Annotated in this window: 110 protein-coding genes, 1 pseudogene and 1 riboswitch (2 of these 112 cut by a window edge); of the genes and pseudogenes, 50 read left to right on the top strand and 61 right to left on the bottom strand. The window is 67.4% G+C overall.

The window, feature by feature from the left end:
• The 3 genes in view from ACGFH6_RS08650 to ACGFH6_RS08640 are tightly spaced (at most 4 nt apart) and all read left to right on the top strand, a layout consistent with a single transcriptional unit that may run on beyond the window.
• Positions 1–160 carry the final stretch of a cytochrome b/b6 domain-containing protein gene (locus ACGFH6_RS08650; protein WP_393381757.1) on the top strand. It extends 569 nt beyond the left edge of the window, so only the last 160 of its 729 coding nucleotides appear in the window; the start codon falls outside the window, past its left edge; the stop codon is at positions 158–160.
• A gap of 4 nt (positions 161–164) precedes the next feature.
• Positions 165–686: a sigma-70 family RNA polymerase sigma factor gene (locus ACGFH6_RS08645; RefSeq protein ID WP_393381756.1), complete on the top strand. Its 522-nt coding sequence runs from the start codon at positions 165–167 to the stop codon at positions 684–686.
• A complete protein-coding gene (locus ACGFH6_RS08640) occupies positions 683–1345 on the top strand; it encodes an anti-sigma factor family protein (protein ID WP_393381755.1) in 663 nt (220 codons plus the stop codon). Before ACGFH6_RS08645 ends, ACGFH6_RS08640 begins: the two co-directional genes overlap by 4 nt.
• Before the next feature lie 7 nt (positions 1346–1352).
• On the opposite strand, the gene ACGFH6_RS08635 is transcribed toward ACGFH6_RS08640, so the two are convergent.
• From ACGFH6_RS08635 to ACGFH6_RS08620, 4 genes are all read right to left on the bottom strand, one after another.
• Complete coding sequence (locus tag ACGFH6_RS08635) at positions 1353–3230, bottom strand: copper resistance protein CopC (RefSeq protein ID WP_393381753.1); 1878 nt, start codon at positions 3228–3230, stop codon at positions 1353–1355.
• A gap of 35 nt (positions 3231–3265) precedes the next feature.
• A complete protein-coding gene (locus tag ACGFH6_RS08630; protein ID WP_393381751.1) occupies positions 3266–3973 on the bottom strand; it encodes an anti-sigma factor family protein in 708 nt (235 codons plus the stop codon).
• A 252-nt stretch (positions 3974–4225) separates the two neighbouring features.
• Complete coding sequence (locus ACGFH6_RS08625; protein WP_393381749.1) at positions 4226–5239, bottom strand: questin oxidase family protein; 1014 nt, start codon at positions 5237–5239, stop codon at positions 4226–4228.
• Positions 5240–5309: 70 nt separating this feature from the next.
• Positions 5310–6185 (bottom strand): AraC family transcriptional regulator, encoded by an 876-nt coding sequence (locus ACGFH6_RS08620; RefSeq protein WP_393381747.1) that lies wholly within the window; start codon positions 6183–6185, stop codon positions 5310–5312.
• Between the two features lie 103 nt (positions 6186–6288).
• On the opposite strand from ACGFH6_RS08620, the gene ACGFH6_RS08615 reads away from it, so the two are divergent.
• Genes ACGFH6_RS08615 through ACGFH6_RS08585 form a run of 7 tightly spaced genes read left to right on the top strand, consistent with a single transcriptional unit; the run spans position 6289 to position 13074 of the window.
• Positions 6289–7062 (top strand): phytanoyl-CoA dioxygenase family protein, encoded by a 774-nt coding sequence (locus ACGFH6_RS08615; protein WP_393381745.1) that lies wholly within the window; start codon positions 6289–6291, stop codon positions 7060–7062.
• The gene (locus ACGFH6_RS08610) at positions 7056–7637 is read left to right on the top strand and encodes an SGNH/GDSL hydrolase family protein (RefSeq protein WP_393381744.1); all 582 of its coding nucleotides are present in this window, start codon (positions 7056–7058) and stop codon (positions 7635–7637) included. The genes ACGFH6_RS08615 and ACGFH6_RS08610 overlap by 7 nt, the downstream gene beginning before the upstream one ends.
• Positions 7634–8842, top strand: a complete 1209-nt coding sequence (locus ACGFH6_RS08605; protein ID WP_393381742.1) for a hypothetical protein — start codon at positions 7634–7636, stop codon at positions 8840–8842. The genes ACGFH6_RS08610 and ACGFH6_RS08605 overlap by 4 nt, the downstream gene beginning before the upstream one ends.
• Positions 8843–8849: 7 nt before the next feature.
• A complete protein-coding gene (locus ACGFH6_RS08600) occupies positions 8850–10094 on the top strand; it encodes an ABC transporter substrate-binding protein (RefSeq protein ID WP_393381740.1) in 1245 nt (414 codons plus the stop codon).
• Between the two features lie 4 nt (positions 10095–10098).
• Positions 10099–10992, top strand: coding sequence for a carbohydrate ABC transporter permease (locus tag ACGFH6_RS08595; RefSeq protein ID WP_393381739.1), 894 nt, complete (start codon positions 10099–10101; stop codon positions 10990–10992).
• The gene (locus ACGFH6_RS08590) at positions 10989–11822 is read left to right on the top strand and encodes a carbohydrate ABC transporter permease (RefSeq protein WP_393381737.1); all 834 of its coding nucleotides are present in this window, start codon (positions 10989–10991) and stop codon (positions 11820–11822) included. Before ACGFH6_RS08595 ends, ACGFH6_RS08590 begins: the two co-directional genes overlap by 4 nt.
• Before the next feature lie 10 nt (positions 11823–11832).
• The gene (locus ACGFH6_RS08585; protein ID WP_393381735.1) at positions 11833–13074 is read left to right on the top strand and encodes a hypothetical protein; all 1242 of its coding nucleotides are present in this window, start codon (positions 11833–11835) and stop codon (positions 13072–13074) included.
• Between the two features lie 167 nt (positions 13075–13241).
• Here ACGFH6_RS08585 and ACGFH6_RS08580 read toward each other — a convergent pair whose 3' ends face one another.
• Positions 13242–14336, bottom strand: a complete 1095-nt coding sequence (locus tag ACGFH6_RS08580; protein WP_393381734.1) for an epoxide hydrolase family protein — start codon at positions 14334–14336, stop codon at positions 13242–13244.
• A 112-nt stretch (positions 14337–14448) separates the two neighbouring features.
• Here ACGFH6_RS08580 and ACGFH6_RS08575 point away from each other — a divergent pair, with 112 nt between their 5' ends.
• The 6 genes from ACGFH6_RS08575 (at position 14449) to ACGFH6_RS08550 (ending at position 20194) form a co-directional block, all read left to right on the top strand.
• The gene (locus ACGFH6_RS08575) at positions 14449–14931 is read left to right on the top strand and encodes a MarR family winged helix-turn-helix transcriptional regulator (protein ID WP_393381732.1); all 483 of its coding nucleotides are present in this window, start codon (positions 14449–14451) and stop codon (positions 14929–14931) included.
• 99 nt (positions 14932–15030) lie between these two features.
• Positions 15031–15792, top strand: a complete 762-nt coding sequence (locus ACGFH6_RS08570) for a maleylpyruvate isomerase family mycothiol-dependent enzyme (RefSeq protein ID WP_393381731.1) — start codon at positions 15031–15033, stop codon at positions 15790–15792.
• 91 nt (positions 15793–15883) lie between these two features.
• Complete coding sequence (locus ACGFH6_RS08565) at positions 15884–16840, top strand: hypothetical protein (RefSeq protein ID WP_393381729.1); 957 nt, start codon at positions 15884–15886, stop codon at positions 16838–16840.
• Positions 16841–16899: 59 nt separating this feature from the next.
• A complete protein-coding gene (locus tag ACGFH6_RS08560) occupies positions 16900–18249 on the top strand; it encodes a glycoside hydrolase family 27 protein (protein ID WP_393381727.1) in 1350 nt (449 codons plus the stop codon).
• A gap of 413 nt (positions 18250–18662) precedes the next feature.
• Positions 18663–19259 carry a hypothetical protein gene (locus ACGFH6_RS08555; protein WP_393381726.1) on the top strand — a complete coding sequence of 199 codons (597 nt, stop codon included), beginning with the start codon at positions 18663–18665 and terminating at the stop codon, positions 19257–19259.
• On the top strand, positions 19256–20194 hold the full coding sequence (locus tag ACGFH6_RS08550; protein ID WP_393381724.1) for an NAD-dependent epimerase/dehydratase family protein: 939 nt from the start codon (positions 19256–19258) through the stop codon (positions 20192–20194). Before ACGFH6_RS08555 ends, ACGFH6_RS08550 begins: the two co-directional genes overlap by 4 nt.
• A 27-nt stretch (positions 20195–20221) precedes the next feature.
• Here the strand turns inward: ACGFH6_RS08550 and ACGFH6_RS08545 are convergent, their stop codons facing one another.
• Complete coding sequence (locus tag ACGFH6_RS08545; RefSeq protein ID WP_393381723.1) at positions 20222–20620, bottom strand: DUF4440 domain-containing protein; 399 nt, start codon at positions 20618–20620, stop codon at positions 20222–20224.
• A 145-nt stretch (positions 20621–20765) separates the two neighbouring features.
• Positions 20766–23549: an AAA family ATPase gene (locus ACGFH6_RS08540; RefSeq protein ID WP_393381721.1), complete on the bottom strand. Its 2784-nt coding sequence runs from the start codon at positions 23547–23549 to the stop codon at positions 20766–20768.
• 132 nt (positions 23550–23681) lie between these two features.
• Between ACGFH6_RS08540 and ACGFH6_RS08535 the strand changes: the two genes are divergently transcribed.
• On the top strand, positions 23682–24377 hold the full coding sequence (locus ACGFH6_RS08535) for an alpha/beta fold hydrolase (protein WP_393381719.1): 696 nt from the start codon (positions 23682–23684) through the stop codon (positions 24375–24377).
• Positions 24378–24398: 21 nt separating this feature from the next.
• On the opposite strand, the gene ACGFH6_RS08530 is transcribed toward ACGFH6_RS08535, so the two are convergent.
• Positions 24399–24866 carry a hypothetical protein gene (locus ACGFH6_RS08530; RefSeq protein ID WP_393381718.1) on the bottom strand — a complete coding sequence of 156 codons (468 nt, stop codon included), beginning with the start codon at positions 24864–24866 and terminating at the stop codon, positions 24399–24401.
• A 16-nt stretch (positions 24867–24882) separates the two neighbouring features.
• The gene (locus tag ACGFH6_RS08525) at positions 24883–25158 is read right to left on the bottom strand and encodes a hypothetical protein (protein ID WP_393381716.1); all 276 of its coding nucleotides are present in this window, start codon (positions 25156–25158) and stop codon (positions 24883–24885) included.
• A 76-nt stretch (positions 25159–25234) separates the two neighbouring features.
• Between ACGFH6_RS08525 and ACGFH6_RS08520 the strand changes: the two genes are divergently transcribed.
• Both ACGFH6_RS08520 and ACGFH6_RS08515 read left to right on the top strand, forming a co-directional pair.
• The gene (locus ACGFH6_RS08520) at positions 25235–25825 is read left to right on the top strand and encodes a helix-turn-helix domain-containing protein (RefSeq protein WP_393381714.1); all 591 of its coding nucleotides are present in this window, start codon (positions 25235–25237) and stop codon (positions 25823–25825) included.
• A 23-nt stretch (positions 25826–25848) separates the two neighbouring features.
• On the top strand, positions 25849–26463 hold the full coding sequence (locus ACGFH6_RS08515; RefSeq protein ID WP_393381712.1) for a DUF4937 domain-containing protein: 615 nt from the start codon (positions 25849–25851) through the stop codon (positions 26461–26463).
• 31 nt (positions 26464–26494) lie between these two features.
• On the opposite strand, the gene ACGFH6_RS08510 is transcribed toward ACGFH6_RS08515, so the two are convergent.
• Entirely contained in the window at positions 26495–26986 is a 492-nt protein-coding gene (locus ACGFH6_RS08510) for a hypothetical protein (protein WP_393381711.1), read from the bottom strand.
• 296 nt (positions 26987–27282) lie between these two features.
• A riboswitch (TPP riboswitch) is annotated at positions 27283–27400 on the top strand.
• 36 nt (positions 27401–27436) lie between these two features.
• Between ACGFH6_RS08510 and ACGFH6_RS08505 the strand changes: the two genes are divergently transcribed.
• Genes ACGFH6_RS08505 through ACGFH6_RS08495 form a run of 3 tightly spaced genes read left to right on the top strand, consistent with a single transcriptional unit; the run spans position 27437 to position 29502 of the window.
• Complete coding sequence (locus tag ACGFH6_RS08505; RefSeq protein WP_393381710.1) at positions 27437–27835, top strand: NUDIX domain-containing protein; 399 nt, start codon at positions 27437–27439, stop codon at positions 27833–27835.
• Positions 27836–27872: 37 nt separating this feature from the next.
• Positions 27873–28301, top strand: coding sequence for an SgcJ/EcaC family oxidoreductase (locus tag ACGFH6_RS08500; protein ID WP_393381708.1), 429 nt, complete (start codon positions 27873–27875; stop codon positions 28299–28301).
• On the top strand, positions 28273–29502 hold the full coding sequence (locus tag ACGFH6_RS08495; RefSeq protein ID WP_393381707.1) for an MFS transporter: 1230 nt from the start codon (positions 28273–28275) through the stop codon (positions 29500–29502). The genes ACGFH6_RS08500 and ACGFH6_RS08495 overlap by 29 nt, the downstream gene beginning before the upstream one ends.
• Before the next feature lie 741 nt (positions 29503–30243).
• Here the strand turns inward: ACGFH6_RS08495 and ACGFH6_RS08490 are convergent.
• The 4 genes from ACGFH6_RS08490 to ACGFH6_RS08475 form a co-directional block, all read right to left on the bottom strand.
• Positions 30244–31035, bottom strand: coding sequence for an alpha/beta fold hydrolase (locus tag ACGFH6_RS08490; protein ID WP_393381705.1), 792 nt, complete (start codon positions 31033–31035; stop codon positions 30244–30246).
• A 22-nt stretch (positions 31036–31057) separates the two neighbouring features.
• Positions 31058–31522, bottom strand: coding sequence for a hypothetical protein (locus ACGFH6_RS08485; protein WP_393381703.1), 465 nt, complete (start codon positions 31520–31522; stop codon positions 31058–31060).
• 258 nt (positions 31523–31780) lie between these two features.
• A complete protein-coding gene (locus tag ACGFH6_RS08480; RefSeq protein WP_393383012.1) occupies positions 31781–33646 on the bottom strand; it encodes a glycoside hydrolase family 15 protein in 1866 nt (621 codons plus the stop codon).
• A gap of 168 nt (positions 33647–33814) precedes the next feature.
• Entirely contained in the window at positions 33815–35068 is a 1254-nt protein-coding gene (locus tag ACGFH6_RS08475) for an MFS transporter (RefSeq protein WP_393381701.1), read from the bottom strand.
• 196 nt (positions 35069–35264) lie between these two features.
• Here ACGFH6_RS08475 and ACGFH6_RS08470 point away from each other — a divergent pair, with 196 nt between their 5' ends.
• The gene (locus ACGFH6_RS08470; RefSeq protein ID WP_393381699.1) at positions 35265–36995 is read left to right on the top strand and encodes a GMC oxidoreductase; all 1731 of its coding nucleotides are present in this window, start codon (positions 35265–35267) and stop codon (positions 36993–36995) included.
• Between the two features lie 17 nt (positions 36996–37012).
• The gene (locus ACGFH6_RS08465; protein ID WP_393381698.1) at positions 37013–37348 is read left to right on the top strand and encodes a Rieske (2Fe-2S) protein; all 336 of its coding nucleotides are present in this window, start codon (positions 37013–37015) and stop codon (positions 37346–37348) included.
• Between the two features lie 12 nt (positions 37349–37360).
• Here the strand turns inward: ACGFH6_RS08465 and ACGFH6_RS08460 are convergent, their stop codons facing one another.
• Both ACGFH6_RS08460 and ACGFH6_RS08455 read right to left on the bottom strand, forming a co-directional pair.
• Positions 37361–37921: a DUF1440 domain-containing protein gene (locus ACGFH6_RS08460; RefSeq protein ID WP_393381697.1), complete on the bottom strand. Its 561-nt coding sequence runs from the start codon at positions 37919–37921 to the stop codon at positions 37361–37363.
• Positions 37922–38100: 179 nt separating this feature from the next.
• The gene (locus ACGFH6_RS08455; RefSeq protein WP_393381696.1) at positions 38101–38913 is read right to left on the bottom strand and encodes an alpha/beta hydrolase; all 813 of its coding nucleotides are present in this window, start codon (positions 38911–38913) and stop codon (positions 38101–38103) included.
• Between the two features lie 234 nt (positions 38914–39147).
• Between ACGFH6_RS08455 and ACGFH6_RS08450 the strand changes: the two genes are divergently transcribed.
• Together ACGFH6_RS08450 and ACGFH6_RS08445 are read left to right on the top strand one after the other, a co-directional pair.
• Positions 39148–39765: a sigma-70 family RNA polymerase sigma factor gene (locus tag ACGFH6_RS08450; RefSeq protein WP_393381694.1), complete on the top strand. Its 618-nt coding sequence runs from the start codon at positions 39148–39150 to the stop codon at positions 39763–39765.
• Between the two features lie 56 nt (positions 39766–39821).
• The gene (locus ACGFH6_RS08445) at positions 39822–42587 is read left to right on the top strand and encodes an AAA family ATPase (RefSeq protein WP_393381692.1); all 2766 of its coding nucleotides are present in this window, start codon (positions 39822–39824) and stop codon (positions 42585–42587) included.
• 1 nt (position 42588) lies between these two features.
• Here ACGFH6_RS08445 and ACGFH6_RS08440 read toward each other — a convergent pair whose 3' ends face one another.
• The 3 genes from ACGFH6_RS08440 to ACGFH6_RS08430 all read right to left on the bottom strand — a co-directional run bounded on the left by ACGFH6_RS08440 (position 42589) and on the right by ACGFH6_RS08430 (position 45156).
• Positions 42589–43539 carry an alpha/beta hydrolase gene (locus tag ACGFH6_RS08440; protein ID WP_393381690.1) on the bottom strand — a complete coding sequence of 317 codons (951 nt, stop codon included), beginning with the start codon at positions 43537–43539 and terminating at the stop codon, positions 42589–42591.
• Positions 43540–43565: 26 nt separating this feature from the next.
• Positions 43566–44408 carry an alpha/beta fold hydrolase gene (locus ACGFH6_RS08435; protein ID WP_393381688.1) on the bottom strand — a complete coding sequence of 281 codons (843 nt, stop codon included), beginning with the start codon at positions 44406–44408 and terminating at the stop codon, positions 43566–43568.
• 97 nt (positions 44409–44505) lie between these two features.
• Positions 44506–45156, bottom strand: a complete 651-nt coding sequence (locus tag ACGFH6_RS08430) for an NUDIX domain-containing protein (protein ID WP_393381687.1) — start codon at positions 45154–45156, stop codon at positions 44506–44508.
• A gap of 124 nt (positions 45157–45280) precedes the next feature.
• Between ACGFH6_RS08430 and nadA the strand changes: the two genes are divergently transcribed.
• Positions 45281–46261 (top strand): quinolinate synthase NadA, encoded by a 981-nt coding sequence (gene nadA, locus ACGFH6_RS08425; protein WP_393381685.1) that lies wholly within the window; start codon positions 45281–45283, stop codon positions 46259–46261.
• The gene (gene nadB / locus ACGFH6_RS08420; RefSeq protein WP_393381683.1) at positions 46258–47769 is read left to right on the top strand and encodes an L-aspartate oxidase; all 1512 of its coding nucleotides are present in this window, start codon (positions 46258–46260) and stop codon (positions 47767–47769) included. The genes nadA and nadB overlap by 4 nt, the downstream gene beginning before the upstream one ends.
• A 6-nt stretch (positions 47770–47775) precedes the next feature.
• Here the strand turns inward: nadB and ACGFH6_RS08415 are convergent, their stop codons facing one another.
• Entirely contained in the window at positions 47776–48141 is a 366-nt protein-coding gene (locus ACGFH6_RS08415; protein ID WP_393381681.1) for a winged helix-turn-helix transcriptional regulator, read from the bottom strand.
• Positions 48142–48268: 127 nt separating this feature from the next.
• Between ACGFH6_RS08415 and ACGFH6_RS08410 the strand changes: the two genes are divergently transcribed.
• Together ACGFH6_RS08410 and ACGFH6_RS08405 are read left to right on the top strand one after the other, a co-directional pair.
• Positions 48269–49237, top strand: a complete 969-nt coding sequence (locus ACGFH6_RS08410; protein WP_393381679.1) for an NADP-dependent oxidoreductase — start codon at positions 48269–48271, stop codon at positions 49235–49237.
• Between the two features lie 112 nt (positions 49238–49349).
• A complete protein-coding gene (locus tag ACGFH6_RS08405; RefSeq protein ID WP_393381677.1) occupies positions 49350–51227 on the top strand; it encodes a glycosyl hydrolase 53 family protein in 1878 nt (625 codons plus the stop codon).
• Positions 51228–51277: 50 nt separating this feature from the next.
• Here ACGFH6_RS08405 and ACGFH6_RS08400 read toward each other — a convergent pair whose 3' ends face one another.
• The 3 genes from ACGFH6_RS08400 to ACGFH6_RS08390 all read right to left on the bottom strand — a co-directional run bounded on the left by ACGFH6_RS08400 (position 51278) and on the right by ACGFH6_RS08390 (position 55661).
• Positions 51278–52027 carry a hypothetical protein gene (locus ACGFH6_RS08400; RefSeq protein WP_393381676.1) on the bottom strand — a complete coding sequence of 250 codons (750 nt, stop codon included), beginning with the start codon at positions 52025–52027 and terminating at the stop codon, positions 51278–51280.
• 22 nt (positions 52028–52049) lie between these two features.
• Positions 52050–52553, bottom strand: a complete 504-nt coding sequence (locus tag ACGFH6_RS08395) for a SigE family RNA polymerase sigma factor (protein ID WP_393381674.1) — start codon at positions 52551–52553, stop codon at positions 52050–52052.
• Positions 52554–52871: 318 nt separating this feature from the next.
• Positions 52872–55661, bottom strand: coding sequence for an AAA family ATPase (locus tag ACGFH6_RS08390; RefSeq protein ID WP_393381672.1), 2790 nt, complete (start codon positions 55659–55661; stop codon positions 52872–52874).
• A 227-nt stretch (positions 55662–55888) separates the two neighbouring features.
• Here ACGFH6_RS08390 and ACGFH6_RS08385 point away from each other — a divergent pair, with 227 nt between their 5' ends.
• Positions 55889–56671, top strand: coding sequence for an enoyl-CoA hydratase/isomerase family protein (locus ACGFH6_RS08385; protein ID WP_393381670.1), 783 nt, complete (start codon positions 55889–55891; stop codon positions 56669–56671).
• A gap of 114 nt (positions 56672–56785) precedes the next feature.
• Entirely contained in the window at positions 56786–59566 is a 2781-nt protein-coding gene (locus ACGFH6_RS08380) for an AAA family ATPase (RefSeq protein ID WP_393381669.1), read from the top strand.
• Between the two features lie 22 nt (positions 59567–59588).
• Here ACGFH6_RS08380 and ACGFH6_RS08375 read toward each other — a convergent pair whose 3' ends face one another.
• Positions 59589–60659, bottom strand: a complete 1071-nt coding sequence (locus ACGFH6_RS08375) for an NAD-dependent epimerase/dehydratase family protein (protein ID WP_393381667.1) — start codon at positions 60657–60659, stop codon at positions 59589–59591.
• 149 nt (positions 60660–60808) lie between these two features.
• Here ACGFH6_RS08375 and ACGFH6_RS08370 point away from each other — a divergent pair, with 149 nt between their 5' ends.
• Both ACGFH6_RS08370 and ACGFH6_RS08365 read left to right on the top strand, forming a co-directional pair.
• Positions 60809–61927 (top strand): alpha/beta fold hydrolase, encoded by a 1119-nt coding sequence (locus ACGFH6_RS08370; protein WP_393381665.1) that lies wholly within the window; start codon positions 60809–60811, stop codon positions 61925–61927.
• A gap of 178 nt (positions 61928–62105) precedes the next feature.
• Positions 62106–63299, top strand: coding sequence for an epoxide hydrolase family protein (locus tag ACGFH6_RS08365; protein WP_393381664.1), 1194 nt, complete (start codon positions 62106–62108; stop codon positions 63297–63299).
• A 54-nt stretch (positions 63300–63353) separates the two neighbouring features.
• Here the strand turns inward: ACGFH6_RS08365 and ACGFH6_RS08360 are convergent, their stop codons facing one another.
• Complete coding sequence (locus tag ACGFH6_RS08360; protein WP_393381663.1) at positions 63354–65015, bottom strand: LuxR C-terminal-related transcriptional regulator; 1662 nt, start codon at positions 65013–65015, stop codon at positions 63354–63356.
• 67 nt (positions 65016–65082) lie between these two features.
• Complete coding sequence (locus ACGFH6_RS08355; RefSeq protein ID WP_393381661.1) at positions 65083–66120, bottom strand: AAA family ATPase; 1038 nt, start codon at positions 66118–66120, stop codon at positions 65083–65085.
• A gap of 252 nt (positions 66121–66372) precedes the next feature.
• On the opposite strand from ACGFH6_RS08355, the gene ACGFH6_RS08350 reads away from it, so the two are divergent.
• The gene (locus ACGFH6_RS08350) at positions 66373–67053 is read left to right on the top strand and encodes a sigma factor (protein ID WP_393381660.1); all 681 of its coding nucleotides are present in this window, start codon (positions 66373–66375) and stop codon (positions 67051–67053) included.
• A 35-nt stretch (positions 67054–67088) separates the two neighbouring features.
• Here the strand turns inward: ACGFH6_RS08350 and ACGFH6_RS08345 are convergent, their stop codons facing one another.
• From ACGFH6_RS08345 to ACGFH6_RS08325, 5 genes are all read right to left on the bottom strand, one after another.
• Positions 67089–68033 carry a hypothetical protein gene (locus ACGFH6_RS08345; RefSeq protein ID WP_393381658.1) on the bottom strand — a complete coding sequence of 315 codons (945 nt, stop codon included), beginning with the start codon at positions 68031–68033 and terminating at the stop codon, positions 67089–67091.
• Positions 68030–68518, bottom strand: a complete 489-nt coding sequence (locus tag ACGFH6_RS08340) for a hypothetical protein (protein WP_393381656.1) — start codon at positions 68516–68518, stop codon at positions 68030–68032. Before ACGFH6_RS08340 ends, ACGFH6_RS08345 begins: the two co-directional genes overlap by 4 nt.
• A 3-nt stretch (positions 68519–68521) precedes the next feature.
• Positions 68522–69745, bottom strand: a complete 1224-nt coding sequence (locus ACGFH6_RS08335) for a macrolide family glycosyltransferase (protein ID WP_393381654.1) — start codon at positions 69743–69745, stop codon at positions 68522–68524.
• The gene (locus ACGFH6_RS08330; protein ID WP_393381652.1) at positions 69742–70647 is read right to left on the bottom strand and encodes a patatin-like phospholipase family protein; all 906 of its coding nucleotides are present in this window, start codon (positions 70645–70647) and stop codon (positions 69742–69744) included. Before ACGFH6_RS08330 ends, ACGFH6_RS08335 begins: the two co-directional genes overlap by 4 nt.
• Before the next feature lie 123 nt (positions 70648–70770).
• Positions 70771–71475, bottom strand: a complete 705-nt coding sequence (locus tag ACGFH6_RS08325) for an SDR family oxidoreductase (RefSeq protein ID WP_393381650.1) — start codon at positions 71473–71475, stop codon at positions 70771–70773.
• Positions 71476–71554: 79 nt separating this feature from the next.
• On the opposite strand from ACGFH6_RS08325, the gene ACGFH6_RS08320 reads away from it, so the two are divergent.
• Entirely contained in the window at positions 71555–71938 is a 384-nt protein-coding gene (locus tag ACGFH6_RS08320; RefSeq protein WP_393381648.1) for a winged helix-turn-helix transcriptional regulator, read from the top strand.
• An 82-nt stretch (positions 71939–72020) separates the two neighbouring features.
• Here ACGFH6_RS08320 and ACGFH6_RS08315 read toward each other — a convergent pair whose 3' ends face one another.
• Positions 72021–72515, bottom strand: coding sequence for a winged helix-turn-helix transcriptional regulator (locus tag ACGFH6_RS08315; RefSeq protein WP_393381647.1), 495 nt, complete (start codon positions 72513–72515; stop codon positions 72021–72023).
• 136 nt (positions 72516–72651) lie between these two features.
• Here ACGFH6_RS08315 and ACGFH6_RS08310 point away from each other — a divergent pair, with 136 nt between their 5' ends.
• On the top strand, positions 72652–74040 hold the full coding sequence (locus ACGFH6_RS08310; RefSeq protein ID WP_393381645.1) for an MFS transporter: 1389 nt from the start codon (positions 72652–72654) through the stop codon (positions 74038–74040).
• Between the two features lie 465 nt (positions 74041–74505).
• Positions 74506–74727 carry a hypothetical protein gene (locus ACGFH6_RS08305; RefSeq protein WP_393381644.1) on the top strand — a complete coding sequence of 74 codons (222 nt, stop codon included), beginning with the start codon at positions 74506–74508 and terminating at the stop codon, positions 74725–74727.
• A 95-nt stretch (positions 74728–74822) separates the two neighbouring features.
• Here ACGFH6_RS08305 and ACGFH6_RS08300 read toward each other — a convergent pair whose 3' ends face one another.
• Positions 74823–75095, bottom strand: a complete 273-nt coding sequence (locus ACGFH6_RS08300; RefSeq protein WP_393381643.1) for a GlsB/YeaQ/YmgE family stress response membrane protein — start codon at positions 75093–75095, stop codon at positions 74823–74825.
• A gap of 126 nt (positions 75096–75221) precedes the next feature.
• Entirely contained in the window at positions 75222–75860 is a 639-nt protein-coding gene (locus tag ACGFH6_RS08295) for a TetR/AcrR family transcriptional regulator (RefSeq protein WP_393381641.1), read from the bottom strand.
• A gap of 115 nt (positions 75861–75975) precedes the next feature.
• Here ACGFH6_RS08295 and ACGFH6_RS08290 point away from each other — a divergent pair, with 115 nt between their 5' ends.
• Positions 75976–76665, top strand: coding sequence for a hypothetical protein (locus ACGFH6_RS08290; RefSeq protein WP_393381639.1), 690 nt, complete (start codon positions 75976–75978; stop codon positions 76663–76665).
• Between the two features lie 70 nt (positions 76666–76735).
• Complete coding sequence (locus ACGFH6_RS08285; protein WP_393381638.1) at positions 76736–78040, top strand: cytochrome P450; 1305 nt, start codon at positions 76736–76738, stop codon at positions 78038–78040.
• A 3-nt stretch (positions 78041–78043) separates the two neighbouring features.
• Here the strand turns inward: ACGFH6_RS08285 and ACGFH6_RS08280 are convergent, their stop codons facing one another.
• Together ACGFH6_RS08280 and ACGFH6_RS08275 are read right to left on the bottom strand one after the other, a co-directional pair.
• The gene (locus tag ACGFH6_RS08280; RefSeq protein WP_393381637.1) at positions 78044–78199 is read right to left on the bottom strand and encodes a hypothetical protein; all 156 of its coding nucleotides are present in this window, start codon (positions 78197–78199) and stop codon (positions 78044–78046) included.
• 252 nt (positions 78200–78451) lie between these two features.
• Positions 78452–78832, bottom strand: coding sequence for a nuclear transport factor 2 family protein (locus ACGFH6_RS08275; protein WP_393381635.1), 381 nt, complete (start codon positions 78830–78832; stop codon positions 78452–78454).
• Between the two features lie 345 nt (positions 78833–79177).
• On the opposite strand from ACGFH6_RS08275, the gene ACGFH6_RS08270 reads away from it, so the two are divergent.
• A complete protein-coding gene (locus ACGFH6_RS08270; RefSeq protein WP_393381634.1) occupies positions 79178–80434 on the top strand; it encodes an MFS transporter in 1257 nt (418 codons plus the stop codon).
• A gap of 4 nt (positions 80435–80438) precedes the next feature.
• On the opposite strand, the gene ACGFH6_RS08265 is transcribed toward ACGFH6_RS08270, so the two are convergent.
• Positions 80439–81728: a diacylglycerol/lipid kinase family protein gene (locus ACGFH6_RS08265; RefSeq protein WP_393381632.1), complete on the bottom strand. Its 1290-nt coding sequence runs from the start codon at positions 81726–81728 to the stop codon at positions 80439–80441.
• Between the two features lie 374 nt (positions 81729–82102).
• On the opposite strand from ACGFH6_RS08265, the gene ACGFH6_RS08260 reads away from it, so the two are divergent.
• Positions 82103–82459, top strand: coding sequence for a carboxymuconolactone decarboxylase family protein (locus ACGFH6_RS08260; RefSeq protein WP_393381630.1), 357 nt, complete (start codon positions 82103–82105; stop codon positions 82457–82459).
• Here ACGFH6_RS08260 and ACGFH6_RS08255 read toward each other — a convergent pair.
• The 3 genes from ACGFH6_RS08255 to ACGFH6_RS08245 form a co-directional block, all read right to left on the bottom strand.
• Complete coding sequence (locus ACGFH6_RS08255; RefSeq protein ID WP_393381628.1) at positions 82456–84705, bottom strand: LuxR C-terminal-related transcriptional regulator; 2250 nt, start codon at positions 84703–84705, stop codon at positions 82456–82458. The two genes, ACGFH6_RS08260 and ACGFH6_RS08255, sit on opposite strands and share 4 nt — an antisense overlap.
• Positions 84706–85014: 309 nt before the next feature.
• On the bottom strand, positions 85015–85506 hold the full coding sequence (locus tag ACGFH6_RS08250; RefSeq protein WP_393381626.1) for a potassium channel family protein: 492 nt from the start codon (positions 85504–85506) through the stop codon (positions 85015–85017).
• Between the two features lie 99 nt (positions 85507–85605).
• Positions 85606–85935: a carboxymuconolactone decarboxylase family protein gene (locus ACGFH6_RS08245; protein WP_393381625.1), complete on the bottom strand. Its 330-nt coding sequence runs from the start codon at positions 85933–85935 to the stop codon at positions 85606–85608.
• A 244-nt stretch (positions 85936–86179) separates the two neighbouring features.
• Here ACGFH6_RS08245 and ACGFH6_RS08240 point away from each other — a divergent pair, with 244 nt between their 5' ends.
• Positions 86180–86611, top strand: a complete 432-nt coding sequence (locus ACGFH6_RS08240; protein ID WP_393381623.1) for a hypothetical protein — start codon at positions 86180–86182, stop codon at positions 86609–86611.
• Positions 86612–86801: 190 nt separating this feature from the next.
• Positions 86802–88001 carry an AI-2E family transporter gene (locus ACGFH6_RS08235; protein WP_393381621.1) on the top strand — a complete coding sequence of 400 codons (1200 nt, stop codon included), beginning with the start codon at positions 86802–86804 and terminating at the stop codon, positions 87999–88001.
• A gap of 116 nt (positions 88002–88117) precedes the next feature.
• Here the strand turns inward: ACGFH6_RS08235 and ACGFH6_RS08230 are convergent, their stop codons facing one another.
• Together ACGFH6_RS08230 and ACGFH6_RS08225 are read right to left on the bottom strand one after the other, a co-directional pair.
• On the bottom strand, positions 88118–89458 hold the full coding sequence (locus tag ACGFH6_RS08230) for an NAD(P)/FAD-dependent oxidoreductase (protein WP_393381620.1): 1341 nt from the start codon (positions 89456–89458) through the stop codon (positions 88118–88120).
• Positions 89459–89576: 118 nt separating this feature from the next.
• Positions 89577–90215 carry a TetR/AcrR family transcriptional regulator gene (locus ACGFH6_RS08225; protein WP_393381618.1) on the bottom strand — a complete coding sequence of 213 codons (639 nt, stop codon included), beginning with the start codon at positions 90213–90215 and terminating at the stop codon, positions 89577–89579.
• A 317-nt stretch (positions 90216–90532) separates the two neighbouring features.
• Here ACGFH6_RS08225 and ACGFH6_RS08220 point away from each other — a divergent pair, with 317 nt between their 5' ends.
• From ACGFH6_RS08220 to ACGFH6_RS08210, 3 genes are all read left to right on the top strand, one after another.
• Entirely contained in the window at positions 90533–91555 is a 1023-nt protein-coding gene (locus ACGFH6_RS08220; protein WP_393381617.1) for a GNAT family N-acetyltransferase, read from the top strand.
• A gap of 73 nt (positions 91556–91628) precedes the next feature.
• Complete coding sequence (locus ACGFH6_RS08215; protein WP_393381615.1) at positions 91629–92402, top strand: SDR family NAD(P)-dependent oxidoreductase; 774 nt, start codon at positions 91629–91631, stop codon at positions 92400–92402.
• 221 nt (positions 92403–92623) lie between these two features.
• On the top strand, positions 92624–93487 hold the full coding sequence (locus ACGFH6_RS08210) for an alpha/beta fold hydrolase (RefSeq protein ID WP_393381614.1): 864 nt from the start codon (positions 92624–92626) through the stop codon (positions 93485–93487).
• Between the two features lie 12 nt (positions 93488–93499).
• Here ACGFH6_RS08210 and ACGFH6_RS08205 read toward each other — a convergent pair whose 3' ends face one another.
• A complete protein-coding gene (locus tag ACGFH6_RS08205; protein ID WP_393381612.1) occupies positions 93500–93994 on the bottom strand; it encodes a molybdopterin-dependent oxidoreductase in 495 nt (164 codons plus the stop codon).
• 242 nt (positions 93995–94236) lie between these two features.
• Entirely contained in the window at positions 94237–94818 is a 582-nt protein-coding gene (locus ACGFH6_RS08200; RefSeq protein WP_393381610.1) for a sigma-70 family RNA polymerase sigma factor, read from the bottom strand.
• A gap of 432 nt (positions 94819–95250) precedes the next feature.
• Between ACGFH6_RS08200 and ACGFH6_RS08195 the strand changes: the two genes are divergently transcribed.
• Positions 95251–95868, top strand: coding sequence for a uracil-DNA glycosylase family protein (locus tag ACGFH6_RS08195; protein ID WP_393381608.1), 618 nt, complete (start codon positions 95251–95253; stop codon positions 95866–95868).
• A gap of 77 nt (positions 95869–95945) precedes the next feature.
• Here the strand turns inward: ACGFH6_RS08195 and ACGFH6_RS08190 are convergent, their stop codons facing one another.
• Both ACGFH6_RS08190 and ACGFH6_RS08185 read right to left on the bottom strand, forming a co-directional pair.
• Positions 95946–96713, bottom strand: a complete 768-nt coding sequence (locus ACGFH6_RS08190) for a PIG-L deacetylase family protein (protein ID WP_393381606.1) — start codon at positions 96711–96713, stop codon at positions 95946–95948.
• 17 nt (positions 96714–96730) lie between these two features.
• Complete coding sequence (locus tag ACGFH6_RS08185; RefSeq protein WP_393381604.1) at positions 96731–96973, bottom strand: hypothetical protein; 243 nt, start codon at positions 96971–96973, stop codon at positions 96731–96733.
• A 258-nt stretch (positions 96974–97231) separates the two neighbouring features.
• Here ACGFH6_RS08185 and ACGFH6_RS08180 point away from each other — a divergent pair, with 258 nt between their 5' ends.
• Positions 97232–98149, top strand: coding sequence for an NADP-dependent oxidoreductase (locus ACGFH6_RS08180; protein WP_393381602.1), 918 nt, complete (start codon positions 97232–97234; stop codon positions 98147–98149).
• A gap of 127 nt (positions 98150–98276) precedes the next feature.
• Here ACGFH6_RS08180 and ACGFH6_RS08175 read toward each other — a convergent pair whose 3' ends face one another.
• From ACGFH6_RS08175 to ACGFH6_RS08105, 15 genes and pseudogenes are all read right to left on the bottom strand, one after another.
• Complete coding sequence (locus ACGFH6_RS08175) at positions 98277–98660, bottom strand: hypothetical protein (protein WP_393381600.1); 384 nt, start codon at positions 98658–98660, stop codon at positions 98277–98279.
• Positions 98661–98762: 102 nt separating this feature from the next.
• The gene (locus ACGFH6_RS08170) at positions 98763–99359 is read right to left on the bottom strand and encodes a sulfite oxidase-like oxidoreductase (protein WP_393381598.1); all 597 of its coding nucleotides are present in this window, start codon (positions 99357–99359) and stop codon (positions 98763–98765) included.
• Positions 99359–99862, bottom strand: a complete 504-nt coding sequence (locus ACGFH6_RS08165; protein ID WP_393381597.1) for a Dps family protein — start codon at positions 99860–99862, stop codon at positions 99359–99361. Before ACGFH6_RS08165 ends, ACGFH6_RS08170 begins: the two co-directional genes overlap by 1 nt.
• A gap of 113 nt (positions 99863–99975) precedes the next feature.
• Positions 99976–100755, bottom strand: a complete 780-nt coding sequence (locus tag ACGFH6_RS08160) for a DUF1684 domain-containing protein (RefSeq protein ID WP_393381595.1) — start codon at positions 100753–100755, stop codon at positions 99976–99978.
• Positions 100752–101864, bottom strand: a complete 1113-nt coding sequence (locus ACGFH6_RS08155; protein ID WP_393381593.1) for an LLM class flavin-dependent oxidoreductase — start codon at positions 101862–101864, stop codon at positions 100752–100754. Before ACGFH6_RS08155 ends, ACGFH6_RS08160 begins: the two co-directional genes overlap by 4 nt.
• The gene (locus ACGFH6_RS08150) at positions 101854–103752 is read right to left on the bottom strand and encodes an FAD/NAD(P)-binding protein (RefSeq protein WP_393381591.1); all 1899 of its coding nucleotides are present in this window, start codon (positions 103750–103752) and stop codon (positions 101854–101856) included. The genes ACGFH6_RS08155 and ACGFH6_RS08150 overlap by 11 nt, the downstream gene beginning before the upstream one ends.
• The gene (locus ACGFH6_RS08145; protein WP_393381590.1) at positions 103749–105065 is read right to left on the bottom strand and encodes an NtaA/DmoA family FMN-dependent monooxygenase; all 1317 of its coding nucleotides are present in this window, start codon (positions 105063–105065) and stop codon (positions 103749–103751) included. Before ACGFH6_RS08145 ends, ACGFH6_RS08150 begins: the two co-directional genes overlap by 4 nt.
• Positions 105062–105763: an LLM class flavin-dependent oxidoreductase gene (locus ACGFH6_RS08140; protein WP_393381589.1), complete on the bottom strand. Its 702-nt coding sequence runs from the start codon at positions 105761–105763 to the stop codon at positions 105062–105064. Before ACGFH6_RS08140 ends, ACGFH6_RS08145 begins: the two co-directional genes overlap by 4 nt.
• A gap of 47 nt (positions 105764–105810) precedes the next feature.
• Positions 105811–106002, bottom strand: a pseudogene (locus tag ACGFH6_RS08135) (FMNH2-dependent monooxygenase); the annotation flags it as partial.
• Positions 106003–106118: 116 nt separating this feature from the next.
• A complete protein-coding gene (ssuE, locus tag ACGFH6_RS08130) occupies positions 106119–107174 on the bottom strand; it encodes an NADPH-dependent FMN reductase (protein ID WP_393381587.1) in 1056 nt (351 codons plus the stop codon).
• Positions 107175–107184: 10 nt separating this feature from the next.
• Positions 107185–108150 carry an ABC transporter substrate-binding protein gene (locus tag ACGFH6_RS08125; RefSeq protein WP_393381586.1) on the bottom strand — a complete coding sequence of 322 codons (966 nt, stop codon included), beginning with the start codon at positions 108148–108150 and terminating at the stop codon, positions 107185–107187.
• Positions 108151–108161: 11 nt separating this feature from the next.
• A complete protein-coding gene (locus ACGFH6_RS08120; RefSeq protein ID WP_393381584.1) occupies positions 108162–108359 on the bottom strand; it encodes a hypothetical protein in 198 nt (65 codons plus the stop codon).
• A gap of 7 nt (positions 108360–108366) precedes the next feature.
• Positions 108367–109128, bottom strand: a complete 762-nt coding sequence (locus ACGFH6_RS08115) for an amino acid ABC transporter ATP-binding protein (protein ID WP_393381582.1) — start codon at positions 109126–109128, stop codon at positions 108367–108369.
• Positions 109125–110084, bottom strand: coding sequence for an amino acid ABC transporter permease (locus ACGFH6_RS08110; RefSeq protein WP_393381581.1), 960 nt, complete (start codon positions 110082–110084; stop codon positions 109125–109127). Before ACGFH6_RS08110 ends, ACGFH6_RS08115 begins: the two co-directional genes overlap by 4 nt.
• A gap of 87 nt (positions 110085–110171) precedes the next feature.
• A complete protein-coding gene (locus ACGFH6_RS08105) occupies positions 110172–110246 on the bottom strand; it encodes a putative leader peptide (protein WP_370452436.1) in 75 nt (24 codons plus the stop codon).
• Positions 110247–110574: 328 nt separating this feature from the next.
• Between ACGFH6_RS08105 and ACGFH6_RS08100 the strand changes: the two genes are divergently transcribed.
• Positions 110575–111836: the 5' portion of an amidase family protein gene (locus ACGFH6_RS08100; RefSeq protein ID WP_393381580.1), read on the top strand. Its footprint extends 301 nt past the window's final position; 1262 of the gene's 1563 nt are visible here — the first part of the coding sequence; the start codon lies at positions 110575–110577; its stop codon lies off the right edge, out of view.

Below are 111836 nucleotides of genomic sequence, written 5' to 3'. Positions count from 1 at the left end.
CGCCCGCGCCATGCACCTTGGCGGGCGGCTTCGGGTCGATACGGCTCGGCGGGTGTGGCCGGACTGGCTCGACCGGCGGCTCGCCGAGGACGACGAGCAGCCGTCGCACGCGGTGACGACAGCCCGGACTGAACCGTCCGACGACGAGCCGCGTATTTAGGCGTGTGTCGACGGATGGTGGATCCGGGAGCGAAGCGGACCTCGAGGTGCTGTACGACCGGTATCGCAGGCCGCTCCTGGGCTATGTCCTGCAGTCCGTGAGCGGAGATCGTCAGTACGCCGAAGACGTCGTCCAGGAGACCATGATGCGCGCCTGGCGGAACTCGCCTGCCCTTGACCCGGATCGAGCAGGTCCTTGGCTGTTCACCGTGGCGCGGAACCTCGTCATCTCCGGGCACCGCCGGCGCGCGGCGCGCCCGGCCGAGGTACCCATCGCCGAGAGGGAGTTCGTGTCGGCAGACGACGACATCGACCGGGTCCTGCAGGCCTGGCAGGTCGCAGAGGTCCTGAGGGGACTCAGCCGGGACCATCGCCAGGTGATCGTCGAACTCTTCTACCGCCGGCGGACCGTGTCAGAGACTGCCGAGCACCTCGGTATTCCGATCGGGACCGTCAAATCGCGAAGCTTCTATGCGCTGCAGGCGCTGCGAGCGGCTCTCGAGGAGCGAGGAGTGACCGGCTCATGACTTGCCCGCAAGCCGACACGATCGGCGTCTATGTTCTCGGGGCACTCGATGCCGACGAACGCGTCGAGCTGGAGCGGCACATCCGGGACTGCCCGAGCTGCCAGGAAGCAGTCCAGCAGTTCGCCCATGTGCCAGGAGTGCTGCAGACTCTCACGCTGGAAGATGTCCTGGCGTTGCGACTCGACGAAGACCCTGATCCGAACGTCGACCGGCAACCAGCATCCATCAGGCGTCGGCGGCATACGCCGAAGCGGGCACTTCTCGCGGCGGCCGCTGCCGTGGTCCTGCTGGTCAGCGGCGGACTGATCGGTCGTCAGATCTCCGACGCTCCGGCATCTCCCCCACAAGCCGGGGGCGGTATCACCTGGTCTGCGACAGATGGCGTCGGCGGGATAGACTCGCGGGTGCAGCTCAGCAGCCGCACCTGGGGAACAGACATTCAGATACACCTGGACGACCTTGCTCCGGGCCGGCGATGCATGCTCGTAGTGCACACCAGCACCGGGCAGTCGGAGGTCACCGGCTGGTGGACGACAACCAACACCCCCGAGGCAGATGTCCCTGCCAGTTCGTCGTTCGCCCTCTCGGACATCACTCGCGTTGACGTCGTCACAGCTGACAACGCTGTGCTTGCGTCTCTGACCGCCACGACACGATGAGAATGCCCTAGCGGCGGTAGGTGAAGGTCCGATTCGCTAGATGGTTCGCGTCTGCCAGAGTCTCGCGGACAATCCGGTACGACGCGTCCACCTCGAGCTCGACATGGATGCCTTCAGCAGGCAGGCCGAAGGTGAGCAGGCGGTGCCCATCCGGCCGGGGCTCGACGACCACGTCGGGATCTGGTGGACCGGCGTACGGGTCGCTGTCGATGAACTCGGGTCCATCGATGGTCACCGACTGCGCCGCCGGCGTCGGCGCGGTGGTATCGCTGGTGATCGACTCGACGACCCGGAAGTCGTGCTGCGCGAGCATGGCCGTGCGCACGCGCGGCAGGGCATCCCGAGAGATGTGCGGCGCCCACCGAATCGGGAAGCTGACTATGCCGCCGTGCCACCCAGTCGCACCGACGCGCAGTTCGATGTGCTCGAGCCCCGCGGTCCACGCCACCGGGCCGACGAAGCATCCACGACCACACGGCCGGAGTACGACGGTCTCGTCCCGGCCTCCGAGCTTCGCGGTCAGGTCGAACGCAGGCGGCCTGGTGTCGTTCGTAGCGGTATCGCCGGCCGGCGTATGCAGCCGCACTTCCAGTTGGTTCTCGCTGGCTGCGACACCGACGGCGATCTGCCCGGCCAGGCCACCCAGCCGGATCACCGGCCCGACGGCCGGCGTCGGATAGCCCAGGTCCGCCGTGGCCGGAGCCGGGGATGGCAAGGACACGAGTACGGCGCTCGCGGCCAGGACCACCAGCAGAACCACGGCCTCGGCTCTTACCGGCCGGGTGAAGGACGAGCCAGTTGCCGAAAGCAACCGTCGCCGAGCGACCCAGGCCAGCACCGCGACAACCACCACCAGGGCAACCTTTGCGAGCAGCGTCCGACCGTACGCCGTACCGCTCAGCGCCCCAGGACTCGGCACCAACATGAGCGCGCCGATCACGCCGGAGACTAAGACAAGAAGGAAGAGCGCGACGGCGAGCCGCGAGTACACCGCGAAGGCTCGCCGGATCGGGACACCACCCCTGTTGGCTCTGGCTACCCGGAGGAGGTGGAACAGCGCCCCCAGCCAGACGCTGAGAGCGACCAGGTGGACAGCGATCACCAAAGCACCGGAGACGCCGCGTTGACTCCCCAAGTGGTTGCGCAAGGCCTCGACCAGGATCACCACCACAGTCATCGTCGCAACCATCCACCAACGCATGAGATGAGCGAGCGCTGCCAGCGATACGAGACCGGCGACCCCGACAGCAAGGAGAAGCCCGGCCCGGCCAAAACCAGCGGTCGCGACCACGACGTACACGAGCTGCGAGACTGTCGCCAGAGATCCGACGGCCGCCGAGGGCCGCACAAGCGATCGCGGACGGGTTGCCGCCGGTACGGCGCGGTGGACGAGCCGCTCACCGACAATGCCACCCAGCAGGCCGACCAGACTGAGGAAGAACAGCCAACGCAGCAAGGCGATCACCGGGAATCCCGTCGAACTGCCGCTCTCCGCTCCACTCAGCTCGACCGCTGCTGCGACAGCGAAGTCGAAGTCGGCAGCAACCACATCGCCGTCCTGCGCGGTGACCTCCCAACGGACCACGTACCTTCCCGCAGGCATCGCCTCGAGGGTGTTGACGACGACTCGGCGTCCGCCCTGTTCGAGGGCCACCTCGGAGGTGGCGACAGCGTGCCCGCGGTTGTCCTCGACCCGTACGCCGTGCGGAGCGACGCTGACAGGTTCATCGAACACCATCGTGATCGCGGAGGGCCTGGACGCGACCGAGTAGCCCGCTGCAGGCGTCGTACTCAGCAGCGTGGGGTGCGCACTTGCCTGCGGCGCAGTGATGAACAGCACGACCGGCACCAGGCACGCGACCAGACCCCACCGCCGCCTGCTCAACGGCCTGATCCGACGAATGACATAGAGCATCCTGTCTATCGGGTGGTGCTGGTCAGAGTGGCCAGGACGGTCTCGTCGGACCGGATGACGTCGAGACGGTCGATCTGCGAGAGCGGAATCGACGTACTGCCCGGAATCATGAGGCGCGACTGGTAGTTGGTCGACCACCAGCCCGCTGTCTCAGCAGCACCAGTCCGCCGGTGCACAACCAAGCGACAGGTCAGCTCCGGTGGGAGATCGTCCATCCACACCCGGATGTCGGTGCCCCAGGCTTGATCAGCGAGACGTGCGACCGTGTCGATTCCGCCGGCCGCATCCGTTGACGTCCAGGTCACCACCCCCGGTGTCGGCTGGTGAGTCAGGAGCTCAGCGCTCGCCAAGCCGCCGGTCGCCAGAACCAGCACCATGATCATCGCCAACGGCAGCATCCGCGACCGGCTCAGGCGATGCACAGTCGCGGACCAGCCGGAAGCGTAGACAGTCGTGGCCTCGGGCAACGGTCCTGCCGCGTCGATTTCCGGGACGAGGTCAGGTCGAGGCTCAGGTAGGTGATCGGGTGCGGAGTCCCTCGGGGCGACGTCATCCAGCGTGAGTCTGTGCATGAGCCCGGGCAGGTGAGCCACCTCGATCAGTTCCTGGCGGCAAACCTCGCAACCGATCAGGTGCCGTTCCATCTCGACCTGCTCCGGCGGGTCCAGCGCACCCAGCAGATACGCCCCGACCGACCGCGTCTCCGGACACATCACGGGACGGTCATCCCGTGTTCTCCCACCGCGGACCGCAAGGCATCCAGCGCAGGCAACGCCTGCACAGCTCGTTGCGCCTCCGGCCCTTCCGTCACATGTGGCTAGTACGCCGCCGACGGCCGCTCGGTTCATCTAGACGAATCGACCGGCTCAGGACCGAGCACCTCCTGAAAGAACTGAACGGTCGCCTCGGCCTCGGTGGTGCGGGTGCCGACCCAAGCCAGCTTCTTGATCAGCATGCGCTCCCCGTCAGGCGATCAGACGGATCGCGTGCAGGCCGGCGTCCAGCGCACCTGGAGCCTCGGCGAAGTCGATGGCGGTGTCGACGAACTTGATCGCGTGTTCATCGCCACCGGCGACCGCCTGGGACATGACATCTTCCGGATCCAGTAGGTGATGTTCCGAGGCTGGACGCGGTTCCGAAGGTGAATACGCCGCAGTCACCGCCGCGGTGGCTGCCCAGGCCGCTTCGAGACTTGGCTGCCAAAGCCTCTGCGGTAACTCCGGGAGCGTTCTCAGAACCGCGTTCGGTGCAGTGGACGCGTGCACGAGCATGACTGGGCTGCCATGCCCGTGCGTCCCATAGCGCAGTACCGACGCCTGCACGATCGAGGCGAGCCGATCCCGGATGTCTCCCGTGCCCGGCACAGCACCCGAGGCCTCGCTCCAGCGATCGGTCACGGCGAGTTGCGCGAGTCGGTGGCGAATGCCGAAGCGTTGATCCGCTACCCGCGGCACCGAATCAAGCGCGGACCGCGGATCGTTCGCGCCGTACGGCCCCTCGCCGGCAGGCGCCAGCGGCTGCCAGCGTGCAGCCCAGTACGCCAGACCGTGAGCCAGCTCGACAACCCTTGGGGGTGTCTCCTCATCCGCCAAGGCACGCACAGCATGGCCGACCCGAATCACACCGTGGGTAGCGCCGGCGGCGATCCCGGGCAGCAACCGTGGCCACCATCTGGCCAGCACTTCACGCCAGTCCGCCTCCCTGACTTCGTCCTCGAAGAAGTTCAACCAGTCGCCGGTTCTCAGTGGGTCGCCGAGTGGATCCCTCCATGCGTCCTGCTGGATCCGATCCAGTCCGCGCGGCCGCGATTCGAGCTTGTCCTCGTACTCGTCGAGCCATCGATGCACCACGGCTCCCCGGCCCCGTCGAGTCAACGCTTCAACAGCCATCGGCGCATGGTTCGACAGCCATCCGTCACGCTCGGGGCCGGTGTCACGCAACCTGTCGTACGCTTCGTCCAAGTAGTCGTCCGTATCCACGCCGACCACCCTCATACTTAAAGCAACCTTCAAGTCAACCGTCTTCTTGCGCCGGCAACATTGCTCCACCTCAGCGAGTGTCTGAGGCTGTTGTTTGGCGGCCGTTGCCGGGTGGGCGCAGTCCTGAGACGGTCGAGACCATCCGGTAGTGACGCGGCGTCGCCTTGAAGCGCTCGTTGAACAGTCGGTAGAAGTGGCTGAGCGAGGGGAAGCCACAGTCGACCGCCACGGCGGCGATCGGGCGATCCGTCATCCGCAGCAGCGCCGCCGCCCGGTTCAGCCGGACCTGGTTGATCATCGCTGTCGCCGTCTGCCCGGTGGCTGCCTGGATGACGCGATTGACGTGCTCCCGGCTGCGACCGGCGAGCCCGGCCAGTCCGGTGACGCCCTCGTTCAGGGCGACCGGGTCGTCGGCGAAACGGCTGAGCGCCTCGGTCAGCCACAGCGGCAGGCCGTCCTCAGCCGGGCGGCCGATCAGGTCGCACAGCAACTCGAGCAGGAACCGTTCCAGCTGTAACCGACCGGCGGGGCCGGAGACCAGGACGGACGACAGCTCGGTGAGGCGCTGCAGCCGGACGCTGTCGAGCCGGTGTGTCGACGGCAGGCCGCCTGCCGACCACGGCCAGTCCGCCGGGTCGAAGTACCTGGCCTCGAGCGCTCTGAGCGTCTCGCTCGGGAACGACACCGCCACCTGCGCGAACGAGCGGCCGGGCACGGGCCGGAACAGATGAACGTCGTCGGGCCGGATGAACACCACGTCGCCCGCCTCGAGCAGTCGGCGCGTGCCGCCCACCACATGCTGGAGCACGCCGTACTCGATCCAGGTCAGCTCCGCGAAGTCGTCGTGCGTGTGCAGCCGGCCGACGAACCGGACGGCCTCCGTACGGCGGCCGACGTAGTACGTCTCGCCGGCCGCGACGTAGTCCTCCAGGTGCAGCAGCGTCACATCAGTATCACTGGAGAGCAATTTTTGGTCCTTCGCGAGGAAGAAGCGTCACCGCCGAGCATATAGCGTCGATCACGGGAACCAGCGGCGGAAGGAGACAGCGATGCGGACAGTGACCCGGGAGGCCACCCGGCAGTACGCCGCCAATGGCTACGCGGTCTTCCGCGACGTGATCGATCCGGGCGTCGTCGAGGCGGCCAACGCGCACGTCGACTGGTTGCTCGCCCGGCACCCCGAGCTCACCCCGGAGCAGCTGGGACACCGGCTCGCCCGCGACGACCCCTTCTGGATCCGGCTCGTCTCCGACCACCGCCTGCTCGACGTCGCGCAGCAGTTCGTCGGCCCGGACATCGCCTTGTTCGCCACGCACTACCTGTGCAAGCCGCCGAAGCGCGGCAAGGGCGTCGAGTGGCACCAGGACGGAGCGTTCTGGCCCCTCGAGCCGATGAACGTCGTGACGCTCTGGCTCGCCCTCACCGACTCCGATCCGGACAACGGGTGCCTGCGCGTCCTGCCGGGATCGCACCGCTGGGAGCTGGAGCAGATGAAGCAGTCCGATCCCGGCAGCGTGCTCCGCCACCGGATCGACGCCGACATCGACGAGAGCTCAGCGGTGGACCTGGTGATGCACGCCGGAGACGTCGAGGTTCACCACCCGAACATCGTGCACAGCTCGACGCCGAACCGGTCGGACCGGTGGCGCAGAGCGCTGACCATCCGCTACATCCCGACCAGCACACGGATCACGAGGCCGGACGAGGCGTCGCCGTTCCACCTGCGCGGCGAGTGCGTGCCCGGCCTCAACACCTACCTCGAGCCGCCTCCCTTTCGTTCCGGCGAGCATTTCCCGACCGGCGAGGCAGGCCGCGGGTGCTGACTGCCTACGGTCACTCCTGGGTCTTCGGGACCGGCGCACGGCGGCACAGCGAGGGGTTCGTGCAACTGGCCGCGCGACAGCTCGGACTCCGACTGGACAACCAGGCCGAGAGCGGGAGCCTGAGCACAGAGACGGCCCGGCTCGTCGTCGCCCGGCCACCCGGACGCGCCGACGCCTACGTGCTGATGACCGGTTTCAACGACGCGCGGCTGCACGGTGCAGCGCCGGCCGGCCGGCGTCAGTACGAGGAATCGCTGGAGACCGTGTTGCACGCCCTGCACAAGGCGGACCCGCGGGCGGTGACACTGGCGATCGAGCAGCCCCACATCCAGGACTACTCGGGTCATCCGCCGTACGACCAGGCGACGGACGCAATCGTCGACGAGTACAACGCCACCCTGCGGACCACCGTCGCGCGCTTCCCCTCGGCGCGCGCGGTGGTCGTCGACGGCTGGGACGCCACGACCATGCTGGCCGACGACCACGTCCATCCGAACGATCGCGGACACACCGTCCTGGCGCGGTCACTGGTCCGGGCGATGACTGCCGCGGTGCGAAAGGACGATGCCCGATGACAGGCCAGGATCTCGACCTGCAAGTCCGGCGGCTGCTGGAGAGCCACTGGGACGACGCCCGCGGGTACTGCGTCCCCAACCCCACGACGTACCCTCATCTGTGGCTGTGGGATTCCTGCTTCCACGCGATCATCTGGGCCTACCTCGGTGACGATCGCGCGCGTCGTGAGCTCGACGCCACGCTGGCCGGCCAACTGCCCAGCGGGCTCGTCCCGCACATGAGGTACGGCGGCCGGCGGCCCGACTCGTGGTTGGGTCCACTCGAGAACACCTCGTCACTCACGCAGCCGCCGATGTTCGGCCACGCGGCCAACGTCCTTGCCCGGCAGGGCTTCCAGCCGTCGAAGGAGACGCTGGACCGCGCCAGACACGGACTCGACTGGCTGTGGCGCACCCGGCGTACCGATGACGGCCTGATCTACGTGGTCCACCCCTGGGAAGCCGGCAACGACCACAGCCCTCGGTGGGACGACCACGGTGCCCCTGGGCGGACGCCGGACAACTACAGCCGCCCGGCCCGCACCGCCTGGAACAAGGAACGGGTCCGCGACATCACCTTCGGCGACGACGGCAGCGCTCAGTGGTCCTCGACCTTCGTCGTGTGCCCGGCCGCTTTCAATGCGTACGTCGCCTTCAACCTGGCCGAACTGGCGGACCTGCTCGGCGACCAGGAACTGGCCGACAGGGCCACCCTGCTGAGCGAGACGATCGACAACCTCCTGTGGGATGAGGAGGAGCAGCTGTGGGCCGATCTTCCGATCGTGGGAGGCGGCGCCTCCGCCAGGGTGCCGACCAGCGACGGTGTGATGCCTGCCCTGGTCACCCGGGATGGCGCCAAGGCTCTCGCATCGCTGCGCCAGCTTGACGATCCCGACCGGTTCGGCGCACCGTACGGTCCGGCGAACGTTGCCCGCACCCATCCGTCGTACGACCCGCGGACGTATTGGCGTGGACCCGCCTGGCCTCCGCTGAACTACCTGTTCTGGCTGGCGGCGCAGCGGTGGGAGCTGAACGGCGCCGCGCACACACTCGCGACCCGCGCGATCGGCGGTGCGTTGCACAGCGGGTGGGCCGAGTACTGGAACCCCGAGAACGGAACCGGCCTCGGCGCCGCGCCACAGACCTGGACCGGACTCGTGATCGCCCAGCGCGACCCTGCCATGCTTGCCCAAGGCATCGGTCGCGTGTCCCCCACGAAGGAGTGACCCAACGATGAGAGCGCGAACGTTCATGGCGGGGCTGGCGACCGTGGTCGCCACGGCCCTGGTCGCCACCGCCTGCGGCGGCAAGTCGGACACCGGTGGCGCCACCACCGGCGAGCTCGGCTTCGCCCACAACAAGCCCTGGAACTTCGACGCCTTCTCCAAGGTCTCGAAGCAGGACATCGACATCAGCCTGAAGAGCACGCAGTACTCCGGGGATCCGTACCGGGCCTTCATCCGGCAGTCCTTCCGGACCAAGGAGAGCCCAGGGCTGTTCACCTGGGAGGTCAGCACGGCGCTCGACGAGCTCGCGGAGCAGGGGGTCATCGCGGAGACGACCGACCTGTGGACGGAGGCCGTCGACAAGGGTTACGTGACCGACGCGGTGCGTCAGCTGTACACGGTGAACGGCAAGCAGTACTGCACGCCGATCAGCGTCGACGACTGGGTGATGTTCTACAACAAGTCGGTGTTCAAGAAGTACGACCTCAAGGTCCCGACGACCTGGGACCAGCTGATGCAGGTCGCGGCGACCCTCAAGCAGCACGGGGTGACGCCGTTCTGGAACCAGACCAAGAACTTCTCGTTCGTGTGGTTCCAGACCCTGCTGGCCGGGACCGACCTGCAGCTGTACAACGACCTGTCGACCGGCAAGGCGAAGTACACCGACCCGCGGGTGGTCGCGGTGATGAACAGCTGGCTCGACCTGCAGAAGAAGGGGTACTTCAACGACCCCGGCCAGACCGACTTCGCCCGCGACCTGATGCGTGAGGGCAAGATCGCGATGGCGCCCGAGGGCACCTGGTTCACTGCCGACGCGGCCCTGGCCGGCATGACGATGGGCAAGGACGTCGACATGTTCGTCATCCCGGCGGTCAAGCCCGGTGCGTCCACGCCGATCGCGATCGAGACCGCACCGGTCTGCGTCGGCGGGAGCTCGAAGCAGAAGGCCCTGGGACTGAAGTTCTCCCAGTGGTGGATGTCGCCGCAGGGTCAGCAGCCGTGGGTGAAGCAGCAGGGCAACATGCCGTTCACCCCGGACGCCGAAGCGCCGACGCCGCAGATGACGACCCTGAAGTCGACGCTTGCCGCAGGCAAGTACGAGTACTACAACCGGTACTTCGAGGCGACGCCGGTACCGATCCGGACGGTCGCGCTGGAGCAGTTCAGTGCGTTCCTGACCAACCGCGGCGACCCGATGCAGTACCTGCAGGCGATCCAGGCCGCGGCCGACGAGTACTGGGCCGGGCGATAGCGGCGTGGCACGGTCCGCGACGTCGTACCAGGGCCAGGCTCGGGGCTTCCTCCTCCCGAGCCTTGCCCTGGTGCTGCTGGTCTTCTATCTACCGGTCCTCTACACGTTCTATCTGAGCTTCACGAAGTACAACGGACTCGGTACGCCGGAGTTCGTCGGCTTCCACAACTTCGCCGAGATGTTCTCGGACTCCGCGTTCCTGGGCGCGGTCAGGAACACGGCGATCTGGGTCGTCGGCACACTCGTCCTCCCGGTCGGACTCGGCCTGCTCGTTGCAGTCCTGGCGTACGGGTTCCGGGGCAGTGGCTGGTTTCGCCTGCCGTTCCTCGTCCCCTACGCGCTGTCCGGTGTGGCCGTCGGCGTCATCTGGAGCTTCATGCTGGGGTCGGGCGGTGCGCTCACCCAGGCCCTGCAGTTCCTGAACCTGCCGGGCACCGAGCTTCGCTGGCTTCAGGACTCGCCGCTGAACACGATCGTCATGGTGATCGCCGCGGCCTGGCAAGGCGTCGGCGTCAACGCGCTCCTGTTCACGGTCGGCCTGCAGTCGATCCCGAAGGAGCCGCTGGAGGCGGCCAGGCTCGACGGCGCGACCGGGTGGCGGCTGTTCAGCCACATCACGTGGCCGCTGCTCCGGCCGTCCACGACGGTGGTCGTGGGCCTGTCGATCGTCAACGGCCTGAAGACGTTCGACATCGTCCAGGCGATGACCCAGGGCGGACCGGCGCGCTCGTCCGAAACGCTGGCCCTGACCATGTACCGCGACACCTTCGTGAACAGCGACTACGGCCTGGGCTCTGCGGTGGCGATCTTCCTCAGCATCGTGACCGTCGGCGCCTCCGTCATCTATCTGCGCAGGCAACTCAGCCTGAGCAGCAGCAGCGTCGGAGGTGGCAAGTGACGCCTTCACGCACTGGAATCATCATCCGCGTAACAGTCCTGTCGCTGCTGGGCGCCCTGTGGCTCGTGCCGGTGTACCTGCTGCTGGCCAACGCCGGCAAGACGGTCCAGAACTACTCCGGTTCCACGTTGTGGCAACCCGGCTCACTGGGAAACCTGTGGCACAACCTCAGCCAGGTGGCCACGGGCACCGACATCCCTCGCGCGCTGGCGAACACGGCGATCTACAGTGTGGTGGCGCCGGCGATCGCCGTCATCCTGGGAGCGACCGTCGGCTTCGCCGTGATCGTTCTCAAGCTACGGCACGGGTTCCTGTGGTTCTTCGTCATCTACTGCGGGTCGGTGTTCCCGCTGCAGATGCTGGTGATCCCGTTGTTCGACAGCTACTCCCGGCTCGGCCTGTACGACTCCCTGACGGGAATGGTGCTGATCTACTCGATCGTCTGCCTGCCGTTCTCGGCGTTCGTGATGCGCAACTTCTTCGCCGGCATCGCCGAATCCGTCTTCGAGGCCGCGGTCGTCGACGGGGCGAAGACCGTGCGGATCTTCACCAGGATCTACCTGCCGATGTCTTCCAGTGCGCTGGCCGTCGTCTTCATCCTGCAGGCGACCTGGGTGTGGAACGACCTTCTGCTCGGCCTCATCCTGACCCAGAGCGACACCACCCGCCCGGTCATGCCGGTGCTCACCGGGTTGCAGTCCACCGAAGGTGGCGGCGCCAGCTACACCGTGGTGCTGGCGGCGGCGATCCTGGTCTCGTTGCCGACGGCATTGTTGTTCCTGGTGTCGCAGCGTTACTTTGCCAAGGGCCTGGCGCTCGGCCAGTACTGATGGGAGTTTGATGAGAGACGACGCGGTGCGTGTCCTGGAGCAGAACTGGATCGGGCAGTCGACGGTTCCGTCGCGATCGCTCTATCCGCACCAGTGGAGCTGGGATTCGGCGTTCATCGCGATCGGGCTGCGGCACGTGTCCGTCGGCCGCGCCCGGACCGAACTGGAGTCGCTGCTGCGGGCCCAATGGCCCGACGGCCGGATCCCGCACATCGCGTTCGCGCCGAGTGTCCCCCGCGACGCCTACTTCCCGGGCCCGGACTTCTGGCGGGCGCGACTGGCCAACGGCACCGAGACCTCGGGCATCGTCCAGCCGCCGATCCACGCCCTGGCCGCCTGGCTCACCCACCAGGCCGACCCGGCGGATCCGGGATTCCTGCAGCGGGTCTACCCGGGCCTGGTGGCGTGGCACGACTACCTGCGCGAGCGCCGTACCCTCGGTCCGGGCGGACTCGTCGCGATCGTCCACCCGTGGGAGTCCGGGATGGACAACAGCCCTGCCTGGGACACGCCACTCGCGCGGATCACGCCCGCGCCCGCCGGGTCGTTCACCCGGCGCGACACCGACCACGCCGCCGATGCCGACCGCCCCACCGACCTGGACTACGGGCGCTACGTCCAGCTCGCCGCGACGTACCGCGACCACGGGTACGACGACCGGGAGAGACCCCACGCCTTCGCTGTCGAAGACCCCTGCTTCAACGCGCTGCTGATCTGCTCCGAACATGCACTGGCCGACATCGCCGCGACGCTCGGCCACGACCCGGCACCCCATCGCCGGCACGCCGCAGAGCTCACCGACGCACTGGTCGAGCGGCTGTTCACGGCGGGAATGTTCCGGCCCCACGACCTGGTCTCGGGCGACCTCATCGCGTCCGACACCGTGGCCGGCCTGATCCCACTCATGATCCCCGGACTGCCCGTCGCCGACACCCTCCTCGCGACCGCGCGCGGCCCACGCTTCCGGCTCGGCGAGGTACGGCTCGTACCCAGCTACGACCTGACCGCCAACGACTTCGACCCCGGCCGCTACTGGCGAGGACCCAGCTGGTTCAACACCGCCTGGCTGATCCACCGCGGCCTGGTCCAACTAGACCAGACCGAGTCCGCCGCAGCGCTCCGAACCGACCTACTGACCCTCGCCGACGCGACAACCTTCGCCGAGTACGTCGACCCCTTCACAGGTCAGCCACACGGCGCCCGCTCCTTCAGCTGGACCGCCGCCCTGGCCCTCGACCTCGCCCGACCGTGACCGCAGCTCTGGTGGGTTTCCCCGGCCACGGTCCGGCCGGTGACCTCACAGTCGGAACATCCCCTTGACGGCCGGGGAACCCGCCGACAACCCCATCACGAGCTGACGCGGCAATGCCAACGCCGAGCCACCATCCGGACAGGTGCGCCGCCGGCCACCGCTGCTCGTCATCGCCCGGCGTCGTCCTTGATGCGGGCACAGAAGAACGCCCGGACGTCCTCGGCGAGCAGCTCGGGCACCTCCATCGCGGCGAAATGTCCTCCGCGCTCGAACTCCGACCAGCGCCTGACGTCGTACAGCCGCTCGGCCAGCGGTCGTACCGACTGTGTGATGTCGTGGGCGAACACCGCCACGCCGAGCGGCACCCGGCACGGCTGTTGGCTCCCTCGAGGGGCGTCGTGGTGGAACCGGCCCGATGAGGCCGCGGTGGCGGTCAGCCAGTACAGCGAGATGTCGGTCAGCATCTGATCGTCGCTGACCGGCGTGGCGGGGTCGGTCCACTGTGCGAAGCGCTCGGCGATCCAGACCAGCTGACCGACCGGCGAGTCGGTCAGCGCGTAGCCGATGGTCTGCGGGGTGAGCGCAAGCAGAGCCTGGAAGGGCGGACGATTCGCCATCAGTTGTCTGACTTTGTCCAGTCGGGCCTCATCCGCTGCGGACACCTCGACGTCGGGGTCCGGCCGGGTCGGCAGGTAGTTGACGTGCACTCCGACGACCTGGTCGGGCGCCACCGCGCCGAGCGCGATGGAGATGCCCGCGCCGAAGTCACCGCCCTGCGCGCCATAGCGCTCGTACCCCAGGCGGCGCATCAACTCCGCCCAGGCCCGGGCGACCCGGACCGCGTCCCAGCCGCGCTCGTGGGTCGGCCCGGAGAATCCGAAGCCGGGGATGGACGGAATCACCAGGTGGAAGTCGCGCGACAGCGGCTCGATCACTTCGAGGAACTCCAGGAACGAACCTGGCCAGCCGTGGGTGAGGATCAGCGCGAGCGCGTCCGGGTTCGACGACCGGACGTGGACGAAGTGGATGTTCTGGCCATCGATCTCGGTGGTGAAGTGCGGAAGCTCGTTGAGCCTGGCCTCGTGCTCACGCCAGTCGTAACCGGTGCGCCAGTACTCGGCCAGCTCCTTGAGCCGGGCCAGCGGGAACCCGTAGTCCCATCCGGCATCGGCGACCTCGTTCGGCCAACGCGTGCGGGCGAGCCGGTCGGCCAGGTCGTCGAGGTCGGCCTGAGGGATCTTGATGTGGAAGGGCTTGATCATCGTGTCAACTCCCGGAGGTTCATTCGTCCCATAAACGTTAGGACGACTAACGTTAGACGTCCAAACGATATCACGGTCGTTGGTCGCCCTAACGATTCGCTAGACTTGTCGCGTGGAGAAGCCATCCGACGAGACGCCCGCCCGGTGGGAGGGCCTGCCCAGCTGGCTGCTCGGCCTGACCGCCCAGCACTCGCACCGACTGGTGGGTGACGGGTTCTCGTCCGTCGGCGCCCGCGGCTACCACTACCGCCTGCTGGCGACGCTGGACGATTACGGGCCGGCCAGCCAGGCCGCGCTGGGCCGCCGTAGTGGCATTCACCTCAGCGACATGGTCGCGACGATCAACGAACTCGCCGATCGCGGGCTGGTCGAGCGCGCCCCGGATCCCTCTGACGGGCGGCGCAACATCATCTCGCTGACCGCCGCCGGCAAACGGCAGCTACGGCGGCTGGAGAAGCGGTTGGCCGAAACCCAGGACGAACTGCTGGCTCCGCTGTCACCCGAGGAGCGCAAGCGGCTGATCGAGCTGCTGTCCAAACTGTCGGACTACCACAACCGACGAACCGGCACCCCCGAAGCGCCGCCGATGCGCTGACCGGGTCATGAAGGTCGCGTCCGCGCAGTGCGATCATCCTGGAGGGATTGCCATCACCGACATCCGCGCCGAGATGGATCAGCTCGAGAGGGCCATGCCATGAGTACGACGTCCCGGCCCGCCAGGCCGTCGATCAGCGATCTGATCGACCAACTGGACCAATCGGCGATCCGCCTCGTCACGACGGCGGCCACTCTGACCGATGCCGACATTCGTGGTCCGTCGATGCTTTCAGGCTGGTCGCGCGGACAGGTGCTCCTGCATGTGGCACGAAGCGCGGATGCCTACACCTGGCTGCTGCGTTCGGCCCGGCGCAGCACACAGCTGGGCAGCAGGCCGAGTACGACTGCTCCGCCCGATGCTGCTGCCACAGCCGCGGAGGTCACCGGCGATTTGCAGGTCAGCCTGGAACAGTTCGCGGCGGAGATCGGCGAGATGCCCGCCGACGCCTGGAGTCACACGGTCACAGCCCTTGCGGGGTGGCCGCACCCGGCCTGGTTCACCCTGTGCCGATGCTTGCGAGAACTGGAAACCCACCACGTCGATCTGGGCCGCGGGTACGGGACGCGGGACTGGCCCACCTCCTACGTGGCCTGGGCTCTCGACGACACACTGGCGACGATGAGGGCGCAACGCTTCCCGCTCGGATCGGCCGAGGCGATCGATCTCGGCCGCACCTGGACGATCACGCCGGGCGGACCGTCGGTCGCCGCTGCCGGGCATGAACTGCTCGCCTGGCTCGCAGGCCGCAGCGAATATCCGGGGACCAACTCGGTCACCACATTGCCGGTCCCGCCGCCGTGGCCGCAGCCGCCCGCTACCCTCCCGGTGCTGCCTGACGACCGGAGCCACGGCCACTAGATCGGCGGCCGCGCCGAGCTCAATCCGCGGATGGATGCCGTTCACTCGCACGGGTGATCCGGCGCCAGGCAACGACAGCGATGCTCACACCATGACAGCCGTCCTGCCCTCATCGGACCTCGACCGAGGCGCTCCACGCTGGATGACCTGGGTCCCGCGGCTGGCCGTGGTTTGGGCCGCAGCCTACGGATGCGTGCGGCTGTGGTTCGCCCTCGGCCACGAACCAACGTGGAAGCTGCCGACCGGAGACTTGCTGGTCCCGGGCTGGGTGTCGGTGATTGCTTGTGTGGTCAGCGCGATCGTGGTCCTGATACCGGCACGGACACGGGCGCTGACGGTGACGACGTACGCGATGGCTCTCGGATGGACGGCCGCGTGCGCCTTGGCGCTCCTGGACGTCGTCGCCGGAATCTTGCCCGGACTGGGTATCCCCTTCGACCTGTCCGGCATGCTCAGCCGGTTCGGCGGCCTGACCGGCGCCGCACTTCTGGCCGGTACGGCGCTGTCCCAGCAGCGGCAACTCGACCGATCTTGCCCGCGCTGCGGCCATCGTCGCCGCACGCCGACATCCACACCGAAGTGGGCGATCGCCGCTGCCTGGCTGGCTGTCGCCGGTTGTGCGACGCGATTGGCAGCACAGGCGGCCATCGGCTTCGACGCTGCCCCCTCCGGCGCGGGCCTGCAGATGATCCTGTTCGAGGCAGGCTTCGTTCTCGCTGGTGTCGCGCTGCCGCTGCTGCTGGTCTACCGCCCCGGCCGTGTGTTCCCGCGATGGATGCTGCTACTGCCCGGCGGTGGGCTCGGCATAGGTATCAGCGCGTACTTCGGGGTCGGCCTGATCCAGATGACCGTGGCCGCTCTCCAAGGCAAACCGGTCTACGCAGATATCGGCATACCGACCAGCTTCTTCTGGGTAGCGGTGCCCGCGTACCTCCTCTGGGGTCTCGGACTCGCCGTCGCCACCTACGGCTATGCCCAACGCACCCGAAAGCCCTGCACGTGTCAGCGAGTGCGTGAGCCTTCTGCTGGGCGGCCGCTAGATTCTTGACGGGGTCAATTAAGGCCCGTACGGTACCGGCACGCCCCGCAACGAAAGGTGCCCACGCCATGTCCACCGTTCGTCCCCTCCATCGCGCCCTCGCCCTGGCGACCGTCGTACCTCTCGTCCTCACCGCGACGATGGTGTCCACGAGCGCACCGGCGCTCGCCAAGAGCGACTTCAGCGTCAAGCCGTTCATGGGCTGGAGCAGCTGGAGTGTCCAGTCCTCCACTCACCCCGACTACGGGACGAAGTGGCTCACCGAGGAACACATCAAGGACACCGCCGACTCGATGGCCGCGAACCTGAAGCGGGCCGGGTACACGAACGTGAACCTCGACGCGGGCTGGAACGCCAACTGGGACTGGCAGTTCCGCACCGACGCCAACGGCATCCCCGAGGCCGACCCGGAGCGCTTCCCCAACGGCATCGCCAGCCTGGCCCGCTACATCCACGGCAAGGGGCTCAAGATCGGACTGTACGGCGGCGCCGGTCTGCAGAAGGCGATCTACGACAAGAACGCCCCGATCATCGGCACCGACTGCACGACCCAGGACATCACCGTGATGCCGCTGACGCCGACCAACATGTGGGGCGGCGACTGGAAGATCGACTTCACCAAGCCGTGCGCGCAGGCGTACTTCGACTCGATCGCGGACCGATTCGCCTCCTGGGGCGTCGATTTCGTCAAGGTCGACGGCGTCACCACCGACAACATCCCGGACATCGAGGCCTGGTCGAAGGCGATCGACCAGAGCGGCCGCAAGATGTGGCTGACCGCGAGCGCCTGGCCGGTACCGCGGGACGCCGGCGAAGGCCTGCGGCCATGGGCGAACAGCGTCCGCGTCGACACCGACGTCGAGTGCTACTGCAACACCGTGTCGACCTGGACGAGCTCGGTCGACAACCGGTGGGAAGACCTGCCGAACTGGCTCGACGTGGTCGAGCCGAACTACTGGCCGGACCTCGACTCGATGCCGATCTCCAACAACACCGGCCTCGGAATCCAGGACGGTATCACCGACACCGAACGGCAGAGCGTGATGACGTTCTGGTCGATGGCATCCTCACCGCTGTACGTCGGCGGCGACATCTCCGCCATCGACGACAAGGCCGTGTCGATCCTCACCAATCGCGAAGTCATCGCGGTCGACCAGGCCGGCGTGATCCCGACCCAGGTCACCGGCGGAACGCTGCAGCTCTGGAAGAAGCGGCTACCCGACGGCCGCCTGGCAGTCGCGGTCTACAACCTCGGGAACGAGTCTTCCGACATCACCGTCCCATGGAACCAACTCGGCGTCAGAGGCAGTCGGAACATCCGCGACCTCGTCGCCCGGCAGAACCTCGGCAAGTCCAACAAGTCCTGGACCGCCAAGTCCGTCCCACCACACGGCTCCCGCCTAATCACCCTCGCCTGACCCGTCGAGCATGGTCGACGGCCTGAGCTGGTCTGTATAGACAGTAGGTCGGGAAAGGCACATGCTGGGGGCAGCGCGGTCAGATCTTGCGCTTAGTGACTCATCGGGGTTGCCACAGTTTCGTGTCCGTGCTGGGGGCTGGTCGCATGGACACAATCAGCAGTCACGGCATGGAACCGCTGTGGCAACCGCCTGGCTTCCGAAGCCGACCTTGATCGAGTGACGGGGCGCTACTTCACCAAGAGCAAGTCCACGAGATCCTGCACACGCAGCGACGACCAACCGATCGCGTACTGCGACCGCCCGCACCGAGATCCCTCGGCCAGGAACACCGGGCACGTCCGTGCCTTTCTGGCACCGCGCACAAGCACCGCAATCCAGCCGGCCGTTGCCGCGCTCGGGAGTTGAACACCATGACCCATTTCGCAACATCACAGCCAGCCTTCCTGCGAACCTGGTTGCTCTGGACAGCGGGCTTCGTCGCCTTTCCCGTCGCCGGCATTGCCGGCGACCTGGCCGCGGGCCGCGTGGACGACGCCCCCGCTGCGTTGCTCGGCGGCTTGGTCACCGGTGCCGTCCTCGGTACTGGGCAAGTGCTGGTCAGCCGGCGGCGGCTCGACCCGCGCCGATGGATTCCGGCCACCGCGATCGGTATGGCCCTAGGGCTCCTCCTCGGCGCCGTGATCGTCGGGTACGGCACGTCGTTGGGCGAACTCGCCCTCATGGGGGCTCTCACCGGCATCGTCCTCGGCCCGGCACAGGCACTCGCCCTACCTGTCCGGACCCACCGCCGATGGCTGTGGGCCGCCGCCCTACCGATCCTGTGGGCGCTGGGCTGGACCGTCACCACCGTCGGCGGGATCAGCGTAGAAAACCAGTTCACCATCTTCGGCGCCTACGGAGCGGTGACCTTCTCCGCCCTGTCCGGCCTGCTGCTTCACTACCTGCTGCCGTACCGCGCCGAGGCCGGCCCGGGTTCGACGCAGACACGGATCGAGACCAAGGCATGAGCTCACCGCGGCACGTCATCTTCGGTACGGGCGCGATCGGACTCGCACTGCTCGCCGCGCTCCGCCAGCGCGGCGAGTCCGCCCGGCTCGTCAACCGTTCCGGCCATGCGCGCGTGCCCGATGAGATCGAGGTCATCGGCGGCGACGCCCGCGACCCAGACTTCACCACTGCCGTGGCCAAGGGCGCCCGCGTCGTCTACCAGACGCTCAACCCGCCGTACGCCGAGTGGACGGCGCAGTTCCCTGCCCTGCAGTCCAGTGTGCTCACCGCTGCCGAAGCCTCCGGCGCACGGCTGGTCAGTGTGGAGAACGTCTACATGTACGGGCGTCCTGCCGGCCGCACGCTCACCGAGGACCGCACCTACGACGCTCACACCAAGAAGGGACAACTCCGAGGACGAATGGCCCGCGAACTCCTCGCCGCCCACATCGCCGGCCGCGTCGAGGTCGCGATCGGCCGCGCCTCCGACTACTTCGGTCCGCGCGGTGGCGCGCAATCCAATCTCGGCGACCGCGTCTTCCCCGCCGCCCTGGCCGGAAAGACCGCAACCGTGCTCGGCGATCCCGACCAGCCACACACCTACACCTACATCCCCGACATTGGCGAAGCACTCGCGGTACTCGGCGAACACCCCGATGCGCCCGGCCAGGTGTGGCACGTACCGAACGACCCGGACACACGCAGTACGCGAGAGTTGGTCGACCTCGTGTACCACGACGCTGGGCAACCCCGCACGAAGCTCCGCGCCATGCCACCGCTGATGCTCCGCGCCCTCGGCCTGTTCAACCCGGCGGTCCGAGAACTCACCGAAATGCAGTACCTGTTCGAGGAACCGTTCATCGTCGACAGCACCAAGATCGCCAACAAGCTCCACGTCCACGCGACGCCGATCGCGCAAGCCCTGACCGACACCCTGACGACCTACAGAGGCTGACACCCACTGCACATCGGCGACTGCACGTCACGGCTGGGTTGGTGTGCCTTGGTGATGGAAGATCTGCCAATGTCCCGGGCCGACTCGGCGCCAGAGCGAGGTCCTGTTCGACCGCCGTACGCCGTTGTCAGACGTGTACTTGACCATCACCAGCCCCTCGGCCAACCGGTAGCCACGCATGTCGCGGATCCGAATCGGCTCACCGCCTGGGTCGGTGCTCGCCGCAACGAGTTCGGCCGTGCCTTCGAACTCGAGCTCACCCCCTGATGCGCCGAACTCATGAAAGTCCGGGGCCAGCAACCGCCGCAGGCGAGCCGGGTCGACACGGCACTCCAGACTCAGCGATTCCTGCTCCGCGGCGATGGCTTCCGCCACCTGCGCATCATCGGACTCGTCTGCACCGTCACGGAAGTCGTTGGCTGTCATGGAACCCGACGATGACACGGCTGTCATCGCTACGCATCTCGATTCCACTCGGTCGGCAGGGGTGGCGACTACCGGCGTTGTTCGGGACGGACGCGTTCCTCGTCCACACAGCTTAGGGATGCGGGCTCATCAGGCTTGCTGCGGCTCAGAGGCTGTCGGTATCGAGCTGGTGGAGTCGGTTGGCGAGCTCTGTGCGCGACCGGACGGACAGCTTGCGGTAGATGCGGGTCAGGTTGGCTTCCACGGTCTTGACTGACACGAAGAGTTGAGCAGCGGCCTCCTGGTTGGAGTGGCCCGAGCCGACCAGGTCGGCGACCCGGCGTTCGGTTGCCGTGAGCATCATTGTGGTCGAGGGCGACCCGATCCGCTCGGCTTCGGCGCGGGCACGTTCCGCCCACCGCGGAGTGCCCAACTCCTCGAAAGCCGCCGCTGCGCCGAGCAGGGCCTCCTCCCCCAAGCGTCTGTGCCCGCCACGACGGTAGACCTGCCCAAGCGCCAGCAAGGATCGCGCCGCCTCGAACGGACACTCCGCTCCCGCGTTGCCGACGACTTTGCGAAGCTCGATCAACGCCCCGTCGACATCCCCGCGGGCAGCAGCCAACAAGGCCTGGCAACGATCCGCGGCGACTGTTGCTTCCGGCCTGCCGGCCGCGCCCTGGCGTCGCAGGAGGTCGATCGCCACCTCGACCTCGTCCAGTACGCCGACCTGCAACGCGGCGTCGGCGTAGTCGACGGGCCACAGCAACTGCTCCAGGTCGACCATCTTGGTGGTCGCAAAGATCTCCGCGAGCTCACGCAACGACTCCAGCGCCGCAGACCAGTTCCGGGCGGAGACCTCGATGAAGCCCAGCTGTGCCAGGAAACCGCCAAGCCAGTACATCAGCCCGCTGGACCTCGAGCGTTCCGCAGCGCGCCGGGCCAACTCGCGGGCCCCGTCCAGGTCGCCGGAGTACTCCTTGATCAAGATGCGGGCCATGCTCTCCTGCAAGCCGACCGTGCCCCACGCACCCGAGCGGTCCGCGTCCTCGAGAGCAGCCTGCGCCTGCGGAACCTTCGACGCGCGGATCAGGACGAGAACCAGCCAGATGTACAGGCTGGACAGGTCGGCGTACCGGCCGGCCTCGACGGCCTGCACGATGGCGTCGCGGACCACCGCCTCGGCTGTGCCGTCGTTCCAGGCCGCATAGAAGCTGCGTGCTCCGGCCCATTCCGCCGGCGACACTTCGAGGGACGAACGAGCGACCAGCCGCTCCATCTCGCGCAGCGTCCGTTCGGGCCGGTCGATCCCCCAGATCTGCTCGATCGACTGCCGCTGGTACAGCGCGACGAGCTGAATGTCCGGCCGATCCGCCGCGACCGCCTCCGCGATCGCCATCCGGGCCAGCCGCAGCGCGAGCCTGCCGTGCCCCTCCATGCGGTGGCGCTCACTGAGGGTCTGCAGGATCTCGGCGCGGACCTCCCCCGCCGGTGCGATCCGGAATGCCTGCTCAGCCAGGGATCGAGACTCTCGCAGATCCTCGGCCAGCCGGGACCGACGTACCAAGACCTGGGCTCGGTCCTGCGAACTCTCGGCCAGTGCCGCTCCCTTGCCCAAGGCCGCACGCGCCGACAGGCCGTCGCCGGCATCGACATAGCTGTCTACGGCCCGAAGCCAGCGACGGAAGCCATCAGCGGTGTCCATCCCTGACGGCGTCGCCAACGCGGCGCCCTCCAGCAGCTCCGCGGCGAGCTGCTGGGCACCACGGGCGCGGGAGATCTCCGCGGCGTCCTCCAGTTCACCGGCGACGGCCTTGTCGGGGGCGACGATCGACTTCGATCGATGCCTGGCACGCTCGACCGGGTCGTCCAGCAGTTCCGCGAGAGCGCGATGGGCCCGGCGACGGTCAGCGGGTACGGCGGCCTCGTAGATCGCCGAAGCCAGCATCGGATGGGTGAACGCAACAACCGACCCGGCACCCACCGTCGCCACCTCCCAGTCCGCGGCAGCCTCCAACGCGGACTCGATCTCGGCGTCGTCCACGACTGCTCGCAGTTTGTCGACCGTCAGCCGTCCAGCAGCGGACACGAGCAGCAGGACGTCGCGCGCGTTCCGCGGGAGCAACATGACCTTCTCGCCGAGAAGCCCAGCCAGACTCGGCGGTACCGGGAAGACCGGCTCGTGGTCGCTCTGGGCGCTCCAGCGCCACTTCGACACGTCTGACTGCATCGCCTGCGCGATCATCAACGCAAGGTAGGGATTGCCGCTGCTGGCCCGCGCCACCCCGGCACTCATCGGCGGAGTCCATCGCGCACCCAGGCGAGTGCGCAGCAACTGGCCGATCGCCCAGTCCTCCAAGGCCGGCAGAGACAGCTCGCGGTGCGGCTCGGGCAGCTCGGCGATGAAGTCGGCGCCGGCGTCTCGATCCGGCCGTGTCCCGACCAGGATGCTCAACCGCTGGGGCTCGACCGAGATCCGGCGGAGCGCGAAGCCGAGGCTGCCGACAGTCGCCTGGTCCAGCCACTGCAGGTCGTCGATGATCAGGGTCACCGGCTCGGCCTCGCAGAGCTGCTTCAGCAACCCCTGGACCGCCAGCGGGACCGCCAGGGCATCGGCGTCGCGATCGCCTGGTTCGTCTCGGTGCAGAGCCACCGCGAGTGCGCGCCGCTGCGGCGCCGGAAGGGTGAGCTCCGAGCCCGGCGGATATTGGCTGATGAGCTCGGCGAGGCCGGCGAACGGCAGGCCCCGGTCGAACTGCGTCGGTGCGAGCGAGAGCACCCTTCGCCCTCGGCGCTGGGCCAGCTGATCCGCGACCTTCAGCAAACTGCTCTTGCCGACCCCGGGATCACCGATCGCCACCGCGCTCCCGCCCCGGTCCAGCACGTCGCTCACCGCACGCACCGCGTCCTCACGGCCGAACAGCCCGTACGCGGCCGCCGAAACCTCATCCACCAGGACATCATCCTGCACCGCACACGCCCGGATCGAGGGTTCCGGCCGCCGCTGTCGAGGGGTATCCCCGATGCCCCGAACGACGACCCGCACCTAGCGTCACCGCATCGGTCCACAATCAAGGAGGACACCATGAGCACAAGCACCCGGCCGGCCGTCGTACTCGTCCACGGAGGATTCGTCGACGGTTCCGGATGGCGAGGTGTCTACGACCGGCTCCGCGCCCAGGGGCACCGGGTCGCCGTCGTACAGAACCCGACCTTCTCCCTCGAAGGCGACGTGGCCGCGACCAAGCAGGTCCTCGACGAGCTCGACGGGCCGGTGGTCCTCGTCGGTCACTCGTACGGCGGCGTGGTCGTCACCGAGACCGGCAGCGACACGCGGGTCGTCGGACTCGTCTACATCGCGGCGTTCGCCCCCGACAAGGGCGAGTCCGTCAACACCCTCATCGCCGACCCGCCTCCGGGTGCGCCCGTACCGCCGATTCTGCCGCCGCGGGACGGCTACCTGTTCCTCGACCGGGACAAGTTCCACGACTCGTTCGCCGGTGACCTACCGACCGACGAGGCCGCGTTCATGGCCGACTCCCAGGTCCCGTGGGGAGTCGACGCCCTCGGCGGCACCGTCACCGAACCCGGCTGGCGAAGCAAGCCGAGCTGGTACCTCGTCGCCGCCGACGACCGCATGATCCCACAACCGGCCCAGCGCGCCATGGCCGAACGAGCCGGCGCCGCGGTCCGCGAGGTCCCCGGCAGCCACTCGGTCTACGTATCCCAGCCCCAGGCCGTCGCCGACCTCGTCCACACCGCCGTCGAGTCCCTCACCTGATCAAGCACCGGCCGGCAGTCCTCAACGCCAGGCATCGCCAGGGGTTCGGACGTAGCGCTGCCAGGTGTAGCGCCAAGGGATGACGGCCAGGATGACGACGACGAAGGAACAGCTGAACAGCACGTCGCCCGCTGCGGCGTTCAGGTCGTTGGCGATCAGGTGGGGAAGCGCGACCACACCGAACCAGATGACCTTCCAGCCCGCCTCGAACAGCAGGATCGGCAGCATCTGTACGGGGTATCTGAGCCCCAGGAACGCCAGCAACGACATGGCCGTCAGCAGGCAGACAACAACCCCTTCCATCACCGGCAGCGATCGAGCGTCCTGCAGCAGAACCGGCCACTTCACGACCGCGAGTCCCACCCCCGTGAACGCGTACCCGAACCGCATGGTGTTCAGCCGCCGGGTGGTCAGCTCCTGATGGCGTCGTGGACTGGGTGTTCGTACGCGTGGTTCGACGGGAACGGTGGCATTGTTTCGTGCACTCATGGCGTGCAGTCCTTTCCTACTGGTTGTGGCGGGTCAGAAGGCGTCGGCGCAGCCGGTACAGCTGCGGCATCAGTCCGTAGATCACGATCGGTACGGCGATGGTCGCGAGGACGAACGTCCGTACGACAGGCGTGAGCGTGCCGAGCCAGTGACCAAGGGCGAGGTTGAGGGCGGTGAGGGTCGGGAACACGGCCAGCCAGATCATCAGGGCCAGCTGGTGCTTGGTCGGCGGTCCAGGTACGGCGGGCTCGGACGTCGGATGGGGCTTCGGACTGAGCGATGGTGTGGTCATGCTCCAAGGCTGGGGCTGGGTGGGGCGTTCGGCTACGAAGGTTGCTGTTTGTGGGAATTGGGGGTCAGATGTGTTCGTGGAGGACACCTCAGCGGCGGAGATCGCCGCGGTGCTCGAGGGAGTCGGGGGACGGCTCAAGCGACTGCGCGCGCGGCGCCGGATGACCCTCACCGAGGTTGCAACAGCGACGGGGATCTCGAAGAGCACGATGTCGCGGCTGGAGACCGGACAGCGTCGGCCGACCCTGGAACTGCTGCTCGCGTTGTCGCAGGTGTATCGGGTGCCGCTGGACGACCTCGTCGCCGCACCAGTGCAGGGCGATCCACGGATCCGCCTCAAGCCCGGTCGGGTCAAGGGCCGGACGGTGATCCCGCTGACCCAACAGCCCGATGGCACGCAGGCGTGGAAGATCGTCATTCCGACCAGCAACGTCACCCCGGAGCTCAGGGCCCACGACGGCCACGAGTGGATCTACGTGCTGTCCGGCCGCATGCGCCTCGTCTTCGGCGACGAGGACTGGGTGCTCGGCCCCGGGGAGGTCGCCGAGTTCAGCACCGAGAAGCCGCACTGGTTCGGCAGCACCGGCAACGAGCCGGCGGAGATCCTCAGCATCTTCAGCCGCCCCGGCGAACGGATGAATGTCCGGCGAACGACTCCGCACGCGTAGTCGTCGCGGTATACGTTGGTCGAGTGCTGCTGAAGTGGATCCGGTGCGCGGTGAGTGATCGGGGTCTTTTCGATCAGGGGCAACAGGACTGGGCAGGTCTCCAAGGCATCCCGGGATTCCTCGGCCAACGCGGCGGTTGGGACACGAATGCCTCGAGCACCGCTCACATCTTCGGCCTGTGGGCGGAGCCTGGAAGCTATCAGGCCTTCATGCGCGGACCGCACGATCAGCTCGCCAAGCGCCAGGTCGGGACCTACACGGACATAGATGTACGGGTGTACGAGACCTTGCAGATCATCGGTCATCCTCCCGGAGACGTTGCCGGGGGCGAGATGCTGCGGGTGGCGCGCTGCGAGGTCTACCCGCCACGCGTCAGCCACTTCACCGACGTTCAGGCCTCGGTCTGGAATCCGGGCATGATCCGAGCGCCCGGATTTCAAGGCGGGCTCCTCGCCCGGCGGGACGCGAACGAGTTCCTGGTCGTGACGCAATGGGAAAGCGCTGTGGCCCACAACGAGTACCGGCGGGAGCACTTCCCACGACTGCACGAACGCGCCGAACCGACGCGCGACCTCCAGTTCATGATCGGCCACGAGATAACACTCGAAACGGCCTGGTACGTACCGCCCACAACCTAACGGGGCTCAGAGTGCTGTGGTCATTCCGGCTTCAGCCTTGCGTGGGCACCAACCCGTTGCTGTGGGCGGATTCGGCGCTCATCCGGAAGGTGCCGTCGTCCGGGTTGCCGGTGGCGAACCGGGCGGAGACGGTCAGTACTTCGTTCCCTCGCAGGGCGTCCACGCGGGCCGGATAGCAGTCCGGCGTGGGCTGATTGACGCCGGCGCAGACAGGGTAGCTGGCTTGCACGGTGTCACCGATGTGCCTGATCGTCGTTGGCGAACCGATGTTGAAATCGTTCGCATACGCAGTGTTCAGGACGAACGCACCACCCGGCGGGGCGGGATTCGTCCAGGTCAAGGTGACCTCGCCTGAGGTCCCGGAGGCACACGGCGCCTGGCAATCGGTGACAACCGCACTGAGCAGTCGCGGTGGTTGTGGAGTCGGCAGCGCGTTGCCGGCGTTGGCTGCAGGCGCTGCCGCCACGGCGGTGCCGAACACGAACAACATCGGCGCCAAAGCTTGTCGGATGCGTACTTTCATGGTCGTACGTCTCCTCACCAGTTGGGACGGGAAGCAGTCTCCAACCGCATGTCGAACAACGCAGGTTCGGGCTGCCGACACCTACATACGCGCTCGCCGTTCGTTCGGTTCAACGCAACACAAAGTCAATGAGCTGCGGTCCAGGCCTCCGTGCCGGTGCCGGCGTCCAGTTGCCGAGCGCCACCATTGACGCTGCTCGATGACGGGGTATCGTGATCAGACATCGGTCGCCCGTTCGAGCAACAACCGGGTCGTTGTCCGGCACGCTGCCGGACGACGTGAGGGTGGCCGGTACAACTGGAGATCGCGGGAGCTCGCACCGAAGTGGGCTGAGAGGGCGGCTGGATGACCGGCGCCGCCGACCGCCGAACCTGTCCGGGTAATTCCGGCGTAGGGAGTGCATGTGACAACCATCAGCAACGCGTCGGCGCGGATCGACGGACAAGCGTCGTGACTGTTCAGCATCGGGTCTCCGTCGGTGTGTTCGTACAGGGCGATCGCGTGCTCATGTGCCATCGCCGCCCAGACCTGTCGTGGTATCCCGACGTCTGGGACTTCCCGGGCGGGCATCTCGAGGACGGTGAGACAGCCGTGTCCGCCCTGCGGAGGGAAGCCCGGGAGGAGCTCGGGATCGAAACCGGCGAACCCTGTCTCGAGCTGGACCGGTGGATCGCCGACGACGAGGACATCACCTTCGTCCTGGTTCGGAACTGGAAGGGGACGCCCGAGAACCGCGCGCCCGAGGAACACGACGACCTGCGCTGGTTCACCCTTCCAGAGTCGCTGGAGCGTAACCTGCCTGATCCCCGCTATCCGGACCTCCTCGGTCGCGTTCTGCTCGGGGAATGATGGCGCAGCTCGCCATTGTGCCGAAGGCCGACTGCCGATGACGGCGAGACCAGCCGCACAGCAGCGGCCCACCGACGAAGAGGACTACCGGAGCATCCGGGAAGTCATCGCGGAGATGGACCATGCACTCGCTGATCTGGATGCGGCGAGATTCACCGCGAGGTTCACCGCGGACGCATCTTTCACCCCACCGACCGGGCATCGGTTGACGGGCTGGGACGCGATCAAGGCGTACCACCAGAGGACGATGTCGGCCGCGCCGACTGGCTGCCACAGTCGCTACACGGTCGACGGGATGAACTTCCCCGCCCCGGACGTGGCCGTTGTCTGTGTCCGGCAGCAGATCACCCTGGCCGAGGGCGCCATCCGCAGTGTCGGTACTTGGGTGTTCGTCGAGAAGGAGCGCGTTTGGTGGATACAGGCTGTCCACATCACCGGTGACGAAGACAGTGCCGGTTCTCGTTGATCCGCTAGCGGCGGATTCGTACCGTCTGCGGCTGCTGGTCGTGGTGTTGGCGATCACACAGACTGTTGGCTACGGGGTCTTGTACTACGCCTTCAGCGCGATGCTCGGGCCGATGAGTCGTGACCTCGGCGTGACGACGGCGACTGTCGCCGGTGCGATGACGACGGCGCTGCTCGTCGCGGCGGGTCTGTCGGTGCCTGTCGGGCGTTGGCTCGACGCGCATGGCGGGCACGGACTGATGACCGCGGGCTCGATTCTGGCGGTGATCGCCGTACTGCTCTGGTCGCAGGCCCACAACGCGGTTCAGTTGTACGGCGCCTTTGTCGCGATCGGCGTCGCCTCGGCGATGGTGCTGTATCCGGCCGCGTTCGCGGTCGTCGTCGCGGTCGCGGCGCCGGCGAAACGGACCAGCGCGATCCTCGGGATCACGCTGATGGCAGGCTTCGCCAGTTCGATCTTCATCCCACTCACGGGCCGGCTGACCGCCGATCGGGGATGGCGGGCCACGGTGCTGATCCTCGGCGGCATGCTCGCAGTCACGACTGTCCCGCTTCATGCGATCGCGGTACGACGTACTGCCCGAAGACCCGGCCCCACGGCGGTACACCGCGCCTGGCCGCGCCGAGTCTTGAGGGATCCGGGCTTCTGGTTCCTCGCCGGCGGATTCGTTCTCCATCACGCCGCGCTGGGTGTGATCGCTGTTCATCTCGTGCTCTACCTGACCGTCCTCGGTCACCCACCAGCTGTTGCATCGACGCTCGCCGGGCTTCTCGGCGTCCTGTCGGTGACCGGCCGCGTCGCCAGCACGATCTCCGTCCGGTGGTTGCCCATGGCCACCATCACTGCCGTCGTACTGTCGGTGCAGGGTGTCGCGATCGCGGTGCTGCCGCTGATCGGCACGCACATCGTGGGTGTGGTCGTCTGTCTGGTGCTGTTCGGTCTCGGCTTCGGCGTGTCGGCCATCGCGACGCCGGCCATCGTCCTCGATCGCTACGGCGCCAAGGGTTACGCAACGATCGCAGGCATCCTGTCGACGCCAGTCGCGATCGCCGACGGCGTCGCCCCCCTCGCCGGCGCAATCCTCGCCAGCTCAGCCGGCTACCGGTCCCTCATCCTCTCCGTCGGCGGTGTCTCCCTCGCAGCCGCCACATCCCTGACCCTCTCCCAGCGAATCCAACCACCAGGCACTCCCCCGGGCTGATGCCGAGTTCGGTCCCGTGGGCCTCAGAGTCCTGGAATCTCCTCTAAGCTCCTCTCGGCACATTTTCCTGGGGAGGATCCACCACCATGCGAGGAGGTTGGATCCGGTCTGACCGCACCCGCCGCCACCATCCGCAGGAGCGATGAAGCCGTGTTCTCGCACTACGCGGCCAAGGTCACCGACGGCGGAGTAGGTACCGGCTCCTGGGCGCTCAATCCCGTGGCCGCCGCTCCCTGGCCCCCGGCTCTGGCTGTGATCACCCGCCCGGAGTGCGACCGAGGCACCGTGGCAGCCGAACAGGTCCTCGACGAGAAGATCGTGGCACGGCGAGACGCACTCAAGGACGGATACCTGTCCTGTCAGTGGGGCACGCCAACTCGCTCGATCGGGATCCAGGCCGGAGGAGCTGGCTCGTGCCCGGCGGACACCTTCGCCACGATGAAGGACACCACCGGCCGCGACAAGGCGGACTGGCCCGACCGCGTGAACGTCGGGGCGGAAGGTTGGAAGCTGGACGACGGCTATCTGGCGTTCCGCACCAGCAAACAGAAGTACGTCGTCGTTGCCGCCTCGCAATCGATCGTGGTGACGCATCGGAGTCCATCCCCGTCGACACCTTCGCCCGCGCGATCACGCCGGTGTTCGGAGGCTGACTCACCCCGCCCACGACCAGTCAAACCTCAGAAGCTGGAGGAACCGGCCGGAGCGGGATGGCTCCGGCCGGTTCGGTGTCGGGGTGGATCAACGGGCGGCTCGTTCGATTACCTGGGTTACTGCTGAGGGCTGGGATACCGCGACCAGGTGCGATGCACCGGGGACCTCGACCTTCGTGGCTCCTGCGCGGGTGGCCATGAAACGCTCAGCCGCGGGGGCGATCGCCTTGTCACCGGTCGGGATGACGGCGTACTTCGGGAGTGCCGCCGGGGCGGTCTCCTGGACCGGCTCGGAGAAGGCTGAGGCGGCGACCGGACGCTGGGCGGCCAGGAACACAGCTCCCTGTCGCGCCGGAATGTCTGCGGCCAGGACCGGCCCGGCCGTCTCCGGCTTCAGCGCCAGGTCGACGCCACCGGGGTAGCTGATCACGTTGGTTGTGTCCGGACCGAGTTCGCTGCCCGGGAACTGCGAGTTGAGCGCACCCAGCGTTTCACCTGCCTCGGGGATGAAGGCGGCCACATAGACGAGCGACTTGACGTCGGGTGTGTCAGCCAGCTCGCTGACCAGGGCACCACCGTACGAGTGTCCGACGAGCACCTTCGGCCCGGGGATGCTCGCGAGGACGCCACCCAGGTACGAGGTGTCGGATGCGATTCCCCGCAGTGGTACGGCGGGCGCCACGACGTTGTAGCCATCGCGCTGCAGGCGGCTGGTCACTCCGGACCAACTGGAGCCGTCGGCGTACGCCCCGTGCAGCAGGACGATCGTCGGTTTCTCCGTTGTTTGTGTGGTTTCTGCGGCCTGTGCGGTCGTCCCGCCGGCCAGCAGTACGCCTGCACCCAGCACCGCGAGGAACAGGTTCTTTGCCTTCGGCATCATCTTTGTCATTGTTCTCATACCTTTACTTGGTGGTCGTTCCGGTGGGAATGTTGCGGGTCTCGATCGCCCGCACGGAGTTCTCGAAGGCCATGCCCAGGACCCGCTTGCCGAAGACGGCGAAGACGGTCGCGAGCAGGTGGCCCTTCAGGTTCTTGCCCTCGCGCACGATGACGGCGTCGATCTCGGTCGCACCGTCCGCGCGCTGCTTGAAGGTGTAGGTGTAGCCGGACTCGCCACCCCAGACGCTGGACTCGGTGGTGGTGAGGACGACGCGGTCCGGGTCGGACCAGTCGTAGTGCAGGCGTTCCCAGACACTGCCTGAGCCCTCGGTGACATCGGCGTACCCAGGACCCTGGTCGTGCACCTTCAGGTCCTCGTCGTGGCTGTTCGCGAAGAGCTTCGAGCGGCCGGGCCCGAAGTCGGTGAGCCCGGCAATGAACTGCTCGGGCGTCGAGGTGGTCGCCTCGGTCAAGTGGATCGTGGTCATAGCGTCTTCCGTTCCTTGAAGGGGTTCTGCTTACTCCCAGATTTCCTCGGGAGTTGACGCATCACCCCAGTGGAAGACACTGGTCCAATGCCCAGCACGCCTGACCGCAACGAACCGTCGAGCCCGTGGAGGGCCCGATCGAACCCCTTACTACGCGTGGGTTCGCAGGCGGTGTTCGGCTGCTCGTTCGAAGGCACGAGGCCACCTGGGACAAGAGATCGCGTCCACTCGTCGAGACTCGGCGCTGCTAGTGCTCCGTCAGAGTCGCTGGCGTGCCGGGACGTAGGTGTTCGTGCCGGCCGCTTCCTCGGCGCGAATGATGTGGGTGATCGCGTTGATCATGGCCAGATGGGTGAAGGCCTGCGGGAAGTTGCCGAGGTGGCGTCCGCTGCGCGGGTCGATCTCCTCGGCGTAGAGACCCAACGGACTCGCGTAGGACAGGAGCTTCTCGCAGAGCGCGGTGGCCTCGTCCAGTTCGCCGATCTCGACGAGCGCGGACACCAGCCAGAACGAGCAGATCGTGAACGTCCCCTCGGCACCGTGCATCCCGTCGTCCGTCTCCGAGACGCGGTAGCGCAGCACCAGGCCGTCCTGCGTGAGCTCGTCGGCAATGGCGCGCACAGTTGCGCGAACCCGCGCATCGTCAGCCGGCAGGAACCGCAGCAACGGCAGGAGCAACAACGAGGCGTCGAGGGCCGTGGCGCCGTACCGCTGGACGAAGACTCCTCGGTCGTCGACACCGTTGGCGCAGATGTCCTTGCGGATCTCGTCGGCGACCGCCTGCCAGTCCTCGGCGAATCCCGGCTCGTCGTGCAGCCGGGCCAGCTTGGCACCGCGATCCATCGCCACCCAGCACATCAGCTTGGACGAGGTGAAGTGCTGCGGTTCACCGCGGGATTCCCAGATCCCCTGATCGGGCTCGCGCCAATGCTTCGACGCCGCCTCCGCCTGCCGCTTGAGGAACGGCCACAGGCTTTCGGTCACCTGGTCGCGCGACCTGACATGCAGATACACCGAATCGAGGATGGCTCCCCACACGTCGTGCTGGCCCTGCAGGTACGCCGCATTGCCGACCCGGACCGGTCTCGCACCCTCGTAACCCGTCAGGTGGTCAAGTGCCTGCTCCGGCAGCTCGCGTTCGCCGCCGATGCCGTACATGATCTGGATGTCCTGGTCGCCGTCACACATCTCGGTGAGGAACGAGAAGAAGTCGTTCGCCTCGCGATCGAGCCCGATGGTGTAGAGCCCCCAGAGAGCGAACGTCGAGTCACGCACCCACGAGTACCGGTAGTCCCAGTTCCGTTCGCCGTACGGCGTCTCCGGCAAGGATGTCGTCGCGGCCGCGAGCAGTGCCCCGGTGGGAGCGAAGGTGAGTCCTTTCAGGGTCAGTGCGCTGCGCACCAGATAGCTGCTCCACGGGTGATCCGGAAACACACCGACGTTGATCCATTGCCGCCAGTACTCGGCCGTTCGCGCCATCCTCTCGAGGGCTTCCGCCCACGTGCGCGGTGGTGACAGTGCCGACCACGAGAGTGCGACGAACGCCGTATCGCCCTGCGACATCCGGGTCCGGGCTTGGGCCGTGCGACCCTCCAGACCGAGGCGCAGATCGGTCGTCAGCTTCAGGGTGACACCGTCATCCAGGTCCGGGCGGCTTGCTACCGCCTCACCGTAACCGGGACCGACGTACCGCCAACTTGCTTCGCGGCGGCCGTATCCGAACATCGGCTCGCAGATCATCGAGAGATCGACAGCGCCGCTGACGCACTTGATGGTCCGCAGCAAGCAGTGTTCGGCGTCGTAGTCGGTCGGTGTACGGCGGTGAGTGACGGACCGCTCGGAGACGTTGTGCCACGGCCCGGTGAGCAGGGCGTCACGGACGATCATCCAACCTGTCGGTGACTTCCAGGTCGTTTCGAGCATCAGACTGCCTGGCAGGTATCGGCGTGCGGCGGGCACCTGTACGCCGTACGGACCGAGCCGGAAGCTCCCCGCGGCGCGATCGAGAATCGCCCCGAACACACTGGGCGAGTCGTGTCGCGGAAGGCACATCCACTCCACCGCACCGCTGGGCGCGATCAGGCAGTTGGACTCGCAATCCGAGAGGAAGGCGTAGTCCGCGATCGGCGGATGTGCACTTCGGCCCGGACCATCCCGCGGGTCACCGGAGGTGGCGCGGGGGCGTGCCGGCGACTCAGACAAGGCCACTCCCCTCCCCTCTCGACCGCACGGATCCCATCCGTCGCTCCAACCATCATGACCGAGAACACGCGAACTGACGCCCGCCCTCGATCACTCCGTCGGCTCACCACCGACGTTGCGCAGGAGCAGTGGGGAAGCGAGCAGGATGCCGACGGCCACGACAGCGGCGAAGGTGAGGAGGATGACCTTGAAAGTCACGTACTGCAACGCGATCCCAGCGCCGACGACGGGGAGCGAGAGTCCGAGATAGCCCACGACGAAGAAGAGGGCCAAGGCAGCGGCCCGATCGTTGGCCGGTGCGGTCGAGATGACCACCGTCAGCGTGCTTCGGAAGATGCTGCCGGCCCCGACACCCACGAGGGCCGCGCCCGTCAGGAAGAAGGCCAGGCTCGGCGGGTCCACCCAGGCGGCAGTCACGATCACGCCCAGCCCAGCAAGCAGCACAGGGATGCCGAGGCTCAGTAGGCGGCGCAGCGGCCAGGTCCTGGTCGCGACCTGCGTGACGGCCCCGACGCCGAAGGCGATGAAGACGGTCAGGCCGGCCAGTGCGGGCGACGAGCGATGCAGCGACCCGGACAGGAACACGGAAGCCAGCCCCGCGAACACGCCATACACCGTGAACACCAGGAAGTCGCCGGTGAGCGCCGCACCGACCTTGGTCCGCGCACCTGCAGGGAGTGCCAGCCGCTGCGGGCGGTAACGCGGCCGTGGTGTCGGCAGCGGCCTGACCTCGGGAGACGCCCAAGTGGCGGCCAGTGCGAGCACCAGCAACACCGCCAGGACTACGTAGATCAGCCGGTGGAAGCCGGGAACGTATGTCGCGAGCAGCCCGGCCGCCAAGGGTCCGACCGCCAGGCCGCCGACGTTCGCGACCGTCGACACTATTTGCGCCCGCCGCGTGGGGATGCCGTTGGGGCCTGGGTCCAGATCGGTCAGGTAGGCGGTGGCGGTGGCAGTGGCCGCGCCCAGGGCAAGACCGGTGAGCACGCGCCCGACGAACAGGGCAGGAAGCGAGGTGGAGTTCGCGAGGATCACTGCAGCCACCAGGCCCGTCAGCAACGCCGGGAGGAGCAGTGTCCGTCGTCCGTACCAGTCCGACACATGACCCACCAGGAGCAGGCTTGCCACGATCCCGGCGGCGAAGACGGCGTACACGACGGTGACGGTGATCGACGACAGGTGGTCCTGCCGTCGGTAGAGGCCGTACAGCGCGCTCGGCGCGGTGGAGAAGGCGGTCAGGACCGACATGCTCGCGGCCACGGCCCAGAACCCCGCGGTCCGACTCAGTCGTCCGCGCCCGGGAGCTCCGGTCACGCGTTCGCCAAGGACAGTTGAATTGGTCATGTCACCGATACTCGGCACCCACGGACTCCATCGGACCTGTAGATCCCACGGGCCGACTCACCAGTGCCTTGATCGACGCACAACGCCCGGCCGGCGTACGCCCATCCACACGAACGCCAGGGTGTTTCACTGGCGCGAAGCGAGCGCCAAGGCGCGAATGTGGTGAACGAGAGGTGGGCCTAGGAGGGAGATCCCGATGACGAGCTTCGACTACGACGTGTTGATCATCGGCTCCGGATTCGGCGGCAGCGTTTCCGCGCTTCGTGCCGCGGAGAAGGGTTACCGAGTCGGAGTCCTGGAGTCCGGCAAGCGGTGGAACGACGAGGACATCCCGAAGAGCCAGTGGCATCTGCCCGGGTTCCTCTGGTTCCCCGCCGCGGAGCTCTACGGGATCCAGCGGGTCGAGTACCTGGATGACGTGCTCGTCCTGTGCGGCGCGGGTGTGGGTGGCGGGTCGCAGGTCTACGCGAACACGCTGTACGTCCCTCCGAAGCAGTTCTTCGATGCGCCGGAGTGGGCGAGCATCACCGACTGGGCCGATGAACTCGCCCCGCACTACGACCAGGCGACCCGGATGCTCGGCGCGGTCCGCTACCCGTACATGCCCACTGACGTGGACCGCGTGATGCGGCAGGTCGCGACCGAGATGGGGCGAGGCGAGACCTTCAACAAGGCGCCTGTGGGTGTGTACTTCGGCAGCCCGGGAGTCGAGGCCGACGACCCGTACTTCGGTGGCGCTGGACCGCGTCGTACGGGGTGCATCTCGTGCGGGAAGTGCAACATCGGCTGCGGCCACAACGCGAAGAACAAGCTGACGACGAACTACCTGTACCTGGCCGAGAAGCTCGGCGCCCGGGTGCACGAGCTGAACGAGGTGTACGACCTTCTTCCCCTGGAGGGAGGCGGGTTCGAGGTGCACGCGCGGCATCCCGGCTGGGCGCAACGAGCCACCCGGTTGCCACATCACACCTACACCGCGGAGCAGGTGATCGTCGCCGCCCATGCCTACGGCTCGTCGAAGCTGCTGCTGCACATGCAGCACGAGGGCCGGCTACGGGACGCCTCCGCCCAGCTCGGCCAACGGGCGCGGACGAACTCCGAGCAGCTCCTCGCGATCACCCGTACGCACGAGGAATGGAAGCGTGATCCCGACCGGATCCGCCTCACCCCGGGGTCCGTGTCGATTACCTCTGGCGTCTGGCCAGACCCGGTCACGAGCATCGAGCCGGTCTACTGGGGCGTCGGGAATGACCTGTTCGCGTTCCTCGTGACCTATCACCAGCACGGCGAGCAGAAACACCCGACGGCCGCTTGGGTCAAGCAACTGATCGACCACCCGACGTCCGTCCTCAGCTTCGACGACGCACGCAACTGGGCCGAGCGGACCGTCGTCATGCTCTGCTCGCAGACGACCGACACGTCGATCGAGCTGTACTGGCACGACGGTCTGATGCGGAGCCGCCATACCGGTACGCCGCCGTCGGTACACATCCCCGTCGTCGAACAGTTCGTCGACCGGATGGCGGCCACCATGGGCGCTCACGAGGGCGCGCTGCCGTTCGAGGTCATCAACCGGACCGCCTCGGCCCACTTCACCGGCGGCATACCGATCGGCGACAGCAGCGAGAGCGGGGCTGTCGACCCCTACCAACGCGTGTTCGGCCAACCCGGCCTGCACGTCATCGACGGAAGCGTGATGCCGGCCAACACCGGAGTGAATCCGTCACTCTCGATCACCGCCCTCGCCGAACGTGCGCTGTCGCTGTGGCCCAACAAGGGGGACGTCGACCCGAGACCGCCGCTGGGATCCGGATACCAGCGTGTGACCCCGGTGATGCCACACCGCCCCGCCGTACCCGCCGGCGCTCTGGGCGAACTGCGGCTCGATGCCAAGAAGTCCGACGTCATTCCTGACTACCCCTACTAGGACACGAGGAGCACCCGATGACAGAGCTCTCACAGGGGTCGTTCCACACAGTCGCGCGCACTGAGGCGATCCCTGAGGACACCGTCGCTCCGTACTACTTCGGCGGTCTGAGGATCCGCATCTCCTTCGCACGTGTCGACGGCCGCCTCTATGCGTTCGACGACCTGTGCACGTGTGGCGACCAGTCGTGCCCGCTCTCCGGAGGCCTGCTCGCCGGACGGACGATCATGTGCCAGTGCCACGGTTCCCGGTTCGACATCACGACTGGCGCGGTGATCAACGGCCCGGCGATGACGCCGATGAGCGTCTACGAGGTGCAGGAGCTCGACGGGCAGATCCAGGTCCGTCTGTAAGCGGCGGTCCCGTCACCTTCGTGGCCTACGCATGAGGTCGAGAACCCGGAAGGCCGCGGCAGTACTCAGCCCGTAGACCAGGTGGGCGCTGAGGTCCTTAGCGAGGACCCTTGGGTCGTACTTCCAGATCGGTTCGTAGAGCCCGGCGGCGGGCAGCGTCACGTAGCCGCTCCCCCACACGCCCGCGCCGAAGAGAGCGCCGTACCGGACCTTCGGCACCGGCACCGATCCGGCGAGTACGCCGTACGCGACACCGTTGACGATCCCGAAGCCCCAGTGCATGACGTTGTTGACCAAGGCCGCCCGGCGGTCCGGCAGCTCATGACGGAACAGCCCTTCGTACAGCCGTTTGCCCACCTGGGCAGGCGCAGGGGCTTCGTCCCAGCTGTGCACGTCGGCCGAGAACTCCCAGCGCGGAAACGCGCTCTTGCCGCCGTCCCTGCGATAGCGGCCGTACAGCAGGGCATCCATGGCCAGCGTGCCGAGTGCGGCGGCAGCCCCTCCACGGGCCACCGCTCCCAACGGCGTCAACGACCGTCGTCCGGACGACCCCGCGTTACCTCTCATCATCATTGGTTCCTCCATCATTCACACGGCCGCACTCAGGAGCGACCTATCACCACCGTGCTCTCGTGAAGCGTCCGTCGCACCCGGGCAAACCACGGGTGCCTCCCCCGGGATGTCGGGAGGGATCATGCTGCGCACGAGGATCGCCTCGGCGTGGGACTTGACGTGCGTGCCGCGGAGGACTTTCAGGCGCCGGCTGGGGTCGGCCAGCCGGCGTGTTCTGCAGCCCAGGCCAGGGCGTAGTCGGCGACCTCCTCCCACCCCTCGTGCGCGGGTAGCAGGTGCGGCATGCCTTCGTATTCCTTGATCTCGGTGATGGTCTTCGAGGACTTGTAGTGCTTGGCGTTCGACCGCTGGATGCTTGGCGGCATCAGATGGTCCTCGCTGCCGGAGATGAACAGCAGCGGCGGCCGGTTGTCGTTGTGGTAGTCGACGTGGACGTCCTGCGGGCCGGGCTCGAAGTTCGCCAGCAGGCTGTTCCAGAAGATCCGCCCCGAGGCCGGGACGTGGTACCGGTGGTAGAGCTCGAGGGACTCTTCCTCGGTGAAGGTGTTGGCGAAGGTGTACTTCCACTGCTCGGGCGTCAACCCGACCGCCTTGTGCCGGTTCGCCGGGTTCTTCAGCACCGGGAACGACGCCTTGACCTGGGACAGCGGGGTGACGCGCACGCCCTCGGTCGGCGCGGAGTTGATCGCCACGCCCGCGGCACCGAATCCGTGGTCCAGGAGGACCTGCGTGAACGCTCCGCCGGCGGAGTGGCCGATGATGATCGGCGGCTCGTCGAGGGCGCCGACCACCGACTCCAGGTGCGAGATGATCGCCGGGGCTGTCACCGCCTCGATCGGCGTCGGGTCGGCGTTGAGTGCCTCGACCTCCACCTCGAACCCCGGGTAGGCGGGCGCGACGACGTTGTAGCCGGCCTTCTGGTAACGGTCGATCCAGTGTTCCCAGCTGCGCGGGGTCACCCAGAACCCGTGGACGAGAACGATGGTCTTCATGATGTGCCGCCCTTTCCGGCGAGGTAGTCGATCTGTTGAGTTACACCTCTAGGTCCGGACAGCTCGCCGAGATGTGACAGGACCGAAGCAGGCGAGCCCTCCCGTGGTCAGAACCATGGATCCCGTGGTCATCCGGACCACGGGATCGCCTATGGGTCTGCCAGGGCGCGACGGCGGCACCGACGACGGAACGTGAAGGGAGGACATTTTCCAGAGTGCAGGGAGGCCGGAAGCGTGAGAGAAGAACTGTCGGATCTCGATGAGGCCCTGGCGACGTTCGTCGAGGTGCGGCCGCGGCTGATGGCAATCGCATACCGGATGCTCGGCAGCACGAGCGAGGCCGAGGACGTCGTCCAAGAGATCTGGCTGCGCTGGCAGAAGACGGACCGCGCGGTCGTCTCGAACCCGCAAGCTCTGCTGGCGACCATGACCACCCGGCTCGCCATCAACGTGAGCAAGTCCGCCCGGCGGCGGCACGAGACCCTGGTCGATCGCTGGGCCCCCGACGTGGGCGATGCCCGCGACGAACCTGCTGCCCAGGCCGAACGCCGCGAAGCCGTCGAGGAGGCAGTGCAGCTGATGATGGCGAGACTGACTCCGAGTGAGCGTGCCGCCTACGTGCTCCGGGAGGCGTTCGGCTACCCGTACCGGCAGATCTCGGAGCGACTCCACGTCGGAGCGGCCAACGCCAGGCAGTTGGTCAGCCGCGCCCGCGCACATCTCGCCGCCGACGCACATACGGTGGCGGACTCGGCCTCGCACGAGCCCTTCTTGCACGCGTTCCTGAACGCCGCCCAGGCAGGCGAGCTCGCCGGCCTGGAGGAGGTCCTGGCAGCCGACCTGGCAGCCTGAGGCTCGTTGCCACCCCCACTGCCCGCAGCCTAGGCTCGGTCATTGGGCGGTGGGCGATGGCGATTCAGCTGCAAGGCCGGCAGCGCGAGTGCGAGGCACTCGATCGGCTCGTGGTCAGTCTTCGAGCCGGGCAGAGCGCTGCGCTCGTGCTGCGCGGTGAAGCCGGCATCGGCAAGACCGCATTGCTGGACTACGTGCAGACGCATCCCGCCGGGAGCCGCGTCGTGCGAGCAGCCGGCGTCGAGTCCGAGCTGGAGCTGGCGTACGGCGGCTTGCACCAGCTGTGCGCCCAGCTACGACCGCATCTCTCCACCCCCACGTACGACGCCCTCAGTACCGCGTTCGGCTTGACTCCGGGTGATCCCCCGGACCGCTTCCTGGTGGGCGTCTCCATGTTGAACCTACTGACCGAGGTCGCCGAGGATGAGCCGCTGATCTGCTTGATCGACGACGCTCAGTGGCTGGATCGGGTGTCCGCTCAGAGCCTCGCCTTCGTGGCCCGCCGGCTGCTGGCCGAACGGGTGGCGCTGATCTTCGCGGTCCGTGACCCCAGCGCCGCCGATGAGCTCTCCGGCCTGCCCGAACTGGTCGTGACGGGTCTGGACTTCAGCGATGCCCGCGCCCTGCTGGACATGGCCCTCACGGGCGTCGTGGACGAGCGTGTCAGGGACCGGTTCGTGGCCGAGACGCGAGGCAATCCACTGGCGCTGATGGAGTTGCCCCGCACTCTGTCGGCCGGCCAACTGGCAGGTGGCTTCGGGCTCCCCGACGCCCTGGACGCGCGTGCGCTGACCAGCCGGATCGAGGAAGGCTTCCGGACTCGTATCCAGTCGCTGCCGCCCGAGCCTCGGCTGCTCATGCTGGCCGCTGCTGCCGAGCCGATCGGTGACGCCGCCCTGCTCTGGCGGGCTGCCGAGCGGCTGGGGATCGGTCCGGACGCCGCCGCACCGGCGGAGTCCGCCGACCTGATCGACATCGGTGCCCGAGTACGGTTCCGGCATCCGCTGATCCGCTCGGTCGTCTACCGCGACGCTTCGCAAGCGGACAGGCGCAGCGTGCACCGTGCCTTGGCCGAGGCCACCGATCCTGCAGTGGATCCCGATCGGCGGGCCTGGCACCGCGCCCATGCCGCCGTAGGGCTCGACGAGGCGGTGGCCGCCGAACTGGAGAGCGCCGCGGAGCGGGCCCGGGCGCGCGGTGGTCTGGCCGCCGCCGCTGCCTTCCTGGAGCGAGCCGCCGAGTTGACACCGGATCCGGTACGGCGCGCCGGACGAGCGCTGGCCGCCGCTGGTACCAAGTTCCGGGCCGGCGAACCGGACGCCGCCTACGACCTACTCGCCACCGCGGAGATCGGCCCGCTGGACGACCTCCAGAGCGCCCACCTCGCGCGGCTGCGCGCCCAGATCGTCTTCGCCCGCCGGCGCAGCAGCGATGCCGGACCGTTGCTCCTCGACGCGGCCAACCGGCTCGAGGTCCTGGGCGACCCGTTGGCGCGGGAGACGTACCTGGAGGCGCTCGGTGCCGCCATCTTCGGCGGCCGGCTCGGCGACGTCGTGAAAGCCGCCGAGGCGGCCCGCGTGGCTCGTCCCGCCCCTGCGCCGGCCGGTCCGATGGACCTCCTCCTGGACGGGGTCGCCACGCGATTCACCGAGGGGTACGCCGCCGCCGTACAACCACTGCGGATGGCTCTGCAGGCCCTCCGCGCGGACGCCACCCGCGGTGCGGCCAGACTCGAGCACTGGCTGTGGCTGGCCTGCCCGGTCGCGCCCGAACCGGTCGCGCCCGAGCTCTGGGACGACGAAACCTGGCATGACCTGGCTACCCGCGCGGTCGATTTCGGTCGGAAGCTCGGAGCCCTCGGCGTCCTCCCGGTGGCGTTGTCGTACCGGGCGGGCGTCCACGTGCACGCCGGAGAGTTCGCTGCGGCGGCCGCGCTCATCTCCGAGTCCGACGCACTCGCCGCAGCAACCGGCAGGGCGCCACTGCGGTACTCCCGCCTGATGCTCGCCGCCTGGCGTGGCGAGGAGCACGAGGCCATGAAGACGATCGAGGCCGGCGTCAAGGACGCGACTGAGCGCGGCGAAGGCCGGGCGCTTGCGTTGGCCGAGTGCGTGACCGCCGTGCTGTACAACGGCCTGTCCCGGTACGACGCCGCCCTCGACGCAGCCCGCCGAGCCTGCGAGCAGGAGGATCTCGGATTCTTCGGCTGGTCCCTGGCCGAACTCATCGAGGCGGCGGCGCGCAGCAACGCCCGTACGACAGCGGCCGAGGCACTGCAACAGCTCGAGCACCACGCGGGCGCGGCCGGGACCGACTGGGGCCTCGGCATTCTGGCTCGGTCGAGGGCGCTCCTGACCGAAGGCCCCGCCGCCGACGCCCTCTACCGAGAGGCGATCGAGCGGCTCGGCCGCACGCGGGTCGCCGTACACCTGGCCCGTGCCCACCTGGTGTACGGCGAGTGGTTGCGCCGTGAGCAGCGTCGCCAGGATGCCCGCTTCCACCTGCGCGTCGCCTACGACAGCCTCGGCGACATGGGCGCGAAGGCGTTCACCGAGCGGGCTCGCCAAGAGCTCGTCGCGACCGGTGCGACAGCGCGGAGACGGCAGGTGGACACGCGTGACATCCTCACCGCCCAAGAAGCGCAGATCGCCCAGCTGGCTGCCGGCGGGCTCACGAACCACGAGATCGGCAGCCAGCTGTTCCTCAGTCATCACACCGTGGAATGGCATCTCCGCAAGGTGTTCAGCAAGCTGGCCGTCACGTCGCGCAAGCAGCTCAGCCCGACCCTGATCGACGCCGCGAGCCCGGTCTCGGCGGTCTGACCTACTTGGCGCCGAGCGCCTTGCGGAGCACGTGGATCGCCTGCTCCACCGCACCGCTCACGGCCGCCGACTCACGCAACGGGTTCAGCATCATGAAGTCGTGGATCGTGCCGTTGTAGCGGACGCTCGTGGTGCGGACGCCGGCCTCGGTCAGCTTGCGGGCGTACGCCTCGCCCTCGTCGCGCAGTACGTCGTTCTCGTCGACGATGACGAACGCCTCCGGCAGACCCGCGAGCTCGTCGAGCCCGGCCCGCAGCGGCGACACGGTGCTCTCGCCGCGCCGGGTGTGGTCCGGCAGGTAGGCGTCCCAGAACCAGGCCATTCCCTTGGCGGTCAGGAACGGTCCGTCGGCGAACTCGCGGTAGCTGTCGGTGTTCTGAGCGGCATCGGTCACCGGGTAGTACAGCGACTGGTGCACGAACGTGACGTCGCCGCGCTGCTTGGCCAGGATGGTCACCGCCGCGGTCATGTTGCCGCCGACCGAGTCGCCCGCGATCGCCAGCCGGCTCGGGTCGAGGCCTTCGTCGCGGCCGTGGGCGGTGATCCAGCGGGCGGCGGCGTACGCCTGCTCGATCGCGACCGGGTACTGCGCCTCCGGCGAGCGGTCGTACTCGACGAACACGATCGCGGCCTCGGCACCGACGGACAGCTCGCGGACCAGACGGTCGTGGGTCCCCGCATTGCCGAGGATCCACCCACCGCCGTGGATATAGAGGATCGTGGGCAGCGGCCCTTCGGCGCCGACCGGCTTGACGATCCGGACCCGGACGTCACCGACCTCGGCCGGTACCGTGATCCACTTGTCGTCGACCGTGAGCTTGTCGATCGGAGCTGCCTGGATGTCGTCCAGAACCTTCCGGGCCTCCTCCTTGGACAGCTGGTAGAGGAACGGCGGTCGTGAGGTCGCGTCGGCGATCCCCTGCGCCGCCTCCTCCAGAATGTGCTTGGTCATTGGATTTCCTCCCTTTGAAACAGGTTCTAGCTGCGCGCGGCCTGTTCGATCACCCTGGTGACGACCTTGGGGTCGGACATCAGGCCGAGGTGCCCGGCGTCGTACTCGGTGATGGTGGCGCCGGCCCGCTTGGACATCGTCCGCTGTGCACTGGCCGGGATGATCTGGTCCTTGGTACCGATCGCGCTCCAGGACGGGATCGTCTTCCAGGCCGGGGTTGCGGACGGCTCGTTGAGCGCACCCAGTGCGCCCGGTCGCTGGGTTGCGAACACGAGATCCTTGTCGTCGGCGCTCAGCCCGGTCGCGAACGAGTCGAAGACGGTCGACCGCTTGAGATAGACGTCGGTGGTCGGGGAGGGCGGCAGTGTGGGAGGTACGAGGTCGAAGATGGTCGCAGGGTCGGACGCGAGCGCCGAGTCCGGCCCCACGAGCTGGAACGGGGTCTCGCCGGTGTCCGGGGCGAAGGCGTTGACGTACACGAGCGCCTTGACGTTCGGAAGCCCGGTGGCCGCGTTGGTGATCACGAACCCGCCGTACGAGTGACCGACCAGCACCACCGGTCCGGTCACCGTTTGCAGGAAGGCGCGCACTGACGCCGCGTCGCCCGCAACCGAGCGCAGGTTGTTGGGGATGGCACGGACCGTGTACCCGTCGTCCTGCAGACGCTGGGTGACACGGTTCCAGCTCGAGGCATCCGCCCAGGAGCCGTGCACCAGCACGATGGTCGGCTTCGCCCCACGCTGTTCCCCGGCAACGCTCTGCACCGGGTTGAAGCTCGCCAGCACCACCGCCGCCGCGGTCAACAGCAACGCCACACTGCACCCGCGTTTCTTGGAACGCCGAACAGGTTTGGTCAGGGGATTCGTCATGGATCCACTTCCTCCGTGTAGTGGACAGCCGGCCACATGCCAGCCACCTCACCACTAAGTCCAAACACCAACCCCCGATGTGACATCCCCAGCCGGATCAGCGGGGTGGGCGTAGTACGGCGAAGGGGTCTGTGACGGTGAGTTCGTGGGTTACGAACTTGTAGACGGTGGCGGGGCGTCCGCCGGACTGGCCGGGGCGAGACGTGCGATCGGTCGGGTCGATCACGTGGCGCCGGGTCAGAACGCGAGTCAGGTTGGTGGCGCCGAGCTCGTAGCCCAACGCGGCGCGGAACAAGTCGCGCAACTCCGCGATGGTGAACTCGGGCGGGGCGAGGGCGAATCCGATGTTCGTGTACGACAGCTTCGCCCGGAGCCGCGCGACCGCTGCGTCGATGAAGAAGTGGTGGTCGAACGCCGTACGCGGTAGGTCGTCCACCGGGTGCCAGACCGTGTCGGTCGGCAGGTTGGGCCGTACGTCGGACGGAACCAGGCCGAGATAGGCCGTCGCCAGCACCCGCGCCCGCGGATCACGGTCGATCGCACTGTGGGTGGCCAACTGCTCCAGATGCGCGACGTCGCGTACGTCGACCTTCGCCGCGAGATGAGCGGTGATGGCCTCCCGGAGCCTTTCGGTGGGCTCGACGCCACCCCCAGGCAACGCCCAGCGATCCCGGTGCGGACTCCGCGCGCGTCTCCACAGCAGGACACACAACCTGCCGTCGCGGACGGACAGGACCACCGCCAGCACCTCGTGGGGATAACTGGGGAAGTTAACCGGATCACCTTTCTTGGCTGCGGACACGTCGCAGATGGTACCGTCAATCCTAGTTATCGCCTATCGAGCGAAAACCTGTCGATGGAAGGACCTCGTCGTGACCGTTGCTCAGAGCACGGCAATCAGCTGGCAGGAAGAGGTACGCCGCCTGGCCCGGGAGCGAGATGCGGTGGTGCTCGCCCACAACTACCAGGAACCGGCGATTCAGGATGTCGCCGATCACGTCGGCGACTCGCTCGCACTGTCTCGCGTCGCCGCCAGTACCGACGCGTCCACGATCGTCTTCTGTGGCGTGCACTTCATGGCGGAGACCGCCAAGCTGCTCAGCCCGGACAAGACCGTGCTGATCCCCACTGCTCAGGCCGGCTGTTCCCTGGCGGACACCATTGACGCCGACCAGCTGCGGGCCTGGAAGGCCGAGCACCCCGACGCCGCGGTTGTTGCCTACGTCAACACCAGTGCGGCGGTGAAGGCCGAGGCCGACATCTGCTGTACGTCGTCCAACGCGGTGGAGGTGGTGAACTCGATCCCGGCGGATCAGCCGGTCCTGTTCCTGCCCGACCAGTTCCTCGGGGACCATGTCAGGCGGCAGACCGGTCGGGACAACATCGAGGTGTGGATGGGCGAATGCCACGTGCACGCCGGCATCACCGCGGCCGACCTACGAGCCCAGGTGGCAGCCGATCCCGCGGCCGAGGTTCTGGTCCACCCCGAGTGCGGCTGCGCGTCGTCGGCGGTCTGGCTCGCCGGTGTGGGTGATCTGCCGGCAGATCGGACCCACATCCTGTCCACCGCCGGCATGCTGGACACCGCTCGTGACATGACCGCGAAGACCGCCCTGGTCGCGACGGAGATCGGCATGCTCCACCAGCTTCGCAAGGTGAACCAGAAGACGACCTTCCTGCCGGTGAACCCCAAGGCCTCGTGCCGCTTCATGAAGATGATCACCCCGGAACTCCTCGTGCGGTGCCTGCGTGAGGGACGCGACGAGATCCACCTGGCGCCCGAGATCGTCGAGCGTGCCCGGCGTTCGGTCGAACGGATGGTTGCCATCGGCAAGCCGGCGGGTGCTCGATGACCCACGCAGTCGACGTCGTCGTCATCGGCGCCGGCGTGGCAGGTCTCTCGACCGCGCTCGGCCTGGCGGCCACCCGCGACGTACTCCTGCTGAGCGCCGGCGAGGGCAGCACGCCGTCGGCGCAGGGCGGTGTCGCCGCCGCGTACGGCGAGGACGATCCGCTCGACCACGCACGCGACACCGACATCGCCGGCGCCGGATTCTGCGATCCCCGCAACGTTCGGGCGCTGGTCGAGGAAGGACCCCAGCGACTTGCCGAGCTGATCGCTCAGGGGGCTCGCTTCGACCGCAACGACGACGGATCGCTGTCGAGAACTCTCGAGGGCGGCCACGGTCATCCGCGGATTGTGCACGCAGGCGGTGACGCCACCGGCGCGGAGGTTCATCGCGCGCTCCGCAGCGCACTGGACCTCACCGGCGTTCAGACGATGGATGGACGGACCGTCGGCCTGATCAAGTCGGACTCCGGCCGCGTCATCGGCGTACTCGTCGAAACCGGCACGGAGACCATCCGGATAGATGCGCGCGCCGTAGTACTTGCCACCGGCGGAATCGGCAACGCCTACCTGGCCAGCACCAATCCGCCGACCGTGCGCGGTGACGGCATCGCTCTGGCGCTGCGGGCCGGTGCATCCCTGGTGGACATGGAGTTCGTCCAGTTCCACCCGACCGCGCTCTTCACCGGTGAGACCAGCGGTCAACTGCCGTTGGTCACCGAAGCCGTCCGCGGTGAAGGCGCCGTACTGCGTGACATGCAGGGTCGCAGGATCATGGCCGGCCGGCACCCGCGGGCCGATCTGGCTCCTCGGGACATCGTCGCCCGGGAGGTCGAGGCAACGATGCGCCGCGACGGATCCGACCACGTCTGGCTCGACGCCACCTCGATCGCACCCGACGTACTTCGCCACCGGTTCCCGACCGTACTGGCCTCCTGCGCCCGGATCGGGGTCGACCTGCTGTCCGAGCAGATCCCGGTCGCGCCCGCCGAACACTTCCTGTGCGGCGGTATCCGGACCGATCGCGACGGCGCAACCGACGTACCAGGTCTGTACGCCGTCGGAGAGGCCGCCGCAACCGGCGTACACGGGGCCAACCGGCTCGCCTCCAACAGCCTGCTGGAGGGCCTGGTCTTCGGCCGGCGCGTTGCCACGGCCCTCACCCTCGACCTCCCCCCAACCGTCCACGGTCGCTCACACGAACTGACGCTGAACCATGATCGCGAACCGGAACGGATCCGCGCGATCCTGACCAAGTACGCCGGTATCCGTCGCGATGGCGCAGGTCTGAACGCCGCTGCGGACGAACTCGGGCCGCTCGGCGACGGACCACTGGCGACGGTCGCACGAGCTGTCATCGCGGCAGCGACCACACGACAAGACAGCCGCGGCTGCCACTGGCGCTCGGACTACCCCCACTCCGACGAACGATGGAACGAGCATGTCGTCGTACGCCTCGACGAACGAGGCCGCCCGACTACCCGACAACTCCTACGCTCAGGCGCGCCCTGACCTCGTTCAGGTTGCGGCGTGTACGTCGTCGAGGTGGGTCTCCACCCAGGTGCGCAGTTGGGCGAGGGGCTCGGCGACGCTCTTGCCGAGGGCGGTGAGCGCGTACTCGACGTGCAGCGGAACGGCAGGGTAGATCGTGCGATCGATGAAGCCGCGGTCCTCGAGGCGGCGCAGCGTGTGGGTGAGGACCTTCGGGCTGACGCCCTGCAGTCGCCGCTGCAGCGCGCCGAAGCGCTGCGGACCGTCCTCCAGCGCGCCGATCGCCAGCGCTGACCACTTGTTGGCCAGCAGATCGAGTACGTCGCGGCACGGGCACAGCGCCGAGTAGACGTCGTGATGATCGTGCTGGTCGGTCTCGCAACGCGTCGGCATCAGGCCTCTCCTCTTCGTGTACTACCCAAAGGGTAGTACCTGCCCTTGCGGGTTACTACCACCCAGTGGATAGCTTCTCCGCGTAGTCGCGGCCCGACCAGTCCGCACCGACGAAGAGGAGTAACCGGTGACCACCCCCACCATGCGAGCAATCAGCCAGAACCAGTTCGGCGGTCCTGAAGTCCTGCACCCCGTCACGGTCGCGAAGCCGGTGCCGTTGCCGACAGAGGTGCTGGTGCGCGTCGTGTCGGCCGGGCTGAATCCCGTGGACTGGAAGACGCGTGCCGGAGGCGGGATGGCGGGCGTGCTCGGCGAGCCGCCGTTCATCCTCGGCTGGGACGTCTCCGGCGTCGTCGAGGAGATCGGTTTCGGCGTGCACACGCTCAGCGTCGGTGACGAGGTGTACGGGATGCCGTGGTTCCCGCGGCAGGCTGGTGCATACGCGGAGTACGTGACCGCGCCTGCTCGCCAGTTCACCCGCAAACCAGCGACGCTGAGCCACGACGAGGCCGCGGGCGTGCCGCTCGCCGCACTGACTGCTTGGCAGACGTTGACCGCCGTGGCCAACGTGACGCCCGGGCAGCGGGTGCTCGTCCACGCGGCGGCCGGCGGCGTCGGCCACCTCGCCGTTCAGTTCGCCAAGCACCTGGGTGCTTACGTCATCGGTACTGCGAGCGCAGCCAAGCACGACTGGTTGTGCAAGCTCGGCACCGATGAGCTCGTCGACTACACCGCCGTACGGTTCGAGGACGCGGTACGCGATGTGGATGTCGTCATCGACTTGATCGGCGACAGTCACGACAACACCAGCACGCGCTCGCTCGATGTGGTCCGGCCCGGCGGCCTGGTTGTCGCCGTACCTTCCGGAGTCTCGCCGGAGTTGCTCGAGCGGGCCGAGGCACACGGCCGCCAGGCTCGCCCATTCCTGGTCGAGCCCGACGGCCCGGCGCTGACCACGATCGCCGAGCTCATCGACGCCGGCGACGTAGCTGTCGAAGTAGCGGAGATCTTTCCCTTCGACCAGGCCCCCGAGGCACACCGTCGCGGCGAAAGCGGACGCACCCGAGGCAAGCTCGTCCTGCACGTGGCCCCCTGACCTCCGGCAGTACGAACGCATCGGTCGATCCTTCGCTCTTGACAGCGGTCGTGCTGGGACGGATTCTGTGACCGCTCACAGCATCCGCCTCGCTGACAGGACTCCGCCCGTGATGAGACCGACGCATCTCCTCAGATCTGTCACCGCCCTGGTGGTCCTCGCCGCCATCACTTCTCCACAGCCGGCCGCAGGGATCGGCGGGACAGCGACGATCAACCCGATCGCGAGCGATATCGCGGCCAAGTTCTGGTCGTCGGTCCAGGTGAGCAGCGGCTCGGACACCGCGGCACTCGCGAAGGATCAGGACGAAGCGACAGCGTGGATCGCCGACGACCACAGGCCTGGGCAATGGCTGACGCTCGATCTCGGCGGCAGGTACGACGCGATCCGCAAGGTCGAGGTCGTCTTCCCCGACGCCGGTTCCACCTATCGCTACGTCGTCGAGGCGTCGGCGGATAACTCGCACTGGGCCACAATCGCGGATCACTCCCGCAGTACTGTCGCTGCTCGTGGTGCCGCCGACCTGGTCCATCGCGAGGGAATCCGCTACCTGCGGGTCCGGATCATCGGCACCAGTCCCGGTGCGACCGTGGGCATCAGCGAGATCAGGGCGTTCAACTATCTTCGCGACGACCTGGTGAACGGTGCGGACATGTCGTACGCCGACCAGCACCAAGGCCAGAACTTCTACGTGAATCCGAACCCGTCGATGGACGACATGGGCGCCGGGCCGGGCCTGCTCGACGTCGCGGCCGATCGCGGCATGCAGTTCACCCGGTTGCGGGTCTGGAACGAGCCGCGCGACGAGAGTTCGGGCCTTCCGACCTCACCGGCGTACCAGGGCCCGGACCGCACCGCGGCGGTCGCCAAAGCTGTCGTCGCGCGCGGCATGAAGCTCGGTATCGACTTCCACTACGCCGACTCGTGGGCCGACCCCGGCAAGCAGCCCAAGCCGCGCGCGTGGGCACAACTGACGTTCCCCGAACTGCAGCGAGCCATGTACGAGTTCACCTACGACTATGTACGCCGCCTGGCCCGGCAGGGAACGCGCCCGGACAAAGTTGCTGTCGGCAATGAAGTGATCAACGGCTTCCTGTACGGCAGCGAGGCCGCCGAGATCGGCACGACCAACCCGCCGTACTTCGACCGGGACAAGGACATCTACCAGTCCCAGCCAGGTGGCGGCCTGCTGTGGAAGTACTGGAAGTCGACAGTGCCCGAGGAGCAGGTCAAGTACGACCAGGCGTGGGATCGTTTCGCTTCACTGATGGCCACCGGCATCAGCGCGGTTCGCAAGGCCTCGCCGTCCACCAAGGTCGAGATCCACGCCATCGTGGACAAGGACCGGTTGGACAAGACCATGGAGTTCTGGCAGCAACTCCTCCCCCGACTCAAGGCCCGAGGCGTGGATCCGGATGTCCTGGCACTGTCCTACTATCCCGAGTGGCATGGCTCGCCGGACGAGCTCGATCTCTACCTGCACACCATGGCGACGACGCTGGGCAACTACCGGCTCGAGATCGCCGAGACGTCCTACCCGGCATCCGGCGAAGGCGGCGCTCCGATGCCGAACTCGACGTTCCCGCGCACGGTCCAGGGCCAGGCCGACGCGCTCCAGCGCGTGATCCAGGCGGCGAACGACATCGTCGACAACAAGGGTCTCGGGATGCTGGTCTGGGAGCCGGCGGACTGGCAGTCGATGTTCCGCGCAGTCCCGGGGATGCCGGGGTACTTCGAGCCGTACGCCTCGATCGACATCTTCGCCAAGAGTGCCGCGAAGAACATCCTGCAGGACAAGGTCTACCTCACCGCCAAGGCAGGAAGAGCTCCGCGGCTCCCCCACAACGTCACAGTCCTGCGGGTGAAGGACAAGGTCGTCCGAGCCACGCCGGTCAAGTGGAGCCAAGCCGACGCACAGGGCACCAGATACTCGATCACCGGCCAGACCGCCTATGGACCCGTCACCGCGATCGTCGACGTGGTGAACTGACCGCCCGAACGGAGGTGCGGCGCGGCGATCCCGGCGTACGCGTCCGGCTGCTAGCGGCCGAGGTCCTTGCCGTACCCAACGGGTGGGAAACCCCAGGATTTGCTGTCCGCGAGTGCGGTGAGTTGTGTGACAGTGAGCAGCGGCCGGGTGCGAGTGATGGGGGCGTGCTTCCACGCCGTCGAGTTGGCGTTGCCGACAACGATCACCCGGCCATCGGTGTAGCGCACCTGGACTGCGCTCATAGCAGCGACCGGCGTTCCCTTCACCGATCCGCCCGGCTGGTGCTCAGTCAGGACGATCGTCCCATCCGGCCGAGTGATGCAGTTCTCCGGATGAGCCTCGTTCGCGCAGGAGATCTGGCTCTTGCGAGTCATGACCTGGACTTCGAGCAGCGAATCGCCCTTACCATCGTCGACGACGTACGAGGCACCGATGAAGTTGTCGCCCCAGGTACGCGGCTGCGACACCTTCATTCCGGCCGGCACGAGACTCCTGAGAGTCCGCAGCGTGTCAGTCGGAGTCACCTGCCGCGCCGGCTTCGCAGCCGCCGAAGGCGACGTCGCGGCGCTCGGCACGCCCGCGACCGGCGTCCCGGCAGAACTCTCGCCGCCGAGCATCTGGCTACCGGCGAAGATCACGCCGGCCACAGCCACCACAGCGCTCGCCGAGGTGAGGCCCACCAGTGCGTTGCGGCGCCGGCGAAGGACGACACCACGGCTGATCCCGCGATCCACCAGATCGGTGGACTCCGGCTCCAGATTCTCGGTGGCACGTCGCATCAGATCGGTTACGTCGTTCATGAGAACTTCTCTCCTCTTCGGGTCACAGGGATGCCAGGTGGACAGCGTCATCGCCGAGGACCGCCCGGAGCCGGTCGAGCGCCCGGGAGGTGCGCGTCCTGATCGCACCAGGCTTCTTGCCAAGATCCAGCGCGACCTGTTCGACGCTGCGATCTTCGAAGAACCGCAGCACCAACACCGCTCGATCCAGCGGCGCCAACTCGGACAGGGCGCCCTGGAGCGCGACCCGCAGTTCGGTATCGCCAGGAGATTGCGCGATCTCTTCCGGAACCTCGGCGTACGACTGCTCGACCAGGCGCCGGCGCCGCCACTGGGACACGAAGGTCCGTGCCAACACGGTCTGCGCATACGCTGCCGGATTGTCGATGCGCGAGATCCCACGCCAGGCCCGGAACATCTTCGCCAGCGTCTCCTGCACCAGGTCTTCCGCCTGATGGCGGTCGCCGGCGAGAAGCCAAGCTGTTCGGTAGAGATGAGGCGTCCGGGCATGCGCGAATTCCTCGAAGTCGTCCGCCGCCTGTCTCATCCACTCTCCTCCGTCGTGCCTACAAGCAGTACGACGCTCAGACAGGCGATCCCGTTACACCCCTCGACGAATCCACCGGGAAACGTTCACTCCGTCGGCGTACACCTCCGCCAGCGCGTTGGGGCCGGGCCTGCGGAGTTGTTGACACACATCCTCGGCAGACCCGGTCACCTTCCAAGGGATATGTTCTGGTGCCCGTCGCCGAAAACGTGCCCCATGACGCGACGGCTCAGTCGCCGTACCCGCCATCAAAACGCTCATTGTGAGACAAACGCAATCGCGTCGTACCAACGTCCGCTAGTCGTCCGACGCAGCGGCTCAAGGGCTCGCGCTGGTGCCGCGGAGTGCGTCGGCCAGCTGCCGGCGGGCGGTGATGCGTAGCTTGGTGAAGATCTTACGGATGTGCCACTCGACCGTGCGTGGGCTGAGGAACAGCTCCGCGGCGATCTCGGCGTTGGTGAGGCCGTCCACCGCCAGGCGGGCAATGTGCAGTTCCTGGGCGGTGAGCTGCTGACGGGCCTCTGCCACGTGTCGGTGGACTGTCTCGCCGGTTGCGCTCAGCTCGCGGCGCGTTCGGCCGGCGAAGCCTTCCATCCCCATCGCTGTGAACTCGTCGTACGCGGCCCGGAGCTGGTCGCGAGCTTCGAGCCGACGGCCGGCGCGGCGGAGCCACTCGCCGAACAGCAAGCGGGCACGAGCCGGCTCGACGCGCAGGTTGGTGCGCTCGAGGCGATCGACTGCTTCACGATAGAGCTCCTCGCACCGTGGACCATCGTGAAGTTGTGCCTGCGAACGCGCGACGATCCCCAGGGCCCAGTCCGTGCCGGTCCCTCGTGCTGCCTCCATGAGTTGCTCGGCGGCCGATGCGGCACTGGCAGAATCCCCCGTACGCACAGCGGCCTCAACCAGCTCGACCAGACTCCAGGACCTGACCACTGTCTCCTCCGGGTGAGCCGCGGACTCGCGCGCTGACGCGAGGGCCGCGGCATACCTGCCATGACTGTTGCAGAGCAGTGCGTTCGCCCAGTCGGTCAAGGACACACCGATCCCTTCACCGCGGCTTGCCGCGTCACGTCGCGCGGAGGCGAGCAGGCGCGATGCGTGCTCGTCGCGTCCCTCGAAGGCTGCCAAGCCGATGGCGCCGTACGGCGTCATTCTGAGCTGCGCCAGCTCGGTGGCCGTCTCGACCTCATCGACCAGAGCCGACGCAGCGCGCAGGTCACCGGAGAACAGATCCACAAAGGCTCGCGCGGTCAGAGCGAGCGGCAGCGCGCTCAGGGCACCTGAATCCCGGGCAATCTGAAGGTGCCGGCTGGCCAACCGCTCCCACGCATCGCTGTCCCTGAGGTCGATCGCGACCACCGTAGCCAGCCAGAGGAGCCGCAGCGCCTCCGGCACCGAGAGATCGTCGCTGTCGAAAGCCTTGATCGCGGCGACGAGCATCGGAGCCGCCGGCCCGTAGCCTTCACCGAAGAGCACTGCCACTGCACGCAGCAGGTCGTCCCCACGTCGTGACCGAGGCGGCCTCGGTACGTCGCGCACCATCACGGCAATAGCCACCGTATTCGGTTCGGTCGCCAGATGTCCGGCGAACCACGATGCCGTGAACGCATCCACGTAGCAGTCCAGAGCCAACTCGAGATCGAGCAGTTCGAGCCGTTGCGCGGCATTCACCAGAAGCGGAAGCGCTTGCCGACTCTGATTGTTCGCGAGGCCTATCTGGGCACGCAGTACGTCGAGGCGTGCGCGTTGTAGCTCGTCGAGCTGTCCATGCTCGGTCACAGCGAGCAGCTGCAATGCTGCCTCGAGAGCGCCGGCATGGATCATCACCTGCGCCGCATTGAGCTGACGCTGAACCCGGATATCGGCGTCGGCAGTCAGCACGGCCGCGCGTTCCAGGAAAGCGGCCGCGGCCGCGAGGCCGCCCTGTGCCAGGGCGCGATCAGCGGACCGTTCCAGCTGCGCCGCGACGTCGTCGTCCGGGCCTGTTACCGCGGCTGCGCGGTGCCAAGCTTGCCGATCGGGGTCCGTGCTCGGGTCGGTGCTGTCGGCCAGCGCTCTGTGCGCCGCCCGTCGCTCCGACGCAGCGGCCGATCGATAGACCACCGAACGGACCAGGGGATGCCGGAACCGGACCGTCTCGCGGAGCTCGATCAACCCACCACGCTCAGCCGGCCGGGCGGCATCTACGCCGATACCCAGACGGTGGGCCGCCCTCCACAGCAGACGGACGTCACCCAGCGGCTCCGCCGCCGCGGTGACCAGCAGAAGGCGGGCGTCGCGCGGCAGTAGCTCGATTCGACGGTGAAACTCCTCCTCCATCCGGCTTGTCAACGATCTGCTCCTGGTCGTGCTGTCCGGACCCAGGCCGAAGCTCAGCTCAGCCGCGGTGAACCATCGAGGGAGCTCCAATAGCGCCAGCGGATTCCCGTGTGCCTCAGCCAGGATGCGATCGCGGACACGCGTGTCGAGACGACCACTCACCGCCGACTCGAGCAGTGCTTCAGCATCCGGCGCAGTCAGACCATGGAGCCACAATTCTGGGAGCCCCGCCCAGGTCTCGGCGCCATCCCCTGCTCTGACCGCGACAGCCATGGCGACCGAGCTCGCGATCGGCTGGGACGTCAACCGGCGGGCCAGGAAGGCGAGCGTCCGTACGGACGCCTGATCAAGCCACTGGGCGTCGTCGATGACGCACACGATGGGGGAATCTCCAGCGCTGACGGACAGCAACGTCGAGGTGGCGAGCCCGACCAGGAACTGGTCCGGTGGTCTTCCGTCGCGTAGTCCGAAGGCTGTGGCGAGGGCGTCCGCCTGCGGTCCGGGGAGTTGATCGAGCGCGCCCAGCAACGGCTCGCACAGTTCCTGCAGGCCGGCAAAGGCAAGCTCCATCTGCGACTCGACACCGGCGACGCGCAGGATGCGACAGTCTGTCGCTGCCGCCGCAACGTAGCCGAGCAGGGCGCTCTTGCCAATCCCGGGCGCACCGCGCAGGACCATCACGCCGCGACCGCCCAGGCGAGCGCCCGCGACAAGACGATCCAGCACCTCGCACTCGTCGCGCCGCCCCCGCAACTTCGGCCCGTCAGGGCCGGCTCTTCGGGACACGACCGCCTCCAAGCACTTCTGTCCCAGAGGTTCGCATCGGATTCCTGGGTACGCAATGCCGGATCTCCGGACGGACTTCGATGAGCCCTCCGAGGCCAGGCCGAACGTCGGCGAAGCACCAGTGCAGTGGCCAGTGCCTGGTACTGGCGCAATTACCGGCACGGTGAGTGATGGTCGAGTCGCCGGCTCGGGCGGGAGTCGCGTGAACAATGATCGGAGACCACTCGATGAACGCTCCGCAGTTTCACGTCACCGAAGTCTCGGACGCCTACTGGCGAGCCAGTTTCAAGAACGGGCCGATGAACCTGATCGATCCCGACACCGTCGATCAACTCGCCGAGCTGGTGGCAAGGATCGAAGCTGCTCCTGCACTCACAGTGGTCGTCTTCGACAGCCTGAACCGGGACTTCTTCATGGCGCACTGGGACGTCACCGCCGACCGGGCTCGGCTGGCCGGGATGACACCAGGACCCACTGGCCTGCACCAGTACGTGGACAACCTTGTGCGCTTGAGCAAGGTCCCGGCGGTCACCATCTCGGCGATCCGTGGGCGAGCCCGGGGCGCCGGCAGCGAGTTCGTGCTGGCCACTGATATCCGGTTCGCGAGCGACAACGCCCTCCTCGGCCAGGTCGAGGTAGGTCTGGGAGCAGTGCCGGGTGGCGGCGCGATGGCTCGCCTGACGCGACTGGTCGGCCGAGCGCGGGCGGCCGAGATCATCCTCGGTGCCGACGACTTCCCGGCAGCTCTCGCCGAGCGGTACGGCTATGTGAACCGGGTCCTGCCTGACTCCGAGTTGAACGACTTCGTCGACCTGTTCGCCCGGCGCATCGCCGGGTTCGACAAGGTTGCGATCGTGGGCGCGAAGGCTTTGCTGGATCTCGCGTCGCTGCCGCCCGACGAGGAGTTCGCGCCGGGAATGTCAGCGTTCCTCCGGACCGCGTGGCGTCCGGTGAACGCCGCGCGGATCCGGCAGCTGCTCGAGCACCAGGACGGCTGGTCTCCGCACTGATCGCGACCGTTGCCCCAAGCCTGGAGTCAGTGCCAGAGTGAAATCTGCGTCGGCTCCGACGTCGCCCCATGCCGTGGCCGATCTGCCAGCTCGGATCGGGACGATGGGGTGCTCATGACTGTCAGTTCAGGTTGGCCCGGTCTCCGTGGACGCCGGGCCGAGTGTGAGTCGCTGACATCACTCCTCGGCACAGCTCGAACCGGAGACAGCCAGATCCTGGTGCTCCGTGGCGAGGCCGGGATCGGCAAGACGGCGCTACTGCGGTACTTGCTGGACAACGCCGACGGATACCGCGTCAGCCAGGCAGCCGGTGTGGAGTCCGAGATCGAGCTTGCTTTCGCCGGTTTGCACCAGCTCTGCATCCCCTTCCTGGATGGGCTGGATCGACTGCCGCCCCCACAGCGAGCGGCACTCGAGACGACGTTCGGTCTTGCGTCAGGCGCAGCGCCCGATCGGTTCGTCGTCGGGCTGGCGGTGGTCAACCTGCTGAGTCACGCTGCCGAGGAGCAGCCGCTTCTGTGCGTGATCGATGACGCTCAATGGCTGGACCAGGAGTCTGCGCAGACCCTGGAGTTCGTCGCCCGTCGGCTCCGCGCGGAGCCTGTCGCGATGGTGTTCGCGATTCGTACCACCGATGACCCGGCGAGGCTCACCGCTTTGCCGCAGCTGGGGGTGAGCGGACTCAACAACCAGGATGCCGGCCAACTGCTGGAGTCGATGGTGACCGGGCGGCTCGACGCCCAGGTCCGGGACCGCCTGGTCGCTGAATCGCACGGCAACCCGCTTGCCCTCCTCGAGCTCCCCCACGAGCTTGTCGCCGCCGGCGTTGTGCTCGGCGACGGGAGCGGGCCGGACACCAGCCTGACCAGCCGACTCGAGGAAGGATTCCTGAAGAAGCTGGAGCCGCTACCGGACCAAGCTCGCCGGCTGCTGGTGGTGGCAGCCGCCGACCCACTCGGGGACGTCGACCTGGTACGTCGTGCTCTGCAGCGACTCGGGATCGGCGACGAGGCCATCTCAGCCGCCGAGTCGACAGGCCTGCTCGAACTGCGCCATCGAGTCGACTTCAGACACCCACTCGTCCGCTCGGCTGTCTACCGTGCGGCCGCTCCGGAGGAACTGCGCCTCGCACATGAGGCCCTCGCCGATGCCACGGATCCGGTCGGCGATCCGGATCGGCAGGCTTGGCACCGCTCCCGGGCCGCCTCGGGACCCGACGAATCAGTCGCGACCGCACTTGAGCAATCTGCGGACCGGGCCCTTGGCCGCGGTGGAATCACGGCGGCGGCCGGGTTCCTCGAAGCCGCCGCGAGGCTCACGCCGGACCCCGCTCGGCGCGCTCGTCGCTCGCTCGCGGCCGCCCAGGCAAAGGCGACAGCCGGTGCCTTCGGCGACGCGCTGTCATTGCTCGCCGAGGCACAAGCCGGACCGCTGAACGAGACGGAGAGCGCGCGCGTCGGCCTTCTGCAGGCGCAGATCTCGCACTATTCCGAAGGCGGGAACAAAGGGCTGCCGCTGCTCCTCGCTGCGGCCGGCCGGCTGGAGCAGCTCGACGCCAGGCTCGCCCGGGAGACGTACCTCGACGCCTTCGCCGCGGCGATGTTTGCCGGCAGGCTCGCCTCCGGATCCGGAATCGGGATGCGGCAGGTCGCCGAAGCACTGCGCGGCATTCGGCTGCCGACCACGGCCGACAAGTCCGACGTGATGCTGCGCGGGATCGCGGTGCTGTACACCGACGGCTACGCGGCCGCGGCACCCGGCCTGCTGGACACCGTGCGAGCGTTCGGAACCGGCGAGCTCAGCATGGATGAGTCCGTGCGCTTCGCGTGGCTTGCGGCCTGCGCGGCGACCGATCTCTTCGACGACCTCAATTGGGGCGTCCTCACGCAACGACATCTGACCGCCATTCGTGGGATCGGCGCGTTGAGTGTGCTGCCGGTCGCTCTCAACAGCCGGATCATCTACAACCTGTACAGCGGCGACACAGCCGAGGCGGAGGCCCTGGTGGCCGAATGCGACTGGGTGGCCGAGGTGACCGGAGGGCAGAACACGATGATGCCGTACGGCGCCGTCTGCCTCAGCGCGATCCGCGGAGATGCGTCACGAGCAGAACCGCGCTTCCGTAACCTGCTCGACGACGTCGCAGCCCGCGGCGAAGGGGTCGGCCTGAACATGATCGGCTGGTTCCAGGCCGTCATGTTCAACGGCCTCGGCCGCTACGAGGAAGCCTTGACCGCTGCCCAACTGGCCGCCGCGTCGCCACTTGAGCTCGGGCCCCCGAAATGGGCCCTCGCCGAACTCGTCGAAGCAGCCGTGCGCATCGAGCGCACGGCCGACGCGAACCTCGCGTTCGAACAACTCGCGTCGTTCACCCAGGCCAGTGGTACCGATGCAGCACTGGGCGTCGAAGCCGGCCGGCGAGCTCTGTTGCACTCGGGCCGGACCGCCGAAGACAACTATCGAGAAGAGGCCGAGAGACTCGGGCAGACAACCCTCGGGGTCGAGCGTGCCAGAGCCCAACTCCGGTACGGCGAATGGCTGCGACGTCAGGACCGCCGCGGGGAGGCACGGACCAAACTGCGCCTCGCGTTCGAAGCCTTCAGTGCCATGGGAATCGACGGATTCGCAGAACGTGCATGCCACGAACTCGCCGCCACAGGCGAGGCCGTACGTCGGCGGGCCGTCGAGACCAGCAGCGACCTCACCCCGCAGGAAGCCCATATCGCCCGACTCGCCACCGAAGGTCTCACCAACGCCGAGATCGGCGCCGCGCTGTTCCTCAGCGCGCGCACAGTCGAGTGGCACCTACGGAAGGTCTACGGGAAGCTCGGCGTCCAGACCCGCAGAGACCTGCGCCAAGCCCTGCCCCGCCCGGCGCCGGCCGACGCCCACTGAAGGGACGATCGATCCGCGCCGCTCAGCCGAAGAGCTTGTGGAATCCGTCGCGCCAGGAGGGGTACTCCGGGTTGAACCCGAGCTCGGACTTGGCCTTGGCGTTGCTTGCTGCGCGGAGATGGCTGCCGTAGTACACGGCCTGGACGCCGATCTGTGTCTCGGCCTCCTCCTCGGAGATGTGCCGTGGTGGCGGGGCGTCCAAGAGCCGGGCCAGGTACGGCAACCATTCGGCTTGCGGCGCGGGCTCGTCGTCCACCACGTTGTAGACGCCTGAGTCGCCGCGATCGACGGCCTGCGCCGTGATAGTCGCCGCATCACGAACGTGCACGAACGGGTACCTGCCGGCGCCGTCGCCGACGATCGGCATGTCGCCCGCGACGACGGCCGCGACAATGTCTCCGCCAGGGCCGATCGCGGTGCCTTCGCCGTACAGGAAGCCGTAGCGCAGCACGACACCTTCGATCCCCGCCGCCTCGAGCAGGAGGTTCTCCGCCGCGATGTTCGCCCTGATGTGATTTCCGATCGGTCCCGGGCCATCGAGGTACGGCGGCGCCGATTCGTCGGTCAGTCCGGATCCGGGTTGGGTCATGAAGCTGGCGCTCTGCGCGACGAGGCGACGGCTTCCCGCGTTACGAGCCGCGCGGATCAGAATCCGAGTCCCCTCGCTCCTCAGCCGGTTGGTCACCGCCAGCCAGGTGCCGTAGTCGTGAGACGGCGCCGAGAGCGCTGTCATCAGGTTGACGATCACGTCCGGTTTCGCCTTGGCGACCACCCGGCCGACGTCCACTTCGTCGAGTCCGTCCATCAACACCGGCCGCGCTCCGAGCTGCTCCACGACAGGGAGGCCCTCACGTCGACGGCTGCTGGCCGTGACCTCATAACCGTGACCGACCAGCGCTTCTACGAGCGGCCGGCCAATGACTCCTGTTCCTCCTGCGACAAATACGCGCACGATCGTTCCTTCCTGTCGTAGCCGGCCGCTTGTCAGTGCAAGCCGCCCATTGACCTCCACGATGTCTTCGCGGGCCCGGACGCGCGCCCGGGCCGGGCACTGGTGCACACCCTGGTGACAGGCCGAGGGCCGCCACGGCATCGGTGCCGGCAAGCACGGGCCGAGGGTCGGCCTCGGGGCCAGGGACGAGACCAGGGACCGTCACGGGCGCACCAAGGCGGCGCGAACGCCCAGTCTCGATGAGGTCGACAGATCACAGCGGATCTGTCTCTTCTCGAAGGAGTCTCATCATGAGCACGTCTGCCCAAGAGCCGCCTACCGACGTCGACGGCGACCTGTCCTCGCCACAGCCCGCCCGGAGCGTGCTCTCCCGCCGTGGCTTCGTCGGCGCTGCCGCGGCTGCGACCGGTGTGTCGCTGATCGGTGGTCTGGCCCCCTCGACCGCCTTCGCCACGCCACGGCGGGCAGCGGACGGTCTCGGCTCGGTCTCCACCGCACCGAAGCTCCCGACCGGATTCACGAGAACTTTCAAGAGCCGGTTCATCGAGGCCAACGGCATCCGCCAGCACGTAGTCATCGGCGGTGGCGGCCCGCCGCTGCTGTTGGTGCACGGCTGGCCCGAGAACTGGTACGCGTGGCGCTTCCTGATGCCGGCACTGGCTCGCGACTTCACGGTGATCGCCGTCGACCAGCGCGGGATCGGACTGACCGACAAGCCCCGCGAAGGGTACGACGCGGCCACGCTGGCCAAGGACCTCGCGGAGCTGATGACGAAGCTGGGCCACCAGCGTTTCGCGGTCGTCGGCCACGACACCGGCTACATCATCGGATACGCGCTCGCCGCTGACCACCGCGACAGGGTCGATCGCCTGGTCGTTGCCGAGACTCCCGGACCACCCGGGGTGGAAGATCCAGCAGGCCCGCCGCCACCTCCCCTGTTCGTCCCCGAGCCGCTCAACAACAGGCTCTGGCACATCCCGTTCAACCGCGTCGACGACGAGTTGATCGTGGACATGGTCAGGAGCAACGCGAACGCCTTCTATCGCTACGAGTACTCCATCCAAAGTGGCGGGACGACACTGCCCGACTACGCGATCGACTACTACATCAGCCTCTACAACCGTGACCGCGGCACGTTGCGCGCCACCTTCGGCCTCTACCGCGACTGGGACCTCACTCTCGAGCAGAACAAGATCCGTCAGACGAACAAGCTGACCATCCCAGTGCTCGGGATCGGTGGACAGCAGAGCTGGGGCCCGGCAGCAGCAGGCGGCATCGCACCTGCCGCACAGAACGTTCAGAGCCTGGTGATTCCCGGCGTAGGTCACTGGGTCGCGGAGCAGGCTCCCGCCGCAATGATCGAGGCGCTCAACACCTTCCTACGCCCGTACCTGAACGCCGCCGGATAGCCGACGCCGCCAAACGAGCGGCCTCCCGCGTGCCAAACCCTGGCCACCGGACGCACGCAGTCGGGCCAGTGCCCGCTACTGGCGCAATGCATCGGCCCGACGCGCAACGCTGATTGGCGAAAAGACCCCGTTCGTCGGCGCTCGGTGCGCCGGTCGACCTACCCGTCAGGGGGACAGCATGTCCAACGAGAACGAAATCCGTCCTTACCGGCTCTCCATGCCGGAAGATGCGATCGCCGACCTGCACCGCCGGATCGCCGCCACTCGCTGGCCCACCCGAGAGCTGGTCACCGATCGCTCCCAGGGTGTTCAACTGGAGACCCTCCAGGAACTGGCCCGCTACTGGACGACCAACCACGACTGGCGTGCGTTCGAGGCGAAGGTGAACGCACTGCCGCAGTACACGACCAACATCGACGGCGTCGAGATCCACTTCATCCACGTACGGTCGCAGCACGAGAACGCCCTGCCTCTGATCATGACGCACGGCTGGCCGGGCTCGATCGTCGAACTACTGGACAGCGTCGGCCCGCTGACCGATCCGACCGCTCACGGCGGCACCGCGGAGGACGCATTCCACCTGGTGCTGCCGTCGTTGCCCGGCTACGGATTCTCAGGCGAGCCGACCGAGCTCGGCTGGGACTCCAACCGCATTGCCCAAGCGTGGTCGGTGCTGATGGACCGCCTCGGCTACACACGCTACGTAGCCCAGGGCGGCGACGTGGGTGCCGACGTCACAGACGCGATGGGCCGTCAGGGACCCGAAGGCCTGGTCGGCATCCACGTCAACCTGCTCGCCGGCGCACTCGGTCTCAAGGAGCTCCTGCCGGCGGAGTCCGAGCAGGAACGCACCGCCCACGACGCGGTCAACACATTCACCAGGGATGGTTTCGCCTACTTCCTGGAGCAGTCCACGCGGCCGCAGACGATCGGCTACTCCCTGCTCGACTCGCCGATCGCCCTCGCAGCCTGGATGCTCGACCACGACACCGACAGCTACTACAAGATGTCCCGCGCATTCGTCGACAAGGAGCCGACGGGTGGCCTCAGCCGCGACAGCATCCTCGACAACATCACGCTGTACTGGTTGACAGGCACCGGAGCCTCAGCGGCCCGGTGGTACTGGGAATTCGGACGATTCGTGGCAGCAGCCGGCGCATCCGGCCAGGCCCCTCCCCCGGTCTCGGTGCCAGTCGCCTTCACGACATTCCCCGGCGAACTCTGGGCCGCCCCACGTAGCTGGGTCGAGACGGTCTACCCATCCCTCACCTACTTCAACGAGGTCACCAGAGGCGGCCACTTCGCCGCCTGGGAAGAGCCCGACCTCTTCACCTCCGAACTGCGCGCCGCCTTCCGATCCCTCCGCACCTGATCCATCCGCCGCCTTCGTGTCCCGCATCCCGCGGGACACGAAGCGTCCGCCGGATCAGATCGTCGCTCCGGCTGACGTCACTGTCCCCTGGCCGAGCCTGGCGGAGATCTCTCTGCGAGAAGCGATGCCGAGCTTCGAGAAGACCTTGCGCAGGTGCCAGTCGATCGTGTGTGGGCTGAGGAACAGCCTCGCGCCGATCTCGTGATTCGTGAGCCCGTCGCCGGCAAGCCGAGCGATCTGCGCCTCCTGAGCCGTGAGTGCAGTCTGTGGAGCGACGGCGCGCTCGCGTACTCTTCCTCCCGTCGCCTGCAGCTCACGACGCGCGCGCTCGGCGAAGGCGTCAGCGCCGAACTGGCTCAACATCTCGTAGGCGATCGTGAGCTGCGCGCGAGCGTCGACACGGCGGTTCTCCCGTCGCAGCCACTCCCCGTACAAGAGATGCGCCCGGGCCAGGTTCACGCGGACCCGGGTCCTGGCGAGCCGCTCGATCGCCTCACGGTAGAGGTCCTCGGCAGCGACGCCGTCGCTCAGCAGAGCGCGCGAGCACGCCTCGGCGCCGAGTGCCCAGTCCGTGCCGCTGGCCCGCGCTGTCTCCGAGAGCTGCGCCAGCGCGTCGTGCGCGTCCTCAGGCGAGCCAGTGCGCACGGCTGCCTCGATCAGCTCGGCAAGTGCCCAACGCGGCGCGCCGAATTCCTCCTGGTACCTGGCGGCCGCGCGCGCCGCACTCATTGCCTCCTCGTAGTGCGCGAGGCCGTTGCACAGTACTGCGTGATGGCAGTTCGCAACCGTGACCCCGAGCCCCTGGCCGTGGATGGCCGCCTCACTGACAGTCGCGTCGATCAGCGCGCGTGCCTCCCGTTCATGTCCACGAGCTGCGGCCAACGCCAGAGCCCCGAAGGGCGGCTGGACGGTCCCGGTCGCAGTACTCACCGTTCGCACTTCCTCGACCACTGCCGCTGCCGCCGTCAGTTCACCCGCGAAGACGAGCACCACTGCTGACGAGTCCAGCGCCAGCGGAAGACCACTGAGCGCGCCTGTCCGACGGGTGAGTTCCACGTGGCGAGTCGTGACCGTCTGCCAGCGCTCGAGATCCCAGAGATCCGCCGCGATCACTCCCGCCAGCAAGAGCCAGCGCAGTGACTCCTGCACAGGAAGGTCGTCGGCAGTAAGGGCCGTGAGGGCGCTCTCGATCGCCGGTACCGAGGCCGTGAAGCCATCCGTCAAACGCATCCCCAACGCATCCAGCAGTTCATCGGCGGCACGCGGCAACGGCGACGGCGGCGCACCACGCGCCGCCGTTCCCACCTCCGGCCATCCCGGGCTCCGTGCCAGATGACCGGCGAAGACTACCGCCGAGACTGCTTCCAGGTAGGTGTCACGAGCAAGCGCTACGTCGAGCTGCTCGAGCCTGCGAGCTGCGGCAAGCAGCGGAGCAGGGGCCTCCATGCCGCGGCCCTGTGCAAACGCGAGACCGGCGTGCAGCACATCGATCCGGGCGCGAGTCAGCTCGTCGGGCGGATCGATGCCGGCTGTCGCCAGCAGACTCGTCGCCGATCCGAACGCCCCGGCCTGGAACTTCGCTTGGGCAGCTTCCAGCGCGCGCGTCGAGCGGCGGCCAGGATCGTGGGTCAGCTCGGACGCACGCTCCAGGAACGCAGCCATCGTCGCCATGCCACCGCGTGCCTGCGCGCGGGCAGCCGAACGCTCAAGCTCCATCGCGACGTCCTCGTCGGGACCTGAGGCAGCCTGCGCGCGGTGCCAGGCCCGGCGATCCGGATCCACCTCAGGATCGGTCGACTCCGCCAGCGCACGATGGGCCGCCCGGCGCTCTGTCGAAGAGGCGACCCGGTACGTCGCGGAGCGCACCAGCGGATGCCGGAACCGGACGCGGGAGTTGAGAGTTATCAGCTCCGACGCGTTCATGACCGCGGCGTCGACGTCGACGCCCAGACGCTCGTCGCAACAGCTTGACGTCACCGACCGGCTCGGCGGCCGCGACAACCATCAGCGATCGAGTCTCGACCGGGAGCGACTCGATCCGGCGGACGAACTCCCGCTCGATCTGGCTCGACAGCGGCCGCGCGTCCGGTGGCGCGAGGCCGACCGCCACCTCCGCCACCGTCCATCTGCGCGGCAGCTCGAGTATGGCCAGCGGGTTACCGGCGGCCTCGGCGACGATTCGGTCGCGCACCCGCAGGTCGAGCGGACCGGTGACGACGGAGTCCAGGAGTATTCGGGAGTCACGCTCGAGCAACCCTCTGACCGGCACTTCGGGCAGGCCGGCCAGTGTTTCGTGCGACCCGGGTTCGCGGACGGCGAAGACGAGTACGACGGACTCCGCGAGCAGCCGGCGGCCAACGAAGCCCAAGGTCAGCGCCGATGCCTGGTCCAGCCACTGCGCGTCGTCGACGAGACAGAGCAGTGGCTGGTCGGCTGCTGCGTTCGCGAGCAGGCCCAGCGCGGCGAGGCCGACAAGGAACCGGTCGGGCGTAGTGCCCGACCGGAGGCCGAACGCCGTACCGAGCGCATCTCTTTGAGGCTCCGGAAGGTGGTCCAGACCGGCAAGCAGCGGAGAACACAGCTGATGCAGCCCGGCGTACGACAGTTCCATCTCCGACTGAATGCCGGCCGCCCGCACGAGCCGGCATCCGTCCGAACGCTCGATGGCGTACTTGAGGAGTGCTGTCTTGCCGATTCCCGCCTCGCCCCGGAGGACCAAGGCCGCACTGCGCCCCGCCTTGGCGCCTCGCAAGAGGTCGTCAAGGACTCGACACTCGTCTCGTCGCCCGATCAGCCTGGCGCCCGACTGGCCAGGTGCCACCGATCGAGAGTACCTGCAATCGCAGCCGCATCGGTACGGCTCCGGACTGGCCGTTGACACGTCAGGGCCGCAAGCAACAGAAGGCAAACCGAGCCTGAGGCCACGAACCTCGTAGTCGCACAGGCCACGTGGCAGCAAGGCCCACGTGGTAGCCCACGGGCGCTCGGGGGCGCGCAGACAGGGGTGACAGCCGGACTGTGATGACTGACGCATTTCTGCAGTACCTGCCAGACCGGGAGAAGGGCCAGGAGGATGAGCGTTGCTGCCGGGACAGTGAGCTGGGCGGGCGAGAGACCCGGCGCAGTCCTCGATGGTGCGGCTGAGTCTGCCGACGGTGACCTCGACGAGGCCCTCGCTGTCTTCCTCGGCGAGCGAAGACGACTGACAGCGATCGCGTCCATGATCCTGCGCAGCGTCACCGAGGCCGAGGACGTCGTACAGGACGTCTGGCTTCGCTGGCAGAAGACGGACCGGGCAACCGTCGGCAATGCACGAGCACTTCTGGTGACGATGACGACCCACTGTGCCATCAACGTCAGACGGTCGGCCAAGCGTCGCCACGAAGTGTATGGGTCGTCGGTCCCGGATGCGGCAGACCCGAACGCGAGTCCCGCGACGGACCTCGAACAGAGCGAAGCTCTCGAGGAGGCGGTGATGCTGATCCTGGCAAGGCTCACCGCCAACGAACGCGCAGCGTACGTTCTCCGGGAGGCGTTCGACTATCCCTATGACCAGATCGGCGAAGTCCTCCAACTCGGTCCGGTCTACAGCCGTCAGTTGGTCTGCCGAGCGCGGCGGCACCTCGCCACCGACCGAACCGCGATCGTCAGTCCGGACCGGCACCGACGCTTCCTTCAGACGTTGATCGACGCGACCCGGGGCGGCAGCCTGACCAGTCTCGAGGATCTGTTGACCGCGGACCTCGCAGGCTGAAACAGCAGTCGGGTCTCACCGGGAACGTCCGGCACTCAGCGCTCTTCGGCAGCCGTCGTCCGATCAGCGCTCGCGGCACAGTAGTCGCGAATGAGGGCGACCACAGTGTCTGTGGTGCGATCGAGGTGACTGCGGCCGTCGGGCAATGTCGCCGTTGGGCTGATGTAACTGCGCGGCCCCACGTGAGTCGCCGGATCGAGCGTCCGCACCGTGACCTTTCCGGCACGTACCGCGCGATTCCATCCACTACGGCGCAACAGCCGCCACCGCTGCGGGAAGATCCACGTCCCGGCCCTTTCGATGCGATCCTTCGAACTCGTCAGCTGGTACACGTGCTCGACCAACGACAACTCGTTGGCGCCGTTGTGAAAACCGCCGAGCATGATCACCAAGACAGGAGCACCCAACTCGCGGTGGACTTCGTCAACCGCGCCGGTGGACACCTGCGCGCCTCCGCTGTAGCTGAGCAGTACTACCGGGATGTTGCTGTCGGCCCGATACCCGGCCAGTCGGAGCTGAACGACGATCTGTTGCCCGACCGCCCGGTTGTACAACGGGCGGTACCGGCGGTCGGCCGCCACAAAGGTCTGCATGACGTTGTGCAGGAAGAGCAACAGACCTGCTCGACGACGCAGCCACGCCCACACTGGCCGATCAGCGAGCGGCGCGGCCAGCGGCGAGTAGGGCTGCACCTGACCCAGCACTCGCAGCTCCGGCGCCGCGAGGATCACGGCCCGGACGAGTTGGCCACCGTCCCGGGTGTCACGGAACTGACGTTTCCCAATGCCGTCGAGATAGACCAGGTACGCCGCCGGCGGACGATCGGGTGCCGCTCCGCGGGCATACGGCAGACCCTCCGGCAGCTCCGAGGTCGGGACCCTCCAGCCGACGCTGTACGCGAGTACCTCGTACCGGGCCAGTACGCCCTCGACGATCAGAGCCAGACCGATCCCACCGAGCAAGAGCACCAGACTGTTCATGCGACGGACTCCCCCACCCCGACGGCAAGTGCCCTCGCGACGAGTCGTCGAACCACCTCGACTGCACACGCGAGTCCGAAAGCAGCAACAGCCAAGCAGCCCGCCGCGGCTGCCCAACTCAGGCCGCCGGCCGCTGCCAGCGGTCCGGACAGACTGGCGCCGACCGCGGTCAGAAGCAGCACGTGGAGCAGCGGACCGAGCCACGGAAACGCCAGGATGCCTGCGAGCACCAGTGGTGTGATGAGGCCCGGTGTCCAGACGAGTCCGGCAGGGTCGGGCACCGGATCGGACCGCAGCAGTGTGGCAAGTGTCCACGCGGTCCGAGGCCACAAGGCAATCACCGCACTCTCGATCAGAGTGCCGGTCAACAGCAACCCGACGACTACGGACCGGGACATCCCGGGACGGCGCGAGACGAGAGGCAGAACGCGTCCGGTCGCCTCGGACAATCCGGCGATCAGCAGCAGCACGACAACAGGCGACATGAGTCAAGCTCGCCGTGAGGGATCGGCCGGCTCTTCGCGATCGACCGGCCCGGCTGCTCGCAGATACTGCTCGAGCTCGTCGGCGGCACGGCGGAAACCGCCCGGCTCACGCTCGGCGATCTGCAGGGCCAGTGCCGCCGCGCGGAACTTCGGCTCCTCGAGAAGTTGGCGTGCGAGCGTCTGCACGAGGGTCTCGGTGATGTCCTGGGTTCGGATTGTCGAACCGGCCCCGAGCTCCACGACCCGGCCGGCCACCAACGGCTGATCGGCACCCTGGGGAACCACGAGCATCGGCACGCCGGCGTACATCGCCTCGTTGACGCCGTTCATGCCGCCGTGCGTCACGAACAGGGACGCGCGAGCCAGCACCTCCGGCTGCGGGACAGAGCGACGAGCGAGAACATTCGCGGGCAACGGCGTGAGCGCGGAGGGATCGGTCTGTCCCGTTGCAAGGACCACTGTCTCGGCCAGAGGCGCGAGCGCGGTCGCGAGCGTTCGGAGCAACTGCGGATCTGCTGTGAACACGGTGCCCATCGAGATGTAGACGACCCGGGACCGCAGTCTGTCGATCGGGAACGACGGGTCAGGCGGACGAGCCCCGATGCTTGGCCCGACGAAGCGGAACGACTCGTCGAACCCCTCGGCAGCCGGCTGAAAGGTCCGGGAGGTGTAGACGAGATTGAGTGCCTGGCGAATGTTGCCCAGATCAACCAATGGCAGCCCGCGCGCGCCGAAGCGCCGACGTAGCTCCCACCGAGATCGCAGATACCCCTTGACGTGGAGTGGATGAGCCGCTCCCGCCAGCAGCAAGCTCCTCGAGACACCGGTCGGGCTGGGCGCCTGCCGATTGAACGCGAAGGTGGTGAACGACGATGCCACGGGCACTGCAAGCTCTCGAGCTGCTATCGCACCCCACGGACAAGCAGAGTCATGGACGATGAGATCGGGCTGTATGTCCCGCAGCTCACCGAGTACGCCGGGCAGCACTTGTACGGCGGTGCGCGCCAGCCCGTCCAGCAACGCAATCGGCGTGGGCGGATCGGGCAACGCCTGATCGCCGCCGGCGTAGAACCGTACTGTGGCGCCGGCCCGTTCGACATCCGGCCCGAATGCAGGCGAGGTGTGGTAGCTGACCGTGTGACCACGTCGGACGAGTTCGGCGACGATCGGAAGCGTCGGGTTGACCCGCCCGCGCATAGCGATGTTCAGGAAGGCGATGGTGCTCATTGGCTGGTTCCTGTCTCGACGCGAGCCTTCGACGGCTCGGTGTCAGGGTCGGCTCGGTACAGTCCGGGGCCATCGACCGCGAGTTCCTCGAGAAAGCGCTCTGCCGTGGCCATCGCTGTGGTGATCAACCGTTGTGAATGCCCGAAGTCCCATGGGGCAGGCCATTTGTCGACGCCGGTAGGCAGCACGACGGTAGGGATGTGTTGGGACACATCGCGCAGATCGGACTCGATCTGATGGTGCACCTGGAGTACGGCGGCCCTCGAGGCGATCGCACCGGCGCGCCGGCGTGGTGTGGCCGTCGGCAACGGCCAACTCGCTGGCCCGGTCGAGAGAACCAGCACACTGGCCGCCCCCACCGCGTAGGCGGCCCGGACCGGAACGTAGGCGATCAGACCGCCGTCGACAAGAGTCCGGTCGTCCCGTGCCACCGGTGGCAGAACGCCGGGGATGGCAGAACTCGCCAGCAGCGCTGACTCGAGGTCTCCGCAGTCAAGCCGTACCTCCGCACCGGACGCGAGGTCCATGGCGACGGCGGTGAACGGGATCGGCAGATCGTCGATCCGTGCCGGCAGCTCGGCCCCTGCGATCAACCGGCGCAGGCCACGATCGGAGAACAGACTCGCACGCGAGGACAGGTACCCGAGTGGGAACACCTCACGACGACGCAGATGAATCCACACCTCGTCCAACCGTGCAGCCGCAGAGGCCGGATGCGCAGCGGCAATGGCACCGGTGAGGGCGCCGACCGACGTACCAACGATCAGGTCCGGGACGAATCCGCGACGTTCCAGCGCGTGCCCGACGCCGACATGGGCCGCGCCGAGCACACCACCACCGCCCAGGACCGCGGCGACCGGACGCGGCAGCGCTGCCAACCCTCCACTGATCATGTCCTGCATGGGCCCACCTCGCGGCGCTGACTGACTCACTCACAGAGAAAGACCGGGCACCTCCCCTCTGTGTGACACACCAGCGGCTGAAAGCTTCGAGTGACAACTGCCACGCCAGCGAGGTCGTGGGGGTCAGGCGGTTTTGTGGCGGGCTCCGCCTTCGAGGTGGATTGTCTCGCCCGAGATGAAGCCTGCGTGCAGGAGCCACATCACCGTGTCGACGACGTCATCGGTCTCGCCGTGCCGTCCGACCAGCGTGCCGGCGGCGCTCTTGGTCAACAGGGCGGCCTTCTTGGCGCCGAGCCGGTCCCAGGCACCCGAGTCGACGACACCGGGCGAAATGGCGTTGACCCTCACCGGGGCGAGGTCGGCCGCGAGGTGGCGAGAGACAAACTCGACCGCGCCGTTCGTGGTCCCCTTGACCAGTGAGCCCGGCCCAGGCCGCCAACCGACAATGCCGGAGAACAACACGATCGATCCAGCCGGCCGCAGTACCGGAGCGAAATGCTTCGCAACCAGCATCGGCCCGATCACCTTCGCCGTGAACGCGGCCACCAGCTTGTCCCGGTCCAGGTCGACCGCACGAACGTCGTGCGGCGCCGAACCGGTCATCACGATGTGATCGACCCCGTCCTCGAGCCTCGCGGCCGCGGCGGCGATCGTCGTCTCGTCCTGCAGATCGATGCGCACCGCGGTCGCACCGATCTCGCTCGCCAGGGCGTCGGCGGCCGCCAGGTCGCGTGCGCCGATCACCACGTCGTACCCGTCCTTCACCGCACGCCGCGCGACGGCCGCGCCCAGCGCCCGTGCACCACCGATGACCAGGATCCGCTCCATGTGTGTCACTCCCTCTCGTAGGATCGGATGCAACGGTATGGATTTGATACCGGTATCTTCAACGGAACTGGGAGCAGCCATGGGCAAGGCGTACAACGTGATGGCAGCCAGCTGCCCGAGCCGTACGGTGCTGCACCGCATCGGCGCCCGCTGGACGGTGTTCGTCGTCAACGCCCTCGCCGACGGACCGCGTCGCTTCACCGACCTGAAGTCCCACATCCAGGGCATCACGCCGAAGGTCCTGACCGAGACCCTCCGCTCCCTGGAGGTCGACGGCCTGATCAGCCGGCACGAGTACGACGCGAACCCGCCGCATGTCGAGTACGACCTCACGCCACTGGGACGTTCCCTCCTCGTCCCCCTCCTCGCCGTACGACGCTGGGCCGAACAACACGTCCCCGACATCGAAGCCGCCCGAGCCCGCCACGAGACCAGGACCGCCATCACCAACCAGTCCAGCTAGAGGACAGCATCGACCATCCCGTGAACCCGCCGCGGGAGCGCCATCGGATTTGACGCGCTGCCGCTCGGGGACTGGCAGGAGGTCAGCCCTTGCCTGACAGGGCCACGCGGGCGGCGGCCTGGCGATCGGCCTCCAGGCGGTCCGCGGTCTCTCGTTCGGCCACCACTCTCCTGTCGTAGGCGGTGCGGGCGGCTGCGATGGCGTTCTGGTGCTCCTCGGTCCAGACGACCAGGGCGCTGATGGTGCTGTGCAGGGTCGCACCCATCGGGGTCAGCTCGTAGTCCACACGTGGCGGGACGGTGGCATGCACAGTCCGGCTCACCAATCCGTCACGTTCCAGATGCCGCAGCGTACGGGTCAGCATGCGCTGGCTGACCCCATCGATCGCGCGGCTCAACTCGCTGAAGCGCAGGCTCCGCTTGTCGAGCAGTGCGATGACCAGAAGCGACCACTTGTCGGCGATGCGGTCGAGGATATGCCGCACCTCACACTCTGCGCGCTGGTCCCACTGGAGAACGTCCTCGTCGACGCCGGTATCACCGCAGTAACCGAGGGACTCGAAAGTGCCGTCTTCCATAGCCATCGATGGTGCCTGACGATGCTGTCACTTACAAGAAGTAACCGACAGACAATTAGGAACCATCTCCGGATCGGTTCCACCGATACAGAGGGGTTGGACTCCGATGTCGAATTCGGTCAGCGGGCCGGCACGCATGACAGTGCGCGCATGGGGCGTGTTGCTGGTGTTGTGCGGTGCGATCTTCCTCGAGGGGATCGACGTGGCGATGCTGAACGTCGCGCTGCCGTCGATCCGCGCCGACCTCGGGTTGTCCACCGGGATGCTCAGCGGTGTGGTCAGCGCCTACGTGCTCGGCTACGGCGGGTTCATGTTGCTGGGCGGCCGCGCTGCCGACCTGCTGGGACACCGGCGGGTATTCGTGGTGTGGCTGACTGTCTTCATGCTCTTCTCCGGGCTCGGCGGGTTCGCCACCGAAGGCTGGATGTTGCTGGCCGCGCGTTTCGTCACGGGCGTGGCGGCCGCGTTCATGGCGCCGGCCGGGCTAGCTCTGGTCACCTCCAGCTTTCCCGAGGACCGTGTACGCACCAAGGCGCTGGGCGTGTACGCCGGGACCGCGGCGGGCGGGTTCTCGCTCGGGCTGGTCGCCGGCGGCGTGCTCACGTCGTTCGGCTGGCGGTGGGTGTTCTTCGCGCCGGTCATCCTGTCCGCGCTGATCCTGGTGGCGGCGCTGATCCTGCTGCGCGACTCCGGCGGAAAGCGGGCTCGGGGCGGCTTCGACCTGGCGGGATCGCTGGCCATCACCGGTGCCATGTTGCTGCTGGTGTACGGAGTGGTCCGGCTGGAGCGCCCCGGTGACGGGACGTTCCTGACCGTTGCGACGTTCGTCGCGGGGCTGGCGCTGCTCGGACTGTTCGTCGCGATCGAGCGGCGGTCGTCGTCGCCGCTGGTGCGGTTGGGGATCCTGCGCAAGGCGTCGCTCGTGCGCGTCAATGCGGCGGCGCTGCTGTTCCTCTTGGCGTTCGCCGGCTTCCAGTTCCTGGCCACCCTGTACTTCCAGGAGGTGCGCGGCTGGAGCACGATGCAGACCGGGCTGGCCATGCTGGTGATCGGAATCGACACGGTGCTCGCGCCGACGCTCACGCCACGCCTGGTCAACCGCTTCGGAAACGTGCGGGTCTTGTTCGGCGGCATCGTCTTCGCGGCGGTCGCATACGCGCTGTTTCTGCCCATCGGCATGGATTCGGCCTACACCGCCATGCTCCCGGCGTTGCTCCTGCTCGGGCTGGCTTTCGCATTGGCGTACGGACCGCTGACCATGGCCGCGACCGAGGGTGTCGATGACGAGGAGCACGGTTTGGCGGGCGGTCTGCTCTACACGGCCATCCAGTTCGGCATGGCGCTCGGGCTGTCGGCCGTCACCGCAGTCAGCGTCTCCGCCGGAACCGGCCTGAGCGCGCTGCGGACCGCGCTGGTGGTCCCGCTGGCGGCGGCGCTGCTCGGCGCGCTCGTCATGGCCTTCGGTCTGCGCACCCCGGTCGCCTCACCCGAACCGGCTGACGAGTCCGCGCCCGCCACCGTTTGACAGCAGGACGCCGTCCCGACCTTGGGCCGACGATCTGGAGACACAGTGTCAGTTGTGCGACCTCTTCTGGCATACGAGCCCGCAGCGGACCGACTACAACCTCGGCAACGTGCGATGCGGCCGCGGCCCACCGGTGGCGCGTGCGGGGTGGGGACACGGGGGAACTCGGCTTGGGTGTGGAGAACTGCTGTTGGCAGCGGCGCCGGGCACGCTTGTACGACGCAGTGGTCTGGGAACCCACGCTCGTGATGGCTGGTGTCATCGCGCCAGCCGTCAAGGACAAGCGAGGTCGTAGACGCTAAAAGGCCGACGGATCCAGATAACGATCGTCTCTTGACCCCCTCAGCCGAGTAAGACCAAGCGCGATCTACTGATCCAGGCGATCACGCGAGGTGTGAACGTGGCCAACCTCGGAGCGAATGCGGCGTACCGGCGAATCACGTTCACAGACAGCAGCCGGCGGGCTTGGGACCCACCTTCGCCTACGGCTGCTTCCTGGTACGCCGCTGCCCGTCCAACTGGAACGTCCCCACACCGCCGGCGACCTCACAGCAGCTCGTGACGGTCATGGTCAACAACATCACCGACTGGGTCGGCCGCGGCACGATCACCCCACCGGACGACACGGCCGCCGCGGCGCGCGTCGCCATCCCCCAGCAACAACTCCCCGTAGAGAACGAGAGGTGATGGCAGTCGCCGAAGCAAGCGAGGAGACAGAAGAGTGACCGCCGGCGTCACGAATCACCGTGACACCGGCAGTCTGAGGTCGGATCGTGCCGCGTTCAGCGGTGTGCGGAGGTGTTCCGGCCCGTGACCGTGGATGCGATGACTACCAGTACGGCCGCGATCACGATCGCCACAATCCAGCGGACCCAGTCGATACCTGGGCTGCCGTTGCCGCCGAACGCGGTGTAGACGAACCATCCGATCACCACTCCACCGATCCCACACAGGATAGTGAGCCAGATCGGGATGTTGTCCTTGCGGCCCGGAGCAACGAACTTTCCGAGCAGGCCGATGATGATGCCGGCGACGATGACTCCGATGATCTCCATGGTTGCTTCCTCTTGTCGCTCCGAATCGCCGGGGCGATATACCCGCAGCGATCAACCCTGTGCCCAGGCACAAACCCGATCCCGACGCCCCGAACGGGCCAGGCAGCTCGGAGGCCGTCGGGCTTGCTACCGGTTGGGCAGCAGCTGGGTGATCAGGGCATCGGCCGTCCATTGCTGCCATCGGCTGGGACTCCAGCCCCGCCGTTTGGTGAGGTACTGGTACATCTCGGGGCTTTGCAGGGCGAGGGCGATGTCGATCGCCATGGCCGTATCGAGTCCGTCCCGCAGCGGACCCTTGCCTGCGAGGGCGGTGATGAGCCGCTCCATGACGGTGGCGCGCTGGCTGTTGTTCGTCTCCCATAGCTCGGCGATCTCGGGATCGGCCGACGCGGCGTTGGCGACAACCTGCAAGACGGGGGCGACGCGCTCGTAGATCTCTCGCGCGATCCGCGTCTGCTCGCGCAGCTGCTTCTCCTGGTCCGGGTCGTCGATCGCCGCGAGCACCTCAGCTCGTTCCAGGGTCGGAACGAGCTCCTCGTCGCCGGCGACCGCGACGTCGAGGATCTCACTGAGCAGGGCGCGTTTGCTGCCGAAGGTGAAGTACACCGTCTGAACCGCCATTCCAGCCTCGTCGGCGATGGCCTGGATCGACGTGACGGCGTACCCACGCTTGATGAACAGGGTCAGCGCAGCCTCCCGCATCCGGCGCCGATTGGCGCGCGCCTTGTCAGCCCTGCTGGTGGCGGCGCCGGCAGTCGAGTTCATGGTCACAGCCTAGCAGTTGACTAGAGTGATGCTCTAGTGATTCACTAGAGCGTCACTCTAGTGAACGCGCCGCGCTCCACGAACGTCGGCCACTTCGGAATGGAGACCACCATCGATGAGCGACACCGCTCTGAATTCCGGCGCCGTGCGTCGGCAACTACGCACGACGGCGAAGCTGACGGCCCTGGTCGGTGGGCCGGTGTTCTGGCTGGGGACGGTGCTGCACCCTGCCCGTGACGGGTGGAGCATCGCGGCCGTCGGCGAGCGCTACGGGCTGACGCATGACATCCAGGCAGCAGGCCTGCTGCTGCAGGTCGTCAGCCTGGCGAGCGTGATCGCATTGGGCACCCAGATCACCCGGCGGCGAGATCTGCGCGCCTGGTACGCCGCCTTGACCGGCACGCTGCTGTGGTTCGCTCTGATCATCTTCGACGGGTCGCACAACCCGGTGCGAGCGCAGTACGCACCCAGCCTGGTGCACGAACCAGCCGACCTGAACACACCCGCCGGGCTCATCGTGTTCCCGGCTCTGCTGGCCTTTCCGGTCGGTTACCTGTGGCTGACCCGCACGCTCGACCGGCACCGCCTGCGCTGGACCGGCGTACTGCTCGGCGTCGGCGCCACCATCTACACGATCGGCGGCCTGTTCATCTTCACTTCCGGCCCGCGCTTCGGCCTCATCCAAGTCTTCGAAGTCGCCGGCGCCACCCTCTACGCGATCGGCTTCATACAGCTCGGCCGTGCCGCTCTGCACGATCTTCCGAGCGACTCCAGCCACCGCCGACTCAGCTCCGATGCACCCTGAACGTCTCCCGCAACGCCCTGATACTGCGCGCCGAAGCCGATGACCAGCAGCACCTCCGAAGGATCCAGAAATGTTGCCAAATGCACCGGACCGGAGAACCACCACACCGGCCGCCGGCCACGAGAGCGCGGCCTCGATCATCCAGGCCCTCATGTCACCCGCGGGACGGGCCGACCCGTTCCCGCTCTACGCCGCTGCACACCGAATCGGACCCGTGCTCGCTGTCACCGACAGCGTGTTCGTCGTCTGCGGATACGCGGCGGTCAACCAGGTACTGCGAATCCCGGGCTTCGGACTGCCGGAGGCGGCACCCAGCCACCTCGGCACTCCCGACCAAGCCGGGGACGACGCGCTCCGCTCGATGAGCCGGTCGATCCTGCGGGCCAATCCCCCGGACCACGGCCGCATGCGGTCCGTGGTCTCTCAGGTGTTCACGCCACGCCGAGTCGCGTCACTACAGCCGGCGGTCGAGGCAGCCGTGGATACCCTGCTCGACCGGCTCGCCGCGTCTGGAGCAGACGGCCACACCGTCGACTTCATGGATCAGTTCGCGTTCCAGTTGCCGGTCACCGTCATCTGCGAACTTCTCGGAGTCCCCTCAGCCGATCGCGGCCGGTTCCGTCCGCTGGCATCCGATCTGACCGCGGCACTGGAACTCTCGGGCAACGCGGACGGTCCCGCCGACGCGGCCGCACGCGAACTGGGCAGGTACTTCACCCGCCTGATCAGCCAACGTCGCGCAGCGCCGGGCGACGACCTCGTCAGCGCCTTGGTGGCAGCCCGCGATGCGGAGGACGGTCGCCTGTCCGACGAGGAACTACTCGCCAATCTGATCCTGCTGCTGGTCGCCGGCTTCGAGACCACCACCGATCTCCTCGGCAACGGGCTGGCGATCCTGCTCGGCAGGCCGGACCTCATCTTGGCGCTGCGCTCCGGCCAGACCACCATCGCAGGCTTCGTCGACGAGGTACTGCGCTACGAGTCTCCGGTACAGGTCACGACCCGCGTGGCACGCACCGACGGTCTGGTTGTCGACGATGTTCCCATCCCGGTCGGCAGCGACGTGATCCTGTTGCTCGGAGCAGCCAACCGCGACCCCGCGCGGTATCTACAGCCCGACCGCTTCGATCCCACCCGCACCGACACCAAGCCCGTCAGCTTCGGCGCCGGGCCGCACATCTGTATCGGCAACAGCCTGGCCCGGCTCGAAGCGTCGGTGGCCTTCCCCCGCCTCCTCGACCGCTTCCTCCTCATCTCGGCAGACCCCAGCCGGCAGCCCAGCCGCCGGGACCGACTCGTTCTACGCGGCTACCAAACGCTCCCAGTCCAAGTTGACCCTCCACGCCCGGGCTCCTCGCCGAACCCGGCCAAGTAACGATCACCGGTGAAGGCCCTGCCCGCGGAGTTGCCGGTTGGTGTGGAGGCAGCCGCGACTCAATGACGGTGGCGTCACCAATCGCGGGAGCAGCGGAAGTTCGGTGACCTTCAGGCCCTGCTGGAGGTGGACCTGACGCTGCACGTGCGAGGAAGCCATCACACCGACGCTGGCGCGGGTGCGAGCGAACTCACACCCCGCAGACGCGGAACTGCACGGGCCCACCCACACACCTCAGTCAGACCGCCAAGTACGAGGACAACCTCGGCGGCACCCCGGTCGAGGACGTCGCCCTATCAACGCTTCGTGGCGGCCCGAACATGCTGCCGTCCGGAATCGCGACCAAGCCACCGCACGGTTGAGCAAGCCGAGCTGGGGCGGCGGCGACCGGGAGTGTCACGGGAGGAGGGATCAGGTGCCGGGAGCGATCGCGCAGGCTGAGATGCAGACCCAGGTGCCCTCGCGCTTTTGGTAGGCGTCCGTGTAGAGAGCTTCCTGCTCCGTGCCATCGGCGAGCATGGTGTAGGTGCTGCGACCGTGGATCAGAGCAACATCGCTGAGGATGCGGACCTTCACGTCGTGCACAGCGAGATCTTTGAAGGGCCGCGGCTTGGCGATGTACTCGAGGAACTCCTCACGGTTGCGGGTGACGCCCGGAGTCTGTACGACGAAATCTTCAGCAAGCAACTCGCTGAAGCGCGTGGCATCGCTGGCCTGGTCGGCCTCGACGTAGTCGAGGTTGAGCCGTTCGAGGATCGCCAGATCCTCGGCCGACGGCTTGGTGTCGCTCAACTTCTTACTCCTTCTGTATGCGGTCCAACGGTCGTTGTCGGGTGTGCACAGCGACCGGCGTCATCGTGCAAGTGATCAGTGGCCGTTCGGTGGCACCGTCTTACCGATGTGATCTCGTTCGTTTCTGGACGATCGAGGTCGCTCCCCCGCGCCTGTCAGGTGGGTGTGAGCACGGGAGGGCGCCGAGGGGGCGAGTGAAACTTGCGCGCTGGTTGGTAAGACGGCGCGACGGATCGACGCTCATCAGATGGACGGGGACGCCATCCGTTAGGCCCTTGGGTAGAGACACAGGCCGAAGCCGGCGGAAGCTCCGCGGTGTTCGGGACTGAAGGAAGGCACTGCTCGATGCAGAACGAGGCACCGGTGATCAACCTGCGCCGTCGGAACAGACCACTCTGGCTGGCGTTCGTCGCCGCGGTGGTCTCCCTGGTGGCCGTGTTCGCCGCAGTGGGCTCGACAATCCCCCTCTTCAACATCTACCGGACAGAGGACGGGTTCACCAACGCCGACATCTCGCTGACCGTCGTCGCCTACTCCGCCGCCACTCTCAGCACACTGTTGGTGCTGGGACGACTGTCGAATCATGTGGGCCGACGGCCCAACGCGATCGCCAGCCTCGGACTGCTCGTACTGGGTTGTCTGCTGCTCTTGAACGTGCACGACATCGGCATCCTGATCGCCGGCCGGCTCCTGATGGGCCTCGGCGCCGGGCTGGCCAGCAGCACCCTCACCGCCTACATCGTCGACGCCGCACCGGCCCGGCCGACCTGGCTTGCCTCCGTTGCTTCCAGCCAGACAGTCATGCTCGGTCTCGCCGTGGGTGCCATCGCGTCCGGGGCCTTGGTCCAGTTCGGCCCGTGGCCTCGCGACCTCATCTACTTAGTGGTCATCGGCCTGCTCTTGCTGTCTGCCGCTCTCGTCGCCATCAGCCCAGAGACCGTGACTCCGAAGCCGGGCGGTTGGCGATCACTGCACCCTAGCGTTCGCGTACCGGTCCGGGTCAGGCATCTGCTCCCCGTCGCGGCCGCGGTGTTGCTAGCCACCTGGGCGACCGGGGCCTTCTACCAGGCCTTCGTGCCCGCACTGGTCGCGGATCAACTTCACACCAACAGTTCGCTCGTCCTCGGACTGGTGTTCGCCGCGTACATGGGCCCCAGCGCTCTGGGCGCTCCCCTTGGCGGCCGGTTCTCACCGGCGGCAGCTCAGCGCATCGGCATGGTCGCCTTCCTGGCCGGATGGATCGGCCTGATCACAGCGATCACTACCGGTACCTTGCCGTTGTTCATCGCCGCAACCATCACTGCGGGAGCCGCTCAGGGCATCGCCATCAGCGCCGCCACCCGTGGTCTGCTGTACGGCAGTACCCTGCCCGACCGGGCACCAATCTTCGCCGTGGTCTATCTCCTCAGCTACAGCGGCGCGACCATTCCCAGCCTCATCTCCGCCCGACTCACCAACATCTTCTCCCTACCGCGGATCGCCCTCGGATACGGCGCACTTACCCTCGTCGCCACGCTGCTCACCGTCCTCGCCGCGCGCAACCCGCGCCAGTCGGCCCCTGACAAGACGCCGAAGGAAGGCCAACGTCCGAGCGCTCTCTGACGCGTCAGGTTGACGTCGTTGGGCGATGGCGGCCGAAGGCGATCCGTGTCATCTCGACCAGACCGTCCCAGACCCCGTCGGGGGCCATCGCCGACGGGGAGGTTCCTGGGTGCTTGCGGGCGATACGCACACGGAGGACCCCCGGACGAATGTGAAAGTGCAACGGCGCATCGAGGACGAGCGCCTCTCCATCGACGCCGGCGGGAACAGGACCCGACGCCTCGACCTCGAAGGTCGGTGCGGACCACTCACGCCACGGCTGCTGCTTCGAACGGCCGCCCTCGCCGTCCCCGGTGGCCGTGCCCAGGACGGTGATCCCCAGCAGGCCGTCGTCGATGCGCGGGCGGGTGCCCGAGCCGACCGCGTGGCCGAGCCGGTAGCGGTTGTTGGAGACGAGCACGGCCGCGCCGCCACGGTGCGGCTGACCGCTCGGGCCATTCCAGCGCATGTCGAGCTCATCGCCACTCGGGCCGAGTACGTCGGGCACCGTGTCGAGCAACGTGCGGATCTTGGCGTCGCGATACCCGGTGCGCTGGACGGCCTCGGCGTACAGACCGAGCGACACGTTGTTGACGAACACCCGGCCGTTCACCTCGGCCAGGTCCACCCGCCGTTCACCACCATCGACGAACGCCTCCAGGGCGCCCACGACATCGTCGCGGTCAACGCCGAGGTCGAGCGCGAAGTGGTTGCGGGTGCCGGCGGGTATGCAGGCGTACGGCAGCCCCTTTTCAGCGGCGATCGCGGCGACGATCGCCTGCGACCCGTCCCCACCGGCCATCGCGAGCCCGTCCGCGCCACGCTCGACCGCACCGCGGACCAGCACCTCGAGGTCGTCCCCGAGCTTCAGCTCGATCGGCTCGATGCCACGCTTGCGCGCCTCCGCCGCGAGCGCGAAGCGCTCTGCCTTGCCACCGCCGGATTTCGGGTTGTAGAACAGCACCGCCGTGCGCGGGGCGGGGGCGCTCGGCAACTCCACATGTACGGCGAGTGCGGCCTCCGCCGCCGCCAGCGTCACCAGCAGCCCCACCACAACCAACAGGTCCGCCAGCCGCGTCCCGCCCACGATGAGCACGACGACGGCGCCGGCGAGGGCCAGGACGGCGACTGCGAGCCCCACCACCCGCGCGACCCCTCGTCGGAGTACGCCGAACCAGGCGGCCGCGGCGGCGATCAGCACGCAGCCCAGGAGAATCAGGCCACGCGGGAACTGGTTCACTGCGACCACCACAGCGAGCACCAGCGTGGCCACTCCCATCAGCAGCGCGAAGGCCGCCGTCAGTCGCCGCCTCATCGGACCCGTCCCACATCGGCCCGGACCCATCGATCACCGTCCGGTCGGTACCGCGTCACAGCCTGCCCGGTCATTGGCCCTCCGCGGACGGTCACTTGAAGGATGCTCGTACCGGTGGATCCGGTACGGCGCCTCGCCGCCGCTGTCTCGACCATCGCAGCCGCGCCCGTCAAGGTTCATCACCCAATCAGAACGAACTCGATGAAGGGCTCGCCGAGGCTTCGGGCATTCACATCATGTGCGTGATGCGCGTGATGGCTGGTCTGCCGTTCAATGGCTTGAGCACGGCTTCCCAACAGATCTGTCGCCGCGACGCCTGCCAGCAGTCTTGCGGCGAGCCGGCCGTCGCCTGTGACGCGAAAGGATGAGTGGTCTTGGACTACACCGAGCGGCTGCGGCGCCTTGCCATCAATGACGCATCCTTGGTTGATGGCGGCGAGGACACGGCTGTTGCCGCGCTGCTGGATCCCGTTCTCGATCCGAGGACGAGGGCGTTGGTGCGCTTGGCCGCGCTGGTCGCGGTCGGCGGGGCTGTTCCGTCCTTCGGCGCACAGGCGGATGCCGCGGTGAACGCGGGAGCGACGGCCGAGGAGATCGTCGACGTCCTGTTCAGCGTCGTTCCCGTCACCGGACTCCCGCGTGCCGTTGCCGCCGGTCCGAAACTGGCGCTGGCACTGGGTTACGACACCACCGAGGAGCTGGAACGGCAACCGGTCGGTGACCAGCCCTAGCCTCCCAGCAACCCGATCGCGGTGGCCTGTTGCACTGCGGCGTTGCGGGACGAGACGCCCAGTTTTCGGTAGATCGAGGCGACCTCCGAGCTCACGGTGTTGCGGGTGACGAACAGTCGCTGGCCGATCTCGCCGATGGTGAGGTGCGTTTGCAGGTAGGGCAGCAGCCGCAGCTCGGCCGGCGTCAGCGGTGATACGCCGGCGGCCCCGGCCTGCGGGCTGGAGGTGACGATCCCGCGGAAGTCAGAGACCTCGTCGACCAGTGCGCCCAGAGCCGGCCGATGGAGCAGGATGTCGTCGATCTCACGGAGCAGGTGACGAGCGGTCGTGGCGTCACCGGTGATCCAGTACACCTTCGCAAGCTGGAGCCGTCCACGCACGGCGAGGAACGGTAGCGCGAACGTGCACGACGGGCGTGCCCGCATCGCCTTGGTGAGCTGGCGATCGGCCTCGTTCAGATCGCCGCGGTGTACGGCGAGTCGCGCCGCCTCGGCAAACGCGATCACGCTCGCGGCGTAATCCTGCATCCGATGCTCGTCGATGGTCGCGAGAGCCCGATCGACATGGTCGGCCGCCATCGCCCACTGCCCGCGATCCATCGCCACCAGCGCCAGCTCGGACTCGCCGTCGATGATCGTGTCGGTATTGCCGAGTGCAGTGCCAGCGGCGGATGCGTCTGCGAACAGCGCGCATGCCTGGTCGACGCCGCCGGCGAGCAGCTGGGCATGAGCGGACAGCAGTAGCGCGGTGTCGCGCCACGCGCTCCACGGCGGCTCCTGGGCGACGGCGAAGTTCGCATCGACCATCATCTGCTCCGGGCCCGCGGCACACATGACCGTCCGCAGCATGGCCCGCGCCGAGTCGAACGACGCCGTGCCGTCCGCCGGCACCAGATCGAACGAAGCGGCCTCCACGATGGCGGCCCAGCGTTGTGCTTCGGTGGTTCGGCCCGCCAGCGAGGCGACCCAGCCGGCGAGCACAGCGAGCGGTGGGTACGCCGAGATGGCCGCGTCTCCCAGCGCGGACAGCCAGCGCTGAACTGTCGAGATCTGACCGGCGCTGTAGGTCGGCAGCACCAACTCTGTCACCAGCCGGACACAGCGATCTCGCTCGAAAGTGTTCAGCAAGTGCTCGAGTGCGAGCACCTGAGATCCATGCGACTCGAACCAATCGGCGGCGCGCAGATGCAGCTTGATCACGACCTCGGGCTCGACCCTGCGCAGCTCACCGAGAAGGAACTCTCGGAACAATGCGTGATAGCGGAACCACGATCGCCCCCGGTCGAGGGGTACCAGGAACGAGTTGGTGGCCTCGATGTCACGCAACTGCTGCTGACTCCCCGTTCCTCCGAGCAGCGCGTCGCACAGCGGGGCATGGAGTTGATCGAGTACGGCCGTACGCCGCAGGAAGGTCTGGGTGCGCTCAGACAGCTGGCTGAGCGACTCGCGGTACAGGTAGTCGGCCACGTACCGGTCCTCACCGGACACCGCCATCGCCTGCCCCGGGCTGTCACGCGCGATCGCGGCCGCGAGATAGAGCCCCGCCGGCCAGCCCTCGGTCCTCTCCGTCACCGCGGCCGCCAGCTCGGGAGAGATCTCGACGTCGACGGCAGCGAAGATCTGCTCGGCTCCGGTGGCGTCGAGAGCCAGCTCCCTCGCGCCGAGGTCGATCGCGTCCGCGGAGGTCCGCAGCCGCGGCAGGTGCGGTTGCTCCGAACGACTCGTGGCGACCAACTGTGATCCGCTGGGGATCCCCGAGATCACGACGCCCAGTACGTCGTGACAGGCCGACGACCGGAGTTCGTGCAGGTCGTCCAGCAGCAGCACGAACGGTGCCGGACTGGTTCTCAACACCGACGCGAGGCGCGGCGCTGCCCGGCCCAGGGGCGATACGCCGGGACTGCGCATGTCCGCGAGCAGGTCGGCCTCGGTCGGCGAGACCCGGGCGTAAGCGGTCGCCAACACGCTGAGCAGGACCGCGGGATCGTCATCGAAGCGGTCAAGAGACACCCAGACGACGCGACGGTCCTCCGCACGGGCCCACTGAGCCAGCAAGGTCGACTTGCCGTATCCCGCCGACGCGGTGACGCCGACCACGCGGCATTGACTCGCGCGGGCCATCGCGATGAGGCCGGCGCGACTCACCGAGCCCGGGCGAGGCCGCGGGACCGCCAACTTGGCGTCCAGCAGCAGCCGATCGAGCCCACCGATCGCCGGCGCCGCTCCCTGCGATTCTCCGCTCATCATGCGTAGCCGGTGAAGGCCTGCTCCGGTCTGAGGTGGGGAACGCGCACGCCGCTCACTGACGTTCGCCGAGACGTTCAGCGAGGGCATCGATGCATGGTGTCGGTGCCGAGCCGCTGGTGCAGGCGACGTTCCCCCGACCGACGTTGTCAACCACGATCGCCACGACATTCGGCGCACCTGTCATCCAGCCACCTCCGAACCGGCTGAGACGCCCTACCCAGTCTCGCTCAGAACGTAGCCACAGGGGCCCGCGCATCGACTCATCCTCGCGGGGTGATTTGCCTGACCTCCTGGCGATCGGGACTCCGGCTACTGCGACGTTCCCCGGTCCCGGGCCTTGCCGCGTTTGGCCGCTCCAAGGATGACCTGAATGCCGACTCCGAGGACCACCAGGTCCAGCAGCATCTGGGCGGCGACGACCAGGCGGGCCGCCTCGCCACGAGGTGAGATGTCGCCGAAGCCGACCGTCGAGAAGACGGTGACCACGAAGTAGAGCGCATCGGATCGAGTGAGTGCTTCACTGAAGGTGCCGGAGTCGTCCAGGCTCATGACGAAGTACGTGGACGCGAAGAGCAGCAGGAACAGGGGCGTTGTCGACGCCAGGGACTGGGTGGCCCGGATGGCGGGATAGTCGGCTCGCAGGATGGCGCGCACCTGCCACGCGATCGTTGCCACCAGCAACCCAATACCGATCACAAGCTCGAGGACGACAACCCCGTCCGACCGGCGATCGAGTGGCAGAACGTAGTACAGAGCGACCAACGCCGCCGCCGTGACCGCAGCGCGAAGCAGACCTCGCACGATGAGCCACCATCGCCTACCAGGTGTCAGATCCTCGGCAGGAGCCATGTGCCCACCCTCGCTCTGTGTCGTCGCGTTGCCTCAGCCGCGCGCCTTGGTCTATTGGTTGCCTTGCTCCTCGAGCGCGGCGACCTCGATCGCGACGTCGAGCGCGTCGACGATCTTCGCCGTCGCCGCGGCGATCCGCGCCGTCCCCACGATCGGTGCGATCGCGGCCAGGACGCCGCTGATCTGCTCGGCATCCGCGCCGACCTCGCCGGCCGCGCCGAGGTTCAGCAGATACGAGATCGGCGGCGCATCGAGCGAGACCAGGGCCGCGATGCGGACCAGCATGAGCGTTTGTGGGTCGAGGCTCGACGCGTCGAGCGAGTCTGCGGTCATCCGCGCGAGCAGGTCGAGGACCGGGCTCTCGGTGGTGGAATCGGACATTGTGCATCCCCTCGTTCACGGTGCGCTGTCTGGACGTTGCAGCTCCGATTCCATCCGGAAAGCGCAGCCTGCGCATCGTCCACATCGCATGAAAGCGGTCGGTACGGATTTCACACGATGAGAGTGATTCCAGCCCGGCCTTCCGGCGGTTGGATTGATCCAAGTCAGCCTCGCGCCTTGACGACCGAGGCGGCGTCAGTGTTGACGCCGTCCGTCGTGGCGCCCCCGTGAAGGAGAGTCCGGAATGGCAGAGCAGACAGCACCTGATTACGGATCCGCGGGCCAGGTCCAGGAGAAGAGCAGTTGGGCGGTGGGATTCATCCTGTTCGCCGGCATCATGATGATCGTGGCCGGCGGCTTCCAGGCGTTCATGGGCCTGGTCGCGCTCTTCGAGAACGAGTTCTACGTCGCGACCCGCAACTATGTGTTCCAGTTCGACGCCACGGCTTGGGGCTGGATTCACTTGCTCGGCGGTCTGCTCGTGGTCGGCGCCGGCCTCGCTGTGATGGCCGGCAAGACCTGGGGACGGGTCATCGGCATCATCTTGGCGGTGCTCAGCCTGTTGGCGAACTTCGCCTTCATCCCGTACTACCCGTTCTGGTCGCTGACCATCGTCGCGGTCGACATCTTCGTCATCTGGGCACTGGTCGCCCACGGCCGCGACGTCACCGCTTGATCACCACGCGGGCTTCGAGTCGGCACCCGTGAACCTCCGGGTGGACGGCTCGGCGACTCGGCGAACCCGTGGGGTGGAAAGCGGGTCTGATCAGACAGATTTCACGCGATCGGCGTGATGTGGGGCCGCTTCTGCAGCTGAAGGATTGTGGTGCGCAGAGCCACTGAGCGTACACAGACGGGAGCATCAGATGACCAGCGCGCCGATCTCGGTACGCGATGCCTACGAGCGAGCCCGCCCGTTCGCCCTGACGATCCTGGTCGGTGTCGCCGCTTTCGCGATCGCACTGGCCGGCGTGCGGTCCATCGCCGGAATCATCGGGCCGGCCTTTCTCGCCCTGGTCATCACGATCACCCTCCATCCGATCCGGATCCGGCTCGAACGGCATCACCGGATCCCCGGATGGGTCGCGTCGATCCTCATGGTGATCGCCGCCTACCTGCTGCTGCTCCTCCTCACCCTTGCCCTGGTGGTGTCGGTCGCACAGCTGGCCGCGCTGATCCCGCAGTACAGCGCTCAGATCACCGAAGGGGTCGAGAACGCCGGGAACGCGCTGCGAGACCTCGGCGTCCAGCAGGACCAGATCAACGCGGTCGTGAACGCGGTCGACCCCGGACAGCTCGTCGACCTCGCGATGTCGGTACTGTCCAGCACGCTCGGCGTCCTCAGCAACCTCTTCTTCCTGCTCACCGTCCTGCTGTTCATGGCCTTCGACACCGACTCGACGCGCCGCGGGCTGGCCATGCTCCGCGACCGCTTCCCCAATCCCGTGGGTGCGCTCGACAACTTCGCGCTGGGGACCCGCAACTACATGGGAGTCTCGGCCGGCTTCGGACTCATCGTCGCGGTTCTCGACGGGTTGGCCCTGTGGATCATGAGCGTCCCCGGCGCCTTCGTGTGGGCCGTGCTCGCGTTCGTCACGAACTTCATCCCCAACATCGGCTTCATCATCGGAGTGATCCCGCCGGCCCTCATCGCACTGCTGGACGGTGGCCCGGGGCTGATGGTTGCGGTCATCGTCGTCTACAGCGTGATCAATTTCCTGATCCAGTCCGTCATCCAACCGCGCGTCGTCGGCGACGCGGTGGGGCTGACTCCCACCTTGACCTTCATGTCGCTGGTGTTCTGGACCTGGGTCATCGGCCCGCTCGGCGCGCTGCTCGCCGTACCACTGAGCCTGCTCACCAAATCTCTCCTGGTCGAAGCCGACCCCCGCACCCGCTGGGCACTGCCACTGATCTCCGGCAAGACGGACCCGGCCGACACGCCGGAACCGCCTCCGAACCAACCGGACGAGCCCCGGCCGGCACCAAAGCACCTCTCAGGTGCCCGGGACCGCGTGGCGCCGTCACCTGTGGACGACGAGAGCAGCCGACCGGACCTGTCGTGACGGATGCCGATCGGCACACCGGAGCCGGATCGCCGTTGCGCTGGCACCGGACTCGGTCGCCCGTGCTGCCCGCCCTGGCCAGGTCATCGGCCTGACGGACCTGCTGATCCCGGGCGTCAGGCTGAGCGGGTTGAACTGATCGTCGCCTGCTTGGCTTCGGTCTCAAACGCCTGCCTCGGGCTTTGGACCGAAGCCAGCGAGACGATGTCCCGACCGTAGAAGAACGCGCTCAGCCAGACGGCGAGAACCCGGAACTTGCGGTCCCACGTCGGGACGGCGAGTACGTGGTAGCCGCGGTGCATCAGCCACGCCGGCAGGCCCTTGATCACGACGCCGCGGTACTGAAAGATCCCCTTCCCCAGGCCGAGGGTCGCGATCGCGCCGAGGCTGTGGTGCACGTAGTTCCTCGGTTCGCGGCCGCGGAGCGCCCGGACCAGGTTCTTCGCCAGCCGCTTGCCCTGCCGGACGGCATTCTGGGCGTTCGGAACCGTGAACGCGCCAGGCGTCGATGACGCGAGGTCGGGAACGGCGGCGTCGTCACCCGCGGCCCACGCGTCAGGCACGATCTCGTCGTCGGTGCCGATCCGCAGGTCGGCGCGGACCTGGACCAGCCCCCGGGGCGTGTGCGGCAGATCGGTGTAGTTCCGGAGCAGTCTGGTTGCGGCATTGCCCGCCGTCCACACGATCAGCTCCGAGTCGAACGTCGTACCGTCCGACAGGACGACATGGCCGTCCTCGGCCGTGTCCATCGTGGTCTTCAGATGCACGTGCGCGCCACGGCGTTCAAGCATCTTCACTACCCACCGGCCGGGCTTCTCGGTCACCTCCGGCAGGATTCGTCCGGTCGCCTCGACCAGGTGGAACGCGAGGTCGTCCGCGGACAGCTCCGGGTAATGCTTGACCAGCGCCTGCGCCAGTGACATCAGCTCGGCGAATCCCTCCACCCCGGAGAAGCCACCGCCGACAAAGGTGAACGTGAGCAGCCTGCTCCGGTCCCGGCCCGGCGGCAGACAGGCCGCTTCGTCGAACGCGGTCAGCACCCGGTCCCGGATCGCCACCGCTTCCTCAACGTGCTTCAGCCCGATCGCGCGGTCAGCAACACCGGGTACGTCGAACGTCCGGGTCACTGCACCGGCGGTCACCACGAGGATGTCGTAGGTCAGGGTGAAGTCGGGCCCCTGGGCGGGACGGATGGTCACCGACCGCGCGTCGTGCTCGATGTGGTTGACCATGCCGGCAACGAGCTTGGTCCGGTGCAGGTTGCGGCGCAGCGAGATCGCCGCGTGCCGCGCCTCGACCGACCCGGCCACGACCTCGGGCAGGAAGGGCTGATAGGTCATGTACGGCCGTGGATCGACCACGACCACCTCGGCCTCGTCGCGCCGAAGCTTCTTCTCCAGCTTCCACGCCGTGTAGAACCCGGCGTACCCACCGCCGATCACCAGGATCCTGCGCACTGACTCACCCTCCGTCCGTTCACCAACTCAGAACCGGCAGACACTCGATTGGTGACATGCCCCGACCGCGATCTTTCGGGGTCGGTTGATGGGTGACCCCGCGATCGTAGAGATCGGCCTACTTCTCGTTGGCCGACGTCGCGTGTGCTCGGACGGAGTCCATCGCCAGCTTGAGTGCGATCTGCATCGGTGCGGGATCGCGAGCCGCTTGGGCGAGAACATATCCGCCCTGGAGTGCGGCCATGATGCCCGTTGCCAGCGTCTGTGGGTCAGCGTCCTCGGACAGGGTGTCGTTGGACTTCATCCGCTCGAGCGCAGCGGTCAGCAGGGAGGTCCAGGAGGTCAGGTGTGCGTCGAGCTCGATGCGTGCTGCCTCGTCCTGGTCGGAGAGCTCGGTCGACAGAGAGCCTAGTTCGCAGCCCAGCGCGCCACGGCGTGCTGTGACTCGCTGGAGTATGGCCCTGCACCAGCGATCGAGGCCACTGAACGAGTCAACCCTGCGGAGGTACTGTTCCTCACGCTCGAGCACTCGGCTGCCCCGCAGTGCGATGACCGCCTGGACCAAGGCACTCTTGTCGCCGAAATGCCTGTAGAACTGGGACTTGCTTGTCCCACTCGCCGCTGTCACCTCGTCGAGCGTGGTCGCTGCGGCACCCTTGAGCGACATCAGTTCGTCGGCGGAGGCGACGATCCGGGCTCTCGTGGCCGCGCCGCGGGCGGTCAGGCGGCGATCGAGCTCGCTCACTGTCTCGGGCACGCAAGGAGCTTATCGGGACCAAGCAACGATTCCCGTCGGTCCGCCAGGCCTGCCGTGATCTCAGTCGACGGGTAAGCACCCCTGCTGGGGCCGACACCAACCCTCGTGAGGAGCCGGCACGCCGTCGGCCGCCGTCAGGAGGAGCCCTACGTCGACCCGTACGCCACGTGACTCCGGACGAGGGGTCGCACTTCGATCTCGATGAAGAGCTCGATGAGATCAACTGAGCAACGCAGCATCGACACGATGACACCGACCAGTCACCAGCGCGTGCACTGCTCGACTCGCAGAAGGGCCGCACAGTGATGAGAACCCTGATGAACGACTCCCAGCGCAACTTGACCGTGGTCGAGAACGCCGAGTTGCGAAGGTACGAACTGCTCGCGGCGGGGACGACGGTAGGGACCCTCGACTTCCGTGTCCTTGGCCCGCGGCGTGTCCTGGGCCATACCGAGGTCCAGGCGGATCAACGTGGCCGCGGACTCGCCACGGTCCTGATCAAGGCGGTCCTCGACGACCTCATCGCCGAGGAAGTCCGAATCACGAATTACTGCCCTGCGGTCGAGCGGTTCCTTCAGGGCCATCCGGAGTACCTGGTGGTACTCGATCCGTCGCGCCCACCAATGCACCAGGCAGACGACAAGCACCAGGCGGGCCGTTCCACCCCACTGTGGCAGCTCGTGCACGCCCAGCACTCCAGGCTCAGCGAGCTGGCCGCACGTTCTCAAGATCCGAACATCGACGGGTTCGAGAGACGTCGCACGACTGACCAGTTCGCAGCTGTTGCAGCACAGCATGCCGCGGCCGTCGCCGATGTCTTGCTCACGGCTTCCAGAACGTCGTCGCGTGCGGATGCCGCGGTCCTCCTCGACAATCTCAAACTGTTCGAGCAGACGCTACGGGTGCTCAAGGGCAGGGTGTACGGCGACGCGCGCTTTCTGAATCTCAGCACATCCGAGATCTGGCGAGAGACCGAACGGCTACTGGCTGAGCACGACTCGTTGGAGAAGAGCATCGTGTCCGGCCTCGAACAGCTCAATGGTGCCGGCAGCGCCACGGATCTGGCCCGGGCGTTGGCGAAACGGCAGTGGAGCTCGCCGACCAGACCGCACCCCAACTCGCCCCATGCCGGAGTGGCCGGACGGATAGCGCACCAGCTGTGGCGCATCGCCGACTCGACCTGGGACGAGCTGGAAGGGCGAGGACTTCCAGCTCAGCCGGAGGAGCACGCGAATCGCCATTCGGCGTTCTCTCATTACCTGTTCGGAACCGCCGACGACACTGATCCCACGGCCGGACCTAACACACCTCAGTCTCATCGGGACTCCAGACGCACGTAAGGCCGGGCCCTCGATCGGCACACAAACAGGGACATCCGGGCGATCCGGCCTGGCAGAGATCGAGGGAAAGCTCATGAATGCGTACTTCGAAGGTCGCAAGCTCATCGTGATCGGTGGGAGCAGCGGTATGGGGCGACAGACCGCGACGGACATTGTCGGGCAAGGCGGCAAGGCCGTCATCGTCGGACGGCAACAGGCGAAGGTCGACGAAACCGTCGCCGAGCTCGGTGAGAAGGGACAGGTCTGGGGGATCACCGCCGACCTGGCAGATCGCAAGCAGGTCGACGACGTCCAAGAGCAGCTCGCCAAGGAGCACGCCGATGCGACCTTGCTGGTCAACGCGGCCGGATTCTTCGTTCCCCGGGAGTTCCTCGACTACAGCCAGGACAACTACGACGCGTACCTGGAACTGAACCGGGCCACGTTCTTCCTGACCCAGACCGTGGTGCGGGGTATGAAGGCTGCGGGCTCTGGTGGTGCGATCGTCAACATCGGCAGCATGTGGGCCCATCAGGCGGTGGCGGCGACGCCGGCGACCGGGTACTCGATGGCGAAGGCCGGCCTGCATGCGCTGACTCACAACCTGGCCATGGAACTGGCGGCCGACGGCATTCGCGTCAATGCTGTGGCTCCCGCAGTGGTGGCGACGCCGTTGTACGAGGGCTTCATCCCCGCCGACCAGCTCGAGGAGGCAGTGAAGGGATTCGACGGCTTCCACCCGTTGGGACGGGTCGGAACAGCCCAGGACATCGCCTCCTCCATCGTCTTCCTCCTCTCGCCGGAGGCCAGCTGGATCACCGGGGCGATTCTCAACGTCGACGGGGGCGTGATGGCCGGCCGCAGCTGAACGCAGAGCGGGCGGTCGTACGACGTCACGCCGTACGGCCGTCCGGCAGCTTCGACCCTGTCAACCTTCGCGGTGGAGAGGTGAAATCGGCAGGTAAGAAACCGATCTGTCGCGGCGGCCAACTCGTACGAGCGCGGACGCCGGACCGATCAGGTGGTCCCGAGCGATGCGCTGACGAGCGAGTTCTCGATCCGTCCCTGTGGAATGAGTGTGGAGTGCGCATGACGAGTTTTCAGACCGTGTCTGCCGGCGGGCTGGAGGTCTTCTACCGCGAAGCGGGTGAGCCGGGAGCACCGAAACTCCTGCTGCTGGGCGGATTCCCGTCCTCGTCTCACCAGTTCCGGGACCTGATGCCGGCACTCGCGGACAGGTTCCACCTGGTCTCGTTCGACTACCCCGGCTTCGGGAACACCGAGATGCCAGATCCGGCGGCGTGGGACTACACCTTCGACCACCTCGCGGAGATCGTCGACGAGGCGTTGCTTGCCATCGACTTCACCGGACCGATGGGACTGTACATGCAGGACTACGGAGGCCCGATCGGGAACCGGTTGATCTCGCTTCATCCCGACTGGCTCCAGTGGCAGGTCATCCAGAACGCCAACCTGTACGACGAGGGGTTCACCGAAGCTTGGGACGGGATTCGTCACGTGCTCTGGGCCAACCCCAACCCCGAGGCCGAAGCACCGCTCGAGGCATGGCTCGAGCCGGCAACGGTGAAAGCGATCTACCTGACCGGTCACCCCGATCCGACGAAGATCAGCCCGGACAACTGGACCATGGATCTGCACTTCCTGGCGCGGCCGAACGCGCACCGGGTGCAGCTGGATCTCTTCTACGACTACCGGACGAACGCGGCACAGTACCCGGCCTGGCAGGGTCGACTGCGCCGTGACCAACCCAAAACGCTGATCTTCTGGGGCCAGGGGGACCTCTTCTTCACCCCGGCGGGCGGAGAGGCGTATCTGCGCGATCTCCCCGACGCAAAGCTGGTTCGCCTCGATTCCGGACACTTTGCGGTAGAGGACTGCTTGCACGAGATCGTTGACGGAATCAACAGTTTCTACGACGAGACCGTCAAGTAACGCCCGTACCGGTCAGTCGAACTCGTAGCGTTGCTCGTGCCAGGGGTCACCGTGGTTGTGGTATCCAGCTCGCTCCCAGAAGCCTGGCTCGTCCTGCAACAGCAGTTGCAGTCCGTTGAGCCACTTGGCCGACTTCCAGAAGTACAGATGTGGAACGAGCAGACGGGCGGGACCGCCGTGCAACGCCCCGAGCTCCTGTCCGTCGTACCGGTAGGCGATCCAGGCCTTACCGCCTCGGAGCTCGGTCAACGGCAGGTTGGTCGTATAGCCACCGTAGGAGGTGGCCAGGGCATGGGTCGCCTCGGTGGTCACGCCATCGAGGACGGCATCAACGGAGACCCCTTCCCACTGAGTGCCGAGTTTGGACCACCTGGTGACACAGTGGATGTCGGCGACCACCGACTCTGATGGAAGAGCGAGCAGGTCGTTCCACGTCCAGCGTCGCTGCGCGCCGGTCTCCGACGTGACCGTCAACGCCCACTTGTCCTTGGGGATCAGTGGGGTCACGCTCGCCGACAATACCGGGAAGTCGGCGGTGAGGTGCTGGCCCGGTGGCAGTCTGTGGTCATCAGAGCCGCCTCTGCCTGTGAACCCGCGATTGACGACTGCCATCCGACCCTCCTCGCCGGCAGATCTCTCTCATGATGCCCTGTCTACCGCTCAAGCGGCCGAGCAACCCCTGACCTGAGGTCCGTCGCCGTCGATCGGATCGGCCCGCGGAGATCGATCCAGTGCCGTGAAGACGTTGCTCATGCGATCTGCTGCTCCGGCAGGTAGCCGGCGTCGACCAAAGCGATCCGCAGCTTACGGCGGGCGTCGAACATCATCTTGTAGATCGCGTTGTGTGTCGCGCCGAGCTGATCAGCGAGCACATCAGTGGGCATCCCGTTCAGCACCAGCGCGACGAAGACCATCCGTTGCTTCGCCGTCAGCTTCTCATCGACGGCGCGACGTACGGCGCTCATCAGATCCCGGCTCTCGGCATGCGCCTCCGGCTCGATCCCCATCCGTGCGGGAAGGCGGTCCCAATCCTCGTCGTCGAACGCAACACCGGCCCGCTGCCAGAAGTGCCGGTTGACCTTGGCCGCCACGTCGAAGATCACGAACTTGTACGCCCAGGTGGTGAACTTGCAATCACCGCGGAACGTCTCGACCTTGCCGCAGATCGCCAGGAGGGCGTCCGCGGCGGCCTGGTGCGCAAGGTCGTCCAGCTCCGGCCCGACGAGTCGCAGCCTGGCCGCCCGCCGCCCGACCTCCGCCCTCGCGGCTCGCAGGAGGACCTCGTACAAGCGTCGACTCGCAAGCTCACGCCGATCTCCAGAGCTGCTCAAGTCGCGAACCCAGGCATGGTTCTCCCGAGCCACCTCTGCAGAGACGACCCGTACCTGGGACAACGACTCGGAACCTTCGCTCTTCATGGATCTCCGGCGATCAACGCAACGTAGTGATCACAGGTCCGGCACGTCTGTGTCGAACGGTGAAACAACCACATGGACGATACAGTCCATTTTGTACTGCGTCCACCCAGCGCCGAACGTCCACCGCGTCACGCGTGAGCTCGTCACGTCCTGCGCGGTGGTTCGCGCCGAAATCGCAGCGAAACAGAGTGATTCCGAACACATCTCGCTCAAGCCGGACCGGACTTCCAGCACGGCGTGGTTCGCGCGCGACCTCCGGGGGCCGCGCAATAATCGGTCTATATAGTCCTATTTGTCGCTGTAGCGGACTAGGGGCCGTGGCTGGGATGATGAGAAGGGATCCGCATGGACGAACTCACGGCAATACGTGACGAGATCAGGAACCACACCTCGAACGCGTGGGCGACGGAGCGTGGGTACGAACCGATCTACTCCGCATCACCGCGATCCAAGATCGTTGTCATCGGCCAGGCGCCGGGCAGGCAAGCTCAGGACAGCAGGATCCCGTGGAACGACGCCAGCGGCATCAAACTGCGGCAGTGGCTGGGCGTCACCGAGGCACAGTTCTACGACCCGGACACGATCGCCCTGCTGCCCATGGACTTCTACTATCCGGGCAAGGGCACCCACGGCGACCTCCCGCCACGCCCGGCCTTCGCATCACAGTGGCACCCACGAATCCTGAAGACGATGACCGGACTTCGTCTCACCGTTCTCATCGGGAACTACGCCCAGAAGCACTATCTGGGGACCAGCGCCAAGAAGAACCTGACCGAAACCGTCCGCGCCTGTCGAGACTACGTTCCGGACCGGATCCCCCTCGTCCACCCCTCGCCCCTGAACTTCAGGTGGCAGGCAAAGAACCCCTGGTTCGAGACAGAGGTGATTCCCGCCCTGCAGACGCTCGTCGCGGATGCCGTATCGGACGCTCCCGACGACCGGCCGCCCAGGAGCTACTCATAGCGGCCTTCGACCGTCCACCGTGCCCGCCGCGGCTCCTTGGGCTGTTGGGTGGCGGCGGTGGGTGTGGGTGACCTGGGTCAGTCCTGGGTGGTGTCGGTCAGGAACTCCGGTGGTGCTTGCAGGTCGTGGGCGCGGAACAGGACGGCATGGTCGACGTCCATGGCCTTGCCGTTCATCGCGGTGAACATTGGGATGATGTCTGCGGGGGCGGGGTGGCCCGGGAGTGCGGCGAGATATGCGGCATGTGCCTCGAGTGAGGCGATGCCGCGGCGCAGCGGTTCGCCGGTGACCTCGACGCCGTGGGTTGCGGAGCCCGCGAGTCCGGGGACGATGTACCAGCGCGGGGAGTGCGGTTCGAGGTTCTCGTCGTCGACCTGTTCGGGGAAGACCCATCGGTTGCCGGCGTCGCGGACTGCGTCGAGTGTCGCGAGCCCGGCCGCGCGATGGTCGGCTTGGTCGAAGCCGAAGGGGGTCTCGACCTCGTAGCCGGTGCCGAGTACGACGTCAGGCTTGAACCGGCGGATCTCCCGGCAGATGTCGCGGCGCAGGTCGAGGCCGTAGACGAGTACGCCGTCCGGGTGTTCGAGGACGGTCAGATGGCTGACACCGACGACGGCGCAGGCGGCCTGTTGCTCCGCGACGCGCAGTCGAGCCGTCTCCTCGGGACGGTTCGGCATGCCGGCCTCGCCGCGGGTGAGGAGGAGATAACCGACCTCGATGCCGCGCGCCGTCCAGCGGGCGACGGCCGCGGACGCGCCGTACTCCATGTCGTCAGGGTGCGCGACGACGCACAGCACGCGCTGAAAGGACTCCTCGGGCAGGGCAGGCAAAGTCATGCCGGTCATCTTTCCACGCTGAGCAACTACCGTCCGCCGGTTTCGGGCGGATCATCGTCCTGCACGGCGGCCAACAGTCCGTCCGCATCCTCCGCGCATGGTCCACAGGCAGCAAGGTGCGACGCCAGCCCTGGGTAGCGCTCGGCCGCATCGACTCCGGCCGCGAGCAGTTCGGCGTAGAGATGCAGAACGGCCATCGCCTCATCACACCCGACGTCACGTGGGTCGGTGGCCAGGAATCGCTCGAGCCCATCCCTCCACCCGGTCATGAATTACACCTCTACCCCGTTGATCAGAAAGCTGGGTTGCCCTCGGCTCCCCTTCTGGATATCCATTGGTGGTTAGATATGCGCGGATCTTACGGCGTGCAATGAAACAATCTCGCGCAACGACGCGTCACCTGACACCCTGTGCCCTCGCGCCGAACTCCTGTCCCCAGCGTGGTAAGACGTCGAGAGTGTGGTGCCGCCAACGCTTACGAGCAGAAAGTGCCGTGCAGCCGAGGACTGGATACAAGGAGGTGCCGGATGAGAGCGATTGTGGTGACGGACGAAGCCGCGGGAACGGCCGGGATGACGCTGGCGGAGCGGCCCGAGCCGCCGGCAGCGATCAACGACGTCGTCGTTGAGATTCATGCGTCGGGATACGTCTCGACCGAGCTGGAGTGGCCGTCGACCTGGGCCGATCGCGCCGACCGTGCCCGAACACCGTCGATCCCCGGGCACGAGCTGGCCGGAGTGGTCACCGCCCTCGGCTACGGCACGACGGGGCTGTCGGTGGGGCAGCGGGTGTTCGGCCTCTCCGATTGGCACCGCGACGGCACCCTCGCGGAGTATGTGGCGATCGAGGCACGCAACCTCGCACCGCTCCCGGGCGACGTCGACTTCACGGTCGGCGCCAGCCTGCCGATCTCAGGGTTGACCGCGTGGCAGGGACTGTTCCAGCACGGCCGCCTTCAGGCGGGCCAGAGCGTCCTCGCCCACGGCGCGGCCGGCGCAGTCGGCACGATGGTGACCCAGCTCGCGCACGAGGCCGGCGCCTACGTCATCGGCACTGGACGCGCGGCCGACCGTGACAAGGCGCTCGACTTCGGCGCGCAGGAGTTCGTTGACCTCGACAACGACTCCCTGAAGGATGTCGGCGGAGTCGATCTGGTGTTCGATGTCATCGGCGGCGACGTCCAGAAGAGCTCAGCGGCGCTGATCAAGGCCGGAGGCACTCTGGTGTCCGTCGTCGGCCCGATCGAGGCGCGGCCTGCGGACGGCCTGGCGGTCGATTTCGTTGTCGAGGCCGACCGCGCGCAACTGAGCGAGATCGTCCAGCGAGTGCGGGACGGGCGGCTGCGGACGAACATCGGCACCGTGGCGACTCTCGACGATGCCATCGCCGCTTTCAATTCCACGGAGCGGAGCATGGGAAAGACGATCATCCGCGTTCGTCCGTAAGACACGGAGACAGCGAGCTGTTCTGCCTTCTCGCAGTACTGCGGAACAGCTGGCGGTGAAGCTCCCACGTGAGTGCTGCAGGACGGCCGTTCTGCAGCACCCTGGAGGGACATCCGTGCCTCAAGAGTCAGGGAGCGATCTCGAGCTTCGTGATGAGGTCGTCGGCGAGGGTGAAGCGGTAGATGATGTCGACGACGCCCCCGGGGAAGTCACCCTCCAGGTGGTTGGTGACGACGTAGTGGGTGTCGTCGAACTTCTCGACGTGGCTGATCTCGACCGTGTAGGTGTACTCACTGGCCTCCTTCTCCCGCCAGCGATGGATCTCGTCGTGACCGGTGTGGATGTTGCCGTCGTCGTCGACCACGGTGGCGTCGGCCGCGAAAGCCGACAACAAGTCGTGAGCGTTCGCCTTGTGCTGGGGATCGGCCTCGCGCAGGTACCTCGTGATCGCCTGCGGCAGGTGCTTCGCCAGCTCGGCGGCGGTCGGGTCGGGCGGGGTCTGGATGGTCATCAGGCGCCTTCCAAGGTGAGGGTGAGGGTGTTCATGTCTCGCGCAAAGAGGTCACCAGCGGAGTCTCGAAGGTGGTCCCGATCACCGTGGCGGTCTGCTATGTCAGTCGCCGTCGTAGCGCTGCTCTTTCCACGGGTCTCCATAGTTGTGGTAGCCGAACATCTCCCAGAAACCGGGCTGATCGTCGGTCCGCAGGTCCAACCCACGGATCCACTTCGCGCTCTTCCAGAAGTACAGGTGCGGCACGAGCAGACGCGCCGGCCCACCGTGCTCCGGATCAAGCGGCCTCCCGTCGTACTCGTCGACGATCCAGGCCTTTCCACCTCGCAAGTCCGCCAGCGGAATGTTGGTGGTGTAGCCGCCGTCGGAGAACGCCAGGGCATAAGGCGCCTGGGTCGGCACCGCAGCGAGAAGGGTGTCGAGAGGCACGCCCGACCAGGTCATGTCCAGCTTCGTCCACTTCGTCACGCAGTGGATGTCGACGGTGAACTTCTCGTGGGGCAAGGCCTGGAACTCCGCCCACGACCACGAGACCGGGTTGTCCACAGCTCCACGAATGGTGAAGTCCCACGCGTCCAGCTGCGTGTACGGCGTCGGCCCGGCCGACAGCACCGGGAAGTCTCGCGTCACGTACTGTCCGGGCGGTACCCGCGAGGAGTCTGCGGCACGCCGACCAACGAACCCCCTGGTGACAGCCATCAGGCCTTCTCACCAAGCTGCACACGCAACAGCCATTGCTGCTTCTCCAACATCCCGAGCACCCTGATCAGTACGTCCTGCGTCACCAGATCCGCAGCACCGATCGAGCCCAGCCGTGCACGAATCCGCTCGGCCACCGCCGCCACCCGCCGACCCAGCTCCCAAACCACCACATGATCAGCCAGCGATCGCACCACGACAGGGTCGACACGTGACCCGGCCGCCACCGCCGAGCTCCGACCGTCCGGGACGAATCCCAACGTCACCGCGCGCTCAGCGACGACATCCGCGAGCTCGCGCCACTCCGCGACCAACTCATCGAGGAACAGGTGCACCCCACGGGCTGCCGCCCCGACCACGCTCCAGTGCAACTGCTTCCCGATCAGCGACAGATCGATCAGATCCTGCAGCACGAGCTGCAGCTCCTCACCAACCGCCACCCGCTCGTTCGGATTGTCCAGCGGCGGCAACTGGACCGAGTTAGCAACAGATTCCCTAGACATACCTCCCCAGTGTCACGACCACCCCCCGACCTTTCGTCACCACCTGGACCAATCCCCCGGGCGACCGTGCTGGTCGACCTGGGTGACTCGATCAGCCGTGTAGGTACAGAGCATCACCGCACCTTCTTCTCGCCGGCCGTGACCGGCACACCGAGCCGGTTGCCCGGAACGGGTGCCGGGCAGGTCCCGTACGCCGTGAACGCGAACGGCAGATTGAGCGTCCGGTTGAAGTCGACCAGCACGGACTGGTCGCGCTCGACCACCCCGGTGGTGACCGTCCGCCAGGGCGCCGTGTCGTCGCCGTTGGTGTCGTCGTGGAACGACAGCGCCAGCCGACCATCACCCGCGGGCGTCGCCACCAGTTCGTACGCCGTGTCACCGAGCGCAAGGTGGACAGTGCCGACCGCGGTGACGTGCTGCCGCAGATCATCGCGGGCCGTGGAGACCTCCACTCGCTCGGGTTCGGCGTACGGCGTGTAGTAGCCGCGCACCACCCAGTCCGGGTTCAACGAGTACGTCGGAACGCCAGTGAAGTCACGTCGTGTCGGAGCCTGCGGATCGCGCTGCCGAACGGCGTACCGGCCGCCCCGCAGCACCAGCTCGACGAGCCGATCTCCACAGAGCAACCAACTGAGCGAAGCCGCCTCGGCAACAACAGACGAGACCGTGCCGTGGACCGGATCACCGTTCACGGTGAGCTCACCGTCGGCAGTGACGTACGCACGTCCGTCGGCGGCCCACCAGATGCCCGGCAGACCGGGCAGGGCGGTCGGTGACGCGGGCAGCCAGTCGAAGGCGACGACGGTCAGCCAGCCGTAGTCCGTGTTCAGATCCTGCTCGCGCGCCGCATGCCAGGTGTGCCAGTCCTGCTCGAGGTCGGAAACGACAGTCATGAGGCCAGTTCCTTCCGGGTCTGCTGCTCGCGGTGCGCCACTTCGGATCGCACCAACGGAATGACGTAGCGACCGAAGTCGATCGCATCGTCGTAGATGTCGTACCCGCGGGCGGAGAAGATCCGGATCCCGAGGTCGTAGTAGTCCAGCAACGCGGCCGCGACGGTGTCCGGCGTACCGACCAGTGCGGTCGAGTTGCCGCCGCCGCCGGTCAGGCCGGTCGGTGCGGTCCACAGCGCGCGGTCGTGCCGCTCGCCCTCCGCGACCGCCTTCAGCAACCGTTGCGATCCCGCGTTCTCCGGAGACTTCGAGCGGAGCCGCGTGCTGATCGGGACGCCACCGGCCTGGACGTCCTTGATCCGGCCGAGGATGCTCCCGGCCTTCTCCCAGGCCAGCTCCTCCGTGGGAGCGAGGATCGGGCGGAACGCGATCTGGGTCGTCGGTCGATCGGAGCGGCCGGCCCGCGCCGCCTCGGCATCGATCGTGGCGAGCTGCTCGCGGGTCCCGGCCAGCGGCTCGCCCCACAGCGCGAAGATGTCCGCCTCGGCGGCGCCCACCGCGTAGGCGGCCGCCGACGACCCGCCGAAGGAGATCCGTGGCCGCGGTTGCTGCAGCGGCTTGATGTCGGCCACGAACTGCTCGAACCGGTAGTGCTCCCCGGCAAAGTCGAACCGGTGGTCCGACGTCCAGGCCAGCTTGAGGATCTGGATGAACTCCCGGGTCCGGCCGTACCGGTCGTCCTTGGCCAGGAAGTCGCCTTCGGCGGCCTGGTCCGCGGTCGAGCCACCGGTGATCACGTGCACCTCGAACCGCCCGCCGCTGATGTGGTCCAGCGTTGCGAAGGTCTTCGCGGTCAGCGTCGGGTAGGCGACGTTCGGACGGTGTGCCACCACCAGGTTGATCCGTTCGGTCCTGCTCGCGACGTACGCCGCGACCTGCGCCGGGTCGGGCGATCCGGAGTGGTAGGCGAACAGGATCCGGTCCCATCCGTTGTCCTCATGGGCCCGGGCGAGTCTGGCCGTGTAGTCCAGGTCCAGCGGGCCGCCGGTTCGCGGCGTGACCTCGCTGGCCGGGTTGGTCCCGGCGATGCCCAGGAACTCAACTGGCATGGCGTTCTTCCTTCCGTACGGCGGGAGCGAGAAGTGTGAGCAGGTGCCGGGCGACCGCATCGTTCTGCCGGAAGCCGGGACCGTTGAAGTGCGGCCGGGAGAAACCCGACGAGCCGGCCGAACCGGAGACCGACGGCCCGAGCAGGAACAGCGACGGATGCACCGTGCCGTCGGCACGGATCGCCCGGCAGTGTGCGTCCGCCTTGAGCTGGCCGCCGCCCAGACTCGTCCCATCCGTAGCGAACAGTTCGTCGGCGGCCAGTACGCCGTCTGCCAGCAGCCCGCGCAACAGCGGATCAGTTGTCGCCAGCACGTCGGGACGCGGCAACCTGGCCTCGACAAAGGCGCGGGCCCGGATCTCCCCGGCCACACCGGGGCTGCGGGCCACGAACCGATCGCTGTCGATGGCGACCTCGAGCTCGGGTCCGGCGAACCGGACGATGCCGGCCCGGTGCAGCGCAAGCAGCTCTTCGAGCCGCCGCGGCGGCGGACCGCTGGCCACGAACGAGAAGAACCCGTGCCACTCCGTCTCCACCCGCCGGACCCGGTCCTCGTCCGTCAGCCGGCCTTCGACGATCGCGGCCGACAGCACGCTGTAGATACTCAGCAAGGCGTTGAACACCGCAAGATCCGCCGAGTACTCCGGATCCGCGCGGCGCACGAGGTCCGCCTCGATCAGCCCGCTGAGGAACCGCTCGAACCGCTGCCGATCGGCGAAGAACTGCCCGGTCAGCGGCCGGTCGACCTCGGCCCGGACGAAACGGTCCTCCGGATCCGGTACGGCGACCTCGACCGCGGCGACGAACTCCGGTGCGGAGGGCAACGAACGGTCCAGCACCTCGGCGAACTGTTGCCACGGCCACCTCGTCCGCTCCGGATGAGCGGTGAAGAGCTGTTGATAGTGGGCGAACGTCAACTCCTTGTCGATCAGGGGCCGTAGCTGACGATCGAAATCCAGGACACCGTCACCCAACTCGGTCAGCGCCGCCTTGGTCAGGTAGCGGGTCGGCACCGGTTTCGTCCCGGCGACGGTGTAGCCGAGTTTCGCGTGATACGGCACACCGCGCCGGGACCCGACGTACAGGATCGGCTCGTGGCCGGAGGGGCGATAGCTGAGCAGGCCGTCGCACTCGTCGTACCATCCGCCGCGGCCCTCGGTGAGGAGAACCATCAGGTCGACGAACGCCTGGCCGAAGCCGCGCACGATGACGTTGTCGCCCGGGTGCAGGTCGTCGAGATCGACGTCCGCGGTGTACCCGGGCGGGATGTACGTCAGGCCGGCGTCGTAGGCCTGGGCCGCCCAGGCCGCCTCCGAAGCCGTCGGGAACCGGTCGAGGTAGCCGAGCGCGAGGACGACCACGTCCGCCTTCAGCTCTTTGCCCGAGGCAAGGATCACGCGATGGTCGGCGGTCAGCTCGATCGCTCGTTCCGGATGGGTGGTGACGGTCGCCGGGACCTCGCCGACGACGCGTTGCCAGGCCCAGGCGAGGTACTCCGCCTGCACCACGCGCGGCGGGAAGTCCATCGGGCCGGGCAGCTCCAGCCCGGCCCGTTCGAGGATCACCGCGCCTTCTCCGGCCACCCAGGTGGCCAGATCCGGCCCGGGCACCACCGGTCCTTCGCACTCGACCGATTCGTCGGTGAAGATCGTGACGTCCGACGTCATCGAGTTCATCCAGAGCAGCCGCGACTGGTCCCGCCTCCAGATCCTGCCGCCACCGGCCGGATACGGATCCACGACGTGGATCTCCACTGTCCGGTCGCCCAGCAGCTCCGGCGCGTTCGCCGCGAACCGCTCGAGCAACCCGACGGTCCGCGGTCCACCCCCGACGAACACCACCGTCGCGGGCGGCTCCTCCCACGATCTGCGCAGGTCGGCCACGGTCATGCCGTCAACCCGAGGTGGGAGCGGAGCGTCGCACCGGCGTACTCGGAACGGAACACGCCGCGCTCGCGGAGCAGCGGGACGACGCGGTCGACGAAGTCGTCCAGGCCGCCGGGCGTGAGATGCGGGACGAGGACGAAGCCGTCCGCCGCGTCCTCCTGCACGTGGCGGTTGATCGCCGCGGCGACCGTGGCCGGTGAGCCGACGAAGGTCTGCCGGTTCTGCTGGTTGATCACGGTCTGCCGCAGTGACCAGCCGTTCGCCTCGGCCTGAGCCCGCCACTCGGCGACGATCGGGCCGGGATCGTTGTAGCCGACCCGGCCTTGGGTCACCGTCGACCCGACCACCGGGTCCTCCGCCGGCAGCGGACCATCCGGGTCGTACGCCGACAGGTCGCGACCCCAGAGCAGCTCCGCCAGGACGATCGCGGTCGGCCCGGACACCTGCTGCTCCCGGATGTAATGCGCCTTCTCGACAGCCTCGGCATCGGTGTCGGCGACCACCACGGTCACCGCAGGCATGATCTTCAGCGACTCCTCGCTCCGCCCGTACCGCGCCAACCGTGCCTTCACGTCCTTGTAGAAGGTGTGCCCGGCCTCGAACGTCCCGTGCCGGCTGAAGATCACGTCCGCACTCGAGGCGGCGAACTCCCGGCCTTGGTCGCTGTCACCGGCCTGGATCACGACCGGCCGCCCCTGCGGCGACGGCGGCAGCCCGAAGCGCCCGCGGATGCTGAAGTGGTCGCCCTCGTCCGCGAAGGCCCCAGCGCCCTCGCGGGCGAAGACGCCCGCCGCCTGGGCGAGGACCAGGTCGTCCGCGGACCAGGAGTCCCACAGCTTGCGCACGATCCGGAGTGACTCCTGGGCCCGGACGTAGCGGTCGGCCTTGTCCAGGTATCCGCCGCGGCGGAAGTTCTCACCGGTGAACGCGTCCCAGGACGTCACGACGTTCCAGGCGGCGCGACCGCCGGAGAGGTGGTCGAGGGTGGCGAGTCGTTTCGCGAGTTCGTACGGCTCGTTGAAGGTCGAGTTCACGGTGGCGGCCAGGCCGAGGTGAGTGGTGACGCCGGCCAGCGCACTGAGCACGGTCAGCGACTCGGGGCGACCGACGACGTCGAGGTCGTGGATCCTGCCCTTCACCTCCCGCAGCCGCAGTCCTTCGGCCAGGAAGAAGAAGTCGAACGTGCCACGTTCGGCGGTCTCCGCGAGGTGCCGGAACGAGGCGAAGTCGATCTGCGACCCGGACTCCGGGTCCGACCACACCGTCGTGTTGTTGACGCCCGGGAAGTGCGCCGCCAGATGGATCTGCTTGGTCATCGTGCACCTCCCGGCCGAGTCAGACCCAACCTGCTTCGCAACAGCCCCTCGCGTCGCGGCGTCCCCACGAGCTTCCTTGCCTGCAGCAAAGGGATGAGCCGGTCCGCGATCACCGGTACGTCGATCTCCAGCGACGCCGGCCGCAGATGCACCCCGTCCACCCCCGCCGCACTCCACTCCGCGATCAGGTCCGCCAGCCGCTCCACCCCGCCGATGTGATCGAGGTGAGCCGCCCCATCAGCCCGCCGAGCCGCCGCCACCGGATCGTCGTCCAGCAACACCCCCACCGACACCAGCACCCGCGGCGATCCCGCCGAACGGAGGGTGGCGACGCGCTCCGACAACCCATCTGTGCCAGGCAACAACACCAACTCCGCGTCGGCTGCTGCTTCCAACGCCTCCGGGGTGTTCACCCGGACGACGGTGATCGGGTGGCCCTGCGGCGGGCGGGGAACGATCGACGGGCCTTTGATCGTGAAGGTGGGGGCTTGATAGTCGACATAGTGGATGCGGTCGCGGTCGACGAAGCGGCCGCTGGAGGCGTCGCGGATGACCGCGTCGTCGTCCCAGGAGTCCCACAGTCGTCGGCTGACGTCGACGACGTACCGCGCCTCGCGCCAGGTCTCGGCGGCGGGGCCGGCTCCCGCCGCCCGATCACCGCGGCCGCCTCGGCGGACGTCGACACATCCGCGACCCACCCGCCCCGGCCGGACGACACATGATCCAGCGTCGCGACCGACGCCTGCACGTGGAACGGCTCGGTGTGCGTGACCGTGATGGTCGGTAGCAGCCCGATCCGATCAGTCAACGGCGCGATCCGAGCCGCCAGACCGAGCGCATCCAACCGGACGCTCACGCGATCAGGTACGTCGGCCGGTGCCTCCAGCGCGTCCGTGAACGTCGCAAGGTCGATCCCCGCCGCCTCCGCCCGCTGCACAGCACGCACTGCCAGCTCACCCGTCAGAATCGCCGCCGGATCAACCTCCGGCCCGCGCCAAGCCCCCGGATGTCCACCAGCGCCGTCGATCTCGATCGCCGTGATCAGCCGCCGGCTCACGACGCCACCCTCAGCGCCACCGGCAGTTCCTTGGTGAACGGCAACGGCCCGATGGCCTCCGGGTCCGCCTCGACGTCGAACTGCGGCGCGAACCCGGCCGCCAGGTACAACGCAGCCGCCTCCGGTTGCCGCGGTCCGGTGGTCAGGTAGAGCTTGCGATAGCCGAGATCGAGCGCAGCCGCTTCCAACTCGGCCATTACCCTCCGGCCGAGTCCCTGGCGCCGATGCATGTGGGAGGTCCACATCCGCTTCACCTCAGCGGTGTCGCCGTCGTACCGGCGAATGGCACCGCCCGCCACGGTCTGACCTCCGTGCCGAAGCAACACGAACGCGCCTCCACGCTCGGCGTGGAAGTCCGTCGGCGGAACCTCGGTCAGCTGCGTGTTCTCATTCGTCCGCCCATATCGGGTGCTGTACTCGACGACGAGATCGGCCAGCAGCGGAGCGGCTTCCGGGTCCTCCGGCCGCGCCCGCAGTACTTCGACCGCCGCTGCCTGCACCGGCACACTCTCCACCGGCTGCTCGCCTTCGACGGTGGACAGGAACGCCTCGGTCACCTCATACAGCGGCACCGAGGCGATCGGGTCCAGCAACAGGCCACCCCCGTCGTACAAACGAATGTGCGACGACAGCACGAACCAGCCCTGCCCGATCGCACCCGCGCCGAGGCTGGTGAGCACCGGCCGCAGCGCGTAGTCGATCACCAGCACATGTGCCGGTGTCCCACCCGTTGCCAACGGCAACACCGGCTTCCCCCTCAGGGCGTACTGCGGCAGCAGATCGAGGAACACCTTGAGAAGTCCCGAGTACGCCGCCTTGTAGACCGGAGTCGTGACGACGACGGCGTCGGCGGACTCGAGGGTGTCTACAGCAGCGGCGATCCGGGGGTCGTCGGCAGTGCCCCGGAGCAACGCCTCAGCCGGGAGATCGCGCAGGATGATCGGAGCGACCTCGTGACCGTGGCTGAGTAGTCGCCTCGTCACGTACTCCAGGACCGCGTCGGTGCGGGACGGGATGGACGGACTGCTCGAGATGGTTGCGATCCTTGCCATGTGTCGCCTCCTATTTCTGCTTGTCCTTGGGAAGGCCGGGCGGGTTGACCAGCGACTTCGGCACGGCCTCGGACTGCAGGCCCCACTTGGCCAGGACCTTCGCGTAGCTTCCGTCCGCGATCGCCGCGTTGAGGGCGTCGGCGAGCGGCTTGACCAGGCCGTTGTCCTTCTTCGTCGTGATACCGACGAGCCCCTGGACCGGATAGCTGGACGACACCGTGCCGACGATCTCGGTCTTGCCGGCGGTCGCGACGTGATAGGTGGCGTTCGGGTTCGGGCCGAGATAGAGGTCGATCCGGCCGGACTCCAGGGCAAGATAGGTGTCCGACGCCTGCTGGTAATACTTCGGTTCGGCGGGTGGTCGACCGGCGGCGACGTTCTGCTTGTTCCAGTCGAGCAGGATCGCCTCTTGGAGGGTGCCGGAACTGACCGCGACCTTCTTGCCGGAGATGTCGGCCGGGCCGGTGATCTTCAGCCCGGAGCCCTTCTTCGCTTCGAACGCGTGCAGGCCGAGGCGGTAGGTGGCGAAGTCGTACTTCTCCTTGCGCAGTTCGGACACGCCGATGTTGGAGATGCCGACCTGGTACCTGCCGGAGTCCAGTCCGAGGAACAGGTTCTCCCAGCTGGTGGTCTGCATCTCCGGCGTCAGGCCGAGCACACTCGCGGCGAGGTGCGCGATGTCGATCTCGACGCCGATCGGGGTCTTGTTGTCGTCCGCGGTGAAGCCGAGCGGTGGCAGTCCCCCGCCGGCCGACCCGTTGCCGACGACAAGCTTCCCACTGTCGCGCACCGCGGCGGGCAACTCGGCCGCGATGCTGTCCACCTTGGCCGAGGTGATGTGCTTCTGGTTCGCCGACGTGTCGAACGCGACGACCGACGCGTCGTTGCCCTTCGGCGCCGCACTGGTCTGCGGGTCGGCGCACGCTGCCAGCGTGAGGAGTGCGACGGCTACCGGGATCGTCCAGGGATTTCTCATGATGATGTTCCTCAGCTCGTCAGCGGGAGTCCGGGCGGATTGATCTCCGATTTCTCGACCGCCTCGTTCTTCGTGGTGCTGACACGGTTCTGCTCGGCCGAGGTGTTCACCCCGGTGTCAGCGAAGGCGTTGACCGCATCGGGTTGGAAGCCGCAGCCGGCTACGAGCAGTGCGGCGACAGTTGCGACGGGGATCAGGACACGTCTCATGGTGACCTCAGAGGACTTTGGAGATGAAGGCACGGGTGCGCTCATGACTGGGGTTGTCGAGCACCTCGTGCGGTGGACCCGACTCGACGATCCGGCCGCCGTCGATGAAGACCACCGTGTCGGCGACCTCCCGGGCGAAGCCGATCTCGTGGGTGACGACGACCATCGTGGCGCCGTCCCGAGCGAGTTCCTTGATCACGTCGAGGACCTCGCCGACCAACTCCGGATCGAGCGCGCTGGTCGGTTCGTCGAACAGCAGGACTTTCGGCCGCAGCGCCAGTGCGCGAGCGATCGCTACCCGCTGCTGCTGACCGCCGGACAGCTGACGCGGATACACGTCCGCCTTGTCGCCGACGCCGACCCGCTCCAGCAGTTCGCGAGCCAGTGGCTCGACCTCGCCGCGCTTGCGACGCTGCGCCGACACCGGAGCCTCGACGACATTCTGCAGCGCGGTGAGGTGGCCGAACAGGTTGAAGTTCTGGAAGACGAACCCGACCTGTGACCGCTGATGCAGGATCTCCCGCTCGCGCAGCTCATGCAGCTTGTCACCGCGCCGCTTGTAGCCGATCAGCTCACCGTCGATCCGGATCAGGCCGCGATCGACCTTCTCCAGATGGTTGATCGACCGCAGCAACGTCGACTTCCCGGAACCCGACGGGCCGAGGATCACGGTGACCGTGCCGGTTCGCACCTCCAGGTCCACGCCCTTCAGGACTTCGAGCTCTCCGAAGCTCTTGTGCACACCCTTGATGTCCACCATCGCCGTCATCGGGCCGCCCTCGCCTTCAGCTCGCGCCAGGTACGCCGTACCCGTTGCACGGGCGTGGGTGGAAGCTCTCGCGCCGTACCGCGGGCGAAGTGACGTTCGACGTAGAACTGGACGATGGACAGCAGCGTGGTCAGCACGATGTACCAGACGGTCGCGACCATCAGCAGGGGTACGACGCGGCTGTTGCGGCCGTAGATCACCTGGACCTGGTAGAAGAGCTCCGGGATCGCCATCACCGAGACGATCGAGGTGCCCTTGAACAGGCTGATCACCTCGTTCGCGCCGTTCGGCAGGATCGAGCGCATCGCCTGTGGCAGAACGATCCGGAAGAACTGACGCGACCTCGGGATGCCGAGTGCGGCAGCCGCCTCCACCTGCCCGGCATCGACCGAGATGATGCCGCCGCGGATGATCTCGGCGGCATACGCGGCCTGGTGCAGGGCCAGCCCGAGCACCGCCGCACCGAGCGGGCCGAACAGGTTGTTCGTACTGAAACGGACGAACTCCGGCCCGAACGGGATGCCCAGGCTCAATTCCTGGTACAGGTAGGCGATGTTGAACCAGAACAGCAGCTGCACGATCAACGGGATCGAGCGAAACGCCCAGATGTAGCCCCAGGCAACCACTTGCAGGAACGGGCTGCCTGACAACCGCATGGTCGCGATCACCGCACCGAGAGCGAATCCCAGCACGGTCCCGTAGACAGTCAGCTGCACCGTCACCCAGAGCGCCGAGAAGATCGTCCTGGTGGTGAAGAACTGGAAGAACGTCGGCCAGTCCCAGCCAGGGTTGGTGACGAGTCCGTGCACGAACATCGCCAGCAGGACGAGGACGACGCCGACACCGAACCACCTCCACGGATGCCGTCGCCCTACGACGGGCAGATCGGCATCCGGAACAGTGGTCTCCGGCGGTTCGGCGGCCTGCGTGGCAGGCGTGACTGATGTGGTCGACACTGGTTCTCCCTGGCGGTGGGCGGGCTTCGCGGGCACAGCGCAGCAGACGTCCGCGAACGGACGTCGGCGGGGACGCGAGAGGTCAGATCAGCGCAGACACAGCGCGCTGGACACCCGCAGGAGGTCGATGTGGAGGCGGTAGTACGGCAGTTCGCGCGTCATCTCCGTCTCCTCCGTTCACTCCTGGATCGACTCAGTCATCCCAGTATGGGACGAGTCTGAAAGATTAGTAACCCAGTAGACAAAGGTTTCATTATGCGGACACTCGCCAGCCGCGTCCGGTGCAGCGCAGCGAGCGTTCGTGCCCGCGGCAACACAGGCGCTGGCTCGGCGGTGGGGCCGCGTTGCTGGACGGCTGTCGGGGCATCCTCGCAGGTCAGCGGTGGGTCGGCCGCCAGGCGAACCCGCTTAACACGGTGCGAACGCAACTGGGCTCGCGACGTAACCGGGGCTGGCGATCGTCGATCATCCGACGATCGAGGAGGCCGCCATGCATCGAGTTCCCGATCTGCCTGAGCTCCAGGCAACTGCCGAACGGCTCGGCACCCGTCTCACCCCGGAGGAAGCGGAGGTCTACCGCCGCCATCTGACCCGGATGCTCGCCGAGTTCGACGACTTCGTCCAGGCCCGCACCGTCGACGTCCGGCCGCCGCGGTTCCCTGGCGCCCGCGAACCGGGTTGCCGTCCTGGCGCGGACGAGGATCCGCACAACGCGTGGACCTGGAAGTGTTCGATCGCCGGCAGCGGCGAGGGAATCCTCGCCGGCAAGACGGTCAGCTACAAGGATCACACCGCGGTGGCGGGTATGCCGATGGCCTTCGGCGCCCACGCGCTCACAGGCCACGTGCCCGATTTCGACGCGACCGTCGTGCAGCGCGCGCTGGAAGCCGGCGCAACGGTGGTTGGAAAGAACGTGATGAACGGCCTCGCCGGCGGCTACGGCTTCGGCGGTGGTGTCGGTGACTACGGGCGACCGTTGAACCCGCACAACCCGCTGCATCTCACTGGCGGGTCGTCGTCCGGATCCGCGGCCGCACTCGTCGCCGGCCAGGTGGACATTTCCTTCGGCGGTGACCAGGGCGGCTCGATCCGGATCCCGGCTGCCTGGTCCGGGACCGTCGGCCACAAACCTACGTTCGGCCTGATCTCCCACTTCGGCATCGGCTTCGGCTCGGATCAGAGCATCGACTACACCGGCCCGATGACGATGTCGGTCCGCGACGCCGCCCTCGCCCTGGAGGCGGTCGCCGGGTACGACGGACTCGACCCGCGGCAGACCCGTGAGGTGCCCGATCGGTACGACGCGACGAGCCGGCTGACCGGTGACATCGAGGGACTGAGGATCGGCGTCCTGCGTGAAGGCTTCCTCGGCGCCACCGAGGCTGTCACCGACTCGGTCCAGCAGGCGATCGAGGTGCTCGAGAAACTCGGAGCAGTCGTCACCGAGGTCTCGGTTCCGGAGCACCTCACCATTGGCGCGGCGCAGATGGCGTTGTCGGCCGAGGCCTCGCTCGCGGTCCGCGGCGCCGGGTTCTACGGCGCGTTCACTCGGACCTACTACCCCGAGGACACGATCGCCGCGATCACCCGGGCCTGGCAGCACGACCAGGAACTGCTGGATCCACGCGGTCTGCTCACGCTGATGGCCGGAGAGTTCAGCCGCCGCTACTGGGCCGGCCGGTTGTACGCGAAGGCACAGAACGTCCGTCCCGCGTTCATCGCGGCGTACGACCGGGCTCTGTCCGAGGTCGA

The organism is Kribbella sp. NPDC049227 (assembly GCF_043197265.1).
Classification (GTDB): Bacteria; Actinomycetota; Actinomycetes; order Propionibacteriales; family Kribbellaceae; genus Kribbella.
The sequence above is the reverse complement of the archived record's forward strand: the minus strand, read 5'-3'. Positions and strand labels throughout refer to the sequence as shown.

What these genes read in the sequence shown, in the direction of transcription:
- ACGFH6_RS08640 (WP_393381755.1), top strand. Translation starts at nt 683, where the DNA reads ATGACTTGCCCGCAAGCCGACACGATCGGCGTCTATGTTCTCGGGGCA.
- ACGFH6_RS08630 (WP_393381751.1), bottom strand. Translation starts at nt 3,973, where the DNA reads ATGTGTCCGGAGACGCGGTCGGTCGGGGCGTATCTGCTGGGTGCGCTG.
- ACGFH6_RS08615 (WP_393381745.1), top strand. Translation starts at nt 6,289, where the DNA reads ATGCGGACAGTGACCCGGGAGGCCACCCGGCAGTACGCCGCCAATGGC.
- ACGFH6_RS08605 (WP_393381742.1), top strand. Translation starts at nt 7,634, where the DNA reads ATGACAGGCCAGGATCTCGACCTGCAAGTCCGGCGGCTGCTGGAGAGC.
- ACGFH6_RS08600 (WP_393381740.1), top strand. Translation starts at nt 8,850, where the DNA reads ATGAGAGCGCGAACGTTCATGGCGGGGCTGGCGACCGTGGTCGCCACG.
- ACGFH6_RS08585 (WP_393381735.1), top strand. Translation starts at nt 11,833, where the DNA reads ATGAGAGACGACGCGGTGCGTGTCCTGGAGCAGAACTGGATCGGGCAG.
- ACGFH6_RS08580 (WP_393381734.1), bottom strand. Translation starts at nt 14,336, where the DNA reads ATGATCAAGCCCTTCCACATCAAGATCCCTCAGGCCGACCTCGACGAC.
- ACGFH6_RS08570 (WP_393381731.1), top strand. Translation starts at nt 15,031, where the DNA reads ATGAGTACGACGTCCCGGCCCGCCAGGCCGTCGATCAGCGATCTGATC.
- ACGFH6_RS08565 (WP_393381729.1), top strand. Translation starts at nt 15,884, where the DNA reads ATGACAGCCGTCCTGCCCTCATCGGACCTCGACCGAGGCGCTCCACGC.
- ACGFH6_RS08560 (WP_393381727.1), top strand. Translation starts at nt 16,900, where the DNA reads ATGTCCACCGTTCGTCCCCTCCATCGCGCCCTCGCCCTGGCGACCGTC.
- ACGFH6_RS08555 (WP_393381726.1), top strand. Translation starts at nt 18,663, where the DNA reads ATGACCCATTTCGCAACATCACAGCCAGCCTTCCTGCGAACCTGGTTG.
- ACGFH6_RS08550 (WP_393381724.1), top strand. Translation starts at nt 19,256, where the DNA reads ATGAGCTCACCGCGGCACGTCATCTTCGGTACGGGCGCGATCGGACTC.
- ACGFH6_RS08545 (WP_393381723.1), bottom strand. Translation starts at nt 20,620, where the DNA reads ATGACAGCCAACGACTTCCGTGACGGTGCAGACGAGTCCGATGATGCG.
- ACGFH6_RS08535 (WP_393381719.1), top strand. Translation starts at nt 23,682, where the DNA reads ATGAGCACAAGCACCCGGCCGGCCGTCGTACTCGTCCACGGAGGATTC.
- ACGFH6_RS08530 (WP_393381718.1), bottom strand. Translation starts at nt 24,866, where the DNA reads ATGAGTGCACGAAACAATGCCACCGTTCCCGTCGAACCACGCGTACGA.
- ACGFH6_RS08525 (WP_393381716.1), bottom strand. Translation starts at nt 25,158, where the DNA reads ATGACCACACCATCGCTCAGTCCGAAGCCCCATCCGACGTCCGAGCCC.
- ACGFH6_RS08510 (WP_393381711.1), bottom strand. Translation starts at nt 26,986, where the DNA reads ATGAAAGTACGCATCCGACAAGCTTTGGCGCCGATGTTGTTCGTGTTC.
- ACGFH6_RS08500 (WP_393381708.1), top strand. Translation starts at nt 27,873, where the DNA reads ATGACGGCGAGACCAGCCGCACAGCAGCGGCCCACCGACGAAGAGGAC.
- ACGFH6_RS08490 (WP_393381705.1), bottom strand. Translation starts at nt 31,035, where the DNA reads ATGATGCCGAAGGCAAAGAACCTGTTCCTCGCGGTGCTGGGTGCAGGC.
- ACGFH6_RS08485 (WP_393381703.1), bottom strand. Translation starts at nt 31,522, where the DNA reads ATGACCACGATCCACTTGACCGAGGCGACCACCTCGACGCCCGAGCAG.
- ACGFH6_RS08475 (WP_393381701.1), bottom strand. Translation starts at nt 35,068, where the DNA reads ATGACCAATTCAACTGTCCTTGGCGAACGCGTGACCGGAGCTCCCGGG.
- ACGFH6_RS08470 (WP_393381699.1), top strand. Translation starts at nt 35,265, where the DNA reads ATGACGAGCTTCGACTACGACGTGTTGATCATCGGCTCCGGATTCGGC.
- ACGFH6_RS08465 (WP_393381698.1), top strand. Translation starts at nt 37,013, where the DNA reads ATGACAGAGCTCTCACAGGGGTCGTTCCACACAGTCGCGCGCACTGAG.
- ACGFH6_RS08460 (WP_393381697.1), bottom strand. Translation starts at nt 37,921, where the DNA reads ATGATGATGAGAGGTAACGCGGGGTCGTCCGGACGACGGTCGTTGACG.
- ACGFH6_RS08455 (WP_393381696.1), bottom strand. Translation starts at nt 38,913, where the DNA reads ATGAAGACCATCGTTCTCGTCCACGGGTTCTGGGTGACCCCGCGCAGC.
- ACGFH6_RS08445 (WP_393381692.1), top strand. Translation starts at nt 39,822, where the DNA reads ATGGCGATTCAGCTGCAAGGCCGGCAGCGCGAGTGCGAGGCACTCGAT.
- ACGFH6_RS08440 (WP_393381690.1), bottom strand. Translation starts at nt 43,539, where the DNA reads ATGACCAAGCACATTCTGGAGGAGGCGGCGCAGGGGATCGCCGACGCG.
- ACGFH6_RS08435 (WP_393381688.1), bottom strand. Translation starts at nt 44,408, where the DNA reads ATGACGAATCCCCTGACCAAACCTGTTCGGCGTTCCAAGAAACGCGGG.
- nadB (WP_393381683.1), top strand. Translation starts at nt 46,258, where the DNA reads ATGACCCACGCAGTCGACGTCGTCGTCATCGGCGCCGGCGTGGCAGGT.
- ACGFH6_RS08415 (WP_393381681.1), bottom strand. Translation starts at nt 48,141, where the DNA reads ATGCCGACGCGTTGCGAGACCGACCAGCACGATCATCACGACGTCTAC.
- ACGFH6_RS08405 (WP_393381677.1), top strand. Translation starts at nt 49,350, where the DNA reads ATGAGACCGACGCATCTCCTCAGATCTGTCACCGCCCTGGTGGTCCTC.
- ACGFH6_RS08400 (WP_393381676.1), bottom strand. Translation starts at nt 52,027, where the DNA reads ATGAACGACGTAACCGATCTGATGCGACGTGCCACCGAGAATCTGGAG.
- ACGFH6_RS08395 (WP_393381674.1), bottom strand. Translation starts at nt 52,553, where the DNA reads ATGAGACAGGCGGCGGACGACTTCGAGGAATTCGCGCATGCCCGGACG.
- ACGFH6_RS08385 (WP_393381670.1), top strand. Translation starts at nt 55,889, where the DNA reads ATGAACGCTCCGCAGTTTCACGTCACCGAAGTCTCGGACGCCTACTGG.
- ACGFH6_RS08380 (WP_393381669.1), top strand. Translation starts at nt 56,786, where the DNA reads ATGACTGTCAGTTCAGGTTGGCCCGGTCTCCGTGGACGCCGGGCCGAG.
- ACGFH6_RS08375 (WP_393381667.1), bottom strand. Translation starts at nt 60,659, where the DNA reads ATGCCGTGGCGGCCCTCGGCCTGTCACCAGGGTGTGCACCAGTGCCCG.
- ACGFH6_RS08370 (WP_393381665.1), top strand. Translation starts at nt 60,809, where the DNA reads ATGAGCACGTCTGCCCAAGAGCCGCCTACCGACGTCGACGGCGACCTG.
- ACGFH6_RS08365 (WP_393381664.1), top strand. Translation starts at nt 62,106, where the DNA reads ATGTCCAACGAGAACGAAATCCGTCCTTACCGGCTCTCCATGCCGGAA.
- ACGFH6_RS08360 (WP_393381663.1), bottom strand. Translation starts at nt 65,015, where the DNA reads ATGGAGCTTGAGCGTTCGGCTGCCCGCGCGCAGGCACGCGGTGGCATG.
- ACGFH6_RS08350 (WP_393381660.1), top strand. Translation starts at nt 66,373, where the DNA reads ATGAGCGTTGCTGCCGGGACAGTGAGCTGGGCGGGCGAGAGACCCGGC.
- ACGFH6_RS08345 (WP_393381658.1), bottom strand. Translation starts at nt 68,033, where the DNA reads ATGAACAGTCTGGTGCTCTTGCTCGGTGGGATCGGTCTGGCTCTGATC.
- ACGFH6_RS08340 (WP_393381656.1), bottom strand. Translation starts at nt 68,518, where the DNA reads ATGTCGCCTGTTGTCGTGCTGCTGCTGATCGCCGGATTGTCCGAGGCG.
- ACGFH6_RS08335 (WP_393381654.1), bottom strand. Translation starts at nt 69,745, where the DNA reads ATGAGCACCATCGCCTTCCTGAACATCGCTATGCGCGGGCGGGTCAAC.
- ACGFH6_RS08330 (WP_393381652.1), bottom strand. Translation starts at nt 70,647, where the DNA reads ATGCAGGACATGATCAGTGGAGGGTTGGCAGCGCTGCCGCGTCCGGTC.
- ACGFH6_RS08325 (WP_393381650.1), bottom strand. Translation starts at nt 71,475, where the DNA reads ATGGAGCGGATCCTGGTCATCGGTGGTGCACGGGCGCTGGGCGCGGCC.
- ACGFH6_RS08320 (WP_393381648.1), top strand. Translation starts at nt 71,555, where the DNA reads ATGGGCAAGGCGTACAACGTGATGGCAGCCAGCTGCCCGAGCCGTACG.
- ACGFH6_RS08315 (WP_393381647.1), bottom strand. Translation starts at nt 72,515, where the DNA reads ATGGAAGACGGCACTTTCGAGTCCCTCGGTTACTGCGGTGATACCGGC.
- ACGFH6_RS08310 (WP_393381645.1), top strand. Translation starts at nt 72,652, where the DNA reads ATGACAGTGCGCGCATGGGGCGTGTTGCTGGTGTTGTGCGGTGCGATC.
- ACGFH6_RS08300 (WP_393381643.1), bottom strand. Translation starts at nt 75,095, where the DNA reads ATGGAGATCATCGGAGTCATCGTCGCCGGCATCATCATCGGCCTGCTC.
- ACGFH6_RS08295 (WP_393381641.1), bottom strand. Translation starts at nt 75,860, where the DNA reads ATGAACTCGACTGCCGGCGCCGCCACCAGCAGGGCTGACAAGGCGCGC.
- ACGFH6_RS08290 (WP_393381639.1), top strand. Translation starts at nt 75,976, where the DNA reads ATGAGCGACACCGCTCTGAATTCCGGCGCCGTGCGTCGGCAACTACGC.
- ACGFH6_RS08285 (WP_393381638.1), top strand. Translation starts at nt 76,736, where the DNA reads ATGTTGCCAAATGCACCGGACCGGAGAACCACCACACCGGCCGCCGGC.
- ACGFH6_RS08280 (WP_393381637.1), bottom strand. Translation starts at nt 78,199, where the DNA reads ATGGCTTCCTCGCACGTGCAGCGTCAGGTCCACCTCCAGCAGGGCCTG.
- ACGFH6_RS08270 (WP_393381634.1), top strand. Translation starts at nt 79,178, where the DNA reads ATGCAGAACGAGGCACCGGTGATCAACCTGCGCCGTCGGAACAGACCA.
- ACGFH6_RS08265 (WP_393381632.1), bottom strand. Translation starts at nt 81,728, where the DNA reads ATGAGGCGGCGACTGACGGCGGCCTTCGCGCTGCTGATGGGAGTGGCC.
- ACGFH6_RS08255 (WP_393381628.1), bottom strand. Translation starts at nt 84,705, where the DNA reads ATGATGAGCGGAGAATCGCAGGGAGCGGCGCCGGCGATCGGTGGGCTC.
- ACGFH6_RS08245 (WP_393381625.1), bottom strand. Translation starts at nt 85,935, where the DNA reads ATGTCCGATTCCACCACCGAGAGCCCGGTCCTCGACCTGCTCGCGCGG.
- ACGFH6_RS08240 (WP_393381623.1), top strand. Translation starts at nt 86,180, where the DNA reads ATGGCAGAGCAGACAGCACCTGATTACGGATCCGCGGGCCAGGTCCAG.
- ACGFH6_RS08235 (WP_393381621.1), top strand. Translation starts at nt 86,802, where the DNA reads ATGACCAGCGCGCCGATCTCGGTACGCGATGCCTACGAGCGAGCCCGC.
- ACGFH6_RS08220 (WP_393381617.1), top strand. Translation starts at nt 90,533, where the DNA reads ATGAACGACTCCCAGCGCAACTTGACCGTGGTCGAGAACGCCGAGTTG.
- ACGFH6_RS08215 (WP_393381615.1), top strand. Translation starts at nt 91,629, where the DNA reads ATGAATGCGTACTTCGAAGGTCGCAAGCTCATCGTGATCGGTGGGAGC.
- ACGFH6_RS08210 (WP_393381614.1), top strand. Translation starts at nt 92,624, where the DNA reads ATGACGAGTTTTCAGACCGTGTCTGCCGGCGGGCTGGAGGTCTTCTAC.
- ACGFH6_RS08195 (WP_393381608.1), top strand. Translation starts at nt 95,251, where the DNA reads ATGGACGAACTCACGGCAATACGTGACGAGATCAGGAACCACACCTCG.
- ACGFH6_RS08190 (WP_393381606.1), bottom strand. Translation starts at nt 96,713, where the DNA reads ATGACCGGCATGACTTTGCCTGCCCTGCCCGAGGAGTCCTTTCAGCGC.
- ACGFH6_RS08185 (WP_393381604.1), bottom strand. Translation starts at nt 96,973, where the DNA reads ATGACCGGGTGGAGGGATGGGCTCGAGCGATTCCTGGCCACCGACCCA.
- ACGFH6_RS08180 (WP_393381602.1), top strand. Translation starts at nt 97,232, where the DNA reads ATGAGAGCGATTGTGGTGACGGACGAAGCCGCGGGAACGGCCGGGATG.
- ACGFH6_RS08175 (WP_393381600.1), bottom strand. Translation starts at nt 98,660, where the DNA reads ATGACCATCCAGACCCCGCCCGACCCGACCGCCGCCGAGCTGGCGAAG.
- ACGFH6_RS08170 (WP_393381598.1), bottom strand. Translation starts at nt 99,359, where the DNA reads ATGGCTGTCACCAGGGGGTTCGTTGGTCGGCGTGCCGCAGACTCCTCG.
- ACGFH6_RS08165 (WP_393381597.1), bottom strand. Translation starts at nt 99,862, where the DNA reads ATGTCTAGGGAATCTGTTGCTAACTCGGTCCAGTTGCCGCCGCTGGAC.
- ACGFH6_RS08160 (WP_393381595.1), bottom strand. Translation starts at nt 100,755, where the DNA reads ATGACTGTCGTTTCCGACCTCGAGCAGGACTGGCACACCTGGCATGCG.
- ACGFH6_RS08155 (WP_393381593.1), bottom strand. Translation starts at nt 101,864, where the DNA reads ATGCCAGTTGAGTTCCTGGGCATCGCCGGGACCAACCCGGCCAGCGAG.
- ACGFH6_RS08150 (WP_393381591.1), bottom strand. Translation starts at nt 103,752, where the DNA reads ATGACCGTGGCCGACCTGCGCAGATCGTGGGAGGAGCCGCCCGCGACG.
- ACGFH6_RS08145 (WP_393381590.1), bottom strand. Translation starts at nt 105,065, where the DNA reads ATGACCAAGCAGATCCATCTGGCGGCGCACTTCCCGGGCGTCAACAAC.
- ssuE (WP_393381587.1), bottom strand. Translation starts at nt 107,174, where the DNA reads ATGGCAAGGATCGCAACCATCTCGAGCAGTCCGTCCATCCCGTCCCGC.
- ACGFH6_RS08125 (WP_393381586.1), bottom strand. Translation starts at nt 108,150, where the DNA reads ATGAGAAATCCCTGGACGATCCCGGTAGCCGTCGCACTCCTCACGCTG.
- ACGFH6_RS08120 (WP_393381584.1), bottom strand. Translation starts at nt 108,359, where the DNA reads ATGAGACGTGTCCTGATCCCCGTCGCAACTGTCGCCGCACTGCTCGTA.
- ACGFH6_RS08115 (WP_393381582.1), bottom strand. Translation starts at nt 109,128, where the DNA reads ATGACGGCGATGGTGGACATCAAGGGTGTGCACAAGAGCTTCGGAGAG.